The sequence below is a fragment of the Humitalea sp. 24SJ18S-53 genome, from assembly GCF_050632385.1.
GTDB lineage: Bacteria > Pseudomonadota > Alphaproteobacteria > Acetobacterales > Acetobacteraceae > Humitalea.
Genome location: NZ_CP192599.1, coordinates 5,411,081 through 5,523,935, shown reverse-complemented (window position 1 = coordinate 5,523,935; position 112,855 = coordinate 5,411,081). Strand labels below are relative to the sequence as shown.

Below are 112,855 nucleotides of genomic sequence, written 5' to 3'. Positions count from 1 at the left end.
AGCCCCGCTTCCCGCATCGCCACCGGGTCCCAGGCGTTGCGCAGGTCGATCACGGTCTTGCCGCGCATCGCGGCCCGTAGCCGGGCGGGGGCCAGCGCGCGGAATTCGTTCCATTCGGTCAGCAGGACCAGCACATCGGCGCCGGTGGCGGCACCCATGGCGTTGTCGGCGTAGTGAATGGCCTCCGGCAGCATGGTCCGGGCATTGGGCATCGCCTCCGGATCGAAGACGCGCAGCGACAGCCCAGCCTCGACCAGGCGCGGCAGGATGGTGAGGGAGGGCGCGTCGCGCATGTCGTCCGTCTCGGGCTTGAAGGCCAGGCCGAGCACGCCGACGGTCAGCCCCGCCGGATTGGGGCCGCAGGCGCGCAGCACACGCTCGGCCATGGCCAGTTTGCGGGCCTCATTGGCCGCGATGGTGGCTTCCACCAGGGTCATCGGCGCATTGGCTTCGCGCGCCGTGCGGGCCAGGGCGATGGTGTCCTTCGGGAAGCAGGACCCGCCATAGCCCGGCCCCGGGTGCAGGAACTTGCGGCCGATCCGGCCATCCAGCCCCATGCCGCGCGCCACGTCATGCACATCCGCGCCGACGTTTTCGCACAGGTCGGCGATCTCGTTGATGAAGGTCACCTTGGTCGCCAAAAAGGCGTTGGCGGCATATTTGATGACTTCCGCCGTTTCGATGGTGGTCGCGACGATCGGGGTCTCGGTCAGGTAGAGCGGGCGATAAAGCCGGCGCAGCACCGAAAAAGCGCGTTCGCTCTCGGCGCCGATCACCACGCGGTCCGGCCGCATGAAATCGCCGATGGCGCTGCCTTCGCGCAGGAATTCGGGGTTGGAGGCGATGTCGATCTGCAGATCGGGCCGGACCCGCGCGACCAGCTCCTTCAACCTCGCCCCGGTGCCGACGGGAACGGTGGATTTTGTCACCAGGACCAGCGGCCGGGTCGCGGCGCGCGCGACCTGTTCGGCGGCGGCGAAGACATAGGTCAGGTCGGCATGGCCATCGCCACGGCGGGACGGGGTGCCGACCGCGAGGAAGACCGCATCCGTGTCGCGCATCGCCTCGGCCAGGTCGGTGGTGAAGGTCAGGCGGCCTTCCTTCATGTTGTCCACGACCAGGCGGTCCAGCCCGGGTTCGTAGATGGGCATCTGGCCCGCGCGCAGGGCCGCGACCTTGGCGGCGTCGGTATCGACGGCGACCACGTCGGTGCCGAACTCCGCGAAGCAAGCGCCCGAAACCAAGCCGACATAGCCGGCGCCGACGATGGCAATCCTCAAGGCGAAAAGCTCCCTTGGCAGAGTGACCCCGCCGCACCGACCGCGCCTGGGGGCGGCCGAGGCGACAGGGGTGGACGCAGGCCGGGGCATCCGCCCGGTCCTTGCGTGGCATCATGGCCGTAGGGGGTGGCATAGCCCAGGGCCGCGGGGTGCTGAACCGAATTATATCGGTTTGCGGCGGATGGTCACCCCTTGGGCGCGGGGGCCGGCGCAGGGCCGGGACGGAACGACCGGCATCGCCACCATGCCGGTGGCGACGCCGAGCCCGCAGGCAGGGCGTCGGGGGGCGGCCCCGACGCCCCGCTTCAGCCTGTCGCCGTCAGGCGGCGGCCGTCCCGCGCGGGCGCAGGCGCCGGACCTTGCCGCCAGATCCCTCCACGGGCTCCGGTTCCCCCAGGAACATGCGTTCCACGGTCGCAAGCCGCTCGGCGACTTGCTCCGGCACGTCACCTGTCGCCTCCACCACCGAACGGATGGCGGCGAAGGCGTCCGCACGCTCGCTCGTATCTTCCGGCAGCAGCGCGGGCAGGGCCGCGATCGCCGCGGCGTCGTCGATCTTCAGCATGAAGAACTGCGTCCGCACGAGGTCCTTGAACACCGACAGCGGCAGGCGCTTCGACCCATAGGCCTCCCGCACCTTGCGGACGATGGCGAAGGCGCGCTCATCGGCCGCGCGGCTGGGCATGCGGACCCAGAGCAAGGCGCGCACCACGGCCTCGTGCAGCCCGCCCTCCGCCATCGTGGCGCGCAGGTGATCGATCGACAGCGAGACGAAGCGACGGTGGTCCTGCGACACTTCCGGGCGCAGGCGCGCCGGCGCGCTTTGCGCCGTGACACCTGTCAGCCCCTGGACCAGGGGCGACCCGTAGGCATCCTGGAACATGCGCTCGGTCAACGCGTCGCGCTGACGGCCATAGGCGGTGAGCATGCTGGTGACGACATCGGAGAAACGCTGCTCCGCCGCGCGTCCGGGATTGCCCGGGTCCACCGGTCGGCGGTTTGCCTGCACCATCCCGGCCGCGACCCGGACCCAGGCCATCAAGGGGTTGCGGTCAGAAAACAGCGTGTAGCCCAGGCGCGCCGGATGCAGTTGGGTCGTCATATCGGCGACCGGCGGGATCGCCATCGCGCGCACCGTCGGTTGGACGAAGGTCCGGTACAGCGCCATGTTCGCCTCCGACACGCGCCGCACGGCGGCGAAGCGCATCTCGTCCTCCGGATCGGTCCCGCCATGGGCCGCGAGGGCGGGCAGGTCGCGTGCCTCGAACGACACGACCCAGTCGCCGCCTGCAAGGTCGGCGCCGTACATGCCCTTTCCGTCCTGCATCACCGCCTCGTACAGGCCGGGCGGCAGGACATCGATCATGTCCATGTTGCAGGTGAATTCGCGGTGTTCCTTCCGCGCCACGCCGCCCGACACGAAGATGCCCAGGTGGCCGATGCTGCCATGCACGGAATAGACGATGGTCTGGCCGTGGGTCCGCAGGTCATCCAGGTTCGAATACAGGTCGGTGATCCAGGACAGCGCCTGCGCCGGCGGCGTGATGTCGTCGCCCTCCGAACAGAAGACGATGATCGGAGACGCGATGTTGCGCAGGTCGACACGCGTGCCGTCGGAGAAGGTGAGTTCGCCCGTCGCCAGGCGGTTACCGATGAACAGCTCGTCGACGATGAACTGCATCTCCGCGGCGTTCAGCTTGACGTGCCCGCCCCACCATTTCTCGAAGCCGAGGTAGCGGTCGGCGGCCTCGTCCACGTCGGACCAGACCTCGGCCTGCTTGGTCCAGTAGGTATTCGCCGGGTTGCCGGATTCGAAATTGCTGACGAGCCAGGAGCCGTCGAACTTGCCGCCCCCGAGGTCGCCGGTCATGGCGGTGAGCCAGGAGCCGCCGAGCATCCCGCCCAGGTAGCGCATCGGGGCCTTGCCCGGCACGCCGGCCCAGTAGGACAGCGGCGTGCCCGCGACCATCAGCGGCCCAAAGGCCTGCGGCCGGATCGCCGCGGCCATCATCAGCATCCAGCCGGCCTGGCAATTGCCGATGGCGATGGGCTTGCCCTCGGCGTCCTGGTGGCGACGGCCGACCTCCTCGGTGAAGGCGACCAGGGCGCGGACCACATCCTCGATCGTCTGGCCAGGTTCGGGTTCGGGCCGGAAGCCCACGAAGTAGCTGGCGTGCCCGGCCTGCACGGCGACGCCGATTTCGCTATCGGCCTTGAAGCCGCCGATGCCCGGCCCGTGGCCGGCACGCGGGTCGATGATGATGAAGGGACGGTTGAGCGGGTCCGGCACCGGCGCCCCGGCCGGCGGGTTGATGCGCGCCATCCAATAGTTCACCGGGCGGGGCAGGTCGCGGCCATCCATCACCACGTCGAAGCCGAAGTTCAGCACGTTGCGCAGCGGATCGTCCTCCCGCTCCAGGAAGGCGTTGCCACGTTGCCGCAACACATCAAGGAACAGGACGGATCGTTGCCAGGCATCCACAGAGTAGGACGTCCAGGGGAAAAGATTGAACTCACCAGCCATGGTATCGCTCCTGCTACGCGCCGAACGGCGATGCGACGCTGGGTCGCTCGCATCCGGCATTGGCGTGAAGGCGGTCAACCTAGCATTGACGCGGAAGCGTATCCAAGCCGAGCGACCCGCCGGCGGGGTTAATTACCGTGACGTCCTGGCCGACCGCGCCAGGCGCAGCATGGCGCGGCGCGATGCCGGCGTGTCCTCGCCCTCACCCGCCGCGACATCCGTCAGCCCCGCCAGGCGCAGGCCGTCGGCGATCGCCTGGATCAGGTCGGGATGCAGGTTGCGGGACCGCAGGTCCGCGAACAGGTGCCGGCCGTATTCGGGGTCGATCGCGAGCAATGCGGCGATCGCCTCCTCGGCGTCCTGCCACAGGCCCAGGCGGGCGGCGGCGATCGCGGTCAGGACGGCGCCATAGAGGATGGGCGGTGCCTCGACCCGCCGGGCTTCGGCCAGCGCCTCGGCAAAGCGGCCGTGCATGTAGTGATACAGGGCAAGGCCGGTCCGGTAGCTGCCGGGCTGGGCGGGGTTGCGGGTATAGGCGCCCTCCAGCAGCGGGACCGCCTTGTCCCAATCGGCCCGCAGCGCGTAGCGCAGGCCGAGGTCGGCCATGATCGCGGTGTCGTTGGGGTTGAGCGCAAGCCCGGTCTCCAGCGCCTCGATACTGCCAGGCACGTCGCCGCTGAACCAATAGGCCAGCGAAAGCGCGTGGTAGCCGCGGCTGGAATTGGGCGCGAGGGTGATCGCCTGGTGCGCCAGGGTCAGCGCCCTTTGGCGCGGGTCGCCGCCATCGACCGCGATGCCGAAGCGGAACGCGTTGACGAACATCAGCGACAGGCAGGCATGGGCCTCCGCATAGCCTGGTTCCCGCTGGATGGCCCGTTCCAGGCTCTCGCGGACGGGGTCGAACAGGTCGGGGTCGTAGCTGCGCCAGTATTGATAGAACAGCACGACGCCGTCGAAGGAATGCAGGCTGGCCGGGGGCGTGCCATCGGTTTCGCGCGCCTTCGCGCCGAAGATGATGCCGTAGGGCTGCGCCAGGGTCCGCACCACGTTGTTCGCGACCTCATCACGCACCTCCAGGATCTCGGCCGGGCTGAGGGCGCGTTCGAAGCTTTCGCCCCAGAGGTAGCGGCCGGTCCGCGCGTCGCTCAGCAACACCTCCAGGCAGAAGCGCTCCGCCGTGAGCGTGGTGCCGCCGGTCAGCACGAAATCGACATCGATGTTGCCGCCGGGACCGGCCGCGGCATCGGGGCCGGGCGCCGCGTCGGCGCCGAAGACGAAGAGGTCGGTAAATCGGGTAAGCCCCACCACGATCTGGCGCGTCAAGCCGCGCGTGAAGTTCGGAAAGGCGGACTGGTCCCCGTCTTCGTCCAGGGGGCTGACGTAGATCGCGCGGCCGTGGTGGTCGGGGCCGTGTTTGCGGGCCGGCGGGGGTGACGGGGCCGGTTCTTCAGCGACGGAACCGACAACGTGAAACACCGGGACGTAGGATCCACGTGGGATGGTGATCCGTATCGGGTCCTCCGCCCCGGTGGTGAGGTAGTAGCGTTCAAGCGAGCGGCGCAGGCGCCCGGCCTCGATGCGCACGATGGAATCAAGCTGCGGATCGAAGCCGGCGTCGCGGCCAAAGACACTGGTCGCGATGCTATAGGCCTTGATACGATCGCCGCGGCCTTCAAGGGTTTCTTCCACCGCGTAGGCCAGGAATTGCCGGTTGCGTTCCGAGGCATCGAAGCCGCGGGACTCAAGGACGCGACGGAGCGCGTCCTGGATGACGCCAGGGTCTGTGCAATGCCGGCTGTCATTCATCCTATGGCCCCGATACCTCGCGCCACGCCGATCCGCATTCGTGACATCGCATGTGAACCGTGAAGGGTTCAGCGCCGCGCCCAAGCCCATTGGCCCCGGACGTCAACAACGGGGCCGCGATGCCAGGGAGAAGCGCGCATTTTAACAGTGACGTACCAGGAACGCCACCCCGCAGGACGACCGATAGAGTCTTGCCCTGTCGATCCGGCGACCACCGATACAGGCGTCTTTACCTGCAAGGGCGGCATATGCCGCGGTGGTTTCCTGATACGGCGCGATTGATACGGCAGCGCGTCATGGTGACGATCACCAAGGTGATGCGGCGGGACAGCGGCCGGCGCTACGTCCCGTCCAGCACCAGCGCTTCGGCGGCGATCGTCACCGTGCCGGCGCCGGCCACCACGACCGACGCATTCAGCGGGGCGAAGGCGATCGCATTGCCGCCCGATTGCGCATCGAACAGCCCAAGATGCGTCAGCGTGCCGGACGCGGCGGTGAAGGCGAAGCGCAGCGTTTCCGCATTGCGCTGCGCGCCGGTGCCGGTGAAGGTGGCCTGCGCTCGGGCGTAGCCATTGGCGACCGGTTCGCCGGTCAGCCCGGCCGCGGCGGTGGCGCTGGTCCCCAGGCCGACAAACACGACATTCGGCAGGGCCGGCGACCGGCCGACAAGGGCACGGGCGACCAGGTTGCGGGCATAGTCGGTCAATGCGGGCATGGCGTTTTTCCTTGGCGGGGGATGTCGGGGGCGGGGGATGTCGGGGGAAACGGCGATGCGGCGCGGGCGCCTGGCGCCCGCGCCCTTCGCGATCAGAAGTTCACGATGACCTGCGCCCAGCCGGCGCCGCCATCACCGCCACGGCCGCCATTGCCGCCTTCCGCGGAACCGCCGCCGCCACCGCCGGAGGAACGGCCAGCGAAACCGCCGGTGCCGCCGGTGCCGCCGATCCTGGCGCCGCCACCGCCGCCTGAATTGCCCGCCATGCCGGGGTTGGCAGCGCCATCGCCGCCGGCAACACCCGTTGCAGCGCCACCTGATGCCGTCGCCGATCCGGATGCATGCGGCCTGGTGCCGCCACCACCGGCCGATGCGGCGCTGGCGGCACTGGTGCCACCACCTGATCCGCCGCCTGCGCCCCCGACCACGGCAGCGCCGCCCGACTGGCCCAGGCCGGTGTTCAGCCCCCCGCCGCCACCGCCACCAGGGCCGAAGTTGATGTTGCTGCCGCCGCCCGCCCCGCTGCCGCCGACGGCGCCGCCGACGCCAGCGACCGCGCCCGCCGTGGCGCCCGTCGCCGATCCGCCTTCGGCATTGTAGCTTGCGCCCGCGCCACCACCGCTGTTCGCCGCCACCTGCCCGCCCGCGCCGCCGCCGCCCGCGCGCGCGACGAGCACGGAAGCCCCACCCATCGTGATGGAGGATGCGCCGCCCGTCGTGCCGTTGCTGCCGGCCGTGCTCGCGGTCGTCGCACCGGCGCCGCCGACACCGGCCGCGCCGATGGTGATCACAAGGTCGCCGGTGATCTCACTCGCCAGGATGGTGCGCTCCACCACGGCGCCGCCGCCACCGCCGCCGCCACCGCTGGTGGCCGTGCCAGGCGCACCCCGCGCACCACCACCCGCGCCACCACCACCACCGCCCGCACGGAGCGTGTAGGATTTGGCCGAGGCGACGCGGGTGAACGTCCCGCTGCTGGAGAAATCGGCCTGCGTGGTGAAGGAGGACGTCGCCACGAAGGCCGTCGTCGCAATCTGCGCCGTGGCGGTTCCGGCTGTCGCGGTCGGCGCCATCGGCGTGCCGCTCAACGTCGGCGATGCGAGCGGCGCCGCCCCCGCCACGTCGGCGACCGCCAGCGTGACCGCGCCGCTGCGGCCGGCGACCGTGCTCACGCCACCGACGCGGGCATCCACATACTGCTTGGTCGCGGCCTGGAGAGCCGTGGTCGGGTCGGCCGGCAGGACCAGCGCGCCGCTCAGCGTCAGCGTTCCCGTGGCCGACAGCCGGAGGCGTTCGGTCAGCGATGCGCCTTGCCGCGTTTCAAAGCTGATCGAACCGGCCTCGCTGCCCGATGTGACGGTGTCGGAGAAGGCCGAGATGCGGGCGAAGGTCACCTCCGTCGCCGCGCTGTTCATGCCGTTGAACTGCACCTGGGTCAGCCGGTCGCCGGCAGCCGGTGCCGTGGAGATCCGGCGCATCTGCATCGTGAACGGCAATGTCGCCCCGCCCGGTGCGCCGAAATCGACGCTGCCGTTCGGGTTCAGCGTCGGATCGCCGCCGATGCCAAGGCTGCTGCCGGCGCCGACGGAGATGAAGTGGATCGGCTGGTCCGATGCGTTCGAAAAATTCATCCGGGCGCCGAGCGAGGCCGACCGCCGGCGCAGCGTGGCGACGCCGTCGGTCGCGATGTCGAACCTGCGGGTCAGGCCGGAGGCGGCCGAAGGAACCGTGTGGAGTTCGACGGTACCGCCACCGATGCGCGCGGCCTGGGTCCCGGTCAGGCGATTGCCCATCACGATGATCTTTTGCATCGCCGCATCGGACTGCGCCGTGTAGGTCGCCGACTTCAGGTCATTGCCAATGAGCGTGAGGTTGGTCGCCGCATCCTGGATGTTGACGACACAAGGGTTGCCGGTGCCGTAGAGCGACCCGCCAGGGGTCAGGTCCGATGCCTCGATCGTCAATGCGCCGGACACGACATCCACGGTGCGGACGCAACCGCCGTTCACCACCGCGCCGATGATGTGGTGTTGTTCGATGGTTGAGCTTTCCACCCGCACCGTGGTGCCCATCGATGACAGGAAACCGCCGATCCATTTTGTACGGAAGGCGTTGCCGCCGATGCGCAGCCCGACGGGGACCGGATCGGCCACGGTCAGATGGTTGTCGACCGATGAGTTGACGATCTGCGTCGCCTGCGCGCCCGTCGCCAGGTCAAACCCGATGTCGTAGCCATAGGCAAAGCAATCGACGAATTCGCACACATCCGAATCGGTCAGCCGGAACGCTGTGCCGGTCCGCCGGTTATTCCAGACATGGAGCTGGCCACCCGTCGTGTAGCTGCCCGAAAACACGCTGGCCTGCAGGTCCACGATATTGGCGCTGATCGTCGTCACGATGAAGCGCCCGTTCGCCGCGGTGACGCCGCCGACCGCCGCCACGTTCACCATGTCGCCAGTCAGCAGCCCATGCGCCGAGGCCGTGGTGATCCGCACCAGCCCCGTGCCATTGTTGGCGACACCGGTGATCGAGTTGGAGACCAGGCTGACGCCGCCCAGGTTGCCCGTCACGAAGGGCCAGAAATGCACGCCATGGATGCGCGCGATGTCGAAGGAACGCGACAGCACCACGCCATTGCGGTTGTCGCCCAGCACGTCGCGGACCTGCAGCCGCGCATTGAAGTCGGAGACGATGGCGCGGTCGAAGCCAAGGATGAGCAGCCGCTCGATCCGTGAATCGGCCCCGTTGCCGGTGCCCGCCCCGGTGCCGTCGCCGACGGTGATGGCGGTGCCGGCGAAGGCGGCCACCGCGTTCAGCGCCTCCCGCATCGTGGTCGGCGGAGTCAGGCCGCGGCGCACCAGCGCCATGCCCTCCAGCCGCGAACTGCGGCGCACCCGCACCGTGCGGGCGGCATCGATCACAAGGGTGAAGGGCACCGTGCTGTAGTTCGCCGCGTCCCGCTGCCCACCGGATGCGCCGCCGCTGAGCGTGACCCCCGCCTTTACATCCAGATCCGCGCCGGCGATCAGGTAGCGCCGGGCGCCGAGGCGCACCGTGCCGCCACCCGCGGCGACCGCGGCGTTGATGGCCGCCTGGATCGCCACGACATCATCCGTCGTGCCGTTCCCGACGGCGCCGAAATCGCGCACATGCAGGTCGCGTTCGGCATGCATCGCGGCGCGCAGCTGCGTCACGCTGACACGCCGGGTTTCAGCGGAGACGCCGCTGCCCTGCACCACCGGTGTCAGGTCGGTATCGGCGAGCGCCGTGACGGCGGGCAGGTCGGAAAGCTTGGCGTCGGCCATGGGGGGGGCGATCCTCGAATCAGGTGTTTCGGAGGGGGAAAACCGGTGAAGGGCGCGTCAGGGCTCGAGGAGCAGGGCGCCGCCCTGTTCCAGCAGCAGGCGCCCGCTGCCTTGCAGCAGCAGCGAATAGGCGGCGGTGACGGAGAAGGGTGCCGAGACGGCGATCATGTCGGGCTCGTCCGGCGTATCGGCCCGCAGGCGGTAACCGCTGCCCGGCGCCGGCAGGCTGATGGTCGCCGTGGCCATGCCGCCGCTGGGGGTGGCCGTGACCGGCCCGACGACCAGCGTGTCGCTGGCGTCGCGGATCGAGAAATGGACAGTGCCGATCGGGCCGCCGACGCTGGCGGACACCGCGATGATGCGCCCCACGGTCAGGCCGGTCGGCAGCGGCGACAGGGCAAGCCCAAGGACGCCGGCACTCCCCGCCAAGGAGAAGGCATAGATCGGCACGGCCGACCTGGTCAGCCGGATCGGCGCGTTGCTGGCATCGAGCACCAGGCCATTGCCGGTCATTGCCAGCGAACGCACGGGCAGCATGGACAGCGCATCGGATGCGACGACCAGGATGACGTGGCCCGGCCGCAACCGCGCCAGGGACGGGGCGAAATATCCGGACGCCAAGGTCTGCGCCCGCGTGTCGGAGGTTGCGTAGTGCCAGAGGGTGAAGCCCTCCGTGGCCGCGAGCGTCACCAGCGCGTTTGGATCGAACGGCATCAGGCGGGGCCTGACGATGAGCGGGCAGGTTTGGACGCGGGCATGCATCGCCTCCTCTCCCGGCGCGGCAAGGCCGGCGGGGATACGGGTTGCGGGGACGGGCTGATCGGGTGGCTGGGGAGGGGCGTTTGGACGCACCTCACCCCTTGGCGAGGCGACACATGCCAGCAATAGGAAAAAATGTCAAGGAAAAAATGCCGCGCCGGCGGTCTGCACAAGCCGGTCCGACATGGTCTAGGCTAGGGTCTCGCCGCCTCATCCAAAGGGTCCGCCATGCGCCGCCTGTTGTCCCTGCTTGCCTTGCTTCTATTGGTATCCGGTGGCGCGGCGGCGCAGCAGCGCCTGCTGAACGTGTACAACTGGTCGGATTACATCGACCCCTATGCCGTCAGCCGTTTTACGGCGGAGACTGGGATTCGCGTCCGCTACGATGTCTATGACAGCCTGGAGACCTTGGAAGGCAGGCTCGCCGCCGGACGCAGCGGCTACGACATCATCGTGCCGACCGCCGAGCCGACATTGGCGCGGATGATCCGCGCCGGCGCCTTGCGGCCGCTGGATCGTGCGCTGATCCCGACCTGGGGCGGGCAGGACCCGGCCCTGCTGGCGCGGGTGGAGGGCGCGGACCCCGGGAACCGCCATGGGGCGATATACCTATGGGGCACCGTCGGCCTGGCGATCCGCCCCGACCGGGTGCGCGCGCTGGCGCCGGATGCGCCGCTCGACAGCCTGGACCTGCTGATGCGGCCGGAACATGCGCGGCGGCTGGCACGTTGTGGGATCGCGGTGATGGACAGCGCCGTGGACGTGCTGCCCAGCGTGCTGCGCTGGGCCGGGCGTAGCCCTGACAGCACCGCGCCCGAGGACCTGCGCGCGGCCGAAACCGCCCTGCTGGCGATCCGCCCGCACGTCCGCGCGATCACCGCCAGTTCCACCATCCTCGATGCCGTGGCGAATGGCGAATACTGCGTGGCGCTGACCTATTCCGGCGACGTGATCCAGGCCGCGGCGCGGGCGCGCGAAGCCGGGCGCGGCGTCGAAATCGGCTACGTCCTGCCAAAGGAAGGCGCGCAACTGTCCTTCGACATGCTGGCGATCCCGGCCGATGCGCCGGACCCGGCGGCGGCGCATGCCTTCATCGCCTTCCTGCTGCGGCCGGATGTGATGGCCGGCGTGACGAACCAGGTGCGCTACCCGAACGCCATTCCGGCCAGCCTGCCGCTGGTGCGCGAGGATGTGCGCAGCGACCCCAATGTCTATCCGACAGCGGAAACCATCGCGCGCAGTTTCACGGTGGGCGCGCTGGCCCCCGCCGCCGAACGCAATCGCGCCCGCGCCTGGAGCCGCTTCAAGGCGGGCCGCTGAGCCCGCCGCTGCTGCGCGTCGCGGGGCTGACCGTCCGCTTCGGCGGGTCGGTCGCGCTGGACGCGCTGGACCTGGATGTCGCGGCCGGCGAATTCGTGGCCCTGCTGGGTGGTTCCGGATCGGGCAAATCGACGCTGCTGCGCGCCATCGCGGGGTTTTGCGCGCCGGCGGCGGGGCAGGTGTCGATGGATGGCCAGGACCTGGCCCCGCTGCCGCCCGAACGCCGGCCGCTACACATGATGTTCCAGTCCTACGCGCTGTTTCCGCACATGAGCGTCGCCGACAACGTCGGCTACGGGCTGCGCCGCGCCGGGGTTGCCGCCCCGGACCGGGTTCGGCGCGTGGCCGAGGCGCTGGAGATGGTCGGACTCGGCGCCCTGTCTTCGCGCCGCCCCGCCGCCTTGTCCGGCGGGCAGCAGCAACGTGCCGCCCTGGCACGGGCACTGGTGCTGCGGCCCCGCCTGCTGCTGCTGGACGAACCGCTCGGCGCGCTGGACGCGGGGTTGCGCGAACGCACCGGCGCGGAACTACGCGCGCTGCAACGCGCGACGGGTGCCGCCTTTCTGATGGTGACGCATGACCAGGCGGAGGCGCTGGCGCTGGCCGACCGGATTGCCGTGCTGGATGCCGGGCGCATCGTGCAGCAGGGCACGCCGCGCGAGGTCTGGGACCGGCCGGCGACCCGCTACGTCGCTGACTTCCTGGGCGCCGCCAATATTCTGCTGGGCACGGCCCGCGCCGATGGCGGGGTGGACTGCCCCAGCCTGCCGGCCGTGCTGCGCCCGTCGTCGCCGCTTTCGCCTGGGGCCGCCGTCGCGCTGCGGGCCGAACGCATCGCCGTCTCGACCAGCGGCGATGGCGTGCCCGCCATGGTCGAGGCCGCAGCCTATCGCGGCGGGACCACGCTGTTGACCCTGCGGACCGCTGGCGGCGCCGTGCTGCGCGCCGCCTGGCCGGAAGCCAGCGGCCCCGCCCCGGCCGGACCGGTCGTCCTGGCCTGGGATGATGCCGCCCTGGTGCCGCTCGACCCATGATCCGGCTGCTGCTGTGGGCGGTGCTGGGCCTGGGTGTCGCCATCCCAATCGCGCTGGTCGGGGTGATCGCCCTAGGTGAGGCAGCGGATGCGGTGCCACCGGTGCGGTTTCCCTGGAACGGCGGGATGGATTGGACCAGCCTGGCGCTGGTCGTCGCCGACCCGTTCTATGCGGGGGCGTTGCTGACATCGCTGGTCGTCGCGGCGGGCACGGCCGGGGTTTGCGTGGCCTTGGGCTTCCCGATGGCCTGGGCCATCGCCCGTGCCCGGCCGGCGGCCAGGCCCTGGCTGCTCGGCGCGGTGATGCTGCCGTTCTGGACCGGGTTTCTGCCCCGCATGGGGGCCTGGATCGGGCTGTTGCGGGACGAGGGCTGGATCAACGGAATGCTGGTCGCGCTGGGCTTCGACCCCCAGCCGCTGCTGTATTCGGACGCGGCGATGCTGATCGGCATGGTCCATGCCTACCTTCCCTTTGCCGTGCTGCCGCTGTTCGGCGTGCTGCTGCGGCTGGACCCGGCGTTGGAGGACGCGGCCGCCGACCTCGGCGCCGGCCCCGTCGCGCGCTTTTGGACCGTGGTCTTGCCGCAGGCGGCGCCGGGCATCGCGGCGGCCTTCCTGCTGGTCTTCATCCCGGCCGCGGGCGAATACGTGATCCCCGAATTGCTGGGGCCGCCCGGCGCCAGCCTGGTCGGCCGGGTGGTGGTGCAGGAGTTCTTCCAGAACCGCGACTGGCCGGTGGCGGCTGCCCTGTCCCTGGGGCTGCTGGTCGTGCTGCTGCCGCCACTCTGGCTGTTCCAGCGGCTGGAGGCGGGGCGATGAGGCGGGCGGCGCTTTGGGGCGGTCTGGCCTTCCTCTGGCTGCCGGTGCTGCTGCTGGTTGGCTATGCCTTTTCCGACGCCCGCCTGCCCTTCACCTGGGGTGGCGCCTCGTTGCGCTGGTTCCGGGCGGTGCTGGCCAATGAACGGCTGATGGAGGCCGCCCTGCTGTCGCTGCGCATCGCCGCCGCCGCCGCGACCCTGGCCGTGCTGTTCGGCGGCGGGCTGGGCTGGGTCCTGGCGCGGCATGGCCCGTTCCGGGGCCGCGCCCTGTTCGGCGCCCTGGCCGGGGCGCCGCTGGTGCTGCCGGAGGTCGTGACCGGCCTGTCCCTGCTGCTGCTGTTCGTCGCCGTGCAAACCCTGACCGGCGGCTGGCCCGGCCGGGGGCCTGGCACCGTGCTGCTGGCCCATGCCCTTTTGGCCGGCGCCTATGTCGCCGTGCTGGTGCAGGCCCGGCTGGCGGCGCTGGACCCGGCGCTGGAGGATGCGGCGCGGGACCTGGGTGCCACCCCCTGGGCCGCCTTCCGCACCATCACCCTGCCGCTGATCGCCCCGGCCCTGGGGGCCGGCTGGCTGCTGGCCTTCACCTTGTCGCTGGATGACCTGGTGGTCGCCTCCTTCGTTTCGGGACCGGCCGGAACCACCCTGCCCCTGGCGGTTTTCGCCATGCTGCGGCTCGGCCTCACCCCGGAAGTGAATGCCCTGGCCGCCCTGCTGCTGGGGGCGGCCGCGATCTGCATGGCGGTGGCGGCGGTTCTGCTTCGTCCGCGGGTTGTCGCCCCGCGGGCCGGGGGGTAGGGATACGCACCCCCCGAACGAGAGCTGACATGCACCTCACCGCCGAGCGTCTGGACCGCGTTTCCCCGTCCCAGACCATCGTGATCACCGCCAAGGCCCGCGCCCTGAAGGCCGCCGGGCGGGACGTGATCAGCCTCTCGGTCGGCGAGCCCGACTTCGAGACGCCGCGCAACATCAAGGACGCGGCGATCCGCGCGATCGAGGCCGGCGACACCCGCTACACCGACGTCGCCGGCACCAAGGCGCTGCGCGAGGCCGTGTCCCGCAAGTTCAAGCGCGACAGCGGCCTGGACTACAGCGCCGATGAGATCATCGTCTCGACCGGCGGCAAGCAGGTCATCTTCAACGCGATGCTGGCCACCATGCAGGCGGGTGACGAGGCGATCATTCCGGCGCCGTGCTGGGTGTCCTACCCCGATATCGTGGCGCTGGCCGAAGGCACGCCGGTGATCGTGCCGGCCGGGCAGAACCAGGGCTTCAAGATCAACGCGGAACAGTTGGAAGCCGCGATCACGCCCAAGACCAAGTGGTTCATCCTGAACAACCCCTGCAACCCGACCGGGGCAGCCTATTCGGCCGAGGAGCTGAAGAAGCTGACCGACGTGCTGATGCGCCACCCGCATGTCTGGGTCTTTACCGACGATATCTACGAGAAGCTGGCCTATGACGGCTTCAAGCCGGCGACCGTCGTGCAGGTGGAACCGCGCCTGCGCGACCGCACGCTGACGATGAACGGCTGCTCGAAAGCCTATGCGATGACCGGCTGGCGCATCGGTTTCGCCGGCGCGCCGGTCGCCTTGATCAAGGCGATGGACAAGTTGCAGGGGCAGAGCACCTCCAACACCAGCAGCATCTCCCAGGCCGCCGCGATCGAGGCGCTGGACGGCCCGCAGGACAGCATCGAGGAGATGCGCCAGGCTTTTGAAGGCCGCCGCAACCTGGTGGTCGCCGCGCTGAACACCTGCCCGGGCGTCCGTTGCCACACGCCGGAAGGGGCCTTCTACGTCTACCCGGACATCCGCGGTTGCCTGGGCAAGACCAGCGCCGGCGGCGCTTTGATCAAGGATGACGAGGCCTTTGTCGTGGCGCTGCTGGAAGAACAGGGTGTCGCCGCCGTGCATGGCAGCGCCTTCATGTTCCCCGGGCATTTCCGGATTTCCTACGCCACGTCGAACGAGCTGCTGACCGAGGCCTGCGCCCGGATCAAGACATTCTGCGAAGGACTGCGTTGATGCCCGCCACCTCCCCCGCGCTGGCGGACCGCCTCAAGGACGTCTTGGTGGCGGCCTCCGTCGCCATGACCGTCAAGGCGCGCGAGCTTGCGAATGCCGGGCACAACGTGATCTCGCTGGCCGTCGGCGAGCCTGACTTCGCGACCCCCGCGCATGCGATCGAGGCCGCGCACAAGGCCGCCCTGGCCGGCGACACCAAGTACCCGCCCCAGGACGGCACCCCGGCGCTGAAGCAGGCGGCGCAGCGCAAGTTCAAGCGCGACAACAACCTGGACTACGCGCTGGACGAGATCATGGTCGCCAATGGCGGCAAGCAGGTGATCATGAACGCCCTGCTGGCGACCTGTAATCCGGGCGATGAGGTGCTGATCCCCGCACCTTACTGGATCAGCTATTCCGAGATGGCGAAGCTCGCGACGGCGACGCCGACCTTTGTGAATTGCCCGCAGAACAACGGCTTCAAGCTGCGGCCCGAGGATCTGGACGCCGCCATCACGCCGAAGACGAAGTGGCTGTTCCTGAACTTCCCATCGAACCCGACGGGTGCCGCCTGTTCGCGGGATGAGATGAAGGCCATCGCGCAGGTGATGCTGAAGCATCCGCATGTCTGGATCCTGACGGACGACATGTATGAGCACATGGTCTACGACGGCTTCGAATTCTGCACGATCGCGGACGTCGAGCCGGCGCTGAAGGACCGCGTGCTGACGGTCAACGGCGCGTCCAAGACCTATGCGATGACCGGCTGGCGCGTCGGCTTCTGCGGTGGGCCCAAGGCGTTGATCAAGGCGATGGTCAATATGCAGAGCCAGTTGACCAGCGGCATCAGCACCGTGTCGCAGGCCGCGGCCGTGGCGGCGCTGGATGGGCCGCAGGAGTTGGTTGCCGAACGGGCCGCGATCTACCGCGACCGGCGCGACCTGGTGGTGGCCATGCTGAACGACGCGCCCGGCATCGTCTGCCACAAGCCCGAAGGCGCTTTCTACGTCTATCCGAACATCGCGGGCTGCCTGGGCAAGACCACCGCGGCTGGCACGAAGATCAACACCGACGGCGACTTCGCCATGGCGCTGCTGCTGGAGAAACACGTCGCCGCCGTGCAGGGCGAAGCCTATGGCATGTCACCCTACCTGCGGATTTCCTACGCCACCGACACGGAAAGCCTGCGCGAGGCCTGCAGCCGGATCCAGGATTTCTGTCGCGGTCTTCACTGAACTGGGCGCGCTGGCGTGCGGATCGCCAGCGCAAGCACCAGGAACGCCAGGGTGGATGCCCCGGTGCGCAAGTGGTTCCACAGGGTCCAGGGCACCGTATAGCCCTGCCAGGTGGCGGCAGCCCCGGCGGTATCGGGATCGACGATCGCCAGGGCTTCATTCATCGGCACATTGACGATGAAGGTCACGGCAAAGGCGCCCGCGCCGTAGATCAGCGCGGCAGCAAGCGCGAGACCCGCGCGTGGTTGCCAGCGCCCGGCGACCGCCGCGAGCAAGGGCAGCACCAGCGAACCAAAAAAGGCAAAGGCGAAGACCGGCGTGCGCACGCAGGCATTGATCCCCTGCATGGCACGAATGGCATTGGCGGGTTCGGTGGCATCCAGCCCCGGCATCACAGAGAACGAATAGGCATAGAAGAACCCGGCGACCCACCCGGTCGCGAGCAGGCTGAGCCATAGCAGGGCGGTGCGCATGCTTGTCTCCTCGACCGGGGTGTGTTGCCAGAGCCGCCAAGGTGCCTACAAGCCTTTGCTCATGACAACGACGGGCGCTGACATGATCCGGGCCGGACAGGATTCTGACGCGGAGGCCTTCATCCGGCTGATCCGCGACGCCTGGGCGGAATACCCTGGCTGCGTCTTCGACCTGGACGCCGAATTGCCGGAACTGCGCGCGCTGGCGACGCATTTCGCCAAGATCGGCGGCGCGCTCTGGATCGCCGTGCAGGATGGCGAAGCGGTCGGCATGGTCGGCACCGCACCACTCGGCTCCGACGACGCGTGGGAGATCAAGCGCCTCTATGTCGCGGCATCGGCGCGCGGCACCGGCCTCGCGCACCGCTTGCTCGACACGGCCGAGGCGCATGCCGCGGCCCGGGCCGAACGCCTGGTGCTGTGGACCGACACGCGCTTCGCCGCGGCGCATGCCTTCTACGAAAAGCGCGGCTATGTCCGCAGCGGGTCGATCCGCATCCTCGACGACCTCTCCAAGTCACTGGAATTTCGCTACGCCAAGCCCGCCCGCGGGTTGGTGGTGGAAGCACTGGACGCGGCGGGGGCCGCCAGCGCCGAACGTCGCCTGTCGCGCATCCTGATCGATTGCGTGGCGGATGGGGCGTCGGTGTCCTTCCTGCCGCCATTGGCGCCGGCCACGGCACAGGCCTTCTGGAAGCGTGTCGCGCGCGATGTGGCGGGCGGGTCGCGGCTGCTGCTGGTCGCCTGGCTGGATGGCGCGCTGGTCGGCACGGTGCAGGTCGATTGCGCGACGCCGCAGAACCAGCCGCACCGTGCCGAGATCGCCAAGCTGCTGGTGGACCCGGCCGCGCGGAGCCGTGGCGTTGGCCGCGCCCTGATGGCCCGCGCCGAACAGGCCGCCCGTGGCGTCGGCCGCCGCCTGCTGACCCTGGACACGAACGCGGGCGATGCGGGCGAAGCGCTGTACCGCGCGATGGGCTGGCAGGAAGCGGGCCGCATCCCCGGCTATTCGCTCCAGGCCGACGGGACCTACCGTGCCACCGTGCTGTTCTGGAAAACCCTGTAGCCGCACCGGGCCTTCCCCTCACGCAAGCGTGAGTGCAACACTGGGGGCATCATGATCACCCAACCCTGGGTTGCCACGATGGCGGCCTATAATACCGAAATGAACCGCCGCCTCTACGCCGCCGCAAGCCGCTTGACCGAGGCCGAGCGGCGGCTGGATCGCGGTGCCTTCTTCGGCAGTATCCAAGGCACCCTGAACCACCTGCTCTGGGGCGATACCATCTGGATGTCGCGCTTCGACGGCTGGGCGCCGCCGGCCATCGCATTGCGCGACAGCCCAAGGCTGCATGACAGGTTCGAAGCCCTGTCCAAAGCACGGCAGGACACCGACGCGCGGATCGAGGCCTGGGCCGCGCGCGTCACCCCCGCCTTCCTGGCCGGCGAAACGCGCTACTTCAGCGGCGCCTTGCAGCGAGAGATACAGCGCCCCAACGGGCTGCTGGTGACGCATGTCTTCAACCACCAGACGCACCACCGCGGCCAGGTCCACGCCATGCTGACGGCCGCCGGACAGAGCACGGGCGACACCGACCTGGTGGCGATGCCGGGCCTTGGCGCATGAGCGCGGACAGCGACGAAGACCGCACGCTGATCGGCGCGCCGGTCGTCGATGACCACAGCCCGCCACCGGCGGCGATGATCCATCTGCTGGTGCTGGACCAGCCCGGCGCACCGCCGCACCGCGTGCCGCTCGGCCCCGAACCGCTGACGATCGGGCGCACGGTGCAGAACGGGCTGATGCTGGCGTCGGATGAAATCTCCCGCCAGCACTGCGTCGTGGCCTTGCAGGATGGCGTCGCCATCGTGACCGACATGGGATCGACCAACGGCTGCTGGATCGGCGGCAAGCGGATCGAGGGCCCCACCTCCCTGCCGCCCGGCAGCGTGCTGCGCGTCGGCCCCTACCACCTCCAATACCTGTGCCTGCCGCGGCAGGAGATGGAGCGGAACCAGGGGCTGGAACGCGACCTGGAAAAGGCCCAGCGCTACGTCACGGCCCTGCTGCCGGCACCGATCGCGGAGGGGCCGGTGCGCGCCGACTGGCGCTTCGTGCCCAGCGCGCAGATCGGTGGCGACGGCTTTGGCTGGCGGTTCCTGGATGACCGGCGCTTCGCCGTCTGGCTGCTCGATGTCGCAGGGCATGGCGCGGGGGCGGCGCTGCTGGCCGCGTCGGTGATGAACACGCTGCGATCGGGCGGGCCGGCCGGTGCCGATCCGGCCGATCCGGCCGCCGTGCTGGCCGGGCTGAACGCCTTGTTCCAGAGCGACCGGCAGGGCGGGCTGTATTTCTCCTGCTGGCATGGCGTCGCGGACCTCACGGCGCGGACGCTCTGCTTTGCCGGCGCCGGGCATCATCCGGGCTGGCTGCTGGCGCCGGGCGCGCCGGCCTGGGCGGCGCTGCATGTGCGCAATCCGGGGATTGGGCTGACGGCCGAATGGCCCTATCGCTCCGCCGTCGTACCGCTGCCGCCGGCGTCGCGCCTGGTGCTGTTCAGCAATGGCGCGTTCGACACCGCGGCGGCGGACGGCACCCGGCGCGGCCTGGCCGACTTCCTGCCGCATCTCGCAACCCCACCCGTGCCCGGCCTGCCCGAGGCCGAGCGCCTGCTGAATGCCGTGATGCAAAGCGTCGCGCCGCATGGGCTGGATGATGACGTCTCGATCCTGTCGCTTGATTTCGACTGAGATGATGACGCTGACGGTCGCCAGCGACCACCCCGATATCGCCGCGGCCCAGGCCCGCCTGATCGCATTCCTGGAACAGCACGACACCGACCCGCGCACCATCCTGCGCAGCGAATTGCTGTTCGAGGAGGTGGTGCTGAACGCCATCCTCCACGGCGGCGCGCCCGAAGTCACCGTGACGGCGACCCCGGGCCAGGACGGTGTCGGCCTGGTTTTTGTGGACGCGGGGCGCGCCTTCGATCCCGCGACCGCGCCGTTGCGTGACGCCGGGGCCTCGGTGGCCGCGTCCCGCATCGGCGGGCGCGGGCTGCTGCTGCTGCGGAAGATGACGCGGTCGCTGGCCTATGAGCGGACGCGCGACGGGCGCAATCGCCTCAGCCTGGTGGTGGCGTGACCAGGAAGGGCAGCAGCGGCGCCAACACCGCTTCGGGCGCTTCCTCGGCCAGGTAGTGGCCGCTTGGCACCGGCCCGCCGATGACGGTGTCGTCGGCATAGGCGCGCCAGATTTCCAGCGGCTTGTACCACTGCCCGACCTTGCCCTTCGCCCCCCAGAGCGCCAGCAGCGGGCAGCGGATGCGCGCCCCGGCCGCGCGGCTGGCGCGGTCATCCACGAGGTCGATGGTGATGGCGGCCCGGTAGTCCTCGCAGATCGCGGCGACGGTGCCGGGGGTATGCAGCGCAGCCAAATAGTCGGCGCGGGCCTCTGGGTGGAAGAAGCCGGCGTCCTTGGGCTCGCGGCTGGTCTGGATGTCGAACCAATCCTCGACATCGCGCAGGATCATGCGCTCCGGCTTCGGATGCGGCTGGGCGAGGAAGAACCAGTGTGCGTAGCCCAGGGCGAAATCCATGTCCGTGCGTTCGAAGTGTTCGATCGTCGGGATGATGTCCATGACGCAAAGCCGTTCGACGGCATCGGGGAAATCGATGGCCAGGCGATGCGAAACGCGCGACCCGCGGTCGTGGCTGACCACGCCAAAGCGCGAAAACCCCTGGCCCTGCATCAGCGCATGCATATCGGCCGCCATCGCGCGCTTGCCGTAGGCGGCATGATCGTCGCTGACCGGCGGTTTGTCGGACAGGCCATATCCGGTGATGTCCGGGCAGATCACGCTGTAGCGCTCGGCCAGCACAGGTGCCACGCGATGCCACATCGCATGGGTCTGCGGATTGCCGTGCAGCAGAAGCAAGGGCGGGCCTTCGCCCATGCGGCGGAAGCGGAAGCGGCGGCCGCGTGCTTCGGCGAAGGCGGCGGGGATGTCGAAGAAGGACATGTCAGTGGCTCACGAAAACCGGGCAGGGTGCCTCGATGAGGAGTTTGCGGGTGGCGCTGCCCAGCAGCAGTGCGCGCAGCCCGGATGTCTCATAGGCCCCGATCACCAGCATCCGCGCATGCAGCGCCGCGGCCTGGGCCAGCAGGACATCGGCCGGGTGGTCGCCGGAACTGCCGAAGGCTTCGGCCGGGATGCCATGGCGCCGCAGGTAGCCCGCGGCAACCTCGGCCATGGCCTGGGCGGCAGCGGCACTGGTGCCGACGCTGACCACCGTCACCGTCGCGTCGCCCATCGGCCGCAGCAGGGCGTAAAGCTGCAAGGCCCGCAGGCAGGGGATCGACCCGTCATAGCCCAGCAGGACAGGGCCCTCGGTCCGCAGCATCACGCAGGGCGGCACGACCAGCAAAGGGCGCGCGCCGTGGTGCAGCAGCGCCGCGATGGTGGGGGACAGGCCATCGCTGTTTTCCTCCAACCCCAAGGTGCTGTCGCGCCCGATCACCAGCAGGTCGAAGCCGGCCGAGGCCGCCCGCAACGCGGGCTCCGGCGCATCGGCCAGGCGCAAGGTCTCGAAGCGGGTGCCATCGGCGGCGTTGCTGAAGGCTTCGATCGCCGCCGCGGCCTCCTTCTCCACCCGCGCCACGCGGGCGGCGTCGCGCCGTTCCTTGAAGGCGGCGCCGCCGAGCGGCACCGGTTCCATCGCGGCCGCCGCATGCGGCAGGTCGAGGATGACGGCCGCGGTCACGCTGGCCTTGGTGGCGCGCGCCAGGGCCAGTGCCAGGTCCCGTGCGGACTCCGCCCCGGGCGTGTCGTCGAGTGCGACGAGGATGGAACATATCATCTGGCAACCTCCGGCGCCGAGGTTACGCCGGATCGTAGGCCCTGCAAAAATCCACCGCGGACAGGGTCCGGACATCGGGCAGTCGGTCTGCCAGGGTCGCGTGGTCCCAGGTCCAGAAGGCGATGCGCAGCAGGGCCGCGCAGATCTCCGGCGGGAAGCGGAAACGCAGCAGCCGGGCCGGGTTGCCGACCACGATGCCGAAATCGGGCACGTCCTTGGTCACCACCGCGCCTGCCCCCACGGCCGCCCCCGTGCCCAAGGTGACCCCCGGCAGGATGATGGCGCCATGGCCGACCCAGACATCCGGGCCGAGCACCACGGGCTTCGACCGCCGCCAATCGAAAAAGCCCGAATCGTCAGGCCCCAGCCCATAGGCGCTGCTCCGGTAGGACACGTGATTCAAGATCACGCGGTCGAGCGGATGATTGCCCGGGTTGATCCGCGTCTGTGCCGCGATGGAGCAGAAGGGGCCGATGGTCGTGTAGATGATCTCCGCATCATGCACGACATAGGCGTAGTCGCCGAAGCTGCATTCGGCGATTTTCGTGCGCGCGCCGACTTCGTTGAAACGGCCAAAAGCCGTGTCGCGGATACTGGCGGTGGGGTGGATGGCGGGCGCCTCGGCCGACAGGTTTTTTCCGGTGGTGCCAGGGTCGTTCATGCGCGGATCAGCCTCATGCGGATGCGTCGGGACAGCGTGTCGATGGCGGCGACGGCGACCAGGATCAGCAGCACGATCCCCGCGACCTCATCCCACTGGTTGATCCGCATCCGGTCGGTCAGCGCCAGGCCGATGCCGCCGGCGCCGACGACGCCCAGGATCGTGGCCGATCGTGTGTTGCTTTCGAACAGGTACAGCACCTGCGCCACATATTCCGGCAGCACCTGCGGCATCAGCCCCCAGCGCAGCGACAGCAGCGCCCCGCCGCCAGAGGCGACGATGGCTTCCCGCGGGCGGCGATCGGCGGCCTCCAGGCTTTCCGACGCGGTGCGCGCCAGCACGCCGATGTCCGGCACGGCAATCGCCAGGATTCCGGCAAACGGCCCCATGCCCACGGCGGAAACGAAGACCAGCGCCCAGATCAGCGTGTCGATCCCGCGCAGGCTGTCCGAAAACCGCCTGGCGGCGAAGCGCAGCGGCCAGAAGCGCGCCACGTTGCGGGCACCGCAGGCGGCAAGCGGGATCGCCAGCACCGCCGCGATCAAGGTGCCGAGGAAGGCCATCGCCACCGTCTCGGCCAGGGCCTGCAGCAGTTGCGGCAGCACGCCACCAAAGGATGGCGGCCACATCAGCGAGATCAGCCAACCCAATTTCGCCAGCCCATCCCACAGCCGCTGCGGCGACGCGTCGATGCGCCACAGCCCGAGCGCCAGGAGCGCTGCCCCCAAAAGCCAGATCGCCCGGTTCATTGGACCCCGATCACCCGTCGGCGCAGAAATCCGGACAGGCTGTCCAAACCCACGATGGTCGCCATGATCAGCAGCAGGATCGCGGAGATATCCGTGTATTCGAACTGCCGCACGGCCAGATAAAGCTCCTCGCCAATGCCGCCGGCACCGACCAGGCCGAGCACGCTGGCCTCCCGCACATTGATCTCGAACCGCAGCAGGCCGAGGGACAGCATCCCCGGCATGGATTGCGGCAGCACGCCAAAGCGACAGGCTTCGGCCCAGGTGCCGCCGGCGGCGCGGATCGCCTCGACCTGGCGGTGATCGGCGTTCTCGTGGATTTCAGCGAAAAGTTTGCCGAGCGCACCCGCCGTGTGCATGGCGATCGCCAGCACCCCGGCCAGCGGCCCCAGCCCGAAGGCGAAGACGAACAGCAGGGCAAAGACCAGCGTCGGCACAGTGCGCGCGGCTTCAAGCACGCGTCGTAGCGGCCAGACGACACGGTCGGGTGCCAGGGTGGTCGCGGCGGGGAAGGAGGCCAGCAGCGCGACAGCCGCGCCGAACACGGTGCCGACATAGGCAATCAGCAACGTGTCGCCGAGCAGGATCACCCACTCGCGCAAACCCCAGAACCAGTCATGCAGGTCATCGGCCAGGTGGTCGCCGCGCAGCGACGGCACGGTGCGCCACAGATAGTCGCCGATCATCGGCAGGCCGCGAAACAGCTTGGCCAGATCGACCTCGCCGATCCAGGCTGCCAGCAGCACCAGGGCGCCGAAGCCGGCAAGCGTCACGGACCGGGCCCGGAACGCCGCCCCGCGATGTGCGGCGACCCGTGCCGTCGCCGCGACCAGCGCGGGGGTCATCATGATCAGCTACGGCGCTGTTGCCGGCGCAGCGCGCTGTTTTCCTCGGTGACCGCGATCACATCCAGGTAATCGGCGTGGCGCGCCGGGGCCAGGCCGCGGGCATTGCTGGACATTTCGGCAAAGGCCTGTGGGTTGGCCTGCGGCATCGCCATCATCGCGGTGGCAAAAGCCTCCCGCAGGCCACCCGGCAGGTCGGTGCGGCCGACGAAGGGTCCGTTCGGGATCAGCGGCGTGCGCCAGACGACGCGGATGGAGCCGGCGGGGATCATCCCCTTCTCCTCCATGCGCTGGAAGGTGTTGCGTGCCTCGTTGCTGTAGGACACGGCGCCGCAGTCGTATTGGCCGTTCAACACCGCGATCACCACGTTCTCGTGGCTGCCGGCAAAGCCGGTGCGGCTGAAGAAGGACGTCGGGTCCATGCCGTCCTTGCGCAGGAAATAGGACGGGAACTGGAAGCCGGAGGTGCTGTTCGGATCGACCCAGGCGGCGGTCTTGCCGCGCAAATCGCCGATCGCGCGGATCGGGCTGTCGGCCTTGACGATGACGGCGCTGAAGTAACCCTCGGCGCCCTCATTATCGATGTAGCGCGCGAAGGGGGCGATCTTGTCGCCCATCACGCGGGCTGCCAGCGCGTAGGCGGCAGCACCCAGATAGGCGAATTCCGCGTGGCCGGACCGCAGCGCCTCCACGACACCCGCATAATCGCTGCCGCGGAACACGCGGACCGGGCTGTCGAGCGTCTGGCGCAGGTAGGCGGCCATGTCCTGGAGCCGGGCGATGGCGTCACGCTCATTCTCGACCGAGACGATGCCGTAGCGGATCTCCGGCACCTGGGCGCGCCAGGCGGGGGCGGACTGGGCACGCACAAGCGCCGGCGCGGCCAGCATCGGGACAAGGGCGGTCAACAAGGGGCGACGCTGGAACACGGCAGGCTCTCCATCCGGAGGGCGCCGCTTGCCACGCGGACGGCGGCGCGCCGATGACAGAACCGCGTCGACTGGATGACGGGTTCAGCGCGGCCCGGGCAGGCGCATGAACATCAGTGTGCAGGCCAGCAACGCCGCACACAGGAAGGCCATCGCCGCCGCCGGCCCGCCCCAGGCGCCGACCGGCCCGCTGGCGGCCTGCAGCACCGCGGCGCCAGCGAAGAACGACAGGTTCACCGCCGCCATCGCCTTGCCGACATCGGCGGGCGCGGTGGCACCACGGACCAGGGCAAAGATCAGCACATGCATCGACAGGGTCAGGAAGTAGCCGAACAGCATCGCCGCGTCCCACCACCCGGGCAGGCCACCGCCCAGAAGCACCAGCGCCAGAAACCCCGCCGCGAGCAGATGCCCGACCGCCATGAGCAACCAACGCCGACCAAAATGCCGATCGAGCGCCCCCGCCAGTGCCGGGCCGATGACGAGGGCGAAGGTCGCGAAAAGCAGGATGTTGCCTGCCTCGATACGCGAAAACCCCTTCACCTCCATCAGCCACGGCCCGCCCCACAAGCCGCGCACGCCGATCATGACCGCGAAGGAACAGAAGGCCAGCACCACCACATTGCGCAACCCACGCGAGAAAAGCAGGCGCACGACGCCACGCGCCTCCGGCACCATCGCGCGTGGCGGCGCGGTGTCCTTGTCCCCGCGCGGCAGAATGGCGACGATCAGGGCGATCACCGCAATGCCCAGCCCGACATTGGCCCAGTAGCCGACACGCCACCCCGCGCCATCGACGATCAACGCCAGGGGGCTGGCCGACAACAACATCCCGCAATTGCCAAAGGCCTGGATCATCCCGCCCCAAAGCCCGAATTTCTGGGGGCTGAGGATCTTGGCGGCATAGGTCATAGGGCAGAGCAGCGCCCCCGAGCATCCCAGGCCCAGAACGACCTGGGCCAACAAGAACCCGCCCGCCCCACCGGCGACCGCGGCCAAGGCCGCGCCCAGGGTGACCGTCGCGCAAAGCCAAAGCGCCACGGTCTTCACGCCATACCGGTCCAACGCCACCCCCACCGGGATTTGCCCCGCGGCAAAGGCGAAGTGGAAGGCGCCCGTCAGCGCGGCCAGGCCCTCGGCCGTGACGCCCAGGTCCAGGGTCAGCACATCGACCGCGATGGCGGGCAGGGTGCGAACGGCATTGGACAGAACATGCGCCATGGCCAGCGCCATCAACGGCAGCACGAAGGCGGCCGAGGCCTCATCCACGGGGCGAGTCATCGCGGGTCAGTTCCGGAAGATTTTTCCGGGGTTCAAAATGCCCTTGGGGTCCAGCGCGGTTTTCAGCGACCGCATGACCGCGAGGGCCTCCAGCCCGTGCTCGGTTTCCAGGAACTCGCGCTTGCCCAGGCCGATGCCGTGTTCGCCCGAACAGGTCCCGCCCAGCGCCAGGCCGCGCGCGACGATCTTCTTGTCCAGCGCCCAGGCGCGTTCCAGGGCGTCGGGCTGATCGCCCGGCACGAGGATGACGGTGTGGAAATTGCCGTCGCCGACATGGCCGACGATGGGGGCAAGCAGGCCGGAGGCCTCGATATCCTCCCTCGCGCCCAGCAGCGCCTCGGCCAGGTTGGAAATCGGCACGCAAACGTCGGTGGCAATGCCGCGCGACCCAGGCACCATGGCGATCGCGGCCCAATAGGCGTCGTGCCGCGCTTTCCACAGCCGGTTGCGGGCGTCGGCATCCGTCGCCCAGTCGAAACCGGCGGCGCCATTGTCACGGGCGATCTCCTCCACCGCTTCGGCCTGCTCGCGAACCGCCGCGGGGGTGCCGTGGAATTCCAGGAACAAGGTCGGGATGGGCGCGAAGGACGCGGGCAGTTTCGAAAACGCGATGCAGGCGCCCATCTGCACCTCATCCAGCAATTCGATGCGGGCGACGGGAATGCCGGCCTGCATGGTGGCGATCACCGTCTCGACACAGGCGGCCAGGGTCGAGAACTGGCAGACGGCGGCCGATTGCGCCTCCGGGATGCCATGCAGGCGTAGTCGGATTTTCGTGATGACCCCCAGGGTGCCTTCGCTGCCGATCATCAGCCGGGTCAGGTCGTAGCCATTGGCGGCCTTGCGCGTGCGGCCGCCGGTCTGGATGACGCGGCCATCGGCCAGCACGACTTCCAGCCCCAGCACATTCTCGCGGATGGTGCCGTAGCGCACGGCATTGGTGCCGCTGGCGCGCGTCGCGCACATGCCGCCGATGGTGCAGTGGCTGCCGGGATCGACCGGGAAGAACAGGCCGCGATCGCGCAGATGGTCGTTCAACTGCTGCCGGGTGACGCCAGGTTCGATCAGGCAGTCCATGTCCTCCTGGTTCACTTCCAGGATCGCCGCCATGCGCGACACGTCCAGCGACACGCCGCCCCGCACCGGGGTCACATGGCCCTCCAGCGAGGTGCCGGCGCCAAAGGGCGTCACGGCGATGCCGTGCTGGTGGCAGAGGGTGACGGTGCGGACCACGTCGGTCGTGGTTTCAGCAAAAACGACGGCATCGGGCATGACCGGGGTGGTGGTGTCCTCGCCATGGCTGTGCTGTTCGCGGATGGCATTGTTGACCGACAGGCGTTCGCCCAGGGCCTCGCGCAGTGTCGTGGCCACCGCCTCCATCGCATCCGGCATCGTTTTAGTCCTCTTTCCGCAACAAGGGGCAGGTCAGGCAATGCGGTCCGCCGCCGCCCAGCGTGAACAGGGTGAGGTCAGGATCGAGCACCACCAAGCCCTCCGCGCGCAGGGCAGCGTTGAGCCGGGTGGAGGCGCGGGCGGAAACGACCTGGCCCCGGCCGAGGGCCAGGATATTGGCGCCGAGGGCCATCGCCTCCCGATACGGCACGTCCAGGCAGCGGATGTTTTTTTGCGCCAGCCAATCGACCAGCCCGGGGTCGAGCACGTCCAGGCAGGCGACGGCCAACCCGGGGGCGGCCATGCAGAGCAAAACGTCCAGATGCAGGAAATGCTCATCGAAGGGCTGTAGCCGCACCTCCCAGCCCTCGGCGCGCAGCCAGGTGGCAAATTGTTCGGCGCCGGCCTGGTCGGTGCGGCCGCCCGAATAGCCGACCAGCGCCAGCCCGGGGCGCAGAATGTGGATGTCGCCGCCCTCCAGCGTGCCGGCGCTGGATTTGTGCCAGAAGGTGCCGCCGTGCCAGTCGATCAGGGGGGCGTATTCGCCGCGCCGCTGGGGCCGTTCCAACTGGCACAGCACGGGGCCGGCGTGGGTCACGACCACGCTGTCCCGCGTATAGACCATGTAGGGCAGGTGCGGTTCCGGGCGCAGCGCATGGACCCGCGCGCCGCCCTGTTCCAACGCATGCACCAGTTCGGCGTGCTGCGCCGCCAGATGCGCCGGGGCCGGCGCCTGGTGGTCGGTGGCCAGGGTCGCGCGCGCGATGCTGTTGGTCGGCAGCCAGCGGTAGTGATCGGGCGGGCAGACCAGCACATCGGCCAAAAAACCCGTTTCGGAAGCGACGCGCCATTGGTTCATGGGCGCAACCTGCCCGGCGGCGGCGACCGGGTCCAGCCGCGTTGACGCTCCCCAGGGCCACGCCTAGCGTCAAGATCCTGAATGAAATGAGGAACGCAGAATGGCGAACGCCGTGAAACAGGCCATCAAGGCCGGCAAGTCGGTGGTGAATGGCTGGCTGGCCATCCCGTCGGGCTTCAGCGCGGAGGTCATGGCCCAGTGCGGCTTCGACAGCGTCACCGTCGATATGCAGCACGGCGTGCAGGATTATCTCTCGGCGGTCGCCTGCTTCCAGGGCATCTCGGCCGCGCGCAACGACGTGACGCCGATGGTGCGCGTGCCGTGGAATGAACCGGGCATCATCGGCAAGGTGCTGGACGCCGGCGCCTATGGCGTGATCTGCCCGATGGTGAACACGCCGGAGGAAGCCGCGGCCCTGGTCTATTCCTGCCGCTACCCGCCACAGGGCGGCCGCAGCAACGGCCCGATCCGCGTCGGCATGTATGGCGAAGGCGGCCCGTATCAGGAGACGGCGAACCAGGAGATCCTGGTCATCCCGATGATCGAGACGCGCCAGGCCGTCGCCAACCTTGACGCCATCCTGGATGTGCCCGGCATCGACGGCATCTATGTCGGTCCGTCCGACCTGGGCTTCTCCTACGGGATGGTGCCGAAGCTGGACCGCGAGGAACCGGAGATCCTGGAAATCTACGACAAGATGCTGAAGGCCACGAAGAAGCGCGGCCAGTTCGCCGGCATCCACAACGGCACGGGTGCCTATGCGAAGAAGGCGATCGGGCTGGGCTTCCAGCTCGTCACCCTGGCCAATGACAGCGGGCTGATGATGATGGGCGCCAAGGCCCAGATCGCGGCGGCGCGCTGATCTTGCGGCGTATCCTCGTCACGGGCGCGGCCTCCGGTATCGGGGCCGCGACCTGTCGTGCGCTGGCGGCACCCGGCACCGCGATCCTGGTGCATACCCGCAAGAACGCGGCGGGGGCGGAGGCGGTGGCCGCCGCCGTCCGGGCAGCCGGCGGCGTGGCCGAGGTGGCGCTGGCCGATCTGAGCGAGGCCGAGGCCCCCGCCGCCCTGATCGCGCGGGCACAAGCGACCCTGGGTGGCCTGGACGTGCTGGTGTCCAACGCCGGCTGGGCCGATCGCACGCCTTTGCTGTCACTGACCGATGACGGCTTCCGGCAGAGCCTGGACACCATCGCCTGGGCCTTCTTCCGCCTGGCCCGCGCCGCGGGGCCGCTGTTGCAGGCCGGGCATGAACCGCGGCTGATCGCGGTGTCATCCTTCGTGGCGCATGTGTTCCGCAACGACAGCACCACCTTTCCGGCGACCGCCGCGGCCAAGGGCGCGGTCGAGGCGATGGTCCGGGCGCTGGCCATCGAATGGGCGCCGCAGGTGACGGTGAATGTCGTGGCGCCGGGCTACACCCAGAAGGACGCCGGTGCCCATGCGGCGCTGGATGCTGCCGCCTGGGAGGCGGTGAAGGCGCGGATTCCGTTGCGAAGGCTGGGGACACCGGCCGATGTGGCGGCGGCGATCGCGTTCTTGGCGTCGCCGGGGGCGGGGTATGTGACCGGGCAGATGCTGCATGTGGATGGCGGGATCACGACCTGATCCCGGCCAGCACGCGCCCCAACGCCTCCGCCGCCCGTTCCAGCGCGACATCGGCAAATCCGGTAAACCCCAGCACCAGCCCGGCCACCGGCTGGCGCGCCAAGTGCATCGACGACAGCGGGCGCACCGCGATCCCCACCCGCGCCGCCGCTGCCGCCAGCGCCACATCATCGCCACCGCCGCGCAGGCGCGCGACCAGGTGCAGCCCCTGGTCCGGCACCTCGACATCCAGCCAGGGCGCGCAATGCCGCGCCAGGGCCGCCGCCAACACATCGCGCGACGCCCGGTGCCGCGCCCGCAGCCGGCGCAGGTGGGCCGCGAAGGCGCCGCTGTCCAACAGGTCGGCGATGGCGCCTTCCAGCAGGGTCGGCGGCTGGCGGTCGGTCGCGGCGCGCACCGCCAGCACCGCATCCATCAGCGCCGGTGGCACCACCAGGTAACCGCAGCGCAGCCCCGGAAACAGCACTTTTGAGAAGGTGCCGATATACAAAACCCGACCGCTGGCATCGAGCCCCTGCAAGGCCGCCAGCGACCGGCCGGAAAAGCGGACTTCGCTGTCGTAGTCATCCTCGATGATCCAGGCGCCGGCGCCGCGCGCCCAGTCCAGCAAGGCCAAGCGCCGCTGCATCCCCATCACCACACCCAGGGGATATTGGTGGCTGGGAGTGACATAGGCAGCACTGGCATCGGGCGCCGCCGTGATCCCCGCCGCAACATCCAGCCCCTGCGCATCTACCGGCACGGGCACGGCGCGCCCGCCAACCCCGGCCAGGGCGGTGAGGAAGGCTGGGTAGCACGGGTCCTCCACCCAGACCCGTCCGCCGGGGGGCAGGATCGCGCGCAGGGCCAGGCCAAAGGCGTGCTGCGTGCCGGAGACGATGACGATGTTCCCGGCCTCCGCCCGCACACCACGGGCGGTGCGCAGCATATGCGCGATGGACTCCCGCAGTTCCGGCGTGCCGCGCGGGTCGCCGTAGCATAGGTGCTGCGGGTCGAACCGGCGCAGCCGACGGGCCAGGGAACCGCGGAACTGCGCCATGGTGCGCGGATCGGCCGCGGCCTGGCCGATGGTGAAGGGCAGCGCGCCAGCGGCGGGCGACGGTGCCGTCGGAACCTGGTTCTGGGCGCGCGGGCGCGGGACGGGCCCGGCGGCGGCGACGAAGGTGCCGGCCCCCACCCGGGCGACGGCATGGCCCTCGGCCAGAAGCTGTTCGAAGGCCGCGATGGCGGCGCTGCGCGACACGCCCAAGCTCCGCGCCAGGGCGCGGGTCGGCGGCAACCGCGCCCCGGCCCCGAGCGTGCCGTCCAGGATCAGCCCGCGCAGCGCCAGGTAGACCCGCCGATGCGCCGGCAGGCCCGGTGCCGGAGCCTCCGGCAGCAGCAACAGATCGGCCCAATTGGTCGAATCCACTGGCACTGAATTGGCTCTATTTTCGACCATTGTCATCGGCGCAGACTGCGCCGCGAGCAACACCCGGAACAAGCCCCATGTCCGACACCGCCTATCCCGTGACCCCCCGCAACAAGGTCAAGCGCTTGCACGAACGCGGGCGCTACGATCGCGAGACGGTCCACGCCATCCTGGACACGGCCATGCTGTGCCACATCGCCTATGTCATCGACGGCCAGCCCTATTGCACGCCCACGGTCTTCTGGCGCGAAGGCGACCACCTCTACTGGCACGGCAGCAGCGCCAGCCGGATGCTGCGGGCCCAGAAACCGGGACTGAAGGTCTGCCTGACGGTCACCCACATGGACAGCCTTGTGCTGGCCCGCTGCGGCTTCAACCATTCGGTGGACTACCGCTCGGTCATGGCTTTTGGCACCGCCGCCATCATCGACGATCCGGAGCAGAAGGCGCGGGCGCTGTCGGCGATGATCGACCGCTTCTACCCCGGCCGTGACGCGACCCTGCGGCCATCCTCGGTGCAGGAACTCAAGGCGACCATGCTGCTGGGCATGGAGATCGAGGAGGCCTCCGGAAAAATCCGCGCCAAGGGCGTCGGCGATGAGGAGGAGGACTACGCCCTGCCGATCTATGCCGCGCGCATCCCGGTGCATCAGGTCCTGGGCGAGATCGAACCCTGCCCGCGCCTGATGCCCGGGGTGGCGCGCCCCGAAGGCCTCGCCGGATTCACCCCCGGCCGTCGCCTGGACGAGGTGATGACCGAGACGGCGGCGCTGGTCTACGCCGAGTAGCGGCCTTTTTCTTGCATGGCGTTCATCCGTTCGTCGCCTGCAAGGATCCGCCATGCGCCTGTCACGCCGCTCGCTGTTCGCCACCCCCGCGGCACTCGCAGCGCCCGCCCTCGCGCAGGCACTGACGCCGGTCCGCTTCACGCTTGATTGGCGGTTCCAGGGCATCCACTCCTGGTACTACCTGGCGCTGGAACGGGGCTGGTTCCGCGACGCCGGGCTGAACGTCACCATCGACCAGGGCGATGGATCGGCGAATACCATCACCCGCATCATGGGCAATGCCTATGATGCGGGCTTCGGCGACATCAATGCGATCATCCAGCAAGCCGCCGCGCGGCCCGGCGAACAGCCGGTCATGGTCTACCAGCTCTACAACCGCGCGCCCTTCGCGCTGCTGACCAAGGCCACCAGCACGATCAACAGCCTGGGGGACATGCCGGGCCGCAAGATCGGCGGGTCGCCGGGGTCGCCCGCGTTGCAACTGTGGCCGCTGCTGGCACGGCTGAACAACATCGACACGAGCAGGAACGAGGTCGTGAACATCACCCCCGCCCTGCAGGAACCCATGCTGATCCGCGGGCAATTCGAAGCCGGGACGGTCTTCACCCTGACCGCCTATGCCAATCTGCTGGCGCTGGGGCTGAACCCGGATCGTGACTTCCGTTGGTTCATCTATGCCGACCACGGCATCGACCTGTATTCGAACGGCGTCATGGTCTCCCAGCGCCTGGTCCGCGACAACCCGACCGCCGTGCGCGGCATGGTGGCGGCGATCAACCGCGCCATGCTGGAAATCGGCCGCACGCCCGCCCTCGGCGCGCAGACGATGCTGAAGGTGGACCCGACCACCAATGTCGAGATCGAACGCCAGCGCATCGAATTCGGCTGGCGCACACTGATGGCGACCGAGGAAGGCATGCGCCTCGGCGCCGGCGACCTGGATGATGCCCGCCTGGGCCGGGCGATCGACCAAGTGTCCGAGGTCTTCTCGCTGCCACGCAAGCCGGCCCCGTCGGAGATTTTTTCGCGTGCCTTCCTGCCGCCCGCCGACCAGCGCGTGATGCGCGCCGTCGGCACCTGACGGCGTCAGTGCGACATCAGCACCGGGATCGTCATCTGCTGCAGCAGGCTGCGCGTGACGCCGCCCAGGATCATCTCCCGCACCCGCGAATGGCCATAGGCGCCGATCACCAACAGGTCTGCCGCTGAATCCGAAGCCTGGTTCAGCATGACATCGGCGATGCTGACCGCGGCCGCACTGGTCTGCTTGGTCAACACGGTCAGCCCATGTCGCGCCAGATGGGTCGCGATGTCGGCGCCCGGCACCTCGCCATGCGCGCGGTCGCCTTCGGCATCGACGGTCAGGATGGTGACCGATTCACCAGCCTGAATCAGCATCAGCGCGTCATTCACCGCCCGCGCGGATTCCCGGCTGGCGTTCCAGCCGACCAACGCCCGGCGCCCGGCCGTCTTGAAATGCCCGGCATAGGGCACGACCAGGACCGGCCGCCCGGAAGTGAACAAGGTCTGTTCGATGACGCTGGTGTCGTCCAGATCATCCACGCGATCGGGGTTGTGCTGGCCCAGGATGGCCAGGTCCACATAACGCGCATGCAGCGCCACGGTCGTTGACGGAACCCCGGTCACCACGCGCCATTCCCCGGTCACCCCCTCGCGTCGGAACGCCTCCTCCACGCGGGCTTGCACCAGCGCCGCGGCCTCCCGCGCCTCCTGCTCCAACTGCTGCATCAACCCGGCGAGCACACCGCCATCGCTGAAGCCGCCGGTCGAAGCGCCCAGCAGGGACGGCGGAAAGGGGTCGATGACGAAGAGCGCCGTCAGATGCGCGCCATGCTGGCGGGCCAGTTCCGCCGCGAGGTCGAAGCGCGCCTGGGACGGCGTGGTGCCGTCGACATGGACGAGGATGTTCTTCAACGGCATCTGGCGTCTCCTGATTTCAGCCCAGGCCGTCGCGGCGGGCGCAGGCGGGGGCGAACAGTTGCAACCTCGCACTGGTGGGCGCCGGGCGCCTTGATCCGGGTCAATGCGGGGGCGCGACTTGCCTCGACCCCCAGGCTGGGTCGAACCTGTGCGGATGACAGATCTTTGCGACCGGACCGCCCGCGACCTCGCCACCCTGATCGCCGGGCGCAAAGCCTCACCGGTCGAAGTGACCGCCGCCGCCATCGCCCGCATCGCGGCGTGGGAGCCACGGCTGAACGCCTTTGCGGCGCCCGATTTCGACCGCGCGATGGATGCGGCCCGGGCGGCGGAGGCCGCGGTGATGCGCGGCGATGCGCTCGGCCCGCTGCATGGCGTGCCGGCGACCATCAAGGATGTGCAAAACGTCGCCGGCCTGCCGACGCGCTGGGGCACGCCGCTGACCGACGCCACCCCGGCTGCAGCCGACAGCCCGTCGGTGGCCAGGCTGCGGGCGGCGGGGGCGATCATCCTGGGCAAGACGACCCTGCCGGAACGCGGCTGGGTCGCGCTGTCGGACAGTCCGCTGACCGGCACCACGCATAATCCCTGGCGTCACGGTTTCACGGCCGGCGGGTCGTCATCCGGGGCGGCGGCGCTGGCGGCGATCGGCGGAGGGGCGCTGCATCTGGGGTCGGATGGCGCGGGGTCCGTGCGGCTGCCGGCGCATTTCTGTGGCGTGGTCGGGTTCAAGCCCAGTTTTGGCCGCATCCCCTACCCGCCCGTCGCGGGCTCCGGCCTGTCGCATCTGGGGCCGCTGACGAGGGATGTCGGCGATGCCGCGCTGATGACCGCGGTGCTGGCGGGGCCGCATCCCTCCGACGTGACCACGCTGCCGGGCGGCTTGGATGCGACCCCGGCGGGGCCTGACCTGCGCGGGCTGCGCATCGCCTTCAGCCCGGCGCTCGGCCACGCCCGCGTGGATGCCGAGTTCGCGGCCCTGGTGGCCGCCGCCGTGGCGGCCTTCACCGAGCTGGGCGCGGAGGTCGTGGCCGTCGATCCCCCCTGGGGTCCGCGCGCGCCCGCAGTCATCCGTGCCCTGTGGTCGGCCATGCTGCTGCCCATGACCCCCACCAATGCCGGCATCGCCGCGCAAATGGACCCAGGCCTGGTCGCCTGCCTGCGGGATGCGCAGAGCATGACGCCGGCCGAGATCATCCCGACCATCACCGCCCGCCAGGCATTTGCGGGCGAGGTGAACACCTGGTTCGCCGATAGCGGCTTCGACCTGCTGGTCACGCCCTCGGCCAGCGTCGCGGCCTTCCCCACCGGGCAACTGCACCCGGCCGGCTGGCCGGCGCATGCCTGGGACTGGCTGTCCTGGGCGGAATTCTCCCACCCGTTCAACTTGAGCCACGGGCCGGCCATCTCGGTCCCCTGCGGCCTGACCGCGGCGGGGTTGCCGGTGGGGTTGCAGATCGCCGGGGCGCGGCTGGAGGATGCGGTGGTGCTGCGCGCGGCCGCGGCCTTCCAGGCGGCGCGGCCCTTCGCGGTGGTGCCTCAGACGACCTGATAGCGCGCCTTGGCGGCACGCTCGATCGCGCCGGCGATCAGCCGGTCGATCTCAAGCCCGATGCGTAGGGTCTGCAGGAAGCGCAGCTCGCCCTGGCTGGCCTCGCCATCGGCCGCCGCGACTTCGCAGGCCAGCAGGTAGGCGGTTTCGCGCAGGCGCATCGGCAGCGCATCCCGCACCAGACCGGCGCCACGTTCCAGCCCATCGGGCATGGCCAGCAGTTCCAGCACGGTTTCGGTCGCCGTCGCGATGTTGTGCGGGGAAAAATCGCCAAAGGCCGGCAGGTCGCGCACCAGCCGCGTCATCAGCGCCTGTTCGGCATCGGTCATCGGGCCATCGGCGGCGCTCATCAGCACCATGGACGCGATCAGGGCTTCCTGGGGATTGAAGCGGTGGGGCAAGCGGGTGACTCCGGGAGGTTAGCCGGAGGCGTGGCACCGGACCCCCCTGCGGTCAATGCGCGGCCCCGCCACCGACAAAGCCATGGACGATCTCGCAGGCCGCCTTCAGCCCCACACGTTCGGCCGGCACCGGCAGGCCGGCCAACACCCGGCTGGGCGCGCGGCGGTCGAGCAGGACGAAGACGCCACGGTCATCGCCCGCCCGCACCAGGCGTCCAAACCCCTGGCGCAGCCTGGCCCGGGCGATGGCGTCGTCGTAGCGCGCGGGCTGCCCACCTGACAGATACAGCCGCCGTTCCCGGTGCAGGATGGTCGGCCGCGGCCAAGGCACGCGGTCAAAAACCAGCAGCCGCAGCGACCGCCCGGGCACGTCCACCCCATCCCGCAGCGCATCGGTGCCGAGCAGGCAGGAGGTTTCCTCCGCGCGGAACACATCGACCAAGGTGCCATTGTCCATGGCATCGACATGCTGGGCGTAGAGCGGGATCCCGGCCTCGGCCAAGGGGGCGGCCAGAAGCCCATGCGCGGCGCGCAGGCGGCGGATGGCGGTGAACAACCCCAAGGCGCCACCGCCGGAGGCCAGGAACAGGTCCCGCATCGCGGCCGCCACCGGGGCCGGTTCCGCCCCCACATCGGTCACCACCAGCACCCGCGTCTGGGCGGCGTAGTCAAAGGGGCTGGGCACCGAAGCACGGATGGCGGGGGTGGGTAGGTGGGATGCACCGGTGCGGGCCTCGGCCGCCAGCCAGGCCAGTTCGGCGTCTTCCTCGGCCGTGTCGCGCAGGGTGGCGCTGGTCACCAGCATGCCATGGGCGCGGGCGGCGACGTGGGTGGCGAAGGGGATGGTCGGGTCCAGCCAATGGCGGTGCATCCCGGCATCGACATCCTTGCCCTCGGCCCGGCGCAGGGTCAGCCAATCGACGAAGGACGGGCGGCTGCCGGGTTCCGGCGCCGGGTCGGCCAGGGTGGCGAGCATGCTGGCCCAGGCGCCGAGCGGCAGCAGGGCGCGGCGTTCGATCCCGGCGGCGGCGGCTGCGATGCGGATGCGGTCGCCGACCTCAAGTTCGGCCCCTTCCTCGTCCAGCAGCGCCAGCATGGACTTGTGCAGGGTGTCGAGCGGCGTGTGCAGCGCCGCCAGGGCGTCGCCCAATGCCTCGCCGGCCGCGCGCAGCCCGTCCTGGACGGGGTGCAGGTCGCATTCGGCGTCATACCCGGCCTCGGCATTTTCCGCCCGGGCCAGGACCTGGGCGCGCAGCGCGGCCAAAAAGGCTTCGGCCGGGTGGGGGGCGTCGGCCAGGGCCAGGCGGGTCTGCCAGCCGGATGGCGGCAGGGCGCGCGGGGCGGCGGCCAGCGCGGCGCCCAGGGCATCGGCCAGGTGCGGCCGGTCGGCGCAAAATTCCTCGATCCGGCGTTGCAGCCCCCGGGCGCGGCCGGAGCCTTCGGCGCCCAGCAGCCAGCGCCGCAACTCGATCATCTCCCACCCCGCGAGCGCCGCGGAAAACGCCCCATCGGCGGCGTCGAACAGGTGGTGCCCCTCATCGAAGACGTAGCGCAACGGGGTCGTGCCCTCGCCATCATCGCCGCCGCCCAGGGCCGCCTGCACCATCACCAGCGCGTGGTTGGCGATGACCAGCCGGGCGCCCGCGGCGCGGCGGATGCTGTGTTCGACGAAGCAGCGCTTCCAATGGGTGCAGGCCGAATGGATGCATTCGCCCCGTCGGTCCGCCAGGCCGCGCACCTGCGCCGGGTCGAACAACTCGGCCAGCCAGCCCGGAAAGTCGCCGCCCTGGATATCGCCATCCCGCGTCGCCCCGGCCCAGCGCGCGACCAGGGCCAGGGGCAGCGCCTCCCGATTGTCGTTGCGCTTGGTCGCGTCTTCCAGGTTCAGCAGGCAGAGGTAGTTTTCGCGCCCCTTCCGCACCACGATTTTTCGGCGACGCTCGATGGGGTCGGGGAAAAGGCGGTTCGTCTCCTGCTCGATCTGGCGTTGCAGGTTGCGGGTATAGGTCGCGATCCAGACCGGGGCGCCATTGCGTTCGGCCCAGAGGTTGGCGGGCGCGATGTAGCCCAGGGTCTTGCCCGTGCCGGTCCCGGCCTCAGCCAGCACCACGGCCGGCGAGCCCTCGGCCTCACGCGGCACGAAGGCGCCGGCGGCGGCGGAGGCGTAGTCGGACTGGCTCGGCCGCTGTTCCGCGCCGGCCCCCAGGATGTCGGCCAGGGCGCGGCGGGCCTCGGCGGCGGCGACGGGGTGGCTGGCGGCGGGGGTGGCGGGGGCCGCGTCCTCCCATTCCGGCAGGCGGCGCCAGACGCGCAGGGCGCCAGCATCGGCGCGGGCGTTTTCCTGGCCCATGGCGGCCATCACCGCCTCCGCCCAGGGCCAGCGGGCGACGTCGCGCAGCCGCGCGGCCAGGCTGGCGGCATCGGCATTGCGATCGGCCTGCCGCGCGCCGGCCAGTTTGCGCAGGATGGTAACGGCCAGGTCCGGGATCAGGGCGGCGGCGGCCTCGTCCGACGCCGGCATCTCCATGCCCAGGGCCAGCGCCATGCCGCGCGGGGTCGGGGCGGCCGTGGTGGCGGGCAGGGCAAAGGCCAGCAATTCCAGCAGGTCGAAGACGCCGCGGATCGGCGCGATGTTCAGCCGCTTGGCGGTGACCCGGGCGTGCACCAGCATCGGCGCGGGGTGGTCGGCCAGGGCCACGACCATTTCGGCATTCGGCAGCACCAGCACTTCGCCATCGGGCGTGACCAGCACGCTGCGCGCGGCGCCCGCGACTAGGGCCGGGGCATCGGGCAGCAGCAGGCGCGGTTGGGTGCCGGCGGCCATCAGTCGTGGCGAATCGGGGGGGCCGCAACCAGCGCGGGGGCGGCATCACGCATGGGGGGCAGATAAGGGCGCGGACCGTTCAAGTAAACGTGGCACCCCTCGCGCCGCCCCCCCGCGCTGCCTATAACCGGCCCATCATGTCAGACCCCTCCCTCCTCGCCACCCGCGCCTGGCCCTTTGAAGAAGCGGCGCGCGTCGCCGACCGGCTGCAAAAGACCGGCAAGACGACCGCCTTGTTCGAGACCGGCTACGGCCCCTCGGGCCTGCCGCATATCGGCACCTTTGGTGAGGTCGCGCGCACCACCTGGGTGCGCCGCGCCTTCGCGGCCGCGACCGGCCTGCCATCCCGCCTGCTGGCCTTTTCCGACGACATGGATGGGTTGCGGAAGGTCCCGGACAATGTGCCGAACCGGGAGATGCTGGCCGAATACCTGGGCAAGCCACTGACCAAGGTGCCGGACCCTTTTGGGACGCATGACAGCTTCGGCGCGCACAACAATGCCCGGCTGCGGGCGTTCCTGGATGGTTTCGGCTTCGAATACGAATTCGCCTCCTCGACCGATTATTACCAAAGCGGTCGGTTCGACGCGGCGCTGCTGCGGATGCTGGAGGTCCACGACCAGGTGCGCGACGCCGTGCGCCCGACCCTCGGCCCCGATCGGCGGGCGACCTATTCGCCCTTCCTGCCGATCCATCCCCGCACCGGCATCGTCATGCAGGTGCCGGTGGACGAGGCCCGGCCCGAATCCGGCACCATCATCTGGACCGACCCCGCCAGCGGCGAACGTTTTGAAACCCCGGTCACCGGCGGCCAGGTGAAGGCGCAGTGGAAGGCCGATTGGGCGATGCGCTGGTTCGCGCTTGGCGTCGATTACGAAATGTCGGGCAAGGATCTGATCGACAGCGTGAAGCTGTCCTCGGCCATCGTGCGCATCCTGGGCGCCGAACCGCCGGTGACGTTCACCTACGAATTGTTCCTCGACGCCGAGGGGCAGAAGATCAGCAAGAGCAAGGGCAATGGGCTGACCATCGAGCAATGGCTCGACTACGCCCCGCCCGAGAGCCTGGCCTGGTTCATGTATGCCTCCCCCGGCAGCGCCAAGCGGCTGCATGCCAAGGTGATCCCCCGCGCGGTGGATGACTGGCTGGCCGGGGTGGAGAAGCTGCGCGCCGCCGCGGAGCCGACCAACCCCGCCTGGCACATCCATGGCGGGGCGGCACCGGCCACGCGGCCGCCGACCATCGGCTTCGCCACCCTGCTGAACCTGGCGGGTGTCGCCAATACCGACGATCCGGCGCGGCTCTGGGCCTATATCCAGAAGTATTATCCGGCCGAATCGCCGGAAACCGATCCCGTGCTGGATGGTTTGGTGAGGAATGCCTGCGCCTATTGGCGCGATTGGGTGGCGCCGGAACGGCGGTTCCGCCCGGCAACCCCGGCCGAGGCGGAAGCGATGCAGGAACTGGCGCGATTGCTGCGCGAACGGGAGCCGGGCTTCATGGCCCTGCCCCCCGGCCCACAGCGGGAATCCGCGATGCAGGACGCCGTCTATGACGCCGGCCGGCGCGAACCCTTTGCCGTGCCGGGCAAGGACGGCAAGATCGGCGTCGGCCGCGCCTGGTTCTCGGCGCTGTATGAAGTGCTGCTCGGCAAGACCGAGGGCCCGCGTTTCGGCGGCACCATCGCCGTCATGGGCGTGGCCGAGGCCTGCGCGCTGATCGAACAACGCCTGGCCGCCGAAACCGCCGCCGCGTGAGCGTGAACTGGCCCAGCATCCGGCGGCACGGGACGACAGTCTTCGGCCTCGCCTTGCTGGTCGGCGCGATTTTCGTGGTGCAGCGGGAATTCCGCAGCCTGAAGGTCTCGGACATTACGGCGGCGCTGGAGGCGATTCCGAACCACACGCTATGGGTCGCCGCGGGCTGGACCGTCCTCGCCTATGCCGTTCTGACCATCTACGACCGGCTGGGGTCGGTCTATGCCGGCAAGCCGGTGTCCTATTCCCGGACGTCGCTGGCATCCTTCTGTGCCTATACGCTGGCGCACAACATCGGCTTCGCGGCGGTGTCCGGGGCCGCGGTGCGGTATCGGTTCTACGCTGCCTGGGGGCTGACCCCGGTCGAGATCGCCAAGGTCATCGCCTTCACCTCATTGACCTTCGGGTTGGGCGGCTTCGCGCTCGGTGGGCTGGTGCTGGTGCTGGAGCCGGAGGTGGTGCCCTATCTCGGCACCAACCTGCCGCATTGGGCGATGCAGAGCGTCGGTGTCGCGATGTGGTGCATCGTCGCGGCCTATCTGCTGCTGTCACGCGTAAAACCGCATTTCATCGCCTTTGGGCATCAGATCGACCTGCCGGGCTTCCGGATGGCGCTGTTCCAGACCCTGCTGGCCAGCGTCGATGTCGCGGTCACCGCGATGATCTTTTATGCGCTGCTGCCGCCGGCCGAAGGGCTGACCTTCATCCGCTTCCTCGGCATCTATGTCGCGTCCTATACGGGCGGGCTGGTTGCCAGCATTCCCGGCGGCATCGGCGTCTTCGACGGGGCGATTTTGCTCGGGCTGTCGCCCTATCTGCCGACGGCGGAGGTGGTTGGGGCGCTGCTGCTGTTCCGGCTGTACTACTACATCATCCCGCTGTTCCTGGCGGGCGGGCTGTTCATCGCCTTCGAACTCGGCCAGCGCCGCACGCTTCTGGCGCGGATCGGCCCGATGGCGCGGATCACCGAATCCTTCGAGGTGCCCGTCCTGGCCGGGCTGACCGGGTTGGGCGGGCTGATCCTGCTGTTCATCGGCGCATTGCCGGTCAAGGGCACGCTGATGGAGGCCTGGGCCGGGCATATCGCCGCCGGGGCATCGCATTTCGCGTCATCCCTGCTGGGATCGTTGTTGCTGGTCGCGGCCTATGGGCTGGTGCGGCGGCTGCGCCTGGCCTGGGGGGTCGGGCTGTTCCTGCTGCTGTCGGGCGCCTTCGCGATCTGGCTGCGGGGTGAGGCCTGGTGGCTCTGGGGTGCCTTCATCTTCGTCGCGGCCCTGTTGGCGGCGACCCGGCGCGGCTTCTACCGCGATGCGGGGGTGCTGGCCGAACCGGTTTCCCCAGGCAGCGCCGCCGCGCTTGCAGCCGGCGCCGCCTGTGCGGTGACCTTGGCACTGGTCGCCTATGGCGGCCCGGTGCGCGAGGAATCCTGGTGGCAGGTCGTGATGGCGGAGGATGCGCCCGACAGCCTGCGCTTCACCGTGGGGCTTTGCGCGGTGATGCTGCTCTATGCGGCGCTGCGCCTGCTGCGGCCGGCGCGGATCACCCCGGTGCCCTGGGATGATGAGGCGCGGGCGCGCTTCGCCGCACTGGGCGGCAAGCCCCCGACCGGCGCCGATGCGGCACTGTTCCTGGACAACGGCCGTGGCGCGCTGGCCTTCGTGAAGCGCCACGACGTGTGGATCGCGATCGGCGACCCGGTGGGCGATGCGACGGCGGTGATCTGGCGCTTCCGCGACCTGTGCGAACGCAATGCCGTGGACCCCGCCTTCTTCGATGTGCGGGAGGCCGATCTGCGCATCTACGGCGACCTTGGCCTGGTGCCGGTCGCGATCGAGGAGCGGCCCGGCCGCTTCCTGGTGGCGCGGGCCGAAACCGCGGTGCGTGTGGCCGCAGCGGTCGGCTGATGCCGCCACATCAGGCAGTGGAGGACGTGACATGACCCTTTGGGTTCGTTTTTCGTGCGATGGTGCCGAAGGCTTTGGCACGCTGGACGGCGACACCGTGCAGCCGCATGCCGGCGACCTGTTCGCCAATCCCACCGCGCAGGGCGCGCCGCTGCCCCTGGCCTCGGTCACGCTGCTGCCACCCGTCGCGCCACGCAATTTCATCGGGCTGTGGAACAATTTTTTCGAGGCCGCGACCAAGCAAGGCAATGCGATCCCGGCCGAGCCGCTGTATTTCCTGAAATCCCCCGGCAGCATCATCGGCCCCGACGCCGCCATCCGCGCCCCCGCCGGCTATACCGGCAAGGTCTTGTACGAGGGCGAGCTTGGCCTGGTGATCGGCAAGACATGCAGCGCGGTCACCGAGGACGAGGCCGCCGATGCGATCTTTGGCCTGACCTGCGTGAACGATGTGACGGCGCTGGACGTGCTCTTCGCCGATCCATCCTTTCCGCAATGGGCGCGGGCCAAGGGCTGCGACACCTTCGGACCGGTCGGCCCCTGCATCGCCACGGGGCTGGATTGGTCCAGCCTACGCGTAAAAGTCGCGCTGAACGGGCGGGAGCGGCAAAACTACCCGGCCAGCGACATGATCCTGGCGCCGGCAAAAATCGTGTCGCTGATTTCACGTGAAATGACGTTGCGCCCCGGCGACCTGATCGCCTGCGGCACATCGGTCGGCGCGCTGCCGATGCGGCCGGGGATGGTGGTGGAGGTCACCATCGACGGCATCGGCACCCTGCGGAATACCTACGCGCCGTAGCACCCGGCCGCGCGGCCCCGCGCGCGCACCAGCGCCAGCACCGTCGCGCAGGTCGGCGCCGGCAGGCCGGTCAGCTCCGCCAGTTCCACGATCACGCCCAGCAGCGCGTCGATCTCCATCGGCCGCCCGCGTTCCAGGTCCTGCAGCATCGAGGTCTTGTGCGCGCCGACCTCCGCCGCCCCCGCGATGCGCTTGTCCACATCGATCCCGAAGCGCACGCCCAGGGCTTCGCCGATCGCCTGGGATTCCAGCATCATCGCCCGGGCCACGCCGCGCTGGCCGGGGTCGCCGGTCAGCACATCCAGGGTGGCGCCGGTCAGCGCGGAAATCGGGTTGAAGGCGAGGTTGCCCCAGAGTTTCACCCACAATTCATCGCGGATACGCGGCCGGATCGGGGCCTTGAATCCGGCACCGATCAGGGCTTCCGACAGGGCCGCGATGCGCGGGGTGCGGCTGCCATCCGGTTCGCCCAGGGTGAAGCGGTCGCCGTAGGTGTGTTCGATGATGCCGGGTTCCACCACCTCGGCCGCCGGATAGACGATGCAGCCGATGGCGCGCGATGGCGCCAGCAGATCCCACACGCGACCATCGGGGTCGATGCTGCGGACGCGATGATCCTCATGCGGCCCGGCGAGCTTGTAGAAATACCACCAGGGGATGCCGTTCACCGCCGAGACGATAGTCGTCTCCGGCCCCAGCAACGGCTGCATCTGCGGTGCGGCCCCAGGCAGGGAATGCGCTTTCAGCGTGACCACGACATGATCCTGCGGCCCCGCTTCCTCGGCCGAGGCGACGCAGCGCGGCCGTGTCACGATCTCCGCGCCATCGGTGCGCAGGATCAGGCCGTTCTTCTGCATCGCCGCCAGATGCGGCCCGCGCGCGATGATCGTGACCTCGACATCGCCCTTCTGGGCCAGCTTCGCGCCCATCAGCCCGCCGATCGCGCCGGCGCCAAAGATGCAGATCTTCACAGCGATAGCCCCAGTTTTTCGGCAAGTCCGATGCGCATCAACTTGCCAGTCGCACCCTTCGGAATTTCCGCCAGGAACACGATCTTCTTCGGCACTTTGAAATCCGCCAGATGCTTGGCCGCGAAATCACGCAACTCGCGTTCGGTCACGCCCATGCCGTCGCGCAGCACGACCGCGGCGCCCACTTCCTCACCCAGCTTGTCGTGCGGGATAGCAAAAGTCAGCGCCTGTGCGACGGCAGGGTGGTCGGACAGGATGCCGTCCACCTCCAGCGGCGAGACCTTTTCGCCGCCACGGTTGATGAGTTCCTTCAGCCGCCCCGTCAGCATCAGGAATCCCTCGGCATCGAACATCCCCTGGTCGCCGGTGCGGAACCAGCCGTTGAAAAACGCCTTGGCATTGGCCTCGGGGTTGGCTTCGTAGCCCTTGGTCACATTGGGGCCGCGGATCACCACCTCACCGATCTCGCCCTGCGGCAGGATGGTGCCGTCGTCGTCCATGATCGCGACGTCCGGCCCGGCGGCGCGGCCGACATGGCCAGGCTTACGCGGGCCCTCCAGTGGGTTGGAGGCCATCTGGTGCGCGGCTTCCGTCATGCCGTAGGACTCCACCAGCGGCACACCAAAAACCTCCTCCATCTGGCGCATCACCGGGCCTGGCAATGAGGCGCTGGACGACCGGATAAAGCGCAGCCGCGCGCGGGCGATGATCTCCGCATTGCGTTCGGCACGCGACAGGATGGTCTGGTGCATGGTCGGCACCGCCGTGTACCAACTCGGCCGTTCTTCATCGAGGAAGCGGAAGAAGCGCAGCGCATCGAAGCCAGGCGTGCAGCACACCGCCGCCCCGGCGCCGAGCGAGGACAGCACCGCCGCGATCAGCCCGTGAATGTGAAACAGCGGCATCACGTTCAGGCAGCAATCGGACGGGCTCAATGCCAGCGAGGCGCCGATGTGCCGCGCCGATGCCGTGATATTCGCCTGCGTCAGCGGCACGATTTTTGGGCGCGCCGTGGTGCCGGAGGTATGCAGCACCAGGGCCACGTCATCCGGCCCGGCAAAGCCTGGGTTGGCCGCTGTGCCGGGGGTGCCGCCCTCCAGCGAAAAAGCGCCTGCGCCGGCCGCGGGGTCGGCCGAAACCTCGATGATCGGCACGCCCAGGCCGATCGCGGCGGCCCGCGCCGGGGTGTCCATGCCGCGCGCGACGATCAGTGCGCGCGCCTTCAGGTCGTCGATGTAGAAGGCGAATTCTTCCTGCTTGTAGCCGGGGTTCAGCGGTGCCGTGGTGGCGCCCGCCGCGACAGCGACAAACGCCGTCGCCATTTCCGGCCCGTTCGGCAGCACCAGCGCGACGCGATCGCCGCGCCCGATGCCGCGCGCGTTCAGCGCCGCGACCGTTCGTTCGGCCAGAGCGCGCAATTCAGCGAAGGTCAGGGGCGCGCGGCCGTCGGGCGCGCGGATCGCGGGGGCGTCGGCCGCACCGGCGCCCAACAATTCCATGATCGTGCTGTATCCGGTCATTGCCGTGCCTCTTCCCCGTTTAGCGGCAAGTATGTGGTCAGGCCGCAGGCTGCGAAAGGGGCGCGCCTCGACCAGTCCGGCGTTTGACCCTATGGAGCAACAAAGTCGCCAGGGAGGCCACGACCATGACAACCCGCCGCCACATCCTGACCGGGCTCGCGCTGGCCGCCGCGCTGCCGGCCGCCGCGCAGACCGCGTTTCCCGACCGTCCGATCCGGCTGGTCGTGCCCTTCGCCGCCGGTGGCAATGCCGATTTGGTGGCACGCGTGCTGAGCCAGCGCATGTCCGAACGCCTGGGCCAACCCATCGTGGTCGAGAACCGCGCCGGCGCCGGTGGTTCCGTGGGGGCCGAGGCGGTGGCCCGCGCGGCCCCCGATGGCTACACGCTGCTGATCGGCTCCAACGGCCCGCTCACCGTCAACGTGCTGGTCCAGGCGCGCCTGGGCTACGACCCGCTGACCGCCTTCCGCCCCATCGGCATCGCCAATCGCGCGGTGCATGTGCTGGTCGTCGGGCCAAACCAGCCGCAGACGCTCGCCGCCTTCATCGCGGCGGCCAAGGCGCGCCCCGGTACGATCGGCGTGGGCACGCCGGGGGCGGGCAGTGCGGCGCATCTCACCTTGGAATTGTTCAACGCGGCCACGGGCGCGGAGACGACGCATATCCCCTACCGCTCCGGCGGCGCGCTGGTGCCCGACCTGATTTCCGGCAGCCTGCCGGCGGCGATGGTGGAACTCTCCTCCGTGCTGCCGCTGCATCGCGAAGGCCGCGCCCGCGTCATCGCCGTCGCCTCGGCCGAACGCATCCCGCAGGTGCCGGAGGTTCCGACCTTCATCCAGGCCGGCGTGCCCGACTTCCTGGCCGCAAGCTACGTCGGGTTGCTGGCGCCGGCCGGCATTTCCCCAGCCGTCGAGGCCCGGCTGACGGCCGCCCTCGCGGCGGTGCTGACCGAGGATTTCGTGAAGGAACGCTTCGAATCCACCGGCGGCATCGTGGTGACCGGCCCCGAGACCACGCCGGACGGCTTTGCCACCTTCCTGCGTGAAGAACTGGTCCGCGCCCGCCGCGCCGCTGATCTGGCGGGGCTGAAGCCGGAATGACGATCCCGGCCGGCGCCTGCGACTGCCACTGCCACGTCTTTGGCCCGGCGGCGCGGTTTCCCTACGCCGAGCCACGGTCCTACACGCCCGATGATGCGCCGCTGGAAGCATATCTGGCGCTGTTGGACCGGTTGGGGCTTGCGCGCGGCGTCATCGTGCAACCCTCGGCCTATGACCGCGACAACACGGCGACCCTGGATGCGCTGACCCGCGCCCCCGACCGGTTGCGCGGCGTCGCGGTGGTGGGGGCCGAGGCCACGCCAGCATCCCTGCGCGCGATGCATGCGGCCGGGGTGCGCGGATTGCGCGCCAATGAATACCGCCGCGATGGGCAGGCAGCCTACCATGGCGGGGTCCGGCTGGCGGAGATCGAGCCGCTGATGCCGGTGATGGCCGACCTGGGCTGGCACCTGCAATTGTGGATCGACGCGCGCGACCTGCCCGACCTGCTGCCGCGCCTGGCGGCGCTGCCGGTGCCGGTCGTGGTCGATCACATGGGCAGGATGCATTTCAGCCATGGCGTGACGAACCCAGGCTTCGAGGTGCTGCGGCGCGGTGTGGCCGAGGGGACGCTTTGGACCAAGCTGTCCGGGACCTACCGCCTGGGTGCCGTCGCGCCTGATTACCTGGACGCAAAGCCCTTCCATGACGCGCTGGTCGCGGCCAATCCCGATGTGCTGGTCTGGGGCACCGACTGGCCGCATCCGCGCCCGGAAGGGCCGGTGCCGGATGCACAGCGGTTGCTGGACGTGTTTTGCGACTGGACGCCGGCGGCGGCGCGCCAAAAAATCCTGACGGATAATCCGGCGCGGCTCTACGGGTTTTAGTTCCCCGTACTGCCGAAGCCGCCCGTGCCGCGCCGCGTCTCGGGCAGTTCCGTGACCTCGGCAAAGATGCCGCGCGTCACGGGCGCCAAGACCGCCTGGGCGATGCGCATCCCGCGTTCGACGACAAAGGGCGCGTCCCCGGCGTTCAATACGATGACCTGGACCTCGCCACGGTAATCCTCGTCCACCGTGCCCGGGCTGTTCGCGACCAGGATCGCATTCTTCAGCGCGAGGCCACTACGGGGGCGAATCTGCCATTCAAATCCCGTTGGCAACGCCACCATCAGCCCGGTCGGGATCAGCACCCTGGCACCCGGCGCGATGGTCACCGGCGTGGTGACGGCGGCCAACAGGTCCATGCCGGCCGCGCCATCGGTGGCGTAGCTCGGCAGAGGCAGGCCTTCGCCATGCGGCAGGCGACGGACTGCGATGGTGTTCATGCCAGCGCCTCGGCGATGCGCGCGGCCAGGCGTGCCGCGACCTGGGGTTTCGGCAGCAGGGGCCAATCCTCGACCCCGGCCGCCGTCACCAGATGCACCGTGTTGTCAGACCCGCCCATCACATCCCCCGAAACATCATTCGCCACGACCCAGTCGCAGCCCTTTCGCGCCAGTTTTTGGCGCGCGTTCTCAATCAGATCCGAGGTCTCGGCGGCGAAGCCCACAACCAGGCGGGGCCGCCGCGCGTGGTGGGACAGGGTCGCCAATATGTCGGGGTTCAGCGCCAACGTGATCGGCGCGGGGGCCATGCCGGCGATCTTCTTGATCTTGCCGGCGACCGCGGTCGCGGGGCGGAAATCGGCGACAGCCGCGGCGCAGACGGCGGCATCGGCGGGCAGAGCGGCTTCGGTCGCGGCCAGCATCTCGGCCGCCGTCTCGACCCGCACCACGGTCACTCCCGGTGGGTCTGCGATGGCGACTGGCCCGCTGACCAAGGTTACGCGCGCGCCCAGCGCGGCCAAGGCCGCTGCGATGGCATGGCCCTGTCGCCCACTGCTGCGATTGGCGATGTAGCGCACGGGGTCCAGCGGTTCATGCGTGGGGCCGCTGGTCACCAGCACGTGCCGCCCGGCCAAGGGGCCCGCGGAGAAAAGCGCGCGGATGGCGGCCAGCATGGTGGGCGGTTCCGCCAGGCGCCCATAGCCGCTTTCCGGTTCCGCCATCTCGCCATTCTCGGGTCCGACGAAGGCGATCCCGCGCGCCCGCAGCACCGCGACATTGGCGACCGTCGCCGGATGCGCCCACATCGTCGGGTTCATCGCCGGCGCGACCAGCACCGGGCGCGTCGTTGCCAGCAGGATGGCCCCGGCCAGGTCACTGGCCAGCCCCGTCGCCATGCGGGCCAGAAGATCGGCCGAGGCCGGCGCCACCACCACCGCATCGGGCGCGCGCGCCAGGCGGATATGGCCGCCGGCGGCCTCCTGCTCCAGCGACCACAGGTCCTGCATCACGGCCTCGCCACATATCGCCTGCAAGGCATGTGGCGTGACGAATTGCGCGCCCCCCGCCGTCAGCACGGGCGTTACTCGTGCCCCATCGCGCCGCAGCAGCCGCGCGAGTTCCAGCGCCTTGTAGGCAGCGATGCTGCCCGACACGATCAACAGCAGATGGCGACCCGTGAGCATGCGGGCGCTACAGCCGCCAACCGGAGTGGATCGCGACAATCCCGCCCGACAGGTTGCGATAGGCGACATTGGCGAAGCCGGCGGTGCGGAACATGCCGGCCAGGGTCTCCTGGTCCGGGAACATGCGTATGCTCTCCGCCAGGTATTGGTAGCTGTCGCCATCCTTGGCGACACGCTGGCCGATGGCCGGCAGCGCCTTGAACGACCAGGCATCATACAGCGGGCGCAGCGGCGCGATCGCCAGCTTGGAGAATTCCAGCACGCACAGCTTCCCGCCCGGGCGCAGCACGCGCCGTGCCTCGGCCAGCACGGCATCCTTGTCGGTGCAGTTGCGCAGGCCAAAAGCCATGGACACCCGCGTCACCGACCGATCCGGCAACGGCATCCGCTCGGCATCGGCGCAGACGAAGGACAGCCCGGCCATCAGCCCGCGCGACAGGGCCCGGCCCTGGCCGACATTCAGCATGCTGTGATTGATGTCCGCCAGGATCACCGACCCGGCGCCGCGTTCCTTGGCCAGGAAGGCCACGTCCCCGGTCCCGGCGGCCAGGTCCAGCAGGGTGTCGCGCGGCCCGGCGCCGATGGCGTTCACAAAGATCCGCTTCCAGACGCGGTGCAGCCCCAGCGACATCAGGTCGTTCATCGCGTCGTAGGACGGCGCCACGCTGTCGAAGACGGCCCGCACCATCTTGGCCTTCTGGGCCCGGGGCACGTCGCGGAAGCCGAAGTCGGCGGTATGGGGATTGTCCATGCAAGGGATATAGCGCCGCCCCAGCTTTCGGGTAAGCAAGCCCCCATGCCTGAACTTCCAGAAGTCGAGACTGTGATGCGCGGCCTGGCCGCGGTGATGCAGGGCCACCGCATCGTCGCGGCCGAATTTTTACGCGCGGGGCTGCGCTGGCCGTTTCCGCCCGGGATCGCGGCACGGCTGACGGGTGCGAAGGTGCTGGGGTTCCGCCGCCGGGCCAAGTTCATGCTGATGCGGATCGAGGGTGGCGACAGCGTGATGATCCACCTCGGCATGTCCGGCCGCATGGTGGCGCGCGGCCCGGCGTTTTCCGCGCCATCGCTCGGCCCCCAGGGCGCCATCAGCGACGCCCGCGGCCATAACAATCCGCCCGAGGCGCATGAACACGTCGTGCTGGTGCTGGACGACGGCACCCGCATCGGGTTCGTGGACCCGCGCCGGTTTGGCTCGGTCGACCTGGTCCCGACGGCAGCCGAGGACGAGCATCGCCTGCTGCGCGGCATGGGCCCCGAACCGCTGGACGACGCCTTTACCCCCGCCATCCTGGGCGCGGCGCTGGCGGGCAAGCACACCCCGATCAAGGCGGCGCTGCTGGACCAGAAGGTGGTCGCCGGCCTTGGCAATATCTATGTGGCCGAGGCGCTCTACCGCGCCGGCATTTCCCCCCGCCGCCTGGCCTATACCGTCGCAGGCAGTCGCGCGACAAAACTGGTGCCGGCGATCAAGGCGGTGCTGACGGAAAGCATCGGCGCCGGCGGATCATCGCTACGGGATTACGTGCGCGCGGATGGGGAGATCGGCATTTTCCAGGAACGCTTTGCCGTCTATGGCCGCAAGGGCGAGCCCTGCCCGGACTGCCCCGGACTGCCCGGCTGCGCGGGCGTAGAACAGATCACCCAATCCGGGCGCAGCAGCTTTTTCTGCCCCAAGCGCCAGCGTTAGGCCGTCTTCACGCCCTTGCTGGTCGAATATTCGAAATGCAGCGCCTCGCCCGGGAAGACGCGCGGGTGGATCGCATGCGCGGCCATCGCGGCTTCCGAAAAACCCTGCAAAATCAGTTTCAATTTGCCCGGATAGGTCGCGATATCGCCGATGGCGAAGACGCCGGGGATATTGGTCTCGCAGGTCGCGGGGGTGACCGTGACGTGATTGTGGGTCAGCCCCAGGCCCCATTCGGCGATGGGCCCCAGCTCCATCGACAGGCCAAAGAAGGCCAGCAGATGGTCGGCCGGCAGGGTCCGGATCTCCCCCTTCAAGGTCGCGACTTCGACCGCGCGCAGCACCCCGTCGTCACCGGCCAAGCCGTGCAGTTGGTAGGGGACGACCATCTCCACCTCGCCCCGCTCGGCGGCGGCTTCCAATTGGGCCACCGTTTCGGGGGCGGCGCGGAATTTGGGGCGGCGATGGACGAACATCACCTTGGCCGCGATGTCCTTTAGGCTCAGCGCCCAATCCACCGCCGAATCGCCGCCGCCGGCGATGACCACGGATTTGCCCCGGAAATCCTCGCGCTTGTTCACGAAATACCGGACGCCACTGGTGGCCTCGAAGGCCTCGATCCCCGGCAGGGGCGGGCGGTTGGGGCCGAAGGCGCCGGCGCCGGCGGCGATGATGACCGCCTTGGCCCGCACGGTTTCCCCGGCGCTTGTGGCAATGACAATCCAGCCGTCGCCGAGGTCGGTCATCCGCTCCACCCGCTGGCCCAGCAGCAGGCGCGGCGCGAAGGGGGCGATCTGGCGGTCCAGCGCCGCGATCAGATCGCCGCCCGCGATCGCGGGATGCGCGGGGATGTCGTAGATCGGCTTTTCCGGGTAGAGCGCCGTGCATTGTCCGCCGATCGCGTCCAGCGCGTCGATCACCGTGCAGCGCATCTTCAGCATGCCGCATTCGAACACGGCAAACAGCCCGACCGGCCCCGCCCCGATGATTGCCACATCCGTCTCGTGCATCACGCCATCCGTCCTTCGGCCTCGGGCCGCACATAAGGCGGTTCCGGCACCGCTTGCCAGAGGCGCCCCCGCACCGCCAGACTCGCGCGGCATGCAGCCCCCCCACGTCCTCGCGCTTGAAAACCTCGCGGCGACCGAGGCGCTGGCCGCGCGCTGCGCCGCCCTGGCCCGGCCCGGCGACGCGATTTTGCTGGAAGGCCCCATGGGCGCCGGCAAATCCGCCTTTGCCCGGGCGTTTTTGCGCGCGGCGGCAGGCAATCCGGATCTGGAAGTGCCATCCCCAACCTTCACCCTGGTCCAGCCCTATGACCTGCCGGCCGGCCCGGCACATCACTTCGACCTCTGGCGGCTGGCGGGGCCGGAGGATTTGCTGGAACTCGGCTGGGACGAGGCGCGGGAGGGCATTGTCCTGGTGGAATGGCCCGACCGCCTGGGCAACCTCCGCCCACAAAATGCGCTGGAGATCACCCTGACCCCCGGAGAAGACGACCACCGCACCGCCAGCCTGACCGGATGGGACGACCGCCTGCCATGACCCGCGCCGAAGCCGCCAAAACCTTCCTCGCGGCGCATGGGTTCGCGGCCGCCGAAGGACAGACACTTCCGCAGGATGCCTCCCGCCGGGGCTACACACGCCTGTCCGGCGGCCCGGCCCCGGCCCTGTTGATGGACGCGCCGCCGCCGGAGGACATCCGCCCCTTCGTCGCCGTCGACCGCCATCTGCTGGGCCTCGGCCTGTCGGCCCCACGCATCCTGGCCGAGGACGAAGCCGGCTTCCTGCTGATCGAGGATTTTGGCGACGCCACCCATGCGGCCCTGCTCGATGCCGGCGCAGCGGCGGCACCCTTGTATGCCCATGCGGCCGAGGCCCTGGCCGCCCTGCACGCCGCCCCGCCGCCGCCCGGCCTGCCCGCCTGGGATGCGCAAGCCATGACTGTGGCAACGGCCGCGACCTTCTGCGACTGGTGGTGGCCCGCGACTTTCGGCGCGCTGCCATCGGCCGCCGTGCGCCAGGGGCTGGCGGCGGCGCTGGGTGCCATGCTGGCGCCCTTCGCCGCCCAGGGCTTCGTTCACCGCGACTACTTCCCGGCCAACCTGATGGACCTGCCCGGCCGCAGCGGCCCCGCCCGCACCGGCATCATCGACTTCCAGGACGCAGCCCTCGGCCACCCCGCCTACGATCTGGTCAGCTTGGTCGAGGACGCTCGCCGCGACGTGGCACCCGATGTGCGGGCGGCCACCGTGGCGCGCTACCTGGCGCTGCGGCCGGACCTGGATGCGGCGGACTTCCGCGCCGCCATGGCCGTGCATGCGGCGCAGCGCCACCTGCGGGTGGCAGCCCTTTGGGTGCGACTGGCCCGGCGCGACCAGAAGCCGGGCTATCTGATCCATGGCCCGCGCTGCTGGGCGCTGCTGGCCGCCGCGCTGGCGCACCCCGCCACCGCGCCGCTGGCTGCCTTCCTCGACGATGCGGTACCGGCCGCCCTGCGTCGCAATCCCGTCGCTTTGGCGCCGGGCATGGACGCGCTAGACCCTGGCCCGCTGACGCGGACAGGGTCCAACCCATGATGATCGGATGATTCACCGCTCCGGCGATTCCGCCTCCGCGGATCATGCTCTAAGCACCCCCCGCCCCCAGGAGGAACCCGCCGCGTGACAGCCTCGCTGATCCTGACACCCGAAGCCCCCCCCGGCATCCTGCTCACGCATGCGATGGTGCTGGCCGCGGGGCTGGGTGAGAGGATGCGGCCGCTGACCGCGACCACGCCAAAACCCTTGTTGACGCTCGCCGGGCGCAGCCTGCTGGACCATGCGCTGGATCGGGTCGCCGATGCCGGGATTGGCCAGGCCGTGGTCAACGCGCATTGGCTGGCCGACCAGATCGTTGCCGCCTGCGCGACCCGGAAAACCCCGGCCGTCACGGTTGTGCGAGAGGCGGCGCGGCTGGAAACCGGCGGCGGCGTTCTCGCCGCCCTGCCGAGGCTCGGCGATGGGCCCTTCGCCGTTATCAATGGCGATGCCTATTGGCTGGACGGGCCCACCCCGGCGCTGACCCGCCTGGCCGCCGGCTTCGACCCGGACAGCATGGATGTGCTGCTGCTGCTGGTGCGCAGCGCGACGGTGGATGGCGAAGTCGGCTACGGTGATTTCATGCTCGACCCCTTCGGCCGCCCGCGCCGCCCGAAGGAGAGGGAGATCTGCCCCTATATCTTCTCCGGCGTGCAGGTGCTGGCGCCCAATGCCTTCCGCGACGCGCCGGAGGGGCCCTTCAGCCTGAACCGGGTCTACGACACCGCGATCGCCGCCGGGCGCTGCTTCGCGCAGGTGCATGATGGCGTGTGGTTCCATCTGTCCACGCCGGATGACCTGACGCGGATCGAGTCGGTCTTGGCGGGCGGTTTGCCCGGGCGGATTTTTTGACGCGGCTTTCGCTGCATAGCATCCCGGCCCACGCCGACTTCCTTGGCAGCCTGGCGGCCGGCGTGCTGGCCCGGCATGGCGACGACCCGCGGCAACTCGCCGCCAGCACCATCCTTTTGCCGACCCGCCGCGCCGCCCGCGCCCTGCAAGCGGCCTTCCTGAAGGCCGCCGGCGAGGGCGCGCCGGCCATGCTGTTGCCGCGCATGCGCGCGCTGGCCGGGCTGTCCGTCGAGGATGCCGACGAACTGGCCCTGCCGGCCCTGCTCGCCCTGCCGCCCGCGGTGGACCCGGCCCGGCGCCTGGCCGTGCTGACCGCCTGCGTGTTGCGCCTGCCCGCCCACCTCGGCGGCCCCGGCACCGCGCCGCAGGCCTGGGCCATGGCGGCCGAACTGGCCCGGTTGCTGGATGAGATCGCGCTGGAGGATGCCGACCCGGCCCGCCTGGCGACCCTGGTGCCAGAGGAATTTGCCATCCATTGGCAGATCACCCTGCGCTTCCTGACGCCGCTGCTGGATTTTTGGGCGGCGTGGCTGGACGAACAGGGGCTGATGGACATCGGCGCCCGCCGTGTCGCGGCCCTGCGGGCGCAGGCCGAAGCCTGGGGCGCTGATCCGCCGCAGGCGCCGGTCATCGCCGCTGGCATCGGCGCCGGCGGCACCATCCCAGCCGCCGTGGCACTGCTGCGCGTGGTCGCCCGCCTGCCGCAAGGGGCCGTGGTGATGCATGGCGCGCCGGAGGCGATGCCGGCCATGGACCAGGCCATCCATGACTCCCCTGCCCATCCGCTGCATGGCCAAGCTCGGCTGCTGGCCGATCTGGGCGCCCAGGTCGCGGATTTGCGGCCCTGGCCCGGGTCTGTCGCAAGCACCTCACCGGATCGCGCGGCCCTGCTCGGCCTGGCGTTGCGCCCGCCGGAGGGCCTGGCCCTACCCGACTGGCGCGCGCCCGATCCGGCACGCTGGGCCCCCGCGACCAAAAACCTGTCCACCATCACCGCCCCGGATGCCCAGGCCGAAGCCGCCGCCGTGGCGCTGGCCCTGCGCGAAACGCTGGAAACGCCGGGTGCCTCGGCCGCGCTGGTCACCGCCGACCGCGATTTGGCACGCCGGGTTTCGGCCGAATTGCTGCGCCATGGCGTGGTGGCCGACGACAGCGCCGGCCAACCGCTGGCGGAAACCCCGGGCGGCGCGTTTTTGCGCCTGATCGCCCGCGCTGTGGCCGAGGGCTTTGCCCCGGTGCCGTTGCTGTCCTGCCTGAAACATCCGCTGGCAGCGGGTGGCATGGCCCGGCTGGACTGGATGGCGGCGGTGCGGTTGCTCGACCGCGTGGTGCTGCGCGGGCCGCGCCCGGCGCCGGGGTTGGCGGGTCTGCGCGTGGCGGTGGTGCGGTTGCGCGACGAAGGCGACCGCTTGCGGCTGCTGCCGCTGATCGACGCGCTGGACCGCGTTTTTGCAGGCTTCGACCGGCTGCCGCATGCGCCCAACATGGCGCCCAGCGACCTGCTGGCCGCACAGATGGCGACGGCGGAGGCCCTGGCCGGCACCGATGACCGCGACGGTGGGTTGCGCCTATATGCCGGTGAGGAAGGCGAGCCCCTGGCGCTGCACCTCGCGGCCCTTGAACCCGCCATGGCCGCCCTGCCGCCGATCCCGCCCAGTGCCTGGCCGGCGCTGTTCGATGCGGCACTGGAGGGCCCCTTGGCCCCGGCGATCCGCGCCACCCGTGGCCGCAGCCCGCATCCGCGCATCGCCATCCTGGGTCTCCTGGAAGCGCGGTTGCAGCGCTTTGACCGGGTGGTCCTGGGCGTGTTGGAGGAAGGCGTCTGGCCCGCCGCCACCGACCCCGGCCCCTGGCTGTCGCGCCCGATGCGCGAAAAATTCGGCCTGCCGCCCGCCGAGGCGCTGATCGGCCGCCAGGCTGCCGATTTCCTGCTTTTGGCAGCGTCCAGCGACGATGTGGTGCTGTCGCGCGCGCGCAAACGCGGGGGCGCGCCGACCCGCCCTGCCCGCTGGCTGACCCGGCTGACAACATTCCTCGATGGCCAAAAGCTGGCGCTGCCGGAACATGACGCGACGGCCTGGGCGGCGGCGCTGGACCGCGTGGCCTCGCCCCACCCCCGCGGCCGCCCCGCGCCGAACCCCAAGGCGGCCCTGCGCCCCGACACCTTGAATATCACCGAGGTCGAGGCGCTGATCGCCGACCCCTACGGCTTCTACGCCAAGCGGATGCTGGAATTGCGCCCGCTGGACCCGCTGGATTCGGCCCTCGGCGCAGCCGAATTCGGCACCGCCGCACATGCCGCCCTGGCGACCTGGGCGCGTTGGCTGGAGGGCCAGCCCTGGCCCGGCGCCGAGGAAGCCCAAGCGCTTTTCGCCAAGGCGACCGAAAAGGCGCTGGAGGCGCATACCGCCCGTCCCTCGCTGGTCGCGTTCTGGCGCGCCCGCCTGGTCCGTATCGGCGCCTGGATCGCCGCCGAGGAGAATGCCGCCCCACCCGCCCGCCGCTTTGCTGAAATCTCCGGCGAGATCGGCCTGGGCCTGTCGCCTGAGGTCACGCTGAAGGGCCGCGCCGACCGGGTGGATTTGCTGCAAGGCGGCGGGCTGTCGCTGATCGATTTCAAGACCGGCCAGATGCCGACCAAGGCCGAGGTCGGGGACGGCCGCCGCCCGCAACTCTCGCTGGGGGCCGCGATGATCGGCCGCGACGGGATGCCCCACCTGAATGCGGTGCCGGGCGAACAGGTCGCGCGGCTGGAATACCGACGGATCACCGGCGGCGTGGAACCCGGCCAGGTCGGCCGGCGCGCCGAAGGTGTCGCCCAGGTTGGCGGGCTGGCCGCCGATGCCTTGGACGCGACGGCGGCCCTGGCGCAATCCTTCCTGCGCGAGGCACGGCCCTTCATCGCCCGCCCGCACCCCCGGCGCGTGGCGGCCGGCGACCCCTATGCCCACCTGTCCCGCGCCGCCGAATGGGGCGCCGGGGAGGACGAAGGATGAGCGAAGTCGCCCGCAGCCGCGCCGCCGCGGCGCAACGCACGGCGTCGAACCCCGGGGTCTCGGCCTGGGTCGACGCCTCGGCCGGATCCGGCAAGACCAAGGTGCTGACGGACCGCGTGCTGCGACTGCTGCTGGAACCGGGCCAGCGGCCGGAACGGCTGCTGTGCCTGACCTTCACCAAGGCGGCGGCGGCCGAGATGGCCAACCGTTTGAACGCGCGGCTGGGCGGCTGGGCGGTGGCGGGCGATCCGGATTTGACCAAGGCGCTGGTCGAACTGACGGGCAACCGCCCCGACGCCGCCATGCTGCTGCGGGCGCGCAAACTGTTTGCCGATGTGCTGGACCTGCCGGGCGGCATGCGGATCAGCACCATCCATGCCTTCGCCCAGGGCCTGCTGCGCGGCTTCCCGATCGAAGCAAAACTGCCGCCGCGCTTTCGCGTAGCCGAGGATGCCGAGCGCCTGGCGATCACCGCCGCCGCCCGCGACGCGGCGCTGTCCGGCGAAGGCGCGCCGTCCGACGCCCTGGCCCGCCTGGCCGGCGAGACGGATGGCGCCACCCTGGACCGCGCCATCGGCGATGCCTTGCAGAAGGCCAAGCCCCTGCCGAAGGACAGCGTCGCTTTGGCCGCGCTGAACGCGGCGCTGACCGACTGGCTGGGGTTGGATCCCGAGGATAATGAAGACGCGGTCCTGGCCCGCATGGCCCTGGTGCCCGATGCGGTGCGCCAGGCAGCGGCCGGGCTGGTGAACGCAAAGACCAAGACCGAACGCGGGCTTGGCGAGGCGATGCGCGCCTGGCTGGCGCTGCCGGATGCGGCCCGTGCGGCAAGGCTGGACGACTGGTCCGACGCGCTGCTGACTCAGAAGGGCGAGTTGCGGAGCATCCTGGAAAAGCACCCGGCCTTCGTGGCGGAGGCCGCGCGCCTGGACATCCTGCGGGCGGTGCAGGCGGGGTTGCGGCTGCGCGCGACCTCGATCGCCTTCGCGGCCCTGGCCGGGCCGGTGCGTGCCGCTTACGACAGCCGCAAGACGGCTGCTGGCTTGCTCGATTTCGACGACCTGATCGCGGCGGCCCAGGATCTGTTGCGCGACCCCGGCAGCGCCTGGGTGCTGTTCCGCCTGGATGGCGGGCTGGACCATCTGCTGCTGGATGAATCGCAGGATACCAACGCGGCGCAATGGGCCATCGCAGGCGCACTGGCCGGCGAGTTCTTTTCCGGCACCGGCCCACGTGAATCGATCCGCACGATTTTTGCGGTCGGCGACCCCAAGCAATCGATCTTCGCCTTCCAGGGCGCCGATCCCGCCGGCTTCACCCGCGAAAAGGCACATTTCGCCGCCGAGGTCACCGCCACGGGCCAAAGATTCGAGGAAGTGGCGCTCGACGTGTCCTTCCGCTCGACCGCGCCCGTGCTCGCCTTGGTCGATGCGGTCTTCATCGCCCCCGAGGCCGCCGAGGGCGTGACCGTGCCCGGCACGCTGATGCATGTGGCCGACCGCGCCGGCCAGGCCGGGCAGGTCGAATTGTGGCCGCTGCTGCTGCGCCAGAAATCGCCGCCGCCGACACCCTGGGACGTGCCGCTCGTCCCCGTCAGCCTGCCCGACACCATCGGCCAATGCGCCGAGGCCGTCGCCGTCCGCATCGCCGCCATGGTCGGCACCGAATTTTTGCCGTCCCGAGGCCGCACCTTGCGCGCCGGCGATGTGCTGGTGCTGGTGCGGCGGCGGCATGCCGGCTTCCTGACCGCGCTGACCCGGGGGCTGAAGGCGCGGGGCGTGCCGGTCGGCGGCGTCGACCGCCTGGCGCTGACGGAACAATTGGCGGTGATGGATCTGCTGGCGCTGTGCGACGTGCTGCTGCAGCCGGATGATGACCTGGCCCTGGCCTCGGTGCTGACATCGCCGCTAGTTGGGTTGGACGAGGATTCGCTTTTTGCCTTGGCGCACCGGCGCCAGGGCAGCCTCTGGGCCGCGCTGATGACGCATCGCGCCGGGCAGGGGCCGCTGGCGGATGCCGCCGAATGGCTGGCCCGCGCCGCTGCCCGCGCCGTGGGGGCCACGCCGCACCTGCTGCTGGCCGGGCTGTTGGCCGAGGATGGGGCGCGCGCGCGGTTGCTGGCGCGGCTCGGGCCGGAAGCGGCCGATCCGCTGGACGAATTGCTGAACGCCGCCCTGGCCGATGAACGCAACAACCCGCCCGACCTGCAAGGCTTCCTGCACCGCCTGCGCGGCGCCGGGGCGATGGTGAAGCGCGAGGCTGAAAGCGGCGCCGATGCCGTGCGCATCATGACCGTGCACAATGCCAAGGGCTTGCAGGCGCCGCTGGTGATCCTGCCCGACGTCGGCCCCGGCGGCCGTTCGGACACCCTGCGCTGGGCCGAACACGGCGGCGTCACGCTGCCGATCTTCACCCCCCGGCCGGCCGAAGCCCGGCGCGCGACCGCCTTTGCCGCGTTGGATACGGCGCGCGCGCAGGCGACGAAGGAGGAGGAGAACCGCCTGCTCTACGTCGCCCTGACCCGCGCCGAGGACCGGCTGATCGTCTGCGGCTGGCAGCCGGCCAAGGGCGCGGCCGATTGGCATGCCAAGGTCGCGACAGGATTCGCCGCGCTGGAGGGGGTGGACTCCGTGCCCTTCGACTGGGCGCCGCCGGGCAGCGACACCGGCGGGCAGGCGGTGCTGCGGCTGGCCTCCGCCCAGACCGACCCGCCGCGCGACGACCGCCCGGCCGAAAGTGCCGCCACCGCCATCCTGCCGGCCTGGGCGAGTGTCCACGCCACCGACGAGGCCCCGACCGGCCCCTTCGCCCCATCCGGCCTGCCGGGTGAGGAAGAGACCCCCACCGCCGCCCCCCACGGCAAGCCCGACCCGACGGGCGAGAGATTCCGTCGCGGGCGGCTGGTCCATGCCCTGTTGCAACACCTGCCCGACCACCCCCCCGCCGCGCGCGAGGCGCTCGGCCGCGACTGGCTGGCCAAGCCAGGCCAGGGCATCGACCCGAAAACCCAGGCGGGCGTGCTGGCCGAGGCGATGGCGGTGCTGGAACACCCGGGCCTGGCCGAAGCCTTTGGGCCGGACAGCCTGGCCGAGGCACCGCTGGCCGGGCGCATCGGTGGGCGCCTGCTGGCGGGCCAGGTGGACCGGCTGCTGGTGACCGATCACCGCGTGGTCGTCGTGGACTACAAGACCAACCGCCCGCCGCCCGAACTGCCGGAGGCGGTGGCGCCGGTCTATCTGCGCCAGATGGCGGCCTATCGCGCGCTGCTGCGCCAGACGTTTCCCGACCGCATGGTAGAGGCTTGGCTGGTCTGGACCTATGGCGCCCGCCCGATGCCGCTGCCCGAACCCCTGCTGGATGCCCACGCACCATGACGACGCGGCGCGTGACCTCCCTGCGGCTGATCCTGCCTTATCTGCGGCCCTATCTGGGGCGCGTTGCGCTGGCGGGCGTGGCACTGCTGTCGGCGGCGGGGCTGGTGTTGGCCCTCGGCCAGGGGTTGCGTTTTCTCATCGACGATGGGTTTGCCGCCGGCAGCGGCGGGCAGTTGAACCGGGCGGCGCTGATCATGTCGGCTGTGGTCGCGGCCCTGGCGCTGGCGACGGCGCTTCGGTTCTACTTGGTGTCCTGGTTGGGTGAACGGGTCGCGGCCGACCTGCGCCGCGCGGTCTTCGACCACATCATCGGCCTGTCGCCGGAATTTTTCGAGACCGCCCGCACCGGCGACATCCTGTCGCGGCTGACGGCGGATATCGCATTGCTGCAATCGCTGATCGGCTCGGCGATCTCGATGGGGCTGCGCAATGTGCTGACCGCGTCGGGCGGCTTCGTCATGCTGTTCCTGACCAGCCCGAAGCTGGCCGGGATCGTGCTGGTGGTGGTGCCGATCGTCGTCGTGCCGCTGGTGCTGTTCGGGCGACGGGAACGGAAACTGTCGAAGACGGCGCAGGAACGCGTGGCCGACCTGGCGGCGACGGCCGAGGAAACCCTGAACGGCCTGCGCACTGTCCAGGCCTTCACCCACGAACCATTGGATCGCGCGCGGTTCTCGCGGGAGATCGAAGGCTCGGTCGGTGCCGCGCTGCGCCGCATTGCGTCGCGCGCGACCTTGATCCTGATGGTGATCCTGCTGGGCTTCGGCGCGATCACCTTCAGCCTTTGGGTCGGCGGGCAGGATGTGATCGCCGGGCGGATGACGGGGGGCGAATTGTCGGCCTTCGTCTTCTACGCCGTGCTCCTGGCCAGCGCGGGGGCCTCGATCAGCGAATTGTGGGGCGAGATCCAGCGTGCGGCGGCGGCCGCCGACCGGCTGCTGGAACTGCTGGCCGCGACCCCCGGCATCGCCGCCCCCGCGTCACCGGCACTGCTGCCGACGCCGCCCCAGGGGCGCGTGGCCTTTGAGAATGTACGCTTCGACTACCCCACCCGCCCTGGCCAGGGCGCGCTGGATGGGATCACCCTGACCGTCGAACCTGGGGAGACGGTGGCGATAGTCGGCCCCTCGGGCGCCGGCAAGACGACCTTGCTGCAACTCATCCTGCGTTTCTACGACCCGGCGTCGGGCGTGGTGCGGGTGGATGGGGTGGATGTGCGCGATGTCGATCCCGCCGATCTGCGCAAGCGGTTGGGGCTGGTGCCGCAGGATGCGATCGTCTTCTCCACCACGGCGGCGGAAAACATCCGCTACGGCCGCCCCGATGCGACGGATGCCGAAGTCCGCGCCGCCGCCGAGGCCGCTGCCGCCGATGGCTTCATCGCGGCCTTGCCCAAGGGCTACGACACCCACCTGGGCGCACGCGGTGTGATGCTGTCCGGCGGGCAGCGCCAGCGCATCGCCATCGCGCGGGCCATCCTGCGCGACCCGCCGATCCTGTTGCTGGACGAAGCGACCAGCGCGCTGGATGCGGAATCCGAACAGGCGGTGCAACGCGCCCTGGCGAAACTGGCCGAAAACCGCACGACCCTGGTGGTGGCGCATCGCCTGGCGACGGTGCGCCGGGCGGACAGGATCGTGGTGCTGGAAGCCGGGCGCATCGTCGCCACCGGCACGCATGAAGAATTGGTGCAGCAGGGCGGGCTCTATGCGCGGCTGGCGTCGCTGCAATTCAGCGACGCCGCCTGATCAGGCGCGAAAGCTGATCCCCGCGCGCCGCATTCGCAGCATCACATAACCTGCCCAGACCATCTGCACGGCGAGTGCCGGCACCACGATCAGCGGTTTCAGCGTGCCCGGCAGGGCCAGGAACACCACGACCAGCGCGCCGTGGAACAGCGCGAATCCCCAATGCACCGCCGCCACGGCACGCACCGGCACGCCGGCACGCTGCGCCATCTGATACAAATGGCTGCGATGCGGCGCGCTGATGCGTTCGCCCATCGCGGCCCGGCGCAGCAAGGTGAATGCCGCATCCGCCAACAGCCCGAACATCAGCATTGGCACGATCAGGAACGACATCTGCGCCGCATCGAAGCGCGCGGAGGCCACCGCGAACACCGCCAGCACGAACCCCAGGAACTGGCTGCCGACGTCCCCCATGAAAATGCGCGCGGGGTGCAGGTTGAACGGCAGGAACCCCGCGATGCCCGCCGCCAGCAGCAGCGCCGCCGCATAGATGAACCAGCCGCCTTGGTCCGCGGCCACCGCCGCCAGGATCGCGCAGACGATCAGCACCGTGCCGCCGACCAGCCCGTCCAGCCCATCCATGAAGTTCACGGCATTCGTGCAGCCGACGATCCAGAACACCGTCATCACGATGCCCAGCGGCCCCAGCGAGAATACCCCGACCCAGGGGATCGCCAACCGGTCCACCACCAGCCCCGAGGCGATGGCGACCAGCGCCGCCGCCGTCTGCGCCGCCAGTTTCACCGCAAAACGCAGATCCTTCAGATCGTCGATGAAGGACACCACCGCGATCGCGAAGGCGGCCAGGATCACGCCCAGGAACTGCGTATCGGCCAGTCGGGCGAACTGCGCCGACAGATACAGCCCGCACATGCCGACCATGAAGGCGACCACGATGCCGACCCCGCCGCCACGTGGCGTTGGGACCGCATGCGCCTTGCGGTGATCGACCGGGTCCATCACCGGGAACCGGATCATCATCCGCACCACCAGGGCCGAAAGCAGCGCCAGCGCGCCCACCATCGACAGATGGCGCAGGAGGATATCGAGGCTCATACCCTCAACACCGCCTCGTCCAGCGCCGCATAGACATCGCCCGAATTGGCGGCATGCGGCAGCCCCGCGATCCAGGCCGCCATTGCCCGGGCATCGACCGGGTCGACCAGGACGAAGCGGTGCTCCTCGCCCAGACAGGCATTGAAGCGGTAGGGGCCCAGGGCGGCCAGCCGATCCAGGCATTGGGCGGCCACGTCGCGCTGGATGGTGGTGAATTCGAAGGACAGCGCCGGCACCGCCCGCGTCAGGCCGGACAGGACCACGGCCTCATACCCCTCGACATCGATCTTGATGAAGGCGGGGTCCCCATGGTCCGCGATCAGCGCATCCAGGGTCGTGACCGGCAGGGTGATGGCGGAATCCCAGGCCTGGCCTTCCCACCCCTCGGCCCCCGCGGCGGCCGCGATGAAATCGGCCGAGGCGGTGGCGACGGTCGGGTTTTGCGTGTTCAGCCGCAGCATTGCCTGGCCCGGCGCGGCGCCGACCAGCGCCGCGACACGCACCACGCCAGGGTCGCGGCCAAAGATCAGCCGCAGCGCACGGGCCAGCGGCGGCTGCGGTTCCACCGCGACGGCGCGGGCGCCCAGGCGGCGGAAAGATGCGGTGCGGTCGCCGACATGCGCCCCGATATCGAAGGCGACATCCCCCGCCCGCACGAAGCGCGCGAAAAAAGCGTCCAACGCGGTGGCGCGGCCCGGCGCGTAGTAGGTCCGCAAGGACTTGCCGACGATCGCCGCACCGGGGGCGATCATCCCGCAAAAACCAGCGCGGAACCGCCGGCATGCGCGGGCGGCACCATCAGCCCACCCGGCACCGGCACCACCGGCAGGCCCAGGCTGCGCACGGCCGCATTGCCGTCATCCGTGCGCAGCACATAGCCGGCCAGGAAGGGCAAGGTCGGGGCCGCCACGCCAGGCAGCACGGCCGGCAACGCGTCGGGGGTCAGCATGCGGACGCGGCCGCCATCGGGCAGGGCCAGGGCAAAGCCGCCCGCAGGATCAGGCTCCAGCGGCAGGCCGCAGAGGCGTGACAGCCTGGCGGCACTCTCGGCCGGGCGGTCGGAGACCAGGATCGTCGCCTCCAGCGCCACGGCGTGGTTGGCGTGGTCCATCCAGCGCGGCTGCCACACCAGTTCCGGCGTCAGGTGCCGGATCAATTGCAACCGGCCCTCCGGCGCGTCGGGAAAGGGCAGGCGGGCGAAGCGGGCGCGCGGGCCGTCCGGTGCGTCCACCGGGCGTTCCAGCCAGGCGATGCCGGGAATCTCCAGCCCGGCCGCACGCAGCCGTTCCAGGTTCGCCTCGGCATCCTCCATCGCGAAGGCGATGATGTGCTGGCCGGTGTAGCGGTCCAGGAACCTGCCCAAGCCATTGTCAGGCAATTCCGGGTCGATGATCCCCAGCAACTCGACATAGCCCCGGCGCAGCATCGCGCAGCGGTTGCCGGTGCCCAGCATCACCGGCGGCTTGCCGCCCGACTGCCGCGCCACGGGGCTGAGCGTGAAGCCCAGGGCGGTATAGGTCGCCCACAGCGCCTCGGGGTCGCGGGTGCAGATCCCGATGTGGTCGAGCAGGGTCGCGGTGGTCATGCCGGGTCGCTGATCATGGCTTCGTAATGCGGCAGCACCCAGGCCTCGGGCTCGGCCTCGGCGCCGGCCTGCCAGGCCTGCATCGCGGGATGCGCCAGCATGACGCCGACATAGGCCTCGGCCGCCGGGGTGATCGCAGCCCCCCAGCGGTGGAAGCGAAAGACCACCGGGGCATACATGGCATCGGCGGCCCCGGCCGAGGCCCCGTTCAGGAAGGGCCCGCCGGTCAGCGCGATGGCCCGCGCCCAGAGGTCGCAGATGCGGGCGATATCGGCGGTGACCGCCGCGGTGACGCGCGCGTCCCGCGCCGCTGCGCTGGCGGTGCGGCCGAGGTTCATCGGAAAGGCCTGGCGCAGGGCGAGGAACCCGCCGTGCATCTCGGTCGCGATGCTGCGCAGGGTGCCGCGCTGGGCGCGGTCGGCGGGCCAGAGGGCCGGGTTGATCTCGGCGCAGTATTCGCAGATCGACAGGCTTTCCCAGACCAGCGCGCCCTGGTGTTCCAGGAAGGGCACCAGCCCCGCCGGGGCGGCGGCCTTGATCGCGGGGGTGCTGCCGCCGCCTTCCGGGCGCTCCATCGGGATGGTTTCGACCACCACATCCAGCCCCGCCAGCGCCACCGCCAGGTAGCCGCGCAGCGACCAGGAGGAATACCGCCGATTGCCGATGACCAAGCGTCCGTCAGACATGGATGCACACCCCTAATGTTCGGGCGCGGTCTAGCCGTCCCGCGCGGTCTCGGCAAAGGGCGGTTGCAGCCACACCGGGTCCTTCAGGCGCGCGACAAAGGCGGCATGGACCGCCAGGGTCGCCGCATCGGGCAGGATCGGGTGCGGGGTGCGCGGCCGGGTCAGGCCCGCGACCGCGGCGATCGGGGCGGAGTCCTGCTGCCCGGCGCTGGTTTCCGCGGCCAGGGTCAGCCCCGGCTGGCGGCCGCCGCGCAGTTCCAGGTAGACCTGGGCCAGCAGCCGCACGTCCAGCAGCGCATTGTGGGTGCCGCGTTCCGACAGGTCGATTTCGAACCGCCGGCACAGCGCATCCAGGCTGTTGGGGGCGGCCGGGTAGCGTTCGCGGGCGATGGCGAAGGTATCGACCATGCGCTTGCGGTCCAGCCGCGGCCGGCCGGCGCGCTGCAATTCGGCGTCCAAAAAGCCGAAGTCGAAGGGGGCGTTGTGCGCGATGATCGGCGCGTCGCCCAGGAAGGCCATCATCTCCTCGACAATGGCCGGGAACAGCGGCTTGCCGCGCAAATCGTCGCGGGTGAAGCCGTGCACGCGGGTCGCTTCCGACGGGATGTCGCGCTCGGGGTCCACCAGGCGATGGAAGACGCGGCCGGTGGGCAGCAGGTTTTCCAATTCGATGGCCGCGACCTCGATCACCCGGTCGCCCAGCAGGGGGTCCAGGCCGGTGGTCTCGGTATCCAGGACGATTTCACGCATTTGGGCGATACCGCCGGACGAGGCGCCGCACCTGGGCCTGGGCGTGGTGCTTCGACAGGCCGTTGTGCAGCACGTGGTCGGCGCGGGCGCGTTTTTCGGAATCGGGCATTTGCCGCGCCAGGATGGCATCCAGCCGGGCCGGCGTCATGCCCGGCCGGCGCAGGACACGGGCGCGCTGCACGGCGGCAGGTGCCGAGACGACCAGGATCGCATCCAGCCCGGCATGCGGATCGGGCCGGGTTTCGAACAGCAGGGGCACGTCCAACACCACCAGCGGCTCCGCCCGGCGGCGGCAGGCGGACAGGAACCGACGCTCCATCCGCCGCACCAGCGGGTGGACGATGGCTTCCAGCCGCCGCAGGGCGGCCGGATTGCCGAGCACGGCGGACCGCAGGGCCTCGCGCGCCAAAACGCCTTTCACGACGGTGCCGGGGAAGGCGGCGCCGATGGGGCGGACCGCGGCACCGCCCGGGGCCTGCAACACATGCACCGCCGCATCGGCATCGAAGACCGGCACCTTCAGGCGACGAAAGGCGCGGGCGGCGGTGGTCTTGCCCATGCCGATGCTGCCGGTGAGGCCCAGAATCTTCATGTCAGAGGGATATCGGCCGCGACTACGGCCCGCAACGCGGCATCGACCACCGGTTCCACCCCGAACCAGGCGGAAAACCCGGGGCGCGCCTGATGCAGCAGCATCCCCAGGCCATCCACGCCGACCAGCCCCCTGGCCCGGGCGGCCGCCAGCAGCGGGGTTTCCAGCGGCACGTAGACGATGTCGGCCACCACCGCGTGCGTCGGCAAGGGGGACAGGTCGATGATCAATGGCGGCTCGCCATGCATCCCGAGGCTGGTGGTATTCACAAGCAGCGATGCCCCGGCCAAGGGCGGGTCCACTGCGACCTCGATCGGGCCGCCCAGGTCGGCCGCCAGCGCCATCGCACGGTCCAGGTTGCGGTTGACCAGGACCAGGCGGGGGCAGCCTTCATCCAGCAGGCGCGCCGCGATGGCGCGGGCTGCCCCGCCGGCGCCCAGCAGCACCGCCGGCCCGGCATCGGCCCGCCACGCCGGCGCCTGTTCGCGCAAGGATTCGCAGAACCCCCAGCCATCGGTGTTGCTGCCCCAGATGCGGCCGTCCTTGAACACCATGGTGTTCACGGCCCCCGCCCGCTCGGCCGCCGCGTCCCGCTCATCGCAAAGGGCGTAGGCGGCTTCCTTATGCGGGATCGTGACGTTGGCGCCACGAAACCCCAGCGCCATCAGCCCCCGCACCGCCACGGAAAACTCGGCCGGCGCCACCGGCAGCGGCAGATAGGCGCCGTCGATCCCGTGGCGGTCGAGCCAGGTTCCGTGCAGCAAGGGCGATCGGGAATGGGCGACGGGCCAGCCGAGAACCCCGGCCAGGCGTGCCGCCCCTGTCAGGGTGCGCATGGGGGCGAACAAGCGGCACCCTCGGCCGCTGGTCAACACCCCCCGGCCGCATGGCCGGGTTTGCCCCCACACGCAGGGCCGCGGTTGCCTCCCGGCCGCAAGGCCGCGTTTGCCTACGGGCCGAACCTCTGCCATCCGTCGCCACGACCGAAACAGGACCCAGCCGATGACCCGTGGCCTCAAAGTCGCCGTACAGATGGACCCGATGGAGAGCATCGGCATCGACGGCGACAGCACGTTCGTATTGATGCTGGAAGCACAGGCCCGTGGCCACGCGCTGTGGCACTACCACGCACGCGACCTGACCTTCGCCCACGGCCAGGTGCGCGCCAAGGCCCACCCGGTGACGGTGCAGCGCAAGAAGGGCGACCATTTCGCCTTCGGCACGCGTGAGGTGCTGGACCTGTCCACGATGGACGTGGTGCTGATGCGCCAGGATCCGCCCTTCGACATGTCCTACATCACCGCATCGCATGTGCTGGAGATGATCCACCCGAAGACGCTGGTGGTGAACGACCCCGCTTCGGTCCGCAATGCGCCGGAAAAACTCTTCGTCCTGAACTACCCCGACCTGATGCCGGAAACGCTGGTCACGCTGGACCGCGCCGAGATCGCGGATTTCCGCGCGCGACATGGCGACATCATCGTCAAGCCGCTGTTCGGCAATGGCGGCGCCGGCGTGTTCCATCTGCGCCCGGAGGATTCCAACCTCAACTCGCTGCTGGAAATGTGGGGGGAGCGTTCGCGCGAACCGCTGATGATCCAGCAATACCTGCCGGCCGTGCGCAGCGGCGACAAGCGCATCATCCTGATCGACGGCGTGCCGATGGGCGCGATCAACCGCGTGCCCGCGGCGGGTGAATCGCGCAGCAACATGCATGTCGGCGGGCGGCCCGAGAAATCGGAACTGACCGAGCGCGAACGCGAAATCTGCGCGCGCATCGGGCCGGACCTGAAGGCGCGCGGACTGATCTTCGTCGGCATCGACGTGATCGGCGGCTATCTGACCGAGATCAACGTGACCTCGCCGACCGGCTTGCAGGAAGTCGCGCGCTTCGACGGCGTGCATCTTGAGGCGGCGATCTGGGACGCGATCGAAGCGAAGCGCTGACTTCAAACCGTCATCTTTTCGTCACATTCGTTTTCTGGCATGACTCCCTGACGCCCCGGCAACGACCGGGCATCAGGGAGGGTTCACCCCATGCGTCGTCTTTTCCCGGCCGCCATGCTGGCCGCCGTCCTGGCCCTGCCGGTGGCGGCCCAGGCCCAGGGATCGTTGAACCTGTATTGTTCGGCCCAGGTCGAATGGTGCCAGGCGGCGGCCAATGCCTTCCAGCGCGACACCGGCATCCGCGTCAGCATGAGCCAGAAGGGGTCCGGCGAAGTGCTGGCCCAGATCCGCGCCGAAGCACAGAACCCGCGCGGCGACGTCTGGTTCGGCGGCACTGGCGACCCGCATCTTCAAGCGGCCGAGGACAACCTGACGGCCGAATATCGTTCCGCCATGCTCGACCAACTCACCGACTGGGCGCAGCGCCAGGCGCGTGACAGCCGATATCGCACCGTCGGCATCTACGCCGGCGCGCTGGGCTTCGGGTACAACACCGAATTGCTGGCGCGGCGGAATATCGCGCCACCGACCTCCTGGGCCGACCTGCTGGATGCGCGGTTCCGGAACGAGATCCAGATGGCCGATCCCCGCTCCTCCGGCACCGCCTATGTGATGATCGCGACCATCGTGCAGTTGATGGGCGAAGATCCCGCCTTCGAGTACCTGCGCAACCTGCATCGCAACATCAACGCCTATCCGCGCTCCGGCACCGCGCCGATCAAGGCGGTGGCGCGGGGTGAGACGGGGATGTCCATCTCCTTCGTGCATGATGCGGTGACCGAACGCCTGGGCGGCTTCCCGGTCGCCAGCGCGATCCCGAGCGAGGGCACGGGCTATGAGATCGGCAGCATGTCGATCATTCGCGGCGCGCGGAACGAGCGTCAGGCGCGGCGGTTCTACGACTGGGCGCTGACCCCCGCGGCCCAGGCCCTGGGCGCCGAGAACAAGCAATTCCAGACGCCATCCAACCGCGCGACCCCGATCCCGCCCGAGGCGCCGCCGATCGCGCAGATCCGCCTGATCGACTATAATTTCGCGAAATACGGCACCAGCGCCGAACGCCGCCGCCTGATCGAGCGCTGGGAGCGCGAGGTGAACAGCCTGCCGCGCTAAGCCGATGCGCAAGGCGGGGGGTATCGGTGGCGCATTGGGGCTTTTCGCGGCCCTTCTGTTGCCCTGGTACCTGCAACAGGACGGGTTGGGCGCGGTGCCCTGGGCCGGGCTTGCCTGGCTGACCGATGCGGATGCGGGATCGGCACTCGGCCTGGCACTGACCGAAGGCCGCTGGTGGCTCTGGCCCGCCGTGCTGGCCCCGGCGCTGGCGCTGGCCGCGGCCGTGCTGCCCATGGCGCGTTCGATGCGGGCCAGCCTCTTTGCCCTGGCCGGTGGTGCCGGACTGCTGCTCTGGGCCGCGCAGGGCTGGTCGATCGGCGTGCGCGGCTGGAACGCGCCGGCGCTGGAGACGATGTTCGGCGAGGTGGACCGCCAGTTCGGTATCGGCCTCGGCGGCGCGCTGGTGCCGCTGTGCCTGCTTCTGGTGCTGGCGGCGGGGCTGGCCGGGCGCGGTGCCTTCCGCGGCGACCCTTTTACCGCCGCCATCGCGCTGCTGATCACGGCGGGCGTCGGGCTATTCACCTTCTGGCCCCTGGCGGCGATGCTGTCGGACGCGTTTCGCGACACCGCTGGCGATCTTGTGCCGATGGCCATCGTCGGGCGGCTGGCGGATGACCGGCTCTGGAGTTTCGCCTGCCTGATCGGCGGGACGCGTTGCGGCGTGGTGTGGAACACCATGTTCCTCGCGACCCTGACCGCCAGTGGCACCACGGCGCTCGGGCTGGCCTTCGCCTTGCTGGCGGTGCGTGGCCGGCTACGCTTTCCCAAGCCTTTGCGGCTGCTGACGGTGCTGCCGATCGTGACCCCGCCCTTCATCCTGGGCCTCGGGCTGATCCTGATTTTTGGGCGGTCGGGCCTGGTGTCACAGGCGGCTGATGCTTGGTTCGGCATTGAACTTGGGCGCTGGATCTACGGCCTGCCGGGCGTGCTGCTGGCGCAATTGTTCTCCTTCACGCCAATCGCCTTCCTGGTGCTGATCGGGGTGGTGGAGGGGCTGTCGCCGACCCTGGAAGAAGCATCGCGCACCCTGCGCGCCGACGACCGCACGACCTTCTTCAACGTGACCTTGCCGATGCTGCGGCCGGGGTTGGCGAATGCCTTCCTGCTCGGCTTCGTCGAAAGCATCGCCGATTTCGGCAATCCCATCGTGCTCGGCGGGCAATTTGCCGTGCTGTCGACCGAAATCTTCTTCGCCGTGGTTGGCGCCCAGGCGGATGGTGGGCGTGCCGCGGCCCTGGCGCTGGTGCTGCTGGTCGTGGCGCTCGGCGTTTTTGCTGTGCAGCGGCGGCTGACCGCCGGCAAATCCTACGTCTCGATCGGCGGCAAGGGCGATGCGGGGCTGGCGCCGCCGCTCCCGGCCGGCGTGCGGCGGCTGTGCCTGATGGTGGTGCTGCCCTGGGCCACGCTGACCCTGGTGCTCTACGGCCTGGCCATCGCCGGTGGCTTCGTCGAGGTCTGGGGCCGCGATTTCACCCCGACCTTGCGCCACATGGAAAAGGCGTTTTCCGCCGAATGGGGCGAACACGGCCTCGCGCTGACCGGCCTCGCCTGGAACAGCGTGCTGACGACGGTGACGCTGGCCGCGGCCGCCGCACCGCTGACCGCGGGGCTGGGCATCCTGGCCGCCTGGCTGTTCAGCCGGACGCGGTTCTACGGCAAGGGCACCTTGGAATTCGCGACCCTGCTGTCCTTCGCCGTGCCCGGCACGGTCATCGGCGTCGCCTATGTCCGCGCCTTCAACCTGCCGCCGCTGGAACTGGCGGGGACGGCGGCGATCATCATCGCCTGCTTCGTGTTCCGGAACCTGCCGGTCGGGTTGCGCGGCGGCATGGCGGCGATGTCGCAGATCGACAAATCGCTGGATGAGGCCAGCGCCGTCCTGGGCGGCGGCGGGGCCGATGGTTTTCGGCGCATCATCCTGCCGCTGCTGCGGCCGGCCATCATCGCCGGGCTGATCTATGCGTTTGTCCGCGCGATGACGACGATCAGCGCGGTGATCTTCCTGGTCACCGCGGAATACGAACTGGCGACAGTGTTCATCGTGAACCGTGTGATCAACGGCGATTACGGCCTGGCCATCGCGACGGCCGTGGTGCTGATCGGGTTGATGCTGACGGCGCTTGGCCTGATCACGCTGCTCGTCGGCCAAAGGCGCATCGGCCGCAGAAAGGATATGCCCGCATGATGCGCGCCGCCGAAGTCCGCTTCGAGAATGTCTGGAAACGGTATGGCCAGACGGTGGCGGTGCGGGATGTGTCCTTCACCGTGCCGGCTGGGACGCTCTGCACGCTGCTGGGGCCCTCCGGCTGCGGCAAGACCACCACGTTGCGGATGATCGCGGGGCTGGAGCAGACCAGCGAGGGCCGCGTGCTGATCGGTGGGCGCGACGTCACCGCCCTGCCGCCGAACGAACGCGACGTGTCGATGGTGTTCCAGTCCTACGCGCTGTTCCCGCACATGGGCGTGCTGGAAAACGTGATGTACGGGCTGACCGTGTCCCGCACACCAAAAGCCGAAGCGGAATCCCGCGCGATGGAAGCCCTGGCGACCGTCGGGTTGAAGGGGTTCGAGGGCCGCAATCCGTCGCAACTTTCGGGTGGGCAACAGCAACGCGTCGCATTGGCACGCGCGATCGTGCTGCGGCCGTCGGTACTGCTATTCGACGAACCGCTATCCAACCTGGACGCCCGGCTGCGCCGCCGCATGCGGGAAGAAATCCGCGACCTGCAATCCAGCCTTGGCCTGACCGGCGTTTACGTCACCCACGACCAGGCCGAGGCGCTGGCGATTTCGGACCAGGTCATCGTGATGAACAACGCCATCATCGCCCAGGCCGGCACGCCACGCGACCTCTACGAACAGCCGCAAAACGCTTTTGTGGCTGATTTCGTGGGTGAGGCGAACCGCGTCACCGGGCTGCTGACGGCGCGCGACGACACCCACGGGCAGATCGCACTCGGCCGCGCCAGTTTCCATCTGCCGCATCGTGGCCGCCCGACTGGCGAGGTCCCGGTCGCCATCCGGCCCGAGGCGGTCGCGATCCTGGATGCGGACGACCCCGAGGCGGCGCTGCCGGGGGTGATCGAAAAGGCGTCCTACCTCGGCACGGTGATGGAATACGGCGTCACCACCGACCTCGGCACGCTGTTCGTGGTCTGCCCGAATGTGGATCGGGCGCGGCGCGCGGGTGACGCGGTCGGCATCGGCTTCGCCGCCACACGCGGCATCGCGATCCTGGCCGGCTGATCAGGCGTAGATGAAACCCATCGTCGGATAGCCGGTGTTGCCCCAGTCATTCGCCGGCGGATACCAGACGCGTACCAGCGACCAGTCGTTGCGGGCCGAGATATCCAGCACCGGCTGATCCCGCGCGATCCGGCCGCGTGCCGAGCCACTGGCCCAATTGGCATGATCCACGCGGATTTCCCGCTGGCCCGCGATCCGTGCCACGACAGCCAGATGGCCGCTGCGGTTGCGGCTGGTGCGCTGGAACACCAGCACGGCATTGCGCTGCGGCGCCCGACCACGGCGATAGCGGCCCTCGGCGGCGTCCCACCACTGCCAGGCGTCGCCTTGCAGCCCGATCCCGGAGCGTTCCCGCGCGAATGGCACGCAGGACATCGGCCCACCGGCGGCCGCCGTCGAACTTGGCACGCCGGTCCGCGACGGCGCACGCGATGTGCCACAGGCAGCCAAAAGCAAGGGCAGCCCGAGGGCTAGCCGGCGTGGCCAATGCAGAGCGTCAGGATTATCCCCCATCCTGTTGATTGATTAGCGTAATCACGCGACGAAGCACCAGTGAATTTTGAATCACCGGCCCCAGGGGTTGCCCCTCGGCGCGGAGCGGGCACCCGCCATCGCCTCCAGCGCCGCGACACGGTCGCTGGTGGCGGGATGAGTGGAAAACAGCCGCGACAAGCCGCCGGCAAAAGGGTTCACGATGAACAGATGCGCCGTCGCGGGGGTCGCGTAGTGGTTCGGCACGTCGCGCCCCTGTTCCAGCCGTAGCAGGGCCCCAGCCAGCCCCAGCGGATCGCCGGCGATTTCGGCACCAATCCGGTCAGCCTCGAACTCACGCGTGCGGCTGACGGCCATCTGGACGATCATCGCGGCCAGGGGCGCCACGATCACCGCCAGCAGCACCCCAATGATGCCCAGCGGGTTGGATCGCCCGTTGTCGCCCCGCCCGCGCGCGAAAAGCCCGCCGAACTGGGCGAGCATGCCGATCCCGCCCGCCAGGGTCGCCGCGATGGTCATGACCAGCGTGTCGTGGTTGCGGATATGGGCCAGTTCATGCGCGATGACCCCGGCGACCTCGCGTTCCGGCAGGCTCCGGAGAAGGCCCGTGGTGACCGCGACGGCGGCATTGCTGGGACTGCGGCCCGTGGCAAAAGCGTTGGGCTGGTCGTCGTGCACCAGGTACAGCGCCGGCATGGGCAGGCCGGCGTTGGCGGCCAGCCGCGCGGTCATGGCATGCAGCTCGGGGGCTTCGGCCGGCCCGACCGGTTCGGCGTGCTCCATGCGCAGCACGGCCCGGTCGCTGGACCACCAGGCGAACAGGTTCATGCCGGCGGCGATGGCCAGCGCGACCAGCGCACCGCCCTGCCCGCCGATCGCCGCCCCCGCGGCGACGAAGATCGCGGTCATGGCAGCCAGCAGGATCGTGGTTCGCAGATATCCGCCCATGGGGGTCGTCCTTTTCGCCCAAAGCCCCCAAGTGGGGTGCATGACGAAGCAACCTCAAGGGGCAACCGCCCCCGAACCCGTCCCGGCGGCGAAGCCGGTCCCGCCCGCGCCGGCCGTCACCAAGCCGGCACCGCCCGCCGAACCCCCGGCCGAGTATGGCGGGCCGGCTGGCCCGGAACCCACCCGCTACGGCGATTGGGAACGCAAAGGCCGCGTGTCGGATTTCTGATCCGACCGCCGGGTCGGTCAATCCCGCTCCGGTCCCGTGTCGGCGGACTGCAGGATGGCCATGACCTCGACCACCCGCGCGCTGGCCGCGCGGCGGGCAACCCGGCCGATGGCGTCATCGCCCTCGAACCGCGTGAAGGCTTCCAGCACCTCGGCCGCGCTTGCGCCGGTGCGGTGGATGTCCGCCAGCATCGTCTCGTCGATCGCGCCCAGTATGGCCGTGATGTCGGCGGCGGTGGCCGGTTGCGCTTCGTCGTCCCGGCTGCCGCTCATGGCCCGCCCCCATGCGGTCCCGGTGATCGCTGCGCCGCGGCGTCGCGATCGAGATGTGGCAGCGTGGGATATCGGCCTCGACACGTTCGGCGATCGGCGCCTGTCCGCGGATGCGCGCCCGCAGTATCGGCGACCGCGCCACGCCCTTGAAGGTGATTTGCAGCGGCAAGGCCATGCTGGTCCCCTCCCTGGTATGTCAACACGCCGGCGCGCAGCGTGTGGCGCGGATCATACCAATCCGAGAAGCCGCGGCCTTGATCGACGTCAATCAGTGCCGCGGTAACACCGGTGAGGCCTACGCAGGATTGAGCGAGGTCAAGGCATTCGCGCGCGCGATCGTGCATCGTTTCGCCCTGCACAGGACAGTTCGGGAGGAGGACATGTCCGCTTCGCCATCACATCCTGGCCATCGCGCCATACGGATCATCATACCACCGATGGGGCTGGCCGGCATGCTGGAGGTCCCCGCCCAGGCCGAGGCCACCGTCGTCTTCGCCCATGGCAGCGGGTCCAGCCGCCACAGTACGCGCAATCGCCAGGTCGCCGAGGCCTTGCGCCAGGCCGGGCTTGCCACCCTGCTCTTCGACCTGCTGACCGAGGACGAGGCCGCCGATCGCCGCAAGATCTTCGATATCGGCCTGCTGGCGCAGCGGCTGGGCGCAGCGGTGGACGACCTCGCTGATCATGCCGAGACGCGCGGCCTGCCGATCGGGTTGTTCGGCGCCAGCACCGGTGCGGCCGCCGCGCTGGTCACCGCCGCGACCCACCAAGCGGCCATCGGTGCCGTGGTCTCTCGCGGCGGAAGACCCGACCTTGCCGGTGAGGAGGCGCTCCGCAAGGTCACCGCACCCACCCTGCTGATCGTCGGCGGCGACGATCGCCAGGTGCTGTCGCTGAACGAATGGGCACGCACCCGGATGACCTGCCACGTCGAACTCGCGATCGTGCCGGGGGCCACCCATCTGTTCGAGGAAGCGCACGCGCTGGAACAGGTGGCCCGGTTGGCCGCGGACTGGTTCCGCGGCTGCCTTGTGGAGGACATCGGCCATGTTCGCTGACGCCCCCGCGCGCTTTGCCGATCGCGCCGAGGCTGGGCGGTTGCTGGGCCAGCGGCTGCGGCAGATGCACCTCGTCCGCCCCATCGTCTACGCATTGCCACGCGGCGGCGTGCCCGTGGGCGCCGAGGTCGCCGAAGCACTGGGCGCACCGCTCGACCTGATCCTGGTGCGCAAGCTCGGCGCACCGTTCCAGGCCGAACTTGCGATCGGCGCGGTGACCGATGGTGGGGAGGCCGAGACCGTGCTGAACGACGACATCATCGCCGCCACCGGCGCGACCGATGCCTTCATCGAGGCGGCACGCAAACGCGAGATGGCCGAGATCGAGCGCCGGCGCCTGCTTTACGTCGCCAACCGCCCGCGTCCCGACCCGCGCGGCCGCGCCGCGGTGGTGGTGGACGACGGCCTGGCGACGGGTGCGACGGCGCGGGCGGCGTTGCGCGCGCTGCGTCGCCGTGGCCCCTCGCCCCTGGTGCTGGCCGTACCGGTCGGGACGCCCGACACCGTCGCCGCGATGCGAGCGGAAGCGGATACCGTGGTGTGCCTGCACGAAGCCCGGCCGCTTCACGGCATCGGCGCCTTCTACGCCGACTTCCATCAGCTTGCGGATACGGAGGTGATCCGCCTGCTCGATACCGCTGCCGCGCGGATGGCGCGGTGAACCCGTGACGACCCAGTCGGCATGACGGCCTGGTGCCGGCCGCGAACCGAGGCCCCTTCGACACTGGAGCACTTGCGCGCCGGAGGCATCTCCGGCGCGCAAGTGCGCCAGCCTTACCGCGCCGGCGGCACCGCGTTGGAGAAGCGGAAGGCGTCGAGGTTGAAGTCCGCCACCCGCATCCAGCTGTTGCTGTTCTCCAGGAAGGCGCGCCACGGCGCGTAGAGCGTCTTGAAATCTTCGTTTTCGCCGACGATCTCGTCGAAGACTTCGAACGAGGCGCGATACGCCGCTTCCATCACCGGTCGCGGGAACGGCCGCAACTGCACGCCCTGGGAGATCATCCGGCGCAGCGCCGGCGGGTTGGCGACATCGTAGCGCGCCAGCATCAGCATGACCTGCTCATTCGCCGCGACCTCGAAGGCCGCCTTGAACGCGTCGGGCAGCGCGGCCCAGGCGGGGGCCGAACAGAGGGCCGTGATCTGCGCGCTGCCTTCCCACCAACCTGGGTAGTAGTAGTAGCGCGCGATGCGGTGGAAGCCGAGCTTCTCGTCATCCGCGGGCCCGATCCATTCGGCCGCGTCGATCGTGCCGCGTTCCAGCGCCGAATAAATGTCGCTGGCCGGCAATTGCTGCGGCACCGCGCCGAATTTCGCCAGGATGCGGCCACCGAGCCCGCCGATGCGCATCTTCAGCCCGGACAGATCCTGCACGGTGTTGATCTCGCGCCGGAAGAAGCCGCCCATCTGCACGCCGACATTGCCGACCGGGTGCTGCACGATGTTGAACTTGCGGAAGAGCGCGCGCATCGGCTCCATGCCGCCGCCCTCGTTCAACCAGGCGATCTGCTGCCGGGCGTTCAGGCCGAAGGGCAGGCCGCCGTCGAAGGCGAGGGCCGGGCTCTTGCCGATGAAGTTCGAGGTCAGCACATGGCCGCATTCGACCGAACCATTTTGCACGGCATCGAAGGTCTGCAAGGCGGGCATCAGCTCGCCGCCAGGAAAGGCGCGGATTTCGAAGCGGCCTTCGGTGATCTGGCCGACGCGGCGGCAGAAGGCCTCCGCGGAACCGTAGATCGTCTCCAGGCTGCGTGGCCAGGCTGTCGCCATGCGCCAGCGCACCTGCGGCGTTTGCGCGCGCGCCACGCCCGGCATCGCAAGCCCGGCCGCGATGGCAAGGCCGCCGCCACTCATAACAGACCGTCTATCCATCACATGCCTCCTTCAATGACCCGTTGCACCACGGCGCCACGGCATCGCGCGCCGTTCCACGAAGCCGACCAGGGCGATCAACGCCATCCCGATCACGGCCAACAGCATCAGCGCGGCAAAGACGCGCGCCGTATCGAAGGAGCCCTGCGCCGAAAGAATGACGTGACCCAGACCATTCTGCGAGGAGACGAATTCCCCCACGATCGCACCAACCAAAGCCAGCGACATCGCGACCTTCAGCCCAGCGAAGATCGAGGGCAGCGCCGCGAAGAATTTTATGCGTAGCAGCACCGACCAACGCGAGCCGCGCAGCGCACGGGCCAGGTCAAGCACGTCCGGCGGCGCGCTGCGCAAGCCAAGGGCGGAATCCACGACCACGGGAAAGACCGCGACAAGAAACGCCACCAGGATCTTTGGCGGCGAACCCGTGCCGAACCAGATCACCAGCAGCGGCGCCAAGGCCACCTTGGGCACGCTGTTCAGCGCGACGAAGGGCGGAAACAACAGCCGTTCCAAGGTGCGGCTTTCGGTGATGAGAATGGCGAAGGCGACACCGAAGACCGCCGCCGCCGCGAAGCCGGCCAGCGTGATCCCCGTGGTGAAGGCGGCCTGCTGCGCGTACCACAGCGGGAAATCCCAGATCTCCGCGAACACGGCCGATGGCGCGGGCACCAGGTAGCCCGGCACGCCAAAGCCACGCACCGCCGCTTCCCAGACCAGCAGTGCCACGACGATGCCGATCAACGGCAGCAACGCACCCCGCGTCATGCCGCGTCCCGCAGCAGGCCCATGGATTCGAAGGTCGCGCGCAGATGGCGCGACAGGGCGATGAACTGCGGTTCCTCGCGCACCGACAAATGGCGTGGCAGCGGCAGGTCCACCTCGATCTGTTCCAGCACCCGTCCCGGGCGCGGGGCGAAGACGATGACGCGGGTGGCGAGGAACAGGGCCTCTGTGATGCTATGGGTCACGAACAACGTGGTCATGCGTCGTTCGACCCAAAGCCTGTGCAGATCAAGGTTCAACTGATCCCGCGTGATGGCATCGAGCGCCCCAAAAGGCTCGTCCATCAGCAGCAGCGGCGGGTCTTCCAGCAGCGCACGGCAGATCGCGGCGCGCTGGCGCATGCCGCCCGAAAGCTCGGCTGGCCAGGACCCGGTGAAATCGGAAAGCCCCGTCAGGTTCAAGAGTTCGCGGGCACGGGCGACGAGCGCCGGCGTGCGGCCGCCGCGCAGGTCGGCCGGCAGCAGCACGTTGTCCAGCACGCTGCGCCAGTCCAGCAGGGCGTCGCGTTGCAGGGCGATGCCCAGGCGCTCAGGCGGGCCGATGACCGGCTTGCCGTCCAGGGTCAGCGACCCGGAGGACGGCACCTCAAGCCCCGCCAGCATGCGCAAAAACGTGCTCTTGCCACAGCCCGAGGGGCCGAGCAGTGCCACGAACTCACCGCGCCCGATGTCCAGTGTCACATCGGCAAGCGCCTGCGTTTCCGCAAAACGCTTGCCCAGGGCACGGGCCGAGATCACGCCCCGGCAAGCCGGCGGATCGCGGCGACGTCCAGCAGGTCGTTGGTGAAATAGGCGCCAGGCGCCTCACGCCGTTCGATCTGCCCGGCCCCGGCCAGGTTGTCGACGCCCGTCGCCCAATCGGATTCCGCCATGATGCCAAGCGGCTGGCCCGCCGTCGCATCGCTGGTGAAGAAGGTCTTCATGCTGTCGATCTGCGCGCGCAGCACGGTCGGGTTCAGCCGGGCCTGCGGCTTTGCGGCTTGCATGGCGCGGATGGCTTCATCCTCGGCACCGGCCGCCACGGCCATCCAGGCGGCGGTGGTGATGCTGGCGAAGCGGCGCAGCGCGGGCGCCCGCGTGCCGATGCTGCGCTCCGTCGCGAAAAGGCCAAAGGACGGGAACACCAAACCATGATCGGCGAAACGGATCGCGCCGGCGGGACGCTGCGCTTCGACCAGCGGGACGGCAAAGGGGATCGCGCTGAACACGCCATCGGCGCGACCCGCGATATAGGTGCCGATCTTGGCCGCGGCATCGACGCTGAGAAGCTGCACGTCCGTGCGCTGCAAATTCCCCGAAGCCAGGAAACGATCCAGGAACGGCGTTTCCAGCGATCCCGGCGTGAAGGCCAAGGTGCGGCCGCGCAGCGCCGCGACGGCAGCCGGCCCGGTCTCCGTCGGCATGCGATCACGCGGCAGCATCAGCCCGATGTCGTTCTGGCGCGCGAAGCTCGCGATCGCCCGCACCGGGATGCCGCGCCCCCGCGCGATCATCATCGGGGCCAGCGACGCATGCCCCACGTCGAACTGCCCGTTGCCGACCAGTTGCACCGTGGCAACCGAACCATTGCCGTCCTCGATCGAGACATCGAGGTCTTCACGCGCATACCAACCGCGCGCCATCGCCAGATAGAAGGGCGCCTGGCTGCCCCAGGTCGACCAATCGAGCCGCACCGCCATCCGTTCGGCGGCAAAGGCAGGCCGCGCCAGGAAAGGGACGGCGAGGGCAGCAAGGGCAAGGCGGCGGGTGGTCATGGAGAGCCTCCATCACGACGGGTGAAGCGCGCGGAAAGCCACGCACGAAGGGATAGGAACAACAGGGCAAACAGCGATGGCGGTGGTGCTGCCGTCACCGGCGCACCGGCCAGCAGCTTTGCAAGATTCGCGCCGAACTCGCGCGCCATGCGGCCGACGAGGTCACGCACCAGCCCACCGCGCGCAAAGCCGGCCAGGGCGCCGGACAGGCGCCAGGTGATGTCGACCTCGACCTGGCAATTGTCGCCCTGCGGGACCACGCGCCAGGCGACGCTGCCGACGGCGCCGCTGCCGGTGCCGCCGTCGCGCCCGCTGCCGGTCAGCCGGCCGCTGCGCGTGGCAGCATCGGCACTGGCTTCGCCGCTGCCGGCGAAGGCGACCTTGATGGGGCCGAGGGCCACGCGCATCCCGCCCTCAAGCCGCGTGCCGTCCCAGGCCGTGATCTCGGCCCCGGGCAGGCAGGCGGCGACCCGTCGCGGGTCGGACAGGATGGCAAAAACCGCATCGGCGGGCGCTGCGATGGCCAGGGTTTCGGTCACGCCCGCGGCACCCGCCGGCAGGCTGACGGCGGTGACAGGCTGCGCGGCGACCGGTGCCGGCGCGATGGCGCGCGCCTCGGCAACGCGGGTTTCGGGCGGCTGCGGCGCGCGGCCCGCCGCGACCGACATCACCGCCGCGACGATGCCCTGGTAGCCGGTGCATCGGCAGAGGTTGCCGGCGAGTTCGGCACGCACCCGCGCCTCCGGCTGTTCGCCGAGCCGCAGCACGATGTCGCGCGCGGTGATCAGCATCCCCGGCGTGCAATAGCCGCATTGCAGCGCGTGATGCGCGGAGAACGCGACGCGCAGTGCCGCCATCACCGGATCATCGTCGAAGCCTTCGATGCTGCGCACCGAGGCCCCATCGCATTCCACCGCGCGCACCAGGCAACCACGCACCGGCACGCCATCGACCAGCACCGTGCAGGCGCCGCAAGCACCCTGTTCGCAGCCAAGATGCGTGCCGGTCAGGTCCATCGCATCGCGCAAGTGGTCCGCCAGATGCGTGCGCGGCACGACAAGATGTTCGACGGATCGGCCATTCACCGTCAGTTTCAGCGGCACCATCAGTGCATTCCCTGCAACGCGCGCACCACGGCCGCGCCGCGCAAGGCACGCCCATCCGCATCCAGATGCGTCAGCAGGCGCGCGCATTCGACGGGCGCGACATCGACGGCGGCCGGCACGCCGCCCGCGCGCAAGGCGGTCGAGGTTTCCAGCAGCAGCATGGGCGCTGCATCGATTGCACCGACAGCCACGCGGCACAGCGCGCCATCCAACACCGCGCCACCCAGCGCATCGGCGAAGGCGCCGGTCTTGCGGTTGACCTTGCACCAACCCCAACGCGCAGTCTCCGACAGGCGCGGCAGGTCGCAGCCCGTCAGGATCTCATTGCCGGCAAGTGCTGTGGCATAGGCGCCGGTCACGAAATCCGCGGCGGCGATGGCGCGCGCGCCAGACGGGCCCATCGCATGCACGCTGCCATTCAACAGCATCAGCACCGTCAGCCAGTCGGCAGCCGGATCGGCATGCGCCAGGCTGCCGCCAAACGTCCCCCGGTTGCGCACGCCGCGATAGGCGATGCCGGCGGCGACATGCGGCAGCAAGCCGCGCGTCATGTCCTGCACCAAGCCATCCTCGATCGCCGCATGGGTGTGCCCGGCGCCCAGATGAAAGCGGGACTCGTCCGCCGCGAAATCGCGCAGCCCGATCGGCTTCAGGTCAATCAACCGGGCCGGGCGAGCCAGCCGCAGGTTCATCGTCGGCGAAAGGGATTGTCCGCCCAGGAACGGGCGCGCATCGGGATCGGCCACCAGACTTGCAACGACATCCGCCAGGCTTGTGCCGCGATGGTAATCGAACGATGCGGCCTTCATGCGCTGGCCGCCGCGATGGCGGCGCGCACCCGTGCCGGTGTCGCCGGCACGGCAGCAACCACCGCACCCAGCGGCCCCAGCGCATCGTTGATGGCATTCACCAAGGCGCCCGCCGGCGCGATGGCACCACCTTCGCCGACACCCTTGATGCCATGCGTCGTATGCGGCGACGGCGTTTGCGTATGCGCGATGCGAAAAGCCGGCACATCGGTCGCGCCCGGCAGCAGGTAGTCGAGCAAGGTAGAGGCCAGTGGCTGGGCATCGTCGCTATAGGTGCATTCTTCCAGCAACGCCGTGCCGATGCCTTGCGCGGCGCCACCGCGGGTTTGGCCCTCGACGATCATGGGGTTCACCATGGTGCCGCAATCCTCGACGATCACGTAGTCCAGGATCTCGGTCCGCCCCGTCTCCGCATCCACCGCGACCTTGGCGGCATGGGTGGCGAAGGAGAAGACGCCATTGTCGGTGGTGGGCTTGTAGCCCTCGGTCGCTTCCAGCCCGGCGGTGTTCACGCCCTCCGGTAGCGTGTCGGGGCGGATGTACCAGGCGCGGCCGACCTCGGCGAAATCGATGCTGGCGGCGCCGGCGTGCAAGCGACCGTCGCGCGCGACGACATTCTCCGGTTCGGTCTGCAGCAGGTGTGCGGCGATGGCGCGGATGCGTTCGGCTACCACGCCGCCGGCACGCGCGACGGCGCCGCCCGCCATCACGATGCCACGGCTGGCATAGGCGCCGGTGGAGAAGGGCGTTTCACCGGTATCGCCGAGCGTGACGCGAATGTGTTCCAGCGGCACGCCGGTCGCGGTATGCGCGACCTGGGCCAGGGTCGTCTCCAACCCCTGGCCGATGGTGTGAATGCCCGCGCGCACTTCCAGCGCGCCATCGGGTGTGAGCTTCACACTGGCCTGGTCGAAGCCAGGCACCAGCGGCAGGCCCCAGGCGGCAAAAACCTTGGTGCCATGGGCGGATTGCTCGGTGTAGGTCGCGAAGCCGATGCCGATGTAGCGGCCCTTCTCATCCCGCCGCGATCCCGCGCGAAACGCGTCCAGGCCGACCATGTCGCGCGCCTGCGCGAGCGATGCCGGATAGTCGCCCGTGTCAAAATGCTTGTTGGTGATGTTGACATAGGGCATCGCCGACCCGGGCACGAGGTTTTCCGCCCGCACATCCGCGGCTTCCCGCCCGACGGCGCGGGCGATCGCATCGATGGTCAACTCGATCGCGAAGCACACACCCGGCCGCGCCACGCCGCGATACGGCGCGAAGGGCGGCTTGTTGGTGGCGACGGAATAGACCTCGCAGCGATAGGCCGGGACGACATAGGGGCCGGGCAGGTTGCCGCCGGCCTGCGCGGCCTCCAGCACCGCCGTGAATGGCCAGACGGAGTAGGCGCCGGTATCCACCTCCACCTCGGCATCCAACGCCAGCAGTTTTCCACGCGCATCGGTATGCGCGGTGATCGTGTAGTGGTGTTCGCGGGCATTGGCGCCAGCGACCAGGTGTTCGCGCCGGTCCTCGGTCCAGCGAAAGGCCGCCTTGCGCGTTAGCGCCAGCCAGCAGACCGCGATCTCCTCCGGCTGCAACAGGCATTTGTAGCCGAAGCCGCCACCGACATCGGGCGGCGCCACGCGGATCATCGCCTGCGGAATGCCAAGAACCTCGGCAAGTCCGGTCCGGATCAGGTGGGGCACCTGGGTGGAGGTATGCACCACCAGCATCGCGGTGCGATGATCCCACCGGGCGACAAGGCCCTTGCCCTCCATCGGGTGCATGACCTGGCGCGCGCAGGTCAGGTCGAGGTGGATGGTATGCGCAGCCTCGACCGACACCGACTTGCCGACGCTGCTGCGCAGGAAAAGATTGTCGCCCCAGTCGGGATGCAGCAGGGCGGCCCCCGGCGCACGGCCCGCGGCGCAGGAGGCGATGGCCGGCAGTTCCTCGTAGGAGACGAACACCGTATCGACCAGATCCTCGGCCTCGGCCCGGCTATCCGCGACGCACATGGCGATCGCCTCGCCGACATAGCGCACGCGGTCATCCGCCAGCACCGGCCATTCCGACAGCTTGTAGCCGGGAATGCCGGACCGCGTGACGATGGGCTTTACCCCCGTCAGGTCCGCCAGGAACAGCACGTCGCTGCCCACCGGCGCCGTGCGCGCCGTGATGCGCGCATGGGCCAGGGGTGAGCGCAGGAAAGCAACCTCCCGCAGCCCCGCGATGCGAATATCGGCGACGAAACGCCCCTGGCCCGCCAGATGCCGCGCATCCTCCTTCCGAAGGACACTGGCGCCGATGCCCTGGCCGTCCATCGCGCTAGACCGGCAGGCAGAGAGCGGTGGGCACGAGGAGGTTGTCGTAGACGCAGCGCCGTTCCCGCAGACGCAACTCGCCATCGGTCGTGCGGGCGAAGATGTCGTGGTATTCGCCGATCTGTAGGATTCGTGCGTCGGGGCGGTCGTACAGAACCTCGAACACCATGTAGTTCGCACGCGCCGAAAAATCGCCATTCGGCTTCGGCGGATCGACCCGCAGATTGCTGACCATGTGGCGCAGGTAGCGCGGCCCGAACATCGACGTCTTCAGGATGGCAAAGGCGCGGTCGCGCATCATGCCGATGCCCTCGCAATCGACCAGCCCGACCGGCATGCCGGCATCGCGATTCTCGCGTGAGGTGACGAGGTAGAAGCAATCCACGGTAAAAAGCTCGGTCCAGGCGTTCAGGTCGGCGCGGTCCAGTCGGGCGCAGTATTCGGCGTTGAAGCGCTCCACCTCATCACGCAGCAGCAAGGCCTCGATACGAGCGTCCAGGCTATTGGGAATGTCCAGCATGGTCAGAGCGCCATCGCCTGGCGCCAGTGGCGATACATCGCCCGGATGGCTGCTTCGGAAATCAGGGTATCGCTGGTGCCGGCCGGGGTCGCCGGGTCCAGCGCCACCATGTGCTGTCCGCCCGGCACGTTCTTCATGCCGTCCTGGACGAACTTCATGGCCTCGTTGTCCTCCAGCCCCAGGAAGCCGGCGGGGCCCATCAGATTGCCCTGGCGCAGGCGATGCCGCGTCATCTCCGGCGTGTCGCCCTCAAAGCCGAACATGGTCCATTTCATGATGAACTCATGCGGTCCGGTCGGCACGATCTGGCGGATGCCGAGCGTGTTCATCTCACGCTGTACGATCAGGTTCGGCCAGATGGTGGACATCGTCACCGACCAGGGGCTGTCGAACTCATCGAAGAAATCCATGATGCGCGGGTCTTCCAGCCGCATGCCTTCCTTGTAGGCGCGCATTTCCTTGGCGTCGTCGGCATTGACCTTCTTGTCGCTCTTGGCCGAACACATCACGCCGTGCCGACCGCTGTCATCGGCCAGCATCAGCGATTTGTTGCCGGCGACCAGCAGGCCGAAAGTGACGAGGAAAGTGTGCAGCAAGGTCGCGTGGTACGGGTCCTTCAGGTTCTCATGATAAAGCTTCCAATTGCCCGGCAACGTGTGCCGGTAATGGCCCAGCACCACCAGCTTGCGCCCATCGAAGGTCGCTTCGAATTCGCGCAGCACATCGGGGCCAAGGTAGTCGGCGAAACTCTCCATATCCTCGGCGTAAGTCGCAAAAATCACGCCGCGATGGGTGGTGACCTTCAGCTTGCGCGGACCATGGTCGGCGGTGTGAAAATCCTCCGGCATACCGCCCTTGCCGGCGACGCCACGGCGGAAGGGAACGCCCTGCAGATTGCCCTTCAGGTCATAGGTCCATTGATGATAGGGGCAGACGAATTCACCGACATTGCCGGAGAGTTCACGGCAAAACTCCGCCGCGCGATGGGTGCAGCGATTTTCGAAGACATGGATGCTGCCATCCTCGGCCCGGCTCACCACCACCGGGGTCGGCCCGACATGCGACCGGATGAAATCGCCCGGCTTGTCGATTTCGGATTCCAGCCCGACGCAATTCCAGGTGCGTCCATGGAAGATGCGCTCGACCTCGCGCTGGTAGATGGTGTCGTCGGTATAGACCCAGTCGGGGATGCGGGTCAGGCCCTCGGCGGGCCAGGCGAAGCGGCGGCGTAGCGACAGGGCGTCGGCGACGGTGTCCATGTTGCTCTCCTCATCAATGTCCAGCCAGCGCGCATCATGGGCGGCCGGATCGAAGGGCATTGCCGCGTCCAGCAAGGCCTTGGCATCGCGCACCGCACCGGGATCGTCGAAGGCCAGCACGGCGCGCGGCACCGATGTCGCGGGGTCGCAGCAGATGTAGGTATCGCCGCGGCGCGCGACGCGGTCGCTGGCCTGCGGCACGCCCAGCATCTGGGCGTTCACCCCGAACTGGTCGGTCCAGAACCAGGGGCGTCGCGCGGGCACGGCCGGTGCGCCCGCCATGGCGCGGCCCGCGGCGGCGCCGGCATCCTCGGCATTCTGCCAGGATTCCAGACGCAGCGGCGCGCCATTGGGTCCCTGCCGCAGGACGGCGCAATCGCCCGCGGCAAAAATATTGGACACGCTACTGCGCCCATCGCGATCCACCGCGATGCCGCCCAGCAAAATGTCGCAGCCCGCGTCGCGTGCCAGCGTGACCTCGGGCTCCATGCCGACGCCGACCAGCACGCAGTCGGTCGCGATCTCGCCGCTGCTGGTCTCCACGATCAGCCCCGGCCCATCGGGGCGCAGCCCGGTGACGGCCGTGCCACACCGCAACGCGACGCCATGCGTGGTTGCGAGCGTCGCAAACGCCTCACCCAAGGCGGGCGGCATCACCCGGGCCATCAGAGTCGGCGCGGCCTCCAGCACCGTGACCGCGACATCCAGCGCGCGCGCGGCCGACGCCAGTTCCAGCCCGATGAAACCGCCGCCGATCACGACCGCATGATGCGCCTGGCGCAGCACAGAGGCGATGGCCGCCGCATCCTCTCGGTTGCGCAGGGTGAAGATGCCAGGAAGCTCCGCACCCGGCACCGAAAGCCGGCGCGCCCGCCCGCCTGTCGCCAGCAGCACCGCATCGGCGGGCAGCACCCGCCCGTCATCCAGCGTCACGCCATCGACGACCGAGACGGCGGCATGGCCCAGGTGCAAGGCGACACCCAAAGCCGCCGCGTCTTCCGCCGTCAGGCAGGGCGGATGCTCGGCCTCGGGATCGGTCAGGGATGTCTTGGACAGCGGGGGGCGCTCATAGGGCAGGTGCGGCTCCTCGCCGACCAGCGCGATCGCGCCCGTATATCCGCCGACGCGCATGCTGCGGATGGCGGCGGCGGCGGCCTGGCCGGCGCCAACGACGACCACGTTACCGACGCCAGGGGTGACGACGGCGGGTGCCGCGGCCGGCGCCGTCAAAACGGTTTCGGGATCGACCCAGACGACCCCATCACGAACCTCGACCGCGTAGACCGGCAAGTCCTTGGTCAGCGGCGCGCACATCGCGCGGCCGGTGCGTATGTCGAAGCGTCCCTGGTGCAGGGGGCATTCGATCTCGCCCCCTACCACAAAGCCGTCCTTCAGGAAGGCCAGCGCATGGGTGCAGACACCATGGGTCGCAAAAACCTCCGCGCCCAGCCGATAAAGCGTGACCTCGACCCCGCCGAGCGACAGGCCCAGCACCTGACCATCCGAAAGGCTGTCGATCGGTACCGTCGCCTGCCAGGTCATCCGCCACGCACCCCTGCCATCCCGCCGTCACAGTCTAGCGAGGCGCGTGGCCGCCATGCAACGGTTGCGCGGCGCCATTTGATCAGCATACCCTCATATTTTCACCATCCCAAGGAAGGCAGACCCATGGCACAGGAACCGCTCGCGCAGCGTGGCAACTTCCTCCACATCTATGATTTCCGGGTCATGCCGGGCCATGAGGCGGAGTTCATCCGGCTGTTCGAAGCCTTCGACTACAACGACGACAATCCCATGCATAAGTCCAAGGCCCAGGTGAAGGACGGCGTATTGTGCCGCGACACCACAGACCCGCAGCGGTTTTTCCTGATCGCGGAATGGTCCAGCATCGAACAACACGCGGCAATCCTGCCAGTGTTGCGCGCCATGAAGCCGGAATTCATCAAGTTCATCGAAGGCGGCGGCCCCGCCTTCACCCCGAAATACGTCGAGGTTGTCTCCTCCACCCCCGACGAGATCCTGAACAAGGCCCAGCCCGGCTGACCCCGCCGGGTTTCAGGCCGCCTTGTCGATCCGCGTCGGCCCCAGGGCCGCGCGGCTGACATCATTGTTCGCGTCGATCAACCGCAGCAGCGTCGCCAGGAACTGCTCCCGCTCCGCGCCATCCAGTGGGTTCAGCAGCCGCTCCTGCGCGCGGCGCATGGCGCCCAGCATGGCCTTGGTCAGCCGTTCGCCATCCGGCGTCAGCCAGGTGACGAAGGTGCGCTTGTCTTCCGCCCCACGCTGACGCCGCACCAGCCCGCGCCGGGTCAGCCGGCTCAGCACATCGGCCACATTGGTCCGGTCGATTCCGACGTCATGCGCGATGGAATTCTGGTCGGCACCGGGATTGAGCGACAGCGTCGTCAGGATGCCATACTGCACCGGCGTGATGTCGAATTCGGCGCATTCCTCGTAGAAGATCGCATAGTGGATCTGGTTCAGCCGACGGATGAGGAACCCCGGGCGGCGCCACAGCGGCATGCGCGTGATAAGCTGGCGCAGTTCCGGGTCGCTGACCGCGCCGGCCACGGCCAGTGTCGTCGCCTCGGCCCGCAAGGCGCGCCTGGCGCCGGTCCGTCGTACCTGAGCCATTCGATCGCCTCGCCTGTCGCACCGGTTCAGCATAACGCCTGCGCCGACCGCGTCCACGTCGCAGTCATGGCGATGGCGGTCAGGGGGCTTGCCGCTCCATCGCCAGGCAGCCTGCCGTCATGCCGGGACCCGGGTCGAAGCGCATCGCAACATGTGCTAAGCAGGGCGCAGGAAACGAAATACCAGGGAAACGCCATGAAGCGCCGCAGCCTCCTCCTCGCCCCAAGCCTTGCCATGCCGTCGCTCGCGCTGGCCCAGGGCACATCCCCATGGCTGCCGAACCGCGCCATGACGATGATCGTCCCCTATGCCGCGGGCGGCGGCACGGACATCGTCGGGCGCGAATTCGCGCAGATCCTGTCGCAGAAGCTGGGCCAGCCCGTGGTGGTCGAAAACCGCGGCGGTGCCGGCGGCAATATCGGCACCTTGCAGGCGGTGCGGTCGCGGGCCGACGGCTTCACATTCCTCTATGCCGTGTCCTCCAACATCGTCATCAACCCGCATGTCTATCGCACCGAAGCCGGGCAGGACCCGGCACGCGTGCTGGTCCCGGTCGGAATCCTGGCGAACTACCAGTACATCCTGGTGGGCAATCCGCGCTGGCCGGCGACCAACCTGCAGGAACTGATCGCGCTGGCGCGGCAGAAGCCGGGTGAGATCACCTTCAGCCATTCGGGCAATGGCGGGAACAACCACCTGGCCGGCAAGCTGCTCGCCCGCATGGCCGGGATCGAGCTATCCGACGTCGCCTATCGCGGCACGGCGCCAGCGCTGATGGATGCCGTCTCGGGCACCGTGCAGTTCAACATCTCCTCCCCGCCACCGGCGATCCCGCTGGTGCGCGAAGGGCAGTTGCGGGCGATCGCGGTGACCGGCGCGCAGCGGTCGCCGGCCTTCCCCGACGTGCCGACGGTCGCCGAGCAGGGGCTTCCGGGCTACGCGGTCACCGGGTGGCACGGGTTGTTCTACCCGCCCGGAACCCCGGCTGGCCCGATCGCGACGCTGCGGGCGGCGGGGGCGGAGATCGCCGCCCTTCCGGCCTTCCACGAAAAGCTCGGGCGCGACGGGCTCGAACCCCTGACCACTGCGGTCAGCCCGGACGCCTTCGCGGCGCAGGTGCGCGACGAACACGCATTCTGGGCGCGCACGATTCCGGAACTCGGCATTCGCGTGGAGTAATCCGCGCGGCGGGGGCCTGGCGTCGCCTCGCGCGCGCCAGGCCTTCGGTGGGGCTGGCGCGTCAAAAACTTCCCCGCGGGGCCAGGCTGCCGCCTTCCACCAACCGCGCGTAGCGGAAGCCCGCGGGATCCACGATCGGTGGCAGGCCCATCATCAGATCCGCCGCCAGATATCCGGCCCCCGGCGCGATGCCAAAGCCATGGCCGCTGAAGCCGGTGGCGAGATACATCCCCGGCAATGTCGCCACCGCCGAGATGACCGGCACGGCGTCGGGCGTGCTGTCGATGAAGCCACCCCAGGCCTCCGCCGCCGCGACATCGCCCCAACCCGGATAGGCAGCGCGGATCTGGGCCAGCGCAGTCTCGACCAAGGCCTGGCTGGGGGCGGGGTCGAGCACGCGCAGGCGCTCGAACGGGGAGATACCGTCGAGCGACCAGCGCCGCATCGCCTCCGGACCCGAGAAGAAGGATCGGCCGAGCCCCAGCGTCACGTTGCGCCGGCGTTTCTGGAAGGTCGGCCAGAATTCCCGCGCATAGAGCAACCCCTGCGGCGAGATCTCCACCCGGCCCCGCCCGGCCAGGCCAACGGTGTAGCTGCCATCGGCCCGGCGGCGCACCGCGAAGCCGGGCATGCCGATGCCGCCGGCGGTGATGTCCGGCCCCGGCACCGTGCGGAAGGCGGTCGCATAGACACCCGCCTGTGGCAGGGGAATGCCGTGGTGGCGGCAGAACATCGACGTCCAGGCGCCACCCGCGCACAGTACCCGCGATGTGCGGATGCGGCCTGCCTCGGTCACCACGGCCGATACCGCCCCGGCCGTCGTCTCCAGGCCCCGCGCGGCGCAGCCCTGATGGAGGCTGGCGCCCAGCCCACGCGCGGCCTGCGCGATGCGGGGCGCCGCCAGGGAGGGTTCGGCAACGCCGTCACTCGGCGTGTGCAGGCCAGCCAGCCAGGTCTCGCTGCTGCCACGCAGCAGGGCATCGGTCTCGGCCCCGCCCAGCAGGCGGCTGTCGAGGCCAAAGGGGCGTGCCTGCGCCAGCCACCCCTCCCACTCGGCGACTTGCGCCGGGTCCTTGGTCACGAAGGTCACGCCGCTGCGGCGGAAGCCCAGGTCGCGGCCGATCTCCTCCTGCAGGCTGCCCCAGAGCCGCAGGCTGTGCTGGCTCAATGGAATCTCGGCCGGATCGCGGCCTTGCTGGCGGCACCAGCCCCAGTTGCGGCTCGATTGTTCGGCGCCGACACGGCCTTTCTCGACAAGCGCCACGCTGACGCCGCGTTGCGCCAGCACGTAGGCGGCCATGACACCGATGATGCCGCCGCCGATGACGACGACATCGGCCTGCGCCGGCAGCGCGCCGTCGCTCTCTATCGCTTCAAGTGCGGGAGACATGTGCGGGAATCCTGATGCCGGAGGCTGCGATCAATCGCCGGCACCATAGGTGAAACCCGGCGGCGGTGAAGATCGCCCCCGGCGCTTGACACCATGCCGACCGTTGCGGCTGTGTGGGATGCCTCATGCTGGGGTCGTCCGTGTCGCCCAGGGGACTCGCCTTGTTCCAGACCGCGTTTCCGTGACCACTCCGAAAGACGTCCCGGTCCCGCTCTATCATCGCGTCTATGTCGTGCTGCGCCAGCAATTGGCCGAAGGCACCTGGGACACCGGGCTGGCGATGCCGAGCGAACATGAACTCGCCAGATCCTTCAACGTGTCCCGCATCACCATCCGCCGCGCGCTCGACCGCTTGCAAGCAGAGGGGCTGATCAGCCGGCGGCGCGGCAGCGGCACCTTTGCCGAGGCCGATGCCGATCAACCGCAGATTCGCCACGACCTGACGGAACTCTTCGCCGACCTGGTCGCGATGGGGCTGAAGACGCCGGTGACGGTGCTGGATTTCGCCTATCTGCCGGCACCGCCGAAGATCGCCACGGCGCTGGAGACTCCGCGCGGCACGATGGTGCAGAAATCCGTCCGCGTCCGGCACTACAAGGATCGCCCCTTCTCCCATCTCACCGCCTGGGTGCCGGAGGAGGTGGGGCGCGGCTTCGAACGCGCCGACCTGACGCGGCGGCCGCTGCTGCGCCTGTTGGAGGACGCCGGCTGTGTCATCGCCCGGGCAGAGCAGGCGATTTCGGCCAAGCTTGCGAATGACGCCGTCGCCGCGGCGCTCGACGTGCCGGTCGGCTCGGCCTTGTTGTATGTGCGGCGCCAGGTGCGCGACCAGCATGGCCGCGTCGTCGAATACCTCCAGGCGCTGTATCAGCCGGACCTCTACGAATACCAGATGGGAATGCGCTGGGTGCAGCGGTCCGGTCGTTCGATGTGGTCGACCGAAAGCGACGCGGCGGACTGACGCGCCCCGGTTGACAGGCCCCAAGATGTTCTGAAGATAAGACAACTCGACTTCCTGGAGCGGCCAACGTGACGTCGCAATTCGCCGCCGCCCCGGTCTTGGCGGAGAGCCTCACCCAGGCCCTTGCGCAGCGTCTGGGCGAAGCGAACGTCGATCGGGACGCGGCGGCGCGCCAACTGGCCGGGTCCGACATTTTTCTGTGGCCGGACAGCCTCCCCCCCGATCTCGTGCTGCGACCCGGCTCCACGGCCGAGGTCGCGGATGCCGTGACGCTCCTGGCCGAAGCCGGCTGTGCCGTGCTGCCGCGCGGCGGCGGCATGTCCTACACCGGTGGCGTGGTGCCGACGACACCGACGGTCGCGCTCGACCTGCGAAGGCTCGACACCATCCGTGTCGTCCCCGAGGATTTCTATGCCGTGGTCGGCGCCGGCACGACATGGCAGGCGCTGCGCGATGCACTGCGGCCGCACGGGCTGCGCGCGGTGCAGCAGAGCCCCATCTCCGGCAGCGTCTCCACCATCGGCGGCGCCGCGGCGCAGAACCTGCCCGGCGGGATGGAAGGCATCATCGGCCTGACGGTGGTCTTGGCCGATGGCAGCATCACCCGCACCGGCAGCGGCGCGCAGCCGGACCTGCCCCCCTTCTGGCGGCATCACGGGCCTGACCTGACCGGCATCTTCCTGGGCGACTGCGGCGCCTATGGCGTCAAGACCGAGGTCGTGCTGCGCCTGGCGCCCGAACGCCCGGCGGCCTTCGCATCATTGGGCTTTCCGGACGCGCCGTCTGTGCTGGCCGCGATCCTGCGGCTGGTCGCCACGGGCTTTGCCGGCCGTGCCTTCGCGATGGACCGGGCCAAGGCGGCCTCGGCCAGCAAGGTCGACCTGGCCGAGGCACTGCGCACCGCGGCAGCGGTGGCCGGCCAAGCGGGATCGATCGGCCAGACGCTGAAACGCGTCGCGGGGCTGACGCGGACCCGCGGCGACCTGGAGCAGAACGCCTGGACCCTGCACCTGACCGTGGAGGGTGCGACGGAAGCGATCGCCGAGGCCCTGATCGACCAGGCCCGCAAGGCGATCGGCCCCACCGCGCAGGTACTGACGCCATCGGTGCCGCAGGCGCTGCACGCGCGGCCCTACTCCGTGCGTGGCATGGTCGGGCCGGAGGGAGAACGCTGGGTGCCGGTGCATGGCATCCTGGCCCCCAGCCGCGCCATGGGCTGCCTTGATGCGTTGCAGGCCCGCATCGCACAGAGCGAGGCCGCGTTGCGGGACGCAGAGGTCAGCGTGAACTGGATCATGTCATCGGTCGGCCCGCAGGTGACGATCGAACCCATGATGTACTGGCGCGACCAGTTGGACCCGATCCATTTCCAGGCCTTGTCGGAACGACATCGCGCGCGTTTCGGCGACATACCACCGAACCCCGCGGCGCGCGCCGCGGTGACCGCGTTGCGTGCGGGGTTGCGCAACGTGTTCCATGCGCATGGCGCGGTGCATGCGCAACTCGGCCGCTTTTATGCGCCGCTGCCCGCCTATGGCCTGGCCGCGCGCATCAAGCACATGCTCGACCCGGCGGGGCGGATGAACCCTGGCGTGCTGGGGCTTTGATCGGGGAACGGGGTGACGATCATGGATGACAGGCTATCGCGACCACAGCAGGCGCGGCTCGACTTCGTGGAAAGCATCAAGCACCTGGTCGCGACACGGCTGACACCGCAACTGCGCCGGGACTATGAGCTCTGGGCAGCAGGCAAGCCCGAAGCGTTGCTGCGCGATCATGCGGTGATGGAGGCGCGTTTCGGCCACGACCCCGTCTATCAGGCTGGCCGTGGCCTGGCGCGCATCAGCCAGGAAGCGATGTGGCGCCAGGTGCGCGCGGGCTACGAACCGCGCCGTGCCGAGATCGAGGCCAGGCTGGACCAGCCGCCCGCCGGCGTGTCGCTGCGCCTGGCGCCGGATCTGGTGGCGCCGGCGTATTTCACCGATACGGAATTCCATTTGCAGACGGGCGGCTTCCATGCGGAGAAACTCGCCGGGCTGATCTACGAAACCGGCGTCGCCACCTATTCCATGCACCGCTACGGCAAGCGCATGGATGAGATGGGCCGCGCCCTGCTGTCGGTGCTACCGAAGCGGGATTACAAGCGCATTCTCTACCTGGGCTGTGGGCCGGGCTACAAAGGCTACCCGATCCAGGACGCGTTTCCCGGGGCGGATTTCCACGCCGCCGACATCAGCGCGCCGATGCTGCGCTATGCCGCGCAGCGCGCCGCATCGCATGGCCGCGACATCACCTTCCACCAGACGAATGCCGAGGCGCCCGACCTGCCCGAGGGCACCTTCGACCTCGTCTTCTGCATCCTTCTGCTGCATGAAATCCCGATCGCCGCGATCCGCAACGTGGTCCATGCGGCGCATCGCCTGCTGGCGCCCGGCGGTGTCCTCGCCAATGCCGAATTGCCGAGCTACGCCGCCGTCGACCCGCTCAGCGCCTACCTGCTCGACTGGGACACCGACCACAATGGCGAACCCTTCTGGCGCGACTACCACGCGCTGGATCTGGAGGGTCTGTATCGCGAGGTTGGTTTTACCGACGTCCATACCGGCGAATCCGTCGGCGCTGGCGGCCAGGACAGCAAGGCCTATGTCGGTCGGTTCCGCTACCACATCACCCTTGGCACGAAGGCAGGCGACGATGCCGAATGACTTCGACTATCTGGCCGATCTACCAAAAGCGGATCTGATGCGGGTGACCATCGCGCTGGCGATGGAAACCTACGCACTGGCCGACCGGCTGCAGGGTCTGGAGGAGATTTTGGCGGCAAAGGGTATTGATCTCGGCGCGCTGGATGCGCCCACCGATCCCGCCGCCTTCGATGACGCGCGCCGGGCACGACGCGACGCCTTTGCCGAACGCGTGCTGCACCCCTTGCTGCCCTAGAAATCGCGCAGCGCCTCGGTCGGGTCCGCGTCGCGAAACAGGCGCGCATCCGGGCGAACCGCCGCGGCCTCGTCGATCCAGGGCGCGAAGACGTCGCTGCTATTGGCCAGCAACAGGCAGGGTTGCGTCGTCAAGGCCAGCCTTTCCCGCGTCGGATAGGACCAGACGGCGCGCCAGGCGGGCGCAAAACTCTCCGGCTGCTTCATGACCTCCCGCAGTTCCAGGGTCAGCGCGGCGGGATCGATCCGCGGCGCGTGCTTGCGCGCGGTGGCGGGGCGACGGTCGTTCCAGGGGAACCACAATTCCATGTCGCGCCGCATGTGCCAGGCGCGCAGCAGGTGGTCGCCGTTCCAGACCGGGGTCAGCGGGGCCACGCCCTCCAGCCAGCGCGCGCCGATCTGTTCGCGCGGGACGGCCGGCAGTGCCACGGGCGCGTCCAACGCCAAGGCGTGGACACGTTGGGGTTGGCGCAGGGCCACCTCGATCGCCACGGACGCGCCGCCCTGATGGCCGTAGAGGCTGACGGTGCCGAGGTTGAGCGCATCCAGCACGCGCAGCACCCAGCCCGCGGCCGCCTCGATGCTCGCCGTCGCCTCGGGCGGTGCATCGGATTCGCCATGCCCGGGCAGGTCCAGCGCCAGGACCGGTCGCCGCGCGCCGAGCGTCGTGATCATCTCGTCATAAAGCGCCGATGAACCCGGCAGGCGATGCAGCAGCATCAACACATTGCCGGCCGACAGGTCACCCATGCTGCGCGTCAACACCTGCACGCCGTCGACCGCGACAAAGTCCAGCGTCGTGCGCCCGGCGATGGCGTTGGTCGGCGGTGGTGCGGGAACCTCGCCCTTTGCCGGATGTCGCAACAGAACGGCCAATTCGGCGCGCGCGGCCGCCAGCGTCTCCGCCGGCATCTCCTGCGTCCAGGCCTCCGGCGGATAGAGCGACATGGTCTTGAAGATGCTGTCGCTGCGGCGGTTGCCGAAGCACACCGGCACCTTCAGGTCGGGCAGCGCATCCAACCCGCGATGGCGAAAGGCCGTCGCATAGCCGATGCGATAATTGTCCCCCGCCTCAAGAAACTCCATCACGCCCCGATGCAGGGTCGCGAGGTCCGGCACCTCGGCATTCGCGCGATGCGCCAAATCATGTTCGTGCCATGGCCAGAACACGTGCTGGTCGCGGAAGCGATACCAGAGCCAGAGCAGATGTTCGCCGGCGAAACTCGGCACGATCGGATTCAGGTAGCGCGTCAGCCGATCCTGTTGCTGCGCCTTGGAGTAGATCGGGAAGCCGTTGGTCAGCGCCATCGCGCAGCGGTTGCCATGGCGTGCCGCGAATTCCACGGCGACCGAGGCCCCCGTGTGGCGGCCATAGACTGCCACCTGGCCGACACCCAGCGCATCGAGCGTTTCGGCCAGCGCATCGGCCAGGTCCTCCGTCTCCGGCTGCGCCAGCGGCAGTAGGTCGGACAGGCCGAAACCTGGCGTGTCGAAGGCCAGCGTGGTGAAGCGGCCGGCAAAAACCTCCTGGTTCGGCCGCAGTTCTGTGGCCGAGCGCGGCGAGGCATGCAGCATCGCCAGCGCCGGGCCTTCCCCCACACGGCGATAGTGTATGCGGCGCCCGCCGACGGTGACGAAATGGCGCGTGATGGCGGCGCTCAACGCCGGATCGCCGGGGCTTCGGCCTCCACCAGGCGCAAGGCGGAATTCCAGAAGAAGGCGTAGTGTTCGGCGGAGAGCGCATCGAACTGCCGCGCCGCATGTTCGCAGACGGCCGCCGGCGGCAGCTTCAGCTTGCCGCCGCCACCAAGCGCCTTGATCTGCGTCTGGCAGGCGCGTTCCAGGTAGTAGATGTTGTGGAAGGCCTCGTGGATCGTCGCACCACCGACCAGAAGCCCGTGGCTGTGCAGGATCATCGCCTTGTGCGACCCGAGGTCGCGTACCAGCCGCTCCCGCTCCGACAGGTCCAGGGAGATGCCTTCGTAGTCGTGATAGGCGATGCGCTTGTAGAACTTCATCGATTGCTGCGTCAGCGGCAGCAGCCCATGGTCCTGCACCGACACGGCGATGCCATCGGGCGTATGCGTATGGATCACGCAGGCCAGGTCGGGGCGCGCCATGTGGATGGCGGAATGGATGATGAAACCCGCGGTATTGATGCGCTTGCTTTCCGGCTGATCCTCGACGACCCGCCCATCCAGGTCGATCTTCACGAGGTCGGAGGCACGCATCTCATGGAACAGCACGCCGTAGCGGTTGATCAGGAAGTGATGCTCCGGCCCCGGCACCCGCGCGCTGATGTGCGTATAGATCAGGTCGGTCATCTTGTGGTGCGCGACCAGCCGGTACAGCGCCGCGAGGTCGCAGCGCAATTGCCATTCATCGGCCGCGGTCGCCTGGGTCAGGCCGTCCATCGGAATTGGCTCCCTTCTTGTTACGTCGTTGTCGCCGCCGCTTCGGCGCGCAGCCCGTCGCGCAGGTCCCGTCGCAGCACCTTGCCCATGCTGTTGCGCGGCAGGCTTTCGACCAGCCGGATGTCCTTGGGCACCTTGTAGCGCGACAGGTGTTGGCGGCAGAGGTCCAGCAGCACCGCGACATCCGGGACCGTACCGGGGCGCGGCACGACAAAGGCCACGATCGCTTCGCCCCAATAGGGATGCGGCGCGCCGGTCACCGCGCAATCCGCGACGGCGGGGTGTGCACGCAGCACCTCCTCGACCTCACGCGGGTACACGTTCTCGCCGCCGGAGATGATCATGTCGTTCTTGCGGTCGACCAGGTAGACGTAGCCTTCCTCGTCACGCCGCGCGAGGTCGCCGGTGACGAACCAACCATCGCGCATGCCCGCCGCGGTCGCCTCCGGCATGTTGAGGTAGCCGCTGAACATATAAGGTGAACACACGGCGAGTTCGCCAACCTCACCCGGCGGCAGCGCCCGCCCGTCATCGCCCCGCACCTGCACGCGGGTCAGCGGCAACGGCAGCCCGACGCAGGCGATTTTTCGCAACTGATCGGCTGGGCGCAGGCAGGTGGCGATGGAGGTTTCGGTGGCGCCGTAGCGTTCGTACAATCTGCCATCGCCAAAATAGCCGATGATCTCGGACTTCAAGGCCTGGGCCAGCGGTGCGGTGCCGGAGATCACCGCCTTCAGCGTGCCGACACGGAATTTTCCGCGCGCTTCGGCCGACATGGCGAACAGTGCCGCGAAATGCGTCGGCACCAGATAGGCGCTGGTCGCGCCGAAATCGCCGATGGCATGCAGCAGCTTCTCGACATCGAAGCGTTGCAGGACGCGGACGGACCCGCCGAAGAAAATCGGCGTCAGCGCCATCAGCAGGCCCGCGCCATGGAACATCGGCGTGGTCGCGATGGCGCGGTCGTCCGGCGAATAGCAACCGTGTTCGGCCGCCATGCAGAAAGCCGACAGGATGCGGCCCCGATGCGATAGCATCACCCCCTTGGGGCGCCCGGTAGAGCCTGAGGTATAGGGGATGGAGAAGATATCCTGCTCCGTCGTCGCGGCAACGCAGGGCGATGTCGCGGCACGTTGCAGCAGGCCCTCGTACTGGTCGCCGAAGACAATCACCTGCTCGACCGACGCGGGGATCGCCGCGCGCGCGGCCTCCTCCAACGCGGCATCGACGAAGAGCACGCGCGCGGCCGAATCCTCGCAGATGAAGCGGATCTCGGGCAGCGATGCCGCCGGCCCGATGCTGGCGACGGCGACGCCCACGGCGGACAGGCCCGCAACCACTTCCAGGTATTCGATCCGGTTCGGCGCCAGGATCACGGCACGCTCGCCATGCCGCAGCCCGAGCCCCGATTGCGCCAGGTGACCCACCCGGTCGATGCGCTCGATCAGCGCGGCGAAGGTGATCTGGCGTGCGTCTTCCTGCAACGCGATCTTGCCTGGCGTGCGCGCTGCCGCCGCGCGAATCCCATGGGAAATCAGCATCGGCGGTCCCTGAATGTGGCTTGACGCATGCCCAAATGTATTGCCGATAATACAACATACACAAGCGGCCGCCCGCACATCTTCATGGGCGCCGAGCCACTGTCTGGAGCGATGCCGCCGATGGTTCTGCCTCGTCGAGACCTGATGGCCGGGTTGGCCGCGGCGCCGCTGTTCAGCGCCTTCGCGCCGGATGGGGAGGCCCAGGCGCAGCCTGCCGTCCGTACCCTGATCCTGGCCATGGGCACGACGCCCAAGGGCTTCGATCCGGATGCCTGGGTGCCGGGCCAGATCGAGAGCACCGTCAACATCTACGAGGGCCTGGTGCGGCACCCCGTGCGCACCGGCGCCGACGGCAAGCCGGAACTCGACTTCAGCAGCTTCGAACCGCATTTCGCGGAAAGCTGGACCGTTTCCGACGACGGGCTGGAATACATCTTCAAGCTGCGCCCCGATGTCCGCAGCCCCTTCGGCAATGCACTGACGGCCGAGGACATCACCTGGACCTACCAGAAGTCGGACAGCCAGCGGCGCACCGGCCTGTTCATGAAGACCGTGGCGCAGATCAAGTCGGTCGAGGCCCTGGCCCCCGACCAGGTGAAGTTCACCCTGAACACGCCGAATCGTATTTTCCTCTCGGTGATGGCGCTGCACATCCCGGCGCTGTTCGACAGCACCGAGGCGAAGAAGCACGCCCTGCCCGACGATCCTTTCGCCACGCGCTGGCTCGGCCAGAACTCCTGCGGCTACGGCCCGTATCATGTGCAGGAGGTGCGGCAGGGCCAGCAGGCGGTTTTCGTCGCGAACCCGAACTACGTCTTCCCCGCCCCCTACTACAACCGCATCGTCTGGCGGGAAGTCCCCTCCGCCGCGACCCGCGTGGCGCTCGTGCGCACCGGGCAGGTGCAATACGCCGAACAAATCCCCCTGCAACAGATCGCCGAACTGCGCCGCGACAGGAACGTGCGGGTCGATAGCGTGCTCGGCACGGCCAGCGCCACGGTGCGAATGAACCCGCGGCTGGAGCCCTTTACCGATGTACGGGTGCGCCAGGCCGTCGCCTATGCCACCGACTACGACGCCATCGGCACGGCCGTCTTCATGGGGTTGGCGACGCGCTCGCGCTCCGTGCTCGCACCAAAAATCCCTGGCTATGTCGAATCCTTCACCTACGAGACGGACTACGACAAGGCGAAGGCGCTGCTGGCCGAGGCGGGGCACGCGGGTGGCATCGACATCACCCTCGAATACAGCACGAACTGGTGGTGGGAGGAGGGGGTGGCGCTGCAGATGCAGGCCTCGCTCGCCAAGGCCAATATCCGCGCGACGCCGAAGCGGATTCCGCCGACCGAAATGACGGCGCGCCGCGCGGTGAATGTCTGGTCGCTGCCCTTCATCACGCATTGGGCCGCGAGTTTCGTCGCCGATCCATCCTACAATCTCTTCCTCTCCACCCACAGCCGCGGCGGGTCCAACGTCAACGGCAACAACAACCCGCGTCTCGATGCCTTGATCGACGCCTCGATCTCCGAACGCGACGACACGAAATGGGCCGATCTGGTGGCCGAGGCGCAGCGCGAACAGGCCCGCTATGCGGCCATCGTGGAATTGTTCCTGCCCGGGAACCACGAGGTCTTCGCCGCCCGCGTCGGCGGCTTCACCTGGTATCCGCACAACCGGCTGGCCTGGAAAAGCCTGCGCGCCGAAGGCTGAGGGGGTCGCCAAGGCCGGTGTTTCGTTTTGTCTCTGTCTTCATCGCCCGACGGCTTCTGGTCAGCATCCCGGTCCTGCTCGGCATCCTGTTCATCACCTTCATGCTGGTGCGCATCGGGCAGCAGGACCCGGCGGCGATGATCGCCGGGCCGATCGCCGACCCGATCATCCTGGCGCAGGTGCGGCAGGATCTTGGGCTTGACCAGCCGTTGTGGATGCAGTTTGGGCACTACCTGCTGCGCCTGGCGCATGGCGATCTGGGGCGCTCCTGGCAGGACGGCACGCCGATCCTGCACCATCTGGTCAGCCTCATGCCCATCACGCTGGAGTTGGTGATACCGGCGCTGGTGCTGTCGCTGCTGATCGGCGTGCCGATCGGGTTGCATGCGGCGCTGTATCCGAACCGGATTTTTGACCAGCTCAGCCGTGGCATCGCGCTGCTGGGGTTTTCGGTGCCGACCTATTGGCTCGGACTTATGGCGATCTTCGTGTTCTTCTATCTGCTCGGCTGGGCGCCGGCGCCGATGGGGTTGATCTCGATGGAGCTGATGGCACCACCCGTGGCGACCGGCTTCCCGACCCTGGATGCGATGCTCGCGGGGGATTGGGACGCGGCCCGCTCCTCCATCGGGCACCTGGTCCTGCCGGTGTCGTGCCTGATGCTGGCCGCGGGTGGCCCGGTGATCAAGCAGACCCGCGCCATCGCCATCGAACTGCTGGGCAGCGACCATGTCCTCTACGCCCGCGCCGCCGGTTTTTCGAACGGCCGCATCCAGCGCATCGTGGCGCGTGGGGCGCTGGTCCCGCTGATCACCTTCGCCGGCGTCGAACTGGTGTCGCTCTTCGCCACCGGATCGCTGATCGAATATGTTTTTGCGCGCGGTGGGCTCGGCCATTGGGGGCTGAACGCGATCATGCAGAGCGATTTCGCCGCCGTGCAGGGCTATGTCCTGGCGCTGGCAGTCTGTTCGGTGGTGGCCTTCCTCCTGGTCGACCTGGCCGGGTTGCTGCTTGAACCGCGGAACTGACATGTCCGCCACCGAAGCGATCCCACCCCCGCGCGCGCTGCTGCTGGTCGGCATCGCACGGCGCAGTCCGACGTTTGCCGTCGGCTTCCTGATCGTTCTGGCCTTCGCCCTGGTCGCGATCTTCGCGCCATGGCTGGCACCGCATAATCCGGTGCTGAGTTTTCCCAACCACGTGTTGCAACCACCGCAACCCGGCTTCTTGTTCGGCACCGACGGCAATGGCATGGACCTGCTGTCGCGCATCATCCATGGCAGCCGCTATGCCTTCGCCATCCTGCTGCCGGCCGGGCTCATCAGCCTGACAGCCGGCGTGCCGCTGGGCCTGCTGGCCGGGTATCGCGGCGGCTGGGTGGATGAGGTCTTGATGCGCACGACCGATGTGCTGCGCGCCTTCCCGACCATCATCCTGGCGCTGGCGGTGGTCGCGGCGGCCGGGCCGTCGCTGGTCAACGTGGTGCTGGTCGTCGGCCTACTCGACAGCCCGATCTTCATCCGGCTGGTGCGGGCGGAGGTCCTGGCCCTGCGCAACGCGCCCTTTGTCCTGGCCGCGCGCGCGCAGGGCTGTTCGACGGGCCGGATCATGCTTGTGCACATCCTGCCCAACGCGATCCTTGGGGCCACGGCGCAATTGCCGATCCGCATGGCCTGGGCGGTCCGCATTTCCGCGACGCTGGCCTTCGTCGGCGTCGGCATCCAGGCACCGGCGCCGGAATGGGGCGCGATGATCCGGCAGGGCGCGGAATATGTGATCTCCGGCGAATGGTGGGTCGCAACACTGCCCGGCGTGGCGCTGATCCTGTTGGTGATCGGGCTGAATCTGCTGGGCGATGGCGTGCAGGATTTGCTGGATCCGCGCCGGCGGGCCAGCGGCAAATGAGCCTGTTGGCGGTCGAGGACCTGCGCGTCCATTTCGTCGCGCGCGACCTGTACAATCGCACACGCGTGGCCACCGCCTTGAACGGCGTGAGCTTCACGCTCGACAGTGGTGAGATCCTGGGCCTTGTCGGCGAAAGCGGCGCCGGCAAATCGCTGACCACGCTGGCGCTGCTCGGCCTGCTGCGCCCCCCGGCGCGGATTGCCGGCGGGTCGGCCCGTTTCGCGGGGCAGGAATTGCTGGGCCTCGACGAACGTGCGCTGAACCGCATCCGTGGCACCGACCTGACCATGGTGGTGCAATCGCCGCGCACTTCGCTCGATCCGCTGATGCGCATTGGCGACCAGCTGACCCGCATGCAGCGCCGGCGCGGGCCGGTGGGCGCCGCCGCGGCCCGCCAACGCGCGCTGGAGATGCTGGAGGAAGTCGGCATCCCGGATGCGGAGCGCCGCCTGCTCGCCTGGCCGCACCAGCTTTCGGGCGGCATGGCGCAGCGGGTGCTGATGGCGCTGGCGCTGGTGAACCGCCCCAAGCTGCTGATCGCGGACGAGCCGACCACCGGCCTGGATGTGACGGTGCAGGCGCAGGTGCTGGACACGTTGCGCGACCTGGTGCGCCGGCGGAACATGGGGGCGATGATGATCACCCATGACCTCGGCGTCATCGCGCATTACTGCGACAGGGTCGCGGTGATGTTCGCCGGCACGATCGTCGAACAGGGGCCGGTGAAGCAGGTGTTTCGCAACCCGGCGCATCCCTACACGCGGGCACTGCTGGCCAGCACACCGCGCCGCATCGCCAGCACGGGATACCGGCTGACCGGCGGCACGCCGCCGAACCTTTTTGCTCTGCCGCCTGGCTGCGTCTACCAGGATCGCTGTGCGCAGCGTGCCGAGCGCTGCGGCACCCTGCCGCCTGGGATGGAGGTCGCACCCGGCCACAGCGCCTGGTGCCATTTCGCCGAACGGCCCGCGGCATGACCGCACCGGTCCTGGAACTGCGCAACCTGGTCAAACGCTTCGCCACGCCGGATGGCCGCACGGTGCATGCCGTGAACGACGTCTCCCTGTCGATCAACCCTGGTGAGATCGTCGGCCTGGTCGGCGAAAGCGGATCGGGCAAATCCACCATCGGCCTCATGGCCGCGCGCTTGCTGGAGGCCAGCGAAGGCAGCGTCCTGTTCGATGGCGCCGACATCACCCATGTCCCGGAGAAGCGCCTCCGCGAGATGCGCGCGCGGCTGCAAATCGTGTTCCAGGACCCATGGAGCGCGCTGAACCCGCGCATGACCATTCGCCGCTCCCTGCAGGAACCTTTCCTGCTGCACACGGGATTGCAGGGCGATGCCCGCCGCCGCGCCGTGGAGCAGGCGGCGGATCTCGTGCACCTGCCGGGCGCCTCGCTCGATCGCTACCCGCATGAACTCTCGGGTGGGCAGTTGCAGCGCGTCTGCATCGCCCGCGCCATCGCGCTGCGCCCAAAACTGATCGTGCTGGACGAACCGACCTCCTCGCTCGACCTGTCGGTGCGCGCCGGCATCCTGAAACTGCTGGAGGAATTGCGGCGGGAGATCGGTGCCGCGATGCTCTTCGTCAGCCATGACCTGGAAACGCTGGAACTGGTGACCGACAGGGTCATCGTGCTCTACCTCGGCCGCATCGTGGAACAGGCGCCGACGCGGGCGCTGTTCGCGTCACCGACACATCCCTACACACAGGCGCTGCTCTCCGCCGCCCTGCCGCCCGATCCAGATGTACGCCTGGCGCGCCATATGCTGACGGGTGAGGTGCCAAGCCCGCTCTCCCTGCCGCCCGGATGTTTCTTCGCGGGGCGTTGTCCCGTGGCGATGCCGGCCTGCCGTGACGCGCCGCCGATGGAATATGAACGCGCACCTGGCCATTGGGCGCGCTGCCTGCGCGTGCCTGACGGCAGTTTTACCTTGCCCGCCTGAACAACACAGATCGAGGAATCCGCCGTGTCCGCTTCCGGCTATGCATTCGATGTCACAAAGACCCGCACGGGCTACGGCGCCATCGACATCGTGGTGAACCTGACCACGCCCGAGGCCTTTGCCGAGGGCCGCATCCCGACCGACGATGATTTTCGCAAGAAGGTGCGCGTGAAGGAAAACCTCCAGCGCGGCATCACCATCGAAGGTTATCTGGAAAAGATGGATCGCGCCGGTATCGAACGCTCGTTGCTGATCGCGGCGCGTTGCGGCGACCTGCGCGTGAAGGGATCGACCGAGATTCCCTATGAATGGGTCGCCGACGCCTGCCGCAAATATCCGCTCCGCTTCTCCGGCCTTGCCGGCATCGATCCGACGCGCGGCATCGCCGGCTTGAAGGAATTGGACAAGGCCGTGAACGACTACGGTTTCGTCGGCGCGCACCTCTACCCGCATTGGTTCGGGGAGGCACCCGACGCGGCGATCTACTACCCCTATTACGCGCGCTGCGCGGAGCTTGGCGTGCCGATCATGATGCAGGTCGGGCACTGCCTCGTGTACCAGAAGGACCGCCGCCTGCCCTCAGTCGGGCGGCCGATGACCCTGGACAAGGTGGCGATCCATTTCCCCGAACTGGACATCATCGGCATCCACCTGGGCTACCCCTGGACGGATGAGATGATCAGTTGCTGTTGGAAGCATCCGAACATCTACATGGCCGGTGACGCCTATGCGCCAAAGCACTGGCCGCCGCAGGCGGTGCACTACGCCAATACCTATGGCCAGGACAAATTCCTGTTCGGCACCGACTGGACGGTGGTGGATCCGGAACGCGCCATGGACGACATGATGGCGCTGGATTTCCGGCCGGATCCGCTACGCAAGGTGCTGCGGGACAATGCGCTGAAGCTGTTCAAACTGCCGGGGTAGGGCAGCGCCCGCCTCAGGCCGCTTCGGGCACACGCAGCCGGGCCGCGACCGCGCGCCGTGTCGCCGGCAGCAGGCTGCGGCCGAACTCCACCGCATCCTCCAGCGGGTCGAAGCCACGGATCAAGAAGGTGGTCACGCCCAACGCGGCGTAATCCGCCAGCGCATCGCCCACCTGTTCGGGCGTGCCGACCAGGGCCGTGGTATTGGCACCGGCGCCGACCGCCGCGGCGACCTCGGTCCACAGCCGCTTGTCGCGCACCGCACCACCCGCGGCCGCTTGCAGCAGGCGCTGGCTGCCAAGGCTTTCGGGCTTGGACGTGCCCTTGCCGAAGGCATCGCCACGCAGTTCACGAATGCGCTCCAGAATATCCTTTGCCCGTGCCCAGGCCGCCGTTTCCGTATCGGCCAGCACCGGCCGCACCGACAGGCTGAAGCGGATCTTTGCCGGGTCCCGCCCCGCCTTCGCCGTGGCCTCGCGCACGCGGAAGATGGTGTCGCGCGCCTGGTCCAGCGTTTCGCCCCAGAAGGCATAGGTATCCGCATGGCGCCCCGCCGCGGCGATGGCCACATCCGACGACCCGCCGAAGAAGATCGGGATATGCGGCTTTTGGACCGGCTTGATGTCGGAAAAGGTGCGCTCGACCCGGTAATGCGCGCCCGTGTGGTCGAAGGGCTTGTCCTCCGTCCAGACCCGGCGCAGCAGGCCGACATATTCATCGGATCGCGCATAACGCTGGTCGTGATCAAGGAAGTCGCCATCCTGGCGCTGTTCGGCCGGATTGCCGCCGGTGATGATGTGGATCGCGGCACGCCCACCGCTGAGGTGGTCGAAGGTGGCGAACTGCCGCGCCGCCAAGGTCGGCGCGACAAAACCCGGCCGGTGGGCCACCATGAAGCCGATGCGCTTCGTATGCGCCGCCGCATGGCTCGCGACCAGCAGCGTATCCGGATGCGTGGAATGCCAGGCCAGCAGCACGCGATCGAAGCCGCCAGCCTCATGCGCCTGGGCAAAGCGCACCAGGTAGTCGGCATCCAGCACCGGCCCGCTGGCCGGGTGGATTTCCGAACTGCGCCGGGGCGAAATCATGCCGATGAATTCGAGGGGTTGGGTCATGGTCCTGGCTTCCTTCAGGAAATGTTGAGCCGCCGCAGCGCCCGTCCGGTGGCGGCGTGGTCCTGGGCCACGCGATCGGCCAGCGCGGCCGGCGTCAGCTTTTCCGGCTTCAGCCCGAAGCGGATCAGCGCGGCCGCGACTTCCGGGTCGTCCAGGCTGGCGTTCCAATCCTGGTTCAGCCGCTCGACCACGGCGGGCGGCGTCTGCGCCGGGGCAAACAGCCCGAACCACCCGCCGGATGGCCAGTCAGCCCCGATGCCGGTCTCGACCGCATTCGGCACATCGGCAAAGGCGCCCCATCGGCCCTGGCCAAACGTCGCAAGCGCGCGGGCGCGGCCACCCGCCACATGCGGCGCCATGATCGGGTCGATCATGAAGTGCACATCGCCCGAGATCACCGCATTCGCGGCCGGCGCGCTGCCCGGAAAGGGCACGTGCACCGCCTCGAACCCACCCGCATCGGCCAGCAGCGCACCGCGCAGATGCCCGGCCGAACCGATCCCGGCCGAGCCATAGTTCAGCACGCCGGGATTGCGCCGGCCGTAGGCGATCAACTCGGCCAGGCTGTTCACCGGCAAGGCGGCATTCACCGCCAGAAGGCTATACGACTCGCCCGCCATCGCGATGGGCGCAAAGCCGCGCAGCGGATCATAGCCCACATTCCCCAGATGCGGCGCGATGGTCAGGTTGCCGGCCGAGGCATTCAGCAGCGTATGGCCATCGGGCCGGCTTTCCGCCACCAGCCGCGCCCCCACGGCACCACCCGCGCCGGCGCGATTTTCCACCACCACATTCACGCCAAGCCGCGCGGCCAGCGCGCGCGACATCACGCGCGACACATTGTCGTTCGTGGCCCCCGGCGGGAACGGGCAGATGTAGCGCAGGGTCTTGCCCGGGAAGACATCCTGCGCGCGCGCCAGCGCGGGTGCTGCCAGCAGGGCAACAAAAGTGCGGCGGCCGAGCGTCATGGGCGCACCAGCCCGGCCAGCGAGACGAGCGCCACGGCAAAGAGCAGAACCCCGAGGCTCCGCAAGGTCACGTCGATCATTCCGAATCTCCTGCAAGAAGGGCATCGCGGCCGGCTGCGCCAAAGGCCGCGTCTTCGGTCGGCACATGCACCCCGGCGCACTGCACATCGCGCCAGTGGCGTTCCAGCGGGTTCTTGCGGTCCAACCCGTGGTTGCCCGCCAGCGCGACCGCGGCCTGGACCGCGGCCAGGGCGTTGGCGGAGAGCACGGCCTTGACCGCGCCGCTTTCGGTCGCCGATGGCGGGGTTCCGGCATCGGTGTCCGCCGCCAGCGATGCGGTGATGCGCCGGTTGCCGATCAACCGCGCCTCGATGGCACCCACCGCCTGTTGCACGGTGGGCGCAGTCGCCAGGGTGGCGCCCAGGCCCGTGGGCCGCCGGGCGCGCAAAAACCCCCGCACCCAATCCCGCGCCGCCTGCGCGACGCCGGTGTAGACGGCCCCGACCAGCAGCGCGTTCCACGCGGCCTGCACCGCATCGCTGCCACGCCATGTCGCCGCCGGCGCCAGGCCGATGGCATTGGCGGCCGGGACCTCCACATCCGTCAGGACCAGGTCATGGCTGCCCGATGCGCGCAGGCCGAGGTGATCCCAGGTCTCGCGTATCTCCAGCCCCGGCGTGCCGGCTGTGACGAGAAACATGCCAAGGCGCGGCGACGCCTCGTCAGTGCGGGCCAGCACCTCGATGAAATGCAGCGCGGGCACCCCGGTGACGTAGCGCTTGTGGCCGGAGATCCGCCAACCCGTCGCGGTGCGCCGGGCGATGGTGGCCGGCAGGCCGCCACGGGTGGGCGAACCAAGCTCCGGTTCCACCCGTGCGGCGTTGATCAGCGCGCCTTCGGTCACGGCAAGCCGCCCGACCTTCTCGCGCAGCGCCGCCGGCCAGGCCTGGTTTCGCGCCAGGCCGGCCTGCTTGCCGAGCTGCATCGCCAGCACCAGCGCGGTCGCGGGGCAAGCGGCGCCGACCTCGCGCACGGCATCCGCCGCCAACCGCAGCCCCGCGCCGCCGCCACCCAGCGCCGCCGGCACCGTCAGCGCCAGCACACCGGCATCGCGCAGCAGCGCCAGGCTGTCGAAGGGGAAGCTGCCGTCGCGATCATGGCGCCCAGCGGCGGCGGCAATCGCCGCGATCAGCGGTGCCGCCGTCTCGGCTGGGCGCAGGGCAGCGCTCACGCGCCGACCCGCTCGCCCTGGCCCAGGTCGGCCGCACCCCAGCAAAAGGCGGTGATGGGATGGTTGCGGCGCAGGTAAGCCCGGGCCGCGCGTTCCACATCGGGCGCGCTGGGGAAATTGGCGCGGTCCAACTCCTCCAGCCGCGCGTCGATAGCGATCAGGAACCAGCCGGCATCGCCCTGGGCGGCAACGGCAATCAGGGCACCGCCGTCGAGGACGGGAATGGAATGACGCATATGAGTCTCCCGCGCCGCGAGCCGCGGCGTCTGAGTGGCAGTCGAAGGATCAGGAAGGGGGGAAGCGGGCGGCTTAGCCGCGGCGGGAGCCCGGACAGCCCATCCCGCACATCATCGCCGCCATCGGCCGCGACGCGGCGGGATGAGGGGACGGGCGGGAAGGGCTGTGCATGTCGGTGGTCCCCATGGAAGCGACGTCAGTGGTCGCCGGCCTGAGTGTATTTACGCGTCTTCAAAGTGATTCACAAGTTCATACGTCACGTGATGTGAAAATTTCAGCCCCGCCCCCGGTTCACGCCGCGCGATCCGCGGCGCCATCCAAGGCAAAGGCCTCCAGAGCCAGTCCGACCAGGCGTTGCGTGGATGTGCCCTCGTCCAACCGCCCCGTGTCCAGCACCAGCTCGGCGTTGCGCGGCGCCTCATAGGGCGCAGAGACGCCGGTGAAATCCGCCAGCCTGTCTTCACGCGCGCGGCGATACAGGCCTTTGGGATCCCGCGCCTCGCAGGTCGCCAAGTCGGTGGACAGATACACCTCGCGGAAGCGGTCGCCGATGATCCGCCGTGCCTCCGCGCGATAGGCCTCCATTGGCGAGATCAGCGCCACCACGGCGACCAGCCCCGCGTCGGCGATCAAGGCGGCCGCTTCCGCCGTGCGGCGCACGTTCTCCGCCCGGTCCTCCGCACGGAAACCAAGGTCGCGGTTCAGCCCGGTGCGCAGATTGTCGCCGTCCAGCAGGGTTGCCTGCACGCCGCGCGCGGCCAGTTCGCGCACCGCCCGCGTGCCCAGGGTGCTCTTGCCCGAACCGGACAGACCCGTCAGCCACAGCACCCCGCCGCGATGGCCATTGGCGCGTGCGCGTTCCTGCGCGCTCAAGGGGGCGGCGACGGCGGTCAGGTTGCTGCCCGCCTGTTCCAGCGCCTCGACCACGAAGCCGCCGACGATGCGGTGGTTGCGCACCAGCACGCCGCGCCCGGTGTTCGGGCTGCTGCCATAGGTGTCGAGCGCCAAGGGTCGCCGCGCCCGCAACCGCGCCCGCGCCACCCCGTTGCGTTCCAACTGCTTGGCCGGGGCCGAGGTCAGCGCATCGACGTCGATGACCGCCTCGATCGCCTCCACCGCCGCGCGGGTTTCCGCGGTGCCGTGGCGCAGGATCAGCCGCTCGCCTTCCAGCAGCGGCTGGGGGTCGAGCCAAAACAGGCGCACGGTCACGGCATGCGCCTCGGTGGGCGGCGTATCGGTGGCGCCCAGCACATGGCCGCGTTCGGCGAAGACATCGCGATCCAGCACCACCGCGACGCTTTCACCGGCGCTGGCGGCGATGCGTGGCGGCCCGCCCCAGCCCTCCAGGCTCAGCACTTTCGCGCGCCGCCCGCCAGGTGCCAGCAAAACCTCGTCGCCGACGGCGATGCGCCCCGTCTCCAACCGCCCGACCAGGGCGCGCTTGTCGCCGATGCGATAGATGTCCTGCACAGGCAGCCGCAGCGGCAAGGCGGTTGGCCGCACGCGCGGCGGCAGCGCGTCCAGCGCCGCGACCAGGCTCGGCCCCTCATACCAGGGGGCCGCGTCGCTGCCGGTCACGACATTGTCGCCATGGCGCGCCGACAGCGGCACATAGCGCGCCGCACGCAGCCCGAGCGCCCCGAGGTAGGTGCCGAGTTCGGCGACCAGCGCGGAAAAACGCGCCTCGCCCCAGCCGACGCGGTCCATCTTGTTCACCGCGACGACGACATTGGCGATGCCCAGGATCGACAGCAGGTACAGGTGGCGCCGCGTCTGCTCGCCAACCCCCTGTTCCGCATCCACCACCAGCACAGCGGCATCGGCCTGCGCCGCGCCGGTCACCATGTTGCGCAGGAATTCGGCGTGGCCCGGCGCATCCAGCACCGCATAGCGCCGGCGCGCGCCGCGGAACCAGACCTGCGCCGCATCCACCGTGATGCCCTGGTCGCGCTCAACCTGCAGGCTGTCGAGCAGGAAGGAGAATTCGAGGTCGAGCCCACGCTTCGCCGATTGTTCCCGCAGCGCCGCGATACGCGCGGGGGGCAGCGCGCCCGTATCGTGCAACAGGCGCCCGACCAAGGTCGATTTGCCGTGGTCCACATGGCCGACGATCACGACCGGGAAGCCGGCCTCCTCGCCTTCAGGCAGATCGCCCTCGCGCGACACGGTCACAGGTAGCCTCCCACGCGCAGGCGCTCGAACGCGTCCTCGCTCTCATGATCCATGCTGCGCCCCGCGCGTTCGGGGTCGGTGGTG

General features: G+C 69.4%; 102 protein-coding genes (2 of these 102 cut by a window edge). 46 read left to right on the top strand and 56 right to left on the bottom strand.

Going from position 1 to position 112,855, the window contains the following annotated elements:
- The 6 genes from ACQW02_RS26530 to ACQW02_RS26505 form a co-directional block, all read right to left on the bottom strand.
- Window positions 1-1,280, bottom strand: the 5' portion of a protein-coding gene (locus ACQW02_RS26530; RefSeq protein WP_431282922.1) for a UDP-glucose dehydrogenase family protein. Its footprint begins 28 nt before the window's first position; only the first 1,280 of its 1,308 coding nucleotides appear in the window; its start codon is at window positions 1,278-1,280; its stop codon lies beyond the left edge, outside the window.
- A 319-nt stretch (window positions 1,281-1,599) separates the two neighbouring features.
- Complete coding sequence (locus ACQW02_RS26525) at window positions 1,600-3,804, bottom strand: DUF3141 domain-containing protein (RefSeq protein ID WP_431282921.1); 2,205 nt, start codon at window positions 3,802-3,804, stop codon at window positions 1,600-1,602.
- Between the two features lie 132 nt (window positions 3,805-3,936).
- Window positions 3,937-5,610 (bottom strand): tetratricopeptide repeat protein, encoded by a 1,674-nt coding sequence (locus tag ACQW02_RS26520; protein WP_431282920.1) that lies wholly within the window; start codon window positions 5,608-5,610, stop codon window positions 3,937-3,939.
- A gap of 340 nt (window positions 5,611-5,950) precedes the next feature.
- Window positions 5,951-6,325: a phage tail fiber protein gene (locus tag ACQW02_RS26515; RefSeq protein ID WP_431282919.1), complete on the bottom strand. Its 375-nt coding sequence runs from the start codon at window positions 6,323-6,325 to the stop codon at window positions 5,951-5,953.
- A gap of 92 nt (window positions 6,326-6,417) precedes the next feature.
- A complete protein-coding gene (locus ACQW02_RS26510; protein WP_431282918.1) occupies window positions 6,418-9,630 on the bottom strand; it encodes a hypothetical protein in 3,213 nt (1,070 codons plus the stop codon).
- Window positions 9,631-9,687: 57 nt separating this feature from the next.
- Window positions 9,688-10,344, bottom strand: a complete 657-nt coding sequence (locus ACQW02_RS26505; protein WP_431282917.1) for a hypothetical protein — start codon at window positions 10,342-10,344, stop codon at window positions 9,688-9,690.
- Between the two features lie 273 nt (window positions 10,345-10,617).
- On the opposite strand from ACQW02_RS26505, the gene ACQW02_RS26500 reads away from it, so the two are divergent.
- The 6 genes from ACQW02_RS26500 to ACQW02_RS26475 all read left to right on the top strand — a co-directional run bounded on the left by ACQW02_RS26500 (window position 10,618) and on the right by ACQW02_RS26475 (window position 16,801).
- Window positions 10,618-11,709: an extracellular solute-binding protein gene (locus tag ACQW02_RS26500; protein WP_431282916.1), complete on the top strand. Its 1,092-nt coding sequence runs from the start codon at window positions 10,618-10,620 to the stop codon at window positions 11,707-11,709.
- Window positions 11,710-11,804: 95 nt separating this feature from the next.
- The gene (locus tag ACQW02_RS26495; protein ID WP_431282915.1) at window positions 11,805-12,743 is read left to right on the top strand and encodes an ABC transporter ATP-binding protein; all 939 of its coding nucleotides are present in this window, start codon (window positions 11,805-11,807) and stop codon (window positions 12,741-12,743) included.
- Window positions 12,740-13,561 carry an ABC transporter permease gene (locus tag ACQW02_RS26490; protein WP_431282914.1) on the top strand — a complete coding sequence of 274 codons (822 nt, stop codon included), beginning with the start codon at window positions 12,740-12,742 and terminating at the stop codon, window positions 13,559-13,561. The genes ACQW02_RS26495 and ACQW02_RS26490 overlap by 4 nt, the downstream gene beginning before the upstream one ends.
- On the top strand, window positions 13,558-14,355 hold the full coding sequence (locus ACQW02_RS26485) for an ABC transporter permease (RefSeq protein ID WP_431282913.1): 798 nt from the start codon (window positions 13,558-13,560) through the stop codon (window positions 14,353-14,355). Before ACQW02_RS26490 ends, ACQW02_RS26485 begins: the two co-directional genes overlap by 4 nt.
- Before the next feature lie 29 nt (window positions 14,356-14,384).
- Window positions 14,385-15,587, top strand: a complete 1,203-nt coding sequence (locus ACQW02_RS26480; RefSeq protein WP_431282912.1) for a pyridoxal phosphate-dependent aminotransferase — start codon at window positions 14,385-14,387, stop codon at window positions 15,585-15,587.
- Window positions 15,587-16,801 carry a pyridoxal phosphate-dependent aminotransferase gene (locus ACQW02_RS26475; RefSeq protein WP_431282911.1) on the top strand — a complete coding sequence of 405 codons (1,215 nt, stop codon included), beginning with the start codon at window positions 15,587-15,589 and terminating at the stop codon, window positions 16,799-16,801. Before ACQW02_RS26480 ends, ACQW02_RS26475 begins: the two co-directional genes overlap by 1 nt.
- Here ACQW02_RS26475 and ACQW02_RS26470 read toward each other — a convergent pair.
- Window positions 16,795-17,274, bottom strand: coding sequence for a DUF1772 domain-containing protein (locus ACQW02_RS26470; protein WP_431282910.1), 480 nt, complete (start codon window positions 17,272-17,274; stop codon window positions 16,795-16,797). The two genes, ACQW02_RS26475 and ACQW02_RS26470, sit on opposite strands and share 7 nt — an antisense overlap.
- Before the next feature lie 82 nt (window positions 17,275-17,356).
- Between ACQW02_RS26470 and ACQW02_RS26465 the strand changes: the two genes are divergently transcribed.
- The 4 genes from ACQW02_RS26465 to ACQW02_RS26450 are packed head-to-tail and all read left to right on the top strand — an operon-like array spanning window position 17,357 to window position 20,419.
- Window positions 17,357-18,340 carry a GNAT family N-acetyltransferase gene (locus tag ACQW02_RS26465; protein WP_431282909.1) on the top strand — a complete coding sequence of 328 codons (984 nt, stop codon included), beginning with the start codon at window positions 17,357-17,359 and terminating at the stop codon, window positions 18,338-18,340.
- Between the two features lie 51 nt (window positions 18,341-18,391).
- A complete protein-coding gene (locus ACQW02_RS26460; RefSeq protein WP_431282908.1) occupies window positions 18,392-18,901 on the top strand; it encodes a DinB family protein in 510 nt (169 codons plus the stop codon).
- Entirely contained in the window at window positions 18,898-20,025 is a 1,128-nt protein-coding gene (locus tag ACQW02_RS26455) for a SpoIIE family protein phosphatase (RefSeq protein WP_431282907.1), read from the top strand. Before ACQW02_RS26460 ends, ACQW02_RS26455 begins: the two co-directional genes overlap by 4 nt.
- Before the next feature lies 1 nt (window position 20,026).
- The gene (locus tag ACQW02_RS26450) at window positions 20,027-20,419 is read left to right on the top strand and encodes an ATP-binding protein (protein WP_431282906.1); all 393 of its coding nucleotides are present in this window, start codon (window positions 20,027-20,029) and stop codon (window positions 20,417-20,419) included.
- Here ACQW02_RS26450 and ACQW02_RS26445 read toward each other — a convergent pair.
- From ACQW02_RS26445 to ACQW02_RS26405, 9 genes are all read right to left on the bottom strand, one after another.
- On the bottom strand, window positions 20,400-21,296 hold the full coding sequence (locus tag ACQW02_RS26445) for an alpha/beta fold hydrolase (RefSeq protein WP_431282905.1): 897 nt from the start codon (window positions 21,294-21,296) through the stop codon (window positions 20,400-20,402). The genes ACQW02_RS26450 and ACQW02_RS26445 overlap by 20 nt on opposite strands.
- 1 nt (window position 21,297) lies before the next feature.
- Window positions 21,298-22,134, bottom strand: a complete 837-nt coding sequence (locus tag ACQW02_RS26440) for a universal stress protein (RefSeq protein ID WP_431282904.1) — start codon at window positions 22,132-22,134, stop codon at window positions 21,298-21,300.
- Window positions 22,135-22,156: 22 nt separating this feature from the next.
- Entirely contained in the window at window positions 22,157-22,795 is a 639-nt protein-coding gene (locus ACQW02_RS26435; protein ID WP_431282903.1) for a chloramphenicol acetyltransferase, read from the bottom strand.
- Window positions 22,792-23,544: a phosphonate ABC transporter, permease protein PhnE gene (phnE, locus tag ACQW02_RS26430; RefSeq protein ID WP_431282902.1), complete on the bottom strand. Its 753-nt coding sequence runs from the start codon at window positions 23,542-23,544 to the stop codon at window positions 22,792-22,794. The genes ACQW02_RS26435 and phnE (ACQW02_RS26430) overlap by 4 nt, the downstream gene beginning before the upstream one ends.
- The gene (gene phnE, locus ACQW02_RS26425; RefSeq protein WP_431282901.1) at window positions 23,541-24,392 is read right to left on the bottom strand and encodes a phosphonate ABC transporter, permease protein PhnE; all 852 of its coding nucleotides are present in this window, start codon (window positions 24,390-24,392) and stop codon (window positions 23,541-23,543) included. The genes phnE (ACQW02_RS26430) and phnE (ACQW02_RS26425) overlap by 4 nt, the downstream gene beginning before the upstream one ends.
- A 2-nt stretch (window positions 24,393-24,394) precedes the next feature.
- Entirely contained in the window at window positions 24,395-25,318 is a 924-nt protein-coding gene (phnD, locus tag ACQW02_RS26420) for a phosphate/phosphite/phosphonate ABC transporter substrate-binding protein (RefSeq protein ID WP_431282900.1), read from the bottom strand.
- A gap of 84 nt (window positions 25,319-25,402) precedes the next feature.
- Window positions 25,403-26,599, bottom strand: a complete 1,197-nt coding sequence (locus ACQW02_RS26415) for an MFS transporter (protein WP_431282899.1) — start codon at window positions 26,597-26,599, stop codon at window positions 25,403-25,405.
- A 6-nt stretch (window positions 26,600-26,605) separates the two neighbouring features.
- Entirely contained in the window at window positions 26,606-27,991 is a 1,386-nt protein-coding gene (locus ACQW02_RS26410) for an FAD-binding oxidoreductase (RefSeq protein WP_431282898.1), read from the bottom strand.
- 4 nt (window positions 27,992-27,995) lie between these two features.
- Entirely contained in the window at window positions 27,996-28,850 is an 855-nt protein-coding gene (locus tag ACQW02_RS26405; protein ID WP_431282897.1) for a dimethylarginine dimethylaminohydrolase family protein, read from the bottom strand.
- Between the two features lie 100 nt (window positions 28,851-28,950).
- Here ACQW02_RS26405 and ACQW02_RS26400 point away from each other — a divergent pair, with 100 nt between their 5' ends.
- Complete coding sequence (locus tag ACQW02_RS26400; protein ID WP_431282896.1) at window positions 28,951-29,712, top strand: HpcH/HpaI aldolase family protein; 762 nt, start codon at window positions 28,951-28,953, stop codon at window positions 29,710-29,712.
- Window positions 29,713-29,714: 2 nt separating this feature from the next.
- Window positions 29,715-30,458 (top strand): SDR family NAD(P)-dependent oxidoreductase, encoded by a 744-nt coding sequence (locus tag ACQW02_RS26395; RefSeq protein ID WP_431282895.1) that lies wholly within the window; start codon window positions 29,715-29,717, stop codon window positions 30,456-30,458.
- Here the strand turns inward: ACQW02_RS26395 and ACQW02_RS26390 are convergent.
- Window positions 30,448-31,875 (bottom strand): PLP-dependent aminotransferase family protein, encoded by a 1,428-nt coding sequence (locus tag ACQW02_RS26390; protein WP_431282894.1) that lies wholly within the window; start codon window positions 31,873-31,875, stop codon window positions 30,448-30,450. The genes ACQW02_RS26395 and ACQW02_RS26390 overlap by 11 nt on opposite strands.
- A 71-nt stretch (window positions 31,876-31,946) precedes the next feature.
- On the opposite strand from ACQW02_RS26390, the gene ACQW02_RS26385 reads away from it, so the two are divergent.
- A complete protein-coding gene (locus tag ACQW02_RS26385) occupies window positions 31,947-32,657 on the top strand; it encodes a pyridoxamine 5'-phosphate oxidase family protein (RefSeq protein ID WP_431282893.1) in 711 nt (236 codons plus the stop codon).
- A 52-nt stretch (window positions 32,658-32,709) separates the two neighbouring features.
- Entirely contained in the window at window positions 32,710-33,738 is a 1,029-nt protein-coding gene (locus tag ACQW02_RS26380; protein WP_431282892.1) for an ABC transporter substrate-binding protein, read from the top strand.
- Window positions 33,739-33,743: 5 nt separating this feature from the next.
- Here the strand turns inward: ACQW02_RS26380 and ACQW02_RS26375 are convergent, their stop codons facing one another.
- Window positions 33,744-34,598 (bottom strand): universal stress protein, encoded by an 855-nt coding sequence (locus ACQW02_RS26375; RefSeq protein WP_431282891.1) that lies wholly within the window; start codon window positions 34,596-34,598, stop codon window positions 33,744-33,746.
- A gap of 154 nt (window positions 34,599-34,752) precedes the next feature.
- Between ACQW02_RS26375 and ACQW02_RS26370 the strand changes: the two genes are divergently transcribed.
- Window positions 34,753-36,150: an amidase family protein gene (locus tag ACQW02_RS26370; protein ID WP_431282890.1), complete on the top strand. Its 1,398-nt coding sequence runs from the start codon at window positions 34,753-34,755 to the stop codon at window positions 36,148-36,150.
- Here the strand turns inward: ACQW02_RS26370 and ACQW02_RS26365 are convergent.
- Entirely contained in the window at window positions 36,138-36,551 is a 414-nt protein-coding gene (locus tag ACQW02_RS26365) for a tellurite resistance TerB family protein (protein ID WP_431282889.1), read from the bottom strand. The genes ACQW02_RS26370 and ACQW02_RS26365 overlap by 13 nt on opposite strands.
- A gap of 52 nt (window positions 36,552-36,603) precedes the next feature.
- Window positions 36,604-39,375 (bottom strand): ATP-dependent DNA helicase, encoded by a 2,772-nt coding sequence (locus tag ACQW02_RS26360; protein ID WP_431282888.1) that lies wholly within the window; start codon window positions 39,373-39,375, stop codon window positions 36,604-36,606.
- A 137-nt stretch (window positions 39,376-39,512) separates the two neighbouring features.
- On the opposite strand from ACQW02_RS26360, the gene ACQW02_RS26355 reads away from it, so the two are divergent.
- From ACQW02_RS26355 to ACQW02_RS26345, 3 genes are read left to right on the top strand one after another with little or no spacing between them, the layout of a single operon-like run.
- Window positions 39,513-41,132, top strand: coding sequence for a lysine--tRNA ligase (locus tag ACQW02_RS26355; RefSeq protein WP_431282887.1), 1,620 nt, complete (start codon window positions 39,513-39,515; stop codon window positions 41,130-41,132).
- Window positions 41,129-43,036, top strand: a complete 1,908-nt coding sequence (locus ACQW02_RS26350; RefSeq protein ID WP_431282886.1) for a lysylphosphatidylglycerol synthase domain-containing protein — start codon at window positions 41,129-41,131, stop codon at window positions 43,034-43,036. The genes ACQW02_RS26355 and ACQW02_RS26350 overlap by 4 nt, the downstream gene beginning before the upstream one ends.
- 31 nt (window positions 43,037-43,067) lie before the next feature.
- Window positions 43,068-43,838: a fumarylacetoacetate hydrolase family protein gene (locus ACQW02_RS26345; protein WP_431282885.1), complete on the top strand. Its 771-nt coding sequence runs from the start codon at window positions 43,068-43,070 to the stop codon at window positions 43,836-43,838.
- Here the strand turns inward: ACQW02_RS26345 and ACQW02_RS26340 are convergent.
- Both ACQW02_RS26340 and ACQW02_RS26335 read right to left on the bottom strand, forming a co-directional pair.
- A complete protein-coding gene (locus tag ACQW02_RS26340; protein WP_431282884.1) occupies window positions 43,826-44,809 on the bottom strand; it encodes a 2-dehydropantoate 2-reductase in 984 nt (327 codons plus the stop codon). The genes ACQW02_RS26345 and ACQW02_RS26340 overlap by 13 nt on opposite strands.
- The gene (locus ACQW02_RS26335; RefSeq protein WP_431282883.1) at window positions 44,806-46,329 is read right to left on the bottom strand and encodes an acyl--CoA ligase; all 1,524 of its coding nucleotides are present in this window, start codon (window positions 46,327-46,329) and stop codon (window positions 44,806-44,808) included. Before ACQW02_RS26335 ends, ACQW02_RS26340 begins: the two co-directional genes overlap by 4 nt.
- Window positions 46,330-46,454: 125 nt before the next feature.
- On the opposite strand from ACQW02_RS26335, the gene ACQW02_RS26330 reads away from it, so the two are divergent.
- On the top strand, window positions 46,455-47,429 hold the full coding sequence (locus tag ACQW02_RS26330; protein WP_431282882.1) for a Bug family tripartite tricarboxylate transporter substrate binding protein: 975 nt from the start codon (window positions 46,455-46,457) through the stop codon (window positions 47,427-47,429).
- Window positions 47,426-48,256, top strand: a complete 831-nt coding sequence (locus tag ACQW02_RS26325) for an amidohydrolase family protein (protein ID WP_431282881.1) — start codon at window positions 47,426-47,428, stop codon at window positions 48,254-48,256. The genes ACQW02_RS26330 and ACQW02_RS26325 overlap by 4 nt, the downstream gene beginning before the upstream one ends.
- Here the strand turns inward: ACQW02_RS26325 and dut are convergent.
- Genes dut through ACQW02_RS26310 form a run of 3 tightly spaced genes read right to left on the bottom strand, consistent with a single transcriptional unit; the run spans window position 48,253 to window position 50,631 of the window.
- A complete protein-coding gene (dut, locus tag ACQW02_RS26320; protein WP_431282880.1) occupies window positions 48,253-48,696 on the bottom strand; it encodes a dUTP diphosphatase in 444 nt (147 codons plus the stop codon). The two genes, ACQW02_RS26325 and dut, sit on opposite strands and share 4 nt — an antisense overlap.
- A complete protein-coding gene (coaBC, locus tag ACQW02_RS26315) occupies window positions 48,693-49,880 on the bottom strand; it encodes a bifunctional phosphopantothenoylcysteine decarboxylase/phosphopantothenate--cysteine ligase CoaBC (protein WP_431282879.1) in 1,188 nt (395 codons plus the stop codon). Before coaBC ends, dut begins: the two co-directional genes overlap by 4 nt.
- 7 nt (window positions 49,881-49,887) lie before the next feature.
- Complete coding sequence (locus ACQW02_RS26310; protein ID WP_431282878.1) at window positions 49,888-50,631, bottom strand: class I SAM-dependent methyltransferase; 744 nt, start codon at window positions 50,629-50,631, stop codon at window positions 49,888-49,890.
- A gap of 45 nt (window positions 50,632-50,676) precedes the next feature.
- On the opposite strand from ACQW02_RS26310, the gene mutM reads away from it, so the two are divergent.
- A complete protein-coding gene (gene mutM / locus ACQW02_RS26305; protein ID WP_431282877.1) occupies window positions 50,677-51,570 on the top strand; it encodes a bifunctional DNA-formamidopyrimidine glycosylase/DNA-(apurinic or apyrimidinic site) lyase in 894 nt (297 codons plus the stop codon).
- Here the strand turns inward: mutM and ACQW02_RS26300 are convergent.
- Window positions 51,567-52,577 (bottom strand): NAD(P)/FAD-dependent oxidoreductase, encoded by a 1,011-nt coding sequence (locus tag ACQW02_RS26300; protein ID WP_431282876.1) that lies wholly within the window; start codon window positions 52,575-52,577, stop codon window positions 51,567-51,569. The two genes, mutM and ACQW02_RS26300, sit on opposite strands and share 4 nt — an antisense overlap.
- A gap of 91 nt (window positions 52,578-52,668) precedes the next feature.
- Here ACQW02_RS26300 and tsaE point away from each other — a divergent pair, with 91 nt between their 5' ends.
- From tsaE to ACQW02_RS26270, 6 genes are all read left to right on the top strand, one after another.
- Entirely contained in the window at window positions 52,669-53,112 is a 444-nt protein-coding gene (gene tsaE, locus ACQW02_RS26295; protein WP_431282875.1) for a tRNA (adenosine(37)-N6)-threonylcarbamoyltransferase complex ATPase subunit type 1 TsaE, read from the top strand.
- Window positions 53,109-54,146, top strand: coding sequence for an aminoglycoside phosphotransferase family protein (locus ACQW02_RS26290; protein WP_431282874.1), 1,038 nt, complete (start codon window positions 53,109-53,111; stop codon window positions 54,144-54,146). The genes tsaE and ACQW02_RS26290 overlap by 4 nt, the downstream gene beginning before the upstream one ends.
- 144 nt (window positions 54,147-54,290) lie before the next feature.
- Window positions 54,291-54,998: a nucleotidyltransferase family protein gene (locus ACQW02_RS26285; protein WP_431285972.1), complete on the top strand. Its 708-nt coding sequence runs from the start codon at window positions 54,291-54,293 to the stop codon at window positions 54,996-54,998.
- Complete coding sequence (gene addB / locus ACQW02_RS26280) at window positions 54,995-57,994, top strand: double-strand break repair protein AddB (protein ID WP_431282873.1); 3,000 nt, start codon at window positions 54,995-54,997, stop codon at window positions 57,992-57,994. Before ACQW02_RS26285 ends, addB begins: the two co-directional genes overlap by 4 nt.
- Complete coding sequence (gene addA, locus ACQW02_RS26275) at window positions 57,991-61,368, top strand: double-strand break repair helicase AddA (protein ID WP_431282872.1); 3,378 nt, start codon at window positions 57,991-57,993, stop codon at window positions 61,366-61,368. The genes addB and addA overlap by 4 nt, the downstream gene beginning before the upstream one ends.
- Window positions 61,365-63,116, top strand: a complete 1,752-nt coding sequence (locus ACQW02_RS26270; RefSeq protein WP_431282871.1) for an ABC transporter transmembrane domain-containing protein — start codon at window positions 61,365-61,367, stop codon at window positions 63,114-63,116. Before addA ends, ACQW02_RS26270 begins: the two co-directional genes overlap by 4 nt.
- On the opposite strand, the gene ACQW02_RS26265 is transcribed toward ACQW02_RS26270, so the two are convergent.
- Genes ACQW02_RS26265 through ACQW02_RS26235 form a run of 7 tightly spaced genes read right to left on the bottom strand, consistent with a single transcriptional unit; the run spans window position 63,117 to window position 68,621 of the window.
- Window positions 63,117-64,172 carry a glycosyltransferase family 4 protein gene (locus tag ACQW02_RS26265; RefSeq protein ID WP_431282870.1) on the bottom strand — a complete coding sequence of 352 codons (1,056 nt, stop codon included), beginning with the start codon at window positions 64,170-64,172 and terminating at the stop codon, window positions 63,117-63,119.
- Complete coding sequence (locus ACQW02_RS26260) at window positions 64,169-64,924, bottom strand: FkbM family methyltransferase (protein ID WP_431282869.1); 756 nt, start codon at window positions 64,922-64,924, stop codon at window positions 64,169-64,171. Before ACQW02_RS26260 ends, ACQW02_RS26265 begins: the two co-directional genes overlap by 4 nt.
- Window positions 64,921-65,757 (bottom strand): VOC family protein, encoded by an 837-nt coding sequence (locus ACQW02_RS26255; protein WP_431282868.1) that lies wholly within the window; start codon window positions 65,755-65,757, stop codon window positions 64,921-64,923. Before ACQW02_RS26255 ends, ACQW02_RS26260 begins: the two co-directional genes overlap by 4 nt.
- Window positions 65,754-66,443 (bottom strand): glutathione S-transferase N-terminal domain-containing protein, encoded by a 690-nt coding sequence (locus ACQW02_RS26250; RefSeq protein WP_431282867.1) that lies wholly within the window; start codon window positions 66,441-66,443, stop codon window positions 65,754-65,756. Before ACQW02_RS26250 ends, ACQW02_RS26255 begins: the two co-directional genes overlap by 4 nt.
- A 30-nt stretch (window positions 66,444-66,473) precedes the next feature.
- On the bottom strand, window positions 66,474-67,193 hold the full coding sequence (gene dnaQ / locus ACQW02_RS26245) for a DNA polymerase III subunit epsilon (protein ID WP_431282866.1): 720 nt from the start codon (window positions 67,191-67,193) through the stop codon (window positions 66,474-66,476).
- Window positions 67,186-67,785 carry a dephospho-CoA kinase gene (gene coaE, locus ACQW02_RS26240; RefSeq protein ID WP_431282865.1) on the bottom strand — a complete coding sequence of 200 codons (600 nt, stop codon included), beginning with the start codon at window positions 67,783-67,785 and terminating at the stop codon, window positions 67,186-67,188. Before coaE ends, dnaQ begins: the two co-directional genes overlap by 8 nt.
- A complete protein-coding gene (locus ACQW02_RS26235; protein ID WP_431282864.1) occupies window positions 67,782-68,621 on the bottom strand; it encodes a shikimate dehydrogenase in 840 nt (279 codons plus the stop codon). Before ACQW02_RS26235 ends, coaE begins: the two co-directional genes overlap by 4 nt.
- 166 nt (window positions 68,622-68,787) lie before the next feature.
- On the opposite strand from ACQW02_RS26235, the gene gshB reads away from it, so the two are divergent.
- From gshB to ACQW02_RS26215, 4 genes are all read left to right on the top strand, one after another.
- On the top strand, window positions 68,788-69,732 hold the full coding sequence (gshB, locus tag ACQW02_RS26230) for a glutathione synthase (RefSeq protein WP_431282863.1): 945 nt from the start codon (window positions 68,788-68,790) through the stop codon (window positions 69,730-69,732).
- 90 nt (window positions 69,733-69,822) lie between these two features.
- Window positions 69,823-70,845 (top strand): ABC transporter substrate-binding protein, encoded by a 1,023-nt coding sequence (locus ACQW02_RS26225; RefSeq protein WP_431282862.1) that lies wholly within the window; start codon window positions 69,823-69,825, stop codon window positions 70,843-70,845.
- 4 nt (window positions 70,846-70,849) lie between these two features.
- Complete coding sequence (locus ACQW02_RS26220; protein WP_431282861.1) at window positions 70,850-73,030, top strand: ABC transporter permease; 2,181 nt, start codon at window positions 70,850-70,852, stop codon at window positions 73,028-73,030.
- Entirely contained in the window at window positions 73,027-74,091 is a 1,065-nt protein-coding gene (locus ACQW02_RS26215) for an ABC transporter ATP-binding protein (protein ID WP_431282860.1), read from the top strand. The genes ACQW02_RS26220 and ACQW02_RS26215 overlap by 4 nt, the downstream gene beginning before the upstream one ends.
- Here the strand turns inward: ACQW02_RS26215 and ACQW02_RS26210 are convergent, their stop codons facing one another.
- Window positions 74,092-74,499 carry a CHAP domain-containing protein gene (locus ACQW02_RS26210; RefSeq protein WP_431282859.1) on the bottom strand — a complete coding sequence of 136 codons (408 nt, stop codon included), beginning with the start codon at window positions 74,497-74,499 and terminating at the stop codon, window positions 74,092-74,094.
- 156 nt (window positions 74,500-74,655) lie between these two features.
- Complete coding sequence (locus tag ACQW02_RS26205; RefSeq protein WP_431282858.1) at window positions 74,656-75,531, bottom strand: M48 family metalloprotease; 876 nt, start codon at window positions 75,529-75,531, stop codon at window positions 74,656-74,658.
- A 40-nt stretch (window positions 75,532-75,571) separates the two neighbouring features.
- Here ACQW02_RS26205 and ACQW02_RS26200 point away from each other — a divergent pair, with 40 nt between their 5' ends.
- Complete coding sequence (locus ACQW02_RS26200; protein ID WP_431282857.1) at window positions 75,572-75,760, top strand: DUF1674 domain-containing protein; 189 nt, start codon at window positions 75,572-75,574, stop codon at window positions 75,758-75,760.
- 17 nt (window positions 75,761-75,777) lie between these two features.
- On the opposite strand, the gene ACQW02_RS26195 is transcribed toward ACQW02_RS26200, so the two are convergent.
- Entirely contained in the window at window positions 75,778-76,032 is a 255-nt protein-coding gene (locus ACQW02_RS26195) for a hypothetical protein (protein ID WP_431282856.1), read from the bottom strand.
- 110 nt (window positions 76,033-76,142) lie between these two features.
- Here ACQW02_RS26195 and ACQW02_RS26190 point away from each other — a divergent pair, with 110 nt between their 5' ends.
- Together ACQW02_RS26190 and ACQW02_RS26185 are read left to right on the top strand one after the other, a co-directional pair.
- The gene (locus ACQW02_RS26190) at window positions 76,143-77,090 is read left to right on the top strand and encodes a dienelactone hydrolase family protein (RefSeq protein ID WP_431282855.1); all 948 of its coding nucleotides are present in this window, start codon (window positions 76,143-76,145) and stop codon (window positions 77,088-77,090) included.
- A complete protein-coding gene (locus ACQW02_RS26185; protein WP_431282854.1) occupies window positions 77,080-77,751 on the top strand; it encodes a phosphoribosyltransferase in 672 nt (223 codons plus the stop codon). The genes ACQW02_RS26190 and ACQW02_RS26185 overlap by 11 nt, the downstream gene beginning before the upstream one ends.
- 113 nt (window positions 77,752-77,864) lie before the next feature.
- On the opposite strand, the gene ACQW02_RS26180 is transcribed toward ACQW02_RS26185, so the two are convergent.
- Genes ACQW02_RS26180 through ACQW02_RS26140 form a run of 9 tightly spaced genes read right to left on the bottom strand, consistent with a single transcriptional unit; the run spans window position 77,865 to window position 89,043 of the window.
- Window positions 77,865-78,941 carry a TRAP transporter substrate-binding protein gene (locus ACQW02_RS26180; RefSeq protein ID WP_431282853.1) on the bottom strand — a complete coding sequence of 359 codons (1,077 nt, stop codon included), beginning with the start codon at window positions 78,939-78,941 and terminating at the stop codon, window positions 77,865-77,867.
- A 30-nt stretch (window positions 78,942-78,971) separates the two neighbouring features.
- Window positions 78,972-79,727, bottom strand: a complete 756-nt coding sequence (locus ACQW02_RS26175; RefSeq protein ID WP_431282852.1) for an ABC transporter permease — start codon at window positions 79,725-79,727, stop codon at window positions 78,972-78,974.
- Window positions 79,724-80,482 (bottom strand): ABC transporter ATP-binding protein, encoded by a 759-nt coding sequence (locus ACQW02_RS26170; protein ID WP_431282851.1) that lies wholly within the window; start codon window positions 80,480-80,482, stop codon window positions 79,724-79,726. Before ACQW02_RS26170 ends, ACQW02_RS26175 begins: the two co-directional genes overlap by 4 nt.
- Complete coding sequence (locus ACQW02_RS26165) at window positions 80,479-81,498, bottom strand: ABC transporter substrate-binding protein (RefSeq protein WP_431282850.1); 1,020 nt, start codon at window positions 81,496-81,498, stop codon at window positions 80,479-80,481. Before ACQW02_RS26165 ends, ACQW02_RS26170 begins: the two co-directional genes overlap by 4 nt.
- A complete protein-coding gene (locus tag ACQW02_RS26160) occupies window positions 81,495-82,604 on the bottom strand; it encodes a xanthine dehydrogenase family Fe-S subunit (protein WP_431282849.1) in 1,110 nt (369 codons plus the stop codon). The genes ACQW02_RS26165 and ACQW02_RS26160 overlap by 4 nt, the downstream gene beginning before the upstream one ends.
- A complete protein-coding gene (locus tag ACQW02_RS26155) occupies window positions 82,604-83,413 on the bottom strand; it encodes an FAD binding domain-containing protein (RefSeq protein ID WP_431282848.1) in 810 nt (269 codons plus the stop codon). The genes ACQW02_RS26160 and ACQW02_RS26155 overlap by 1 nt, the downstream gene beginning before the upstream one ends.
- Window positions 83,410-85,722: a xanthine dehydrogenase family protein molybdopterin-binding subunit gene (locus ACQW02_RS26150; protein WP_431282847.1), complete on the bottom strand. Its 2,313-nt coding sequence runs from the start codon at window positions 85,720-85,722 to the stop codon at window positions 83,410-83,412. The genes ACQW02_RS26155 and ACQW02_RS26150 overlap by 4 nt, the downstream gene beginning before the upstream one ends.
- Window positions 85,723-85,726: 4 nt before the next feature.
- Complete coding sequence (locus tag ACQW02_RS26145) at window positions 85,727-86,242, bottom strand: aromatic-ring-hydroxylating dioxygenase subunit beta (RefSeq protein ID WP_431282846.1); 516 nt, start codon at window positions 86,240-86,242, stop codon at window positions 85,727-85,729.
- 2 nt (window positions 86,243-86,244) lie between these two features.
- Window positions 86,245-89,043 (bottom strand): FAD-dependent oxidoreductase, encoded by a 2,799-nt coding sequence (locus ACQW02_RS26140; protein ID WP_431282845.1) that lies wholly within the window; start codon window positions 89,041-89,043, stop codon window positions 86,245-86,247.
- Window positions 89,044-89,169: 126 nt separating this feature from the next.
- Here ACQW02_RS26140 and ACQW02_RS26135 point away from each other — a divergent pair, with 126 nt between their 5' ends.
- Window positions 89,170-89,544, top strand: coding sequence for a putative quinol monooxygenase (locus ACQW02_RS26135; protein ID WP_431282844.1), 375 nt, complete (start codon window positions 89,170-89,172; stop codon window positions 89,542-89,544).
- 12 nt (window positions 89,545-89,556) lie between these two features.
- Here ACQW02_RS26135 and ACQW02_RS26130 read toward each other — a convergent pair whose 3' ends face one another.
- Window positions 89,557-90,135, bottom strand: a complete 579-nt coding sequence (locus ACQW02_RS26130; protein WP_431282843.1) for a MarR family winged helix-turn-helix transcriptional regulator — start codon at window positions 90,133-90,135, stop codon at window positions 89,557-89,559.
- Between the two features lie 195 nt (window positions 90,136-90,330).
- Here ACQW02_RS26130 and ACQW02_RS26125 point away from each other — a divergent pair, with 195 nt between their 5' ends.
- Entirely contained in the window at window positions 90,331-91,314 is a 984-nt protein-coding gene (locus ACQW02_RS26125) for a Bug family tripartite tricarboxylate transporter substrate binding protein (protein ID WP_431282842.1), read from the top strand.
- Between the two features lie 61 nt (window positions 91,315-91,375).
- Here the strand turns inward: ACQW02_RS26125 and ACQW02_RS26120 are convergent, their stop codons facing one another.
- A complete protein-coding gene (locus tag ACQW02_RS26120) occupies window positions 91,376-92,704 on the bottom strand; it encodes an NAD(P)/FAD-dependent oxidoreductase (protein WP_431282841.1) in 1,329 nt (442 codons plus the stop codon).
- Window positions 92,705-92,885: 181 nt separating this feature from the next.
- Here ACQW02_RS26120 and ACQW02_RS26115 point away from each other — a divergent pair, with 181 nt between their 5' ends.
- From ACQW02_RS26115 to ACQW02_RS26100, 4 genes are all read left to right on the top strand, one after another.
- Window positions 92,886-93,665 carry a GntR family transcriptional regulator gene (locus ACQW02_RS26115; RefSeq protein WP_431282840.1) on the top strand — a complete coding sequence of 260 codons (780 nt, stop codon included), beginning with the start codon at window positions 92,886-92,888 and terminating at the stop codon, window positions 93,663-93,665.
- Window positions 93,666-93,733: 68 nt separating this feature from the next.
- Window positions 93,734-95,272: an FAD-binding oxidoreductase gene (locus ACQW02_RS26110; protein WP_431282839.1), complete on the top strand. Its 1,539-nt coding sequence runs from the start codon at window positions 93,734-93,736 to the stop codon at window positions 95,270-95,272.
- A gap of 21 nt (window positions 95,273-95,293) precedes the next feature.
- Window positions 95,294-96,370 (top strand): class I SAM-dependent methyltransferase, encoded by a 1,077-nt coding sequence (locus ACQW02_RS26105; RefSeq protein WP_431282838.1) that lies wholly within the window; start codon window positions 95,294-95,296, stop codon window positions 96,368-96,370.
- Window positions 96,360-96,605 carry a hypothetical protein gene (locus ACQW02_RS26100; RefSeq protein WP_431282837.1) on the top strand — a complete coding sequence of 82 codons (246 nt, stop codon included), beginning with the start codon at window positions 96,360-96,362 and terminating at the stop codon, window positions 96,603-96,605. Before ACQW02_RS26105 ends, ACQW02_RS26100 begins: the two co-directional genes overlap by 11 nt.
- Here the strand turns inward: ACQW02_RS26100 and ACQW02_RS26095 are convergent.
- The 3 genes from ACQW02_RS26095 to ACQW02_RS26085 are packed head-to-tail and all read right to left on the bottom strand — an operon-like array spanning window position 96,602 to window position 100,559.
- On the bottom strand, window positions 96,602-98,266 hold the full coding sequence (locus ACQW02_RS26095; RefSeq protein WP_431282836.1) for an alpha/beta hydrolase: 1,665 nt from the start codon (window positions 98,264-98,266) through the stop codon (window positions 96,602-96,604). The genes ACQW02_RS26100 and ACQW02_RS26095 overlap by 4 nt on opposite strands.
- On the bottom strand, window positions 98,263-99,018 hold the full coding sequence (locus tag ACQW02_RS26090; RefSeq protein WP_431282835.1) for a class II aldolase/adducin family protein: 756 nt from the start codon (window positions 99,016-99,018) through the stop codon (window positions 98,263-98,265). The genes ACQW02_RS26095 and ACQW02_RS26090 overlap by 4 nt, the downstream gene beginning before the upstream one ends.
- 20 nt (window positions 99,019-99,038) lie before the next feature.
- Entirely contained in the window at window positions 99,039-100,559 is a 1,521-nt protein-coding gene (locus ACQW02_RS26085) for a class I adenylate-forming enzyme family protein (protein WP_431282834.1), read from the bottom strand.
- Window positions 100,560-100,679: 120 nt separating this feature from the next.
- On the opposite strand from ACQW02_RS26085, the gene ACQW02_RS26080 reads away from it, so the two are divergent.
- From ACQW02_RS26080 to ACQW02_RS26055, 6 genes are read left to right on the top strand one after another with little or no spacing between them, the layout of a single operon-like run.
- The gene (locus tag ACQW02_RS26080) at window positions 100,680-102,269 is read left to right on the top strand and encodes an ABC transporter substrate-binding protein (protein WP_431282833.1); all 1,590 of its coding nucleotides are present in this window, start codon (window positions 100,680-100,682) and stop codon (window positions 102,267-102,269) included.
- Window positions 102,270-102,286: 17 nt separating this feature from the next.
- Entirely contained in the window at window positions 102,287-103,297 is a 1,011-nt protein-coding gene (locus ACQW02_RS26075) for an ABC transporter permease (RefSeq protein WP_431282832.1), read from the top strand.
- 1 nt (window position 103,298) lies between these two features.
- Complete coding sequence (locus tag ACQW02_RS26070; protein ID WP_431282831.1) at window positions 103,299-104,174, top strand: ABC transporter permease; 876 nt, start codon at window positions 103,299-103,301, stop codon at window positions 104,172-104,174.
- Complete coding sequence (locus ACQW02_RS26065; protein ID WP_431282830.1) at window positions 104,171-105,151, top strand: ABC transporter ATP-binding protein; 981 nt, start codon at window positions 104,171-104,173, stop codon at window positions 105,149-105,151. The genes ACQW02_RS26070 and ACQW02_RS26065 overlap by 4 nt, the downstream gene beginning before the upstream one ends.
- Window positions 105,148-106,122 carry an ABC transporter ATP-binding protein gene (locus ACQW02_RS26060; RefSeq protein ID WP_431282829.1) on the top strand — a complete coding sequence of 325 codons (975 nt, stop codon included), beginning with the start codon at window positions 105,148-105,150 and terminating at the stop codon, window positions 106,120-106,122. Before ACQW02_RS26065 ends, ACQW02_RS26060 begins: the two co-directional genes overlap by 4 nt.
- Window positions 106,123-106,146: 24 nt before the next feature.
- Window positions 106,147-107,049 carry an amidohydrolase family protein gene (locus ACQW02_RS26055; RefSeq protein ID WP_431282828.1) on the top strand — a complete coding sequence of 301 codons (903 nt, stop codon included), beginning with the start codon at window positions 106,147-106,149 and terminating at the stop codon, window positions 107,047-107,049.
- Window positions 107,050-107,062: 13 nt separating this feature from the next.
- Here the strand turns inward: ACQW02_RS26055 and ACQW02_RS26050 are convergent, their stop codons facing one another.
- The 6 genes from ACQW02_RS26050 to cysD form a co-directional block, all read right to left on the bottom strand.
- Complete coding sequence (locus tag ACQW02_RS26050; protein ID WP_431282827.1) at window positions 107,063-108,163, bottom strand: LLM class flavin-dependent oxidoreductase; 1,101 nt, start codon at window positions 108,161-108,163, stop codon at window positions 107,063-107,065.
- 14 nt (window positions 108,164-108,177) lie between these two features.
- A complete protein-coding gene (locus tag ACQW02_RS26045) occupies window positions 108,178-109,131 on the bottom strand; it encodes a Bug family tripartite tricarboxylate transporter substrate binding protein (RefSeq protein ID WP_431282826.1) in 954 nt (317 codons plus the stop codon).
- Window positions 109,132-109,207: 76 nt separating this feature from the next.
- The gene (locus ACQW02_RS26040) at window positions 109,208-110,362 is read right to left on the bottom strand and encodes an acyl-CoA dehydrogenase family protein (RefSeq protein WP_431282825.1); all 1,155 of its coding nucleotides are present in this window, start codon (window positions 110,360-110,362) and stop codon (window positions 109,208-109,210) included.
- Complete coding sequence (locus tag ACQW02_RS26035; protein ID WP_431282824.1) at window positions 110,359-110,598, bottom strand: hypothetical protein; 240 nt, start codon at window positions 110,596-110,598, stop codon at window positions 110,359-110,361. Before ACQW02_RS26035 ends, ACQW02_RS26040 begins: the two co-directional genes overlap by 4 nt.
- Before the next feature lie 292 nt (window positions 110,599-110,890).
- Window positions 110,891-112,771 carry an adenylyl-sulfate kinase gene (cysC, locus tag ACQW02_RS26030; protein WP_431282823.1) on the bottom strand — a complete coding sequence of 627 codons (1,881 nt, stop codon included), beginning with the start codon at window positions 112,769-112,771 and terminating at the stop codon, window positions 110,891-110,893.
- Window positions 112,768-112,855, bottom strand: the 3' end of a protein-coding gene (gene cysD / locus ACQW02_RS26025; protein ID WP_431285971.1) for a sulfate adenylyltransferase subunit CysD. Its footprint extends 707 nt past the window's final position; the window shows 88 of its 795 coding nt (coding positions 708-795); its start codon lies beyond the right edge, outside the window; it ends in the stop codon at window positions 112,768-112,770. Before cysD ends, cysC begins: the two co-directional genes overlap by 4 nt.

Excerpts from the sequence above, each read along its gene's own strand:
- ACQW02_RS26525 (WP_431282921.1), bottom strand. The coding sequence starts at position 3,804 with ATGGCTGGTGAGTTCAATCTTTTCCCCTGGACGTCCTACTCTGTGGAT.
- ACQW02_RS26520 (WP_431282920.1), bottom strand. The coding sequence starts at position 5,610 with ATGAATGACAGCCGGCATTGCACAGACCCTGGCGTCATCCAGGACGCG.
- ACQW02_RS26515 (WP_431282919.1), bottom strand. The coding sequence starts at position 6,325 with ATGCCCGCATTGACCGACTATGCCCGCAACCTGGTCGCCCGTGCCCTT.
- ACQW02_RS26510 (WP_431282918.1), bottom strand. The coding sequence starts at position 9,630 with ATGGCCGACGCCAAGCTTTCCGACCTGCCCGCCGTCACGGCGCTCGCC.
- ACQW02_RS26505 (WP_431282917.1), bottom strand. The coding sequence starts at position 10,344 with ATGCCGTTCGATCCAAACGCGCTGGTGACGCTCGCGGCCACGGAGGGC.
- ACQW02_RS26500 (WP_431282916.1), top strand. The coding sequence starts at position 10,618 with ATGCGCCGCCTGTTGTCCCTGCTTGCCTTGCTTCTATTGGTATCCGGT.
- ACQW02_RS26490 (WP_431282914.1), top strand. The coding sequence starts at position 12,740 with ATGATCCGGCTGCTGCTGTGGGCGGTGCTGGGCCTGGGTGTCGCCATC.
- ACQW02_RS26485 (WP_431282913.1), top strand. The coding sequence starts at position 13,558 with ATGAGGCGGGCGGCGCTTTGGGGCGGTCTGGCCTTCCTCTGGCTGCCG.
- ACQW02_RS26480 (WP_431282912.1), top strand. The coding sequence starts at position 14,385 with ATGCACCTCACCGCCGAGCGTCTGGACCGCGTTTCCCCGTCCCAGACC.
- ACQW02_RS26475 (WP_431282911.1), top strand. The coding sequence starts at position 15,587 with ATGCCCGCCACCTCCCCCGCGCTGGCGGACCGCCTCAAGGACGTCTTG.
- ACQW02_RS26470 (WP_431282910.1), bottom strand. The coding sequence starts at position 17,274 with ATGCGCACCGCCCTGCTATGGCTCAGCCTGCTCGCGACCGGGTGGGTC.
- ACQW02_RS26465 (WP_431282909.1), top strand. The coding sequence starts at position 17,357 with ATGATCCGGGCCGGACAGGATTCTGACGCGGAGGCCTTCATCCGGCTG.
- ACQW02_RS26460 (WP_431282908.1), top strand. The coding sequence starts at position 18,392 with ATGATCACCCAACCCTGGGTTGCCACGATGGCGGCCTATAATACCGAA.
- ACQW02_RS26455 (WP_431282907.1), top strand. The coding sequence starts at position 18,898 with ATGAGCGCGGACAGCGACGAAGACCGCACGCTGATCGGCGCGCCGGTC.
- ACQW02_RS26450 (WP_431282906.1), top strand. The coding sequence starts at position 20,027 with ATGATGACGCTGACGGTCGCCAGCGACCACCCCGATATCGCCGCGGCC.
- ACQW02_RS26445 (WP_431282905.1), bottom strand. The coding sequence starts at position 21,296 with ATGTCCTTCTTCGACATCCCCGCCGCCTTCGCCGAAGCACGCGGCCGC.
- ACQW02_RS26440 (WP_431282904.1), bottom strand. The coding sequence starts at position 22,134 with ATGATATGTTCCATCCTCGTCGCACTCGACGACACGCCCGGGGCGGAG.
- ACQW02_RS26435 (WP_431282903.1), bottom strand. The coding sequence starts at position 22,795 with ATGAACGACCCTGGCACCACCGGAAAAAACCTGTCGGCCGAGGCGCCC.
- phnE (WP_431282902.1), bottom strand. The coding sequence starts at position 23,544 with ATGAACCGGGCGATCTGGCTTTTGGGGGCAGCGCTCCTGGCGCTCGGG.
- phnE (WP_431282901.1), bottom strand. The coding sequence starts at position 24,392 with ATGATGACCCCCGCGCTGGTCGCGGCGACGGCACGGGTCGCCGCACAT.
- ACQW02_RS26415 (WP_431282899.1), bottom strand. The coding sequence starts at position 26,599 with ATGACTCGCCCCGTGGATGAGGCCTCGGCCGCCTTCGTGCTGCCGTTG.
- ACQW02_RS26410 (WP_431282898.1), bottom strand. The coding sequence starts at position 27,991 with ATGCCGGATGCGATGGAGGCGGTGGCCACGACACTGCGCGAGGCCCTG.
- ACQW02_RS26405 (WP_431282897.1), bottom strand. The coding sequence starts at position 28,850 with ATGAACCAATGGCGCGTCGCTTCCGAAACGGGTTTTTTGGCCGATGTG.
- ACQW02_RS26400 (WP_431282896.1), top strand. The coding sequence starts at position 28,951 with ATGGCGAACGCCGTGAAACAGGCCATCAAGGCCGGCAAGTCGGTGGTG.
- ACQW02_RS26385 (WP_431282893.1), top strand. The coding sequence starts at position 31,947 with ATGTCCGACACCGCCTATCCCGTGACCCCCCGCAACAAGGTCAAGCGC.
- ACQW02_RS26380 (WP_431282892.1), top strand. The coding sequence starts at position 32,710 with ATGCGCCTGTCACGCCGCTCGCTGTTCGCCACCCCCGCGGCACTCGCA.
- ACQW02_RS26375 (WP_431282891.1), bottom strand. The coding sequence starts at position 34,598 with ATGCCGTTGAAGAACATCCTCGTCCATGTCGACGGCACCACGCCGTCC.
- ACQW02_RS26370 (WP_431282890.1), top strand. The coding sequence starts at position 34,753 with ATGACAGATCTTTGCGACCGGACCGCCCGCGACCTCGCCACCCTGATC.
- ACQW02_RS26360 (WP_431282888.1), bottom strand. The coding sequence starts at position 39,375 with ATGGCCGCCGGCACCCAACCGCGCCTGCTGCTGCCCGATGCCCCGGCC.
- ACQW02_RS26355 (WP_431282887.1), top strand. The coding sequence starts at position 39,513 with ATGTCAGACCCCTCCCTCCTCGCCACCCGCGCCTGGCCCTTTGAAGAA.
- ACQW02_RS26345 (WP_431282885.1), top strand. The coding sequence starts at position 43,068 with ATGACCCTTTGGGTTCGTTTTTCGTGCGATGGTGCCGAAGGCTTTGGC.
- ACQW02_RS26335 (WP_431282883.1), bottom strand. The coding sequence starts at position 46,329 with ATGACCGGATACAGCACGATCATGGAATTGTTGGGCGCCGGTGCGGCC.
- ACQW02_RS26330 (WP_431282882.1), top strand. The coding sequence starts at position 46,455 with ATGACAACCCGCCGCCACATCCTGACCGGGCTCGCGCTGGCCGCCGCG.
- ACQW02_RS26325 (WP_431282881.1), top strand. The coding sequence starts at position 47,426 with ATGACGATCCCGGCCGGCGCCTGCGACTGCCACTGCCACGTCTTTGGC.
- dut (WP_431282880.1), bottom strand. The coding sequence starts at position 48,696 with ATGAACACCATCGCAGTCCGTCGCCTGCCGCATGGCGAAGGCCTGCCT.
- coaBC (WP_431282879.1), bottom strand. The coding sequence starts at position 49,880 with ATGCTCACGGGTCGCCATCTGCTGTTGATCGTGTCGGGCAGCATCGCT.
- ACQW02_RS26310 (WP_431282878.1), bottom strand. The coding sequence starts at position 50,631 with ATGGACAATCCCCATACCGCCGACTTCGGCTTCCGCGACGTGCCCCGG.
- mutM (WP_431282877.1), top strand. The coding sequence starts at position 50,677 with ATGCCTGAACTTCCAGAAGTCGAGACTGTGATGCGCGGCCTGGCCGCG.
- ACQW02_RS26300 (WP_431282876.1), bottom strand. The coding sequence starts at position 52,577 with ATGCACGAGACGGATGTGGCAATCATCGGGGCGGGGCCGGTCGGGCTG.
- tsaE (WP_431282875.1), top strand. The coding sequence starts at position 52,669 with ATGCAGCCCCCCCACGTCCTCGCGCTTGAAAACCTCGCGGCGACCGAG.
- ACQW02_RS26290 (WP_431282874.1), top strand. The coding sequence starts at position 53,109 with ATGACCCGCGCCGAAGCCGCCAAAACCTTCCTCGCGGCGCATGGGTTC.
- ACQW02_RS26285 (WP_431285972.1), top strand. The coding sequence starts at position 54,291 with ATGGTGCTGGCCGCGGGGCTGGGTGAGAGGATGCGGCCGCTGACCGCG.
- addA (WP_431282872.1), top strand. The coding sequence starts at position 57,991 with ATGAGCGAAGTCGCCCGCAGCCGCGCCGCCGCGGCGCAACGCACGGCG.
- ACQW02_RS26270 (WP_431282871.1), top strand. The coding sequence starts at position 61,365 with ATGACGACGCGGCGCGTGACCTCCCTGCGGCTGATCCTGCCTTATCTG.
- ACQW02_RS26265 (WP_431282870.1), bottom strand. The coding sequence starts at position 64,172 with ATGAGCCTCGATATCCTCCTGCGCCATCTGTCGATGGTGGGCGCGCTG.
- ACQW02_RS26260 (WP_431282869.1), bottom strand. The coding sequence starts at position 64,924 with ATGATCGCCCCCGGTGCGGCGATCGTCGGCAAGTCCTTGCGGACCTAC.
- ACQW02_RS26255 (WP_431282868.1), bottom strand. The coding sequence starts at position 65,757 with ATGACCACCGCGACCCTGCTCGACCACATCGGGATCTGCACCCGCGAC.
- ACQW02_RS26250 (WP_431282867.1), bottom strand. The coding sequence starts at position 66,443 with ATGTCTGACGGACGCTTGGTCATCGGCAATCGGCGGTATTCCTCCTGG.
- dnaQ (WP_431282866.1), bottom strand. The coding sequence starts at position 67,193 with ATGCGTGAAATCGTCCTGGATACCGAGACCACCGGCCTGGACCCCCTG.
- coaE (WP_431282865.1), bottom strand. The coding sequence starts at position 67,785 with ATGAAGATTCTGGGCCTCACCGGCAGCATCGGCATGGGCAAGACCACC.
- ACQW02_RS26235 (WP_431282864.1), bottom strand. The coding sequence starts at position 68,621 with ATGCGCACCCTGACAGGGGCGGCACGCCTGGCCGGGGTTCTCGGCTGG.
- gshB (WP_431282863.1), top strand. The coding sequence starts at position 68,788 with ATGACCCGTGGCCTCAAAGTCGCCGTACAGATGGACCCGATGGAGAGC.
- ACQW02_RS26225 (WP_431282862.1), top strand. The coding sequence starts at position 69,823 with ATGCGTCGTCTTTTCCCGGCCGCCATGCTGGCCGCCGTCCTGGCCCTG.
- ACQW02_RS26220 (WP_431282861.1), top strand. The coding sequence starts at position 70,850 with ATGCGCAAGGCGGGGGGTATCGGTGGCGCATTGGGGCTTTTCGCGGCC.
- ACQW02_RS26215 (WP_431282860.1), top strand. The coding sequence starts at position 73,027 with ATGATGCGCGCCGCCGAAGTCCGCTTCGAGAATGTCTGGAAACGGTAT.
- ACQW02_RS26205 (WP_431282858.1), bottom strand. The coding sequence starts at position 75,531 with ATGGGCGGATATCTGCGAACCACGATCCTGCTGGCTGCCATGACCGCG.
- ACQW02_RS26200 (WP_431282857.1), top strand. The coding sequence starts at position 75,572 with ATGACGAAGCAACCTCAAGGGGCAACCGCCCCCGAACCCGTCCCGGCG.
- ACQW02_RS26195 (WP_431282856.1), bottom strand. The coding sequence starts at position 76,032 with ATGAGCGGCAGCCGGGACGACGAAGCGCAACCGGCCACCGCCGCCGAC.
- ACQW02_RS26190 (WP_431282855.1), top strand. The coding sequence starts at position 76,143 with ATGCGCGCCCGCAGTATCGGCGACCGCGCCACGCCCTTGAAGGTGATT.
- ACQW02_RS26185 (WP_431282854.1), top strand. The coding sequence starts at position 77,080 with ATGTTCGCTGACGCCCCCGCGCGCTTTGCCGATCGCGCCGAGGCTGGG.
- ACQW02_RS26180 (WP_431282853.1), bottom strand. The coding sequence starts at position 78,941 with ATGAGTGGCGGCGGCCTTGCCATCGCGGCCGGGCTTGCGATGCCGGGC.
- ACQW02_RS26175 (WP_431282852.1), bottom strand. The coding sequence starts at position 79,727 with ATGACGCGGGGTGCGTTGCTGCCGTTGATCGGCATCGTCGTGGCACTG.
- ACQW02_RS26165 (WP_431282850.1), bottom strand. The coding sequence starts at position 81,498 with ATGACCACCCGCCGCCTTGCCCTTGCTGCCCTCGCCGTCCCTTTCCTG.
- ACQW02_RS26160 (WP_431282849.1), bottom strand. The coding sequence starts at position 82,604 with ATGGTGCCGCTGAAACTGACGGTGAATGGCCGATCCGTCGAACATCTT.
- ACQW02_RS26155 (WP_431282848.1), bottom strand. The coding sequence starts at position 83,413 with ATGAAGGCCGCATCGTTCGATTACCATCGCGGCACAAGCCTGGCGGAT.
- ACQW02_RS26150 (WP_431282847.1), bottom strand. The coding sequence starts at position 85,722 with ATGGACGGCCAGGGCATCGGCGCCAGTGTCCTTCGGAAGGAGGATGCG.
- ACQW02_RS26145 (WP_431282846.1), bottom strand. The coding sequence starts at position 86,242 with ATGCTGGACATTCCCAATAGCCTGGACGCTCGTATCGAGGCCTTGCTG.
- ACQW02_RS26140 (WP_431282845.1), bottom strand. The coding sequence starts at position 89,043 with ATGACCTGGCAGGCGACGGTACCGATCGACAGCCTTTCGGATGGTCAG.
- ACQW02_RS26135 (WP_431282844.1), top strand. The coding sequence starts at position 89,170 with ATGGCACAGGAACCGCTCGCGCAGCGTGGCAACTTCCTCCACATCTAT.
- ACQW02_RS26130 (WP_431282843.1), bottom strand. The coding sequence starts at position 90,135 with ATGGCTCAGGTACGACGGACCGGCGCCAGGCGCGCCTTGCGGGCCGAG.
- ACQW02_RS26125 (WP_431282842.1), top strand. The coding sequence starts at position 90,331 with ATGAAGCGCCGCAGCCTCCTCCTCGCCCCAAGCCTTGCCATGCCGTCG.
- ACQW02_RS26120 (WP_431282841.1), bottom strand. The coding sequence starts at position 92,704 with ATGTCTCCCGCACTTGAAGCGATAGAGAGCGACGGCGCGCTGCCGGCG.
- ACQW02_RS26105 (WP_431282838.1), top strand. The coding sequence starts at position 95,294 with ATGGATGACAGGCTATCGCGACCACAGCAGGCGCGGCTCGACTTCGTG.
- ACQW02_RS26100 (WP_431282837.1), top strand. The coding sequence starts at position 96,360 with ATGCCGAATGACTTCGACTATCTGGCCGATCTACCAAAAGCGGATCTG.
- ACQW02_RS26090 (WP_431282835.1), bottom strand. The coding sequence starts at position 99,018 with ATGGACGGCCTGACCCAGGCGACCGCGGCCGATGAATGGCAATTGCGC.
- ACQW02_RS26085 (WP_431282834.1), bottom strand. The coding sequence starts at position 100,559 with ATGCTGATTTCCCATGGGATTCGCGCGGCGGCAGCGCGCACGCCAGGC.
- ACQW02_RS26080 (WP_431282833.1), top strand. The coding sequence starts at position 100,680 with ATGGTTCTGCCTCGTCGAGACCTGATGGCCGGGTTGGCCGCGGCGCCG.
- ACQW02_RS26070 (WP_431282831.1), top strand. The coding sequence starts at position 103,299 with ATGTCCGCCACCGAAGCGATCCCACCCCCGCGCGCGCTGCTGCTGGTC.
- ACQW02_RS26065 (WP_431282830.1), top strand. The coding sequence starts at position 104,171 with ATGAGCCTGTTGGCGGTCGAGGACCTGCGCGTCCATTTCGTCGCGCGC.
- ACQW02_RS26060 (WP_431282829.1), top strand. The coding sequence starts at position 105,148 with ATGACCGCACCGGTCCTGGAACTGCGCAACCTGGTCAAACGCTTCGCC.
- ACQW02_RS26050 (WP_431282827.1), bottom strand. The coding sequence starts at position 108,163 with ATGACCCAACCCCTCGAATTCATCGGCATGATTTCGCCCCGGCGCAGT.
- ACQW02_RS26045 (WP_431282826.1), bottom strand. The coding sequence starts at position 109,131 with ATGACGCTCGGCCGCCGCACTTTTGTTGCCCTGCTGGCAGCACCCGCG.
- ACQW02_RS26035 (WP_431282824.1), bottom strand. The coding sequence starts at position 110,598 with ATGCGTCATTCCATTCCCGTCCTCGACGGCGGTGCCCTGATTGCCGTT.